Source organism: Gordonia sp. CPCC 205515, assembly GCF_048537925.1.
Classification (GTDB): domain Bacteria; phylum Actinomycetota; class Actinomycetes; order Mycobacteriales; family Mycobacteriaceae; genus Gordonia.
Map to the genome: position 1 here is coordinate 519,043 of NZ_JBCLVJ010000008.1, position 115,343 is coordinate 634,385.

The window sequence follows — 115,343 nt, forward strand, 5'->3', positions numbered from 1 at the left end:
TCGACAGGTAGAACGATCCGTTCATGCCGGCCATGATGACGCCGAACGTCGCGACCGAGCGCCACTGTGCGCGGGTCCATCCCGCGATGCGGGGGCGACTCACCAGCAGCAGAAGGATCGCCGCCATGCCGAGGCGTAGCGTCGTCACACCCCACCGCTGCTACTCGCGGTGCCATCGCGCGGCCCGATGAGCGGGCCACCCCAACGCCTGGCCGAACTCGGGTCGGCGCCCTGGGCTTTGGACCCACCCGGCACGGCCAGCGGCGACTGGGCGCGCGCGGTCTGCCGGGCCGCCGGTTTCGAACCGCAGGTCCGCTATGAAGGCCCGGACCCACTGCTGCACGCGCATCTGGTGCGCACCGGACACGCGGTCGCCTTCATCCCCGGCCTCATCGCCGCCGATCACCTGCACGGCACCCAACTCGCCCGCCTGCCCGGGGATCCACATCGCACGCTCTACACCGCCGTCCGCGCGGGCCGTGCCGGGCATCCCGCGGTGCGGGCGCTGCGCGACGCGATGGCCCAGGTCGTCGCCGACCGTCCTGCGCAGTCGCCGGCGGGGACGTTGCGCGAGTGACGCGCTACCGGACGAGGCCGCGCAACTGCCGCACGGCCACGGCCAAGGCAGTGATGTCCAGTTCGCAATCACGCAGGCTACCCAGGATGGGTCGCACGCGGTTGAGCCGCGCTGCGTGGTCCTGCTCCCATTCGGTGATGGCCGTGGCGGCGGCCAGCTCGCCGTTGCCGGCAGCGACCACCGTGCGGGTGATCGCCCGCAGCGCACCGTAGAGGTCGTCGCGCAGACTCAGGCGCGCCATCGTCGGCCACCGCGAGTTCTTCGGCAGCTGCGAGATCGCAAGGAGGAACTCGTCGACCGAGAGCCGTTCGGAGAGCGCGAAGTAGACCTCGGCGACTTCGGCTGATGCGCAACCGGTCTGCTCGGCCACATCGATGATGTCGAGCGCGGAGTACCAGTACAGCAGCTCACTGACCGGCGTCGCGATCGTCGCCGGGACACCCCGATCCTGCCACCGCAGCGCGGCGTCGTTGGCCGCAGCCGCCTCGGACCCGCGCAACAGCGCACCGACGAGTGGCGTCAACGTCTGTACGGCGGTGGCGAATCGGGCGATCTCAGCACCGATGGCCAACGGCTGGGGTCGGTGGGTGAGGAACCATCGGGCTGCGCGGTCGACAAGCCGACGCGACTCGACGATCAGGTCGTACTCGATCGCGGGATCGAGTCCCGCCTCGCGGATGGCGCGCCACAGACCGGTCAGGTCGAAGACCTCGACCGCGACCTTGTAGGCCTTCGTCGCGTCGACCACATCGGCGCCGGTTTCCTCACCGAGACGGAACGCGTAAGTAATGCCCGCGTTGTCGACCATCTCGTTGACGATCTGGTTGGCGATGATCTCGCGCCGCAGCCGGTGCTCTGCCACCGCGTCACCGAACGGCTCCCGCAACAGATTCGGGAAGTACTGGCGCAGTTCGGCTTCCATGACCGGGGAATCGGGCAGTGAACTCGGTTCGACCTGCGCCTTGTAGGCGAGTTTGACGTGGGCGGCCAGTGTCGCGAGCTCGGGTGAGCTCAGACCGATCCGGTCGTGCCGGCGACGCGCGATCTCGTCGGTGTCGGGTAAGGCTTCGAGTGCACGGTCGAGTCCTCGGTCGGCTTCGAGGATTTCGATGAGTCGGGCGTGGGCGTCGAGGCGGGAGGCTGCGGTGTGGCGTGCTGCACCGAGGAGCCGGTTCTGCGAGATGTTGTTGGCCAGCACGGTTTCGGCCACTGCGTCGGTCATCGCGAGCAGCAGGTCGTCGCGTTCGATGCTGGTGATCGCACCCTCGCGCAGCAGTGCACCGAGCAGGATCTTGATGTTGACCTCGTGATCGGAGCAATCAACGCCGGCGGAGTTGTCCATCGCATCGGTGTTGATCCGTCCACCGGCGAGCGCGAATTCGATTCGGCCAGGCGAGGTCACACCGAGGTTGCCGCCCTCGCCGATGACCCGTGCACGCACCCGGGTGGCGTCGACGCGCACGGTGTCGTTGGTCTTGTCGCCGACCTGCACATGCGATTCGTCGGAGGCCTTGATGTAGGTGCCGATCCCGCCGTTCCACAGCAGGTCCACGGGGGCGCAGAGGATGTGGCGGATCAGTTCGTCGGGCGTCAGCGACGATCTGTTGGGCAGCCCCAGCGCAGTAGCCATCGGCGCGCTGACCGGAATGGACTTGGCGTCGCGTGACCAGACACCGCCGCCCGCGCTGATCGTCGTGGTGTCGTAGTCGGCCCACGACGATCGCTCCAGGTCGAAGAGTCGTCGTCGCTCGGCAAATCCCTGGGCGGCATCAGGGTCGGGGTCGATGAAGATGTGGCGGTGATCGAAGGCCGCGACCAGGCGGATGGCGGGGCTCGAGAGCATGCCGTTGCCGAACACGTCGCCGCTCATGTCACCGATGCCGGTCACCGTGACCGGGTCGGTGTCAACGTCGAGGCCGCCTTCGGCGAAATGCCGGCGCACGCTCTCCCAGGCGCCGCGCGCGGTGATGCCCATGGCCTTGTGGTCGTAGCCGCGGGAGCCACCGGAAGCGAAAGCGTCACCGAGCCAGAAATCGTAGTGCGCGGCAACATCGTTGGCGGTGTCGGAGAATCGGGCGGTGCCCTTGTCGGCGGCCACGACGAGGTAGGGGTCCGGGTCGTCGTGTCGCCGGACGTCGGTAGGCGCGAGGATCTCGCCGTCGGTGGCCACATTGTCGGTGATGTCGAGGAGTCCCGCGATGAACATCCGGTAGCAGGCGATGCCGGTGTCGGCGGTACCGAGAACTGCTGCGGCGGCCGATTTCACCACGAATCCGCCCTTGGCGCCCGCGGGCACGATGACCGCGTTCTTGACCGCCTGGGCCTTGACGAGGCCGAGGATCTCGGTGCGGAAGTCTTCCCGGTCCGACCAGCGCAGGCCGCCGCGCGCGACCGACCCGAACCGCAGGTGCGTTCCCTCGAAAGCCGGTGAATAGACGAAGGTCTCGATCAGCGGAGCCGGTTGCGGAACGTCGTCGATCTCGCGGGGGGACAGCTTGAGGGTGAGGTAGCCGTGATCGGTGTTGCGGTAGTACGACGTACGGGTGGTGGCGCCGATGAGGCCATGCAGTGTGCGGAGGATCCGGTCGGCGTCGAGATCGGCGACCTCCCGCAGCAGGTCGTCGATACCGGCCTCGGGTGCCGGAGGCAGAGTGGGCGAAAAGCGTGCCTCGAACGCCGCGAACAGCGTTTCGGTGATCTCCGGATGCTCGATCAGCGCGCTCGCGATACGTCCGCTGGAGTGTCCGAACCCGATCTGGCGCAGGTAGCGGGTGTAGGCACGCAGCACCGCGACCTCATGCCAGTGCATGCCGCACGCGATCACCAGGGCGTTGAGGTCGTCGAGCTCGAGTCGGTGGTCGCGGGCACCGTGGAAGGCGTCGACGAAACGGGACCGCCAGACGTCGGCGGCCGGCCCGGTATCCAGGTGTCGGCGCAGGCGAGCCGACGCGCGCAACCGGAAATCGTAGACGAGGCACCGTAATCCGTCGGTGCGGCGCAACACCATCGGATGTTCCTCGAGCACGTCGAGTCCGAAGCTCTGCAGGATCGGCAGGATCTCCCCGAGCGGCAGTTCGCTGCCGCCGATGTAGACGCGCAGACCGAACTCGTCCACGGAGCTCGACGTCTCGAGGAGTTCGATCTCGACGCGGTCGGCGACGAGTTGGTCGAGGAAGGTGCCGTCGAGCGGCGGGATGTCGCGGGAGGGTTCGACGACGTATCCCTCCGGGAGTGCGATCAGATTGTCGGCCTGCAGGAGAACGGATGTGGACAACGGAGTCTCCGAAAGTGAAAGATGGGGGCGCTCAGCTGAACGCCCCCATCGATGGATGAGGTTAGTTTCGGAAAGGTCGAACGCCGTTCCGCTGGTGGGGTCAGAGTGCAGCGTCGGCGACGTCCAACGCGGCGTCGATGATCGCGAGTCCTTCACGCGCCTGCTCGTCGGTGACGATGCACGGCGGCACCACGTGGATGCGGTTGAAGTTGGCGAAGGGCAGCAGGCCACGCGACTTGCATTCGGCCAGAACCCGGTTCATCGCGTCGCTGGTACCGCCGTAGGGGGCGAGCGGTTCGCGAGTGGCCTGGTCGGCGACCAGTTCGATCGCCCAGAACACACCGCTGCCGCGGACCTCACCGACACTCGGGTGCCGTGCCGCGATCTCGGCGAGCCCGGGACCGAGGATCTCCTCACCGATGCGGGCGGCGTTCTCCACGATCTGCTCGTCGACCATCGCGTTGATGGTGGCTACTGCCGCCGCGGTGGCGAGCGGATGCCCGGAGTAGGTGAGACCACCGGGGTAGGGACGCTCATCGAAGGTCGCCGCGATCTCATTGTTGATCGCCACGCCGCCGAGCGGCACATACCCGGAGTTGACGCCCTTGGCGAACGTCAGCAGATCCGGCACCACGCCCTCGGCGTGCTCGATGGCGAACCACTTGCCGGCACGACCGAATCCAGCCATCACCTCGTCGGCGATGAACACGATGCCGTAGCGGTCGCAGATCTCGCGGACACCGGCGAGATAACCGGGCGGCGGGATCATGATGCCGGCGGTGCCGGGGATGGACTCGAGGATGATCGCCGCGATCTGCGACGGCCCTTCCATGCGGATCAGTTCGTCGAGGTGCTCGAGGGCGCGGGCGCATTCCTCTGCCTCGGTGGTCGCGTGGAAGCGTGACCGGTAGAGGAACGGACCGAAGAAGTGCACGACGCCGGAGTCGCCGTAGTCGTTGGGCCAGCGCCGCGGATCACCGGTGAGGTTGATCGCGGTGTCGGTGCCGCCGTGGTAGGAGCGATACCGCGACAACACCTTTCGACGTCCGGTGTGCAGACGGGCCATGCGGACCGCGTGCTCGTTGGCGTCGGCACCGCCGTTGGTGAAGAAGATCTTGTTCAGGTCCCCGGGGGTGCGCTCGGCGATGAGCCGAGCGGCTTCCGACCGCGCCTCATTCACGTGCTGCGGCGCGACGGTGCACAGCTTGGCGGCCTGCTCGGCGATGGCCGCGACCACCTTGGGGTGCTGGTGTCCGATGTTGGTGTTGACCAGCTGCGAGGAGAAGTCCAGCAGGCGGTTACCGTCGCCGTCCCAGACGTAGCAGCCGTCGGTGGCGGTGATGGTCATCGGGTTGATCTTGGCCTGCGCCGACCACGAGTGGAAGACATGCTTGCGGTCGAGCTCGTAGGCACGTTGCGCCGCTGCGAGATCCAGCTCGGGAGCCGCGAGAGTGGTATCGATCGTCATTTCAGTTCTCTCCTGGAATCGTGCCGTGGCTCAGGCGTTCTGGGGGAAGCCCAGGTTCAGGCCCTCGCCGCCGGGAGCGGAGCGAGCGGGGCGGGTGATCACAGCGGCTGTTTCGAGCCAGCGGGTGGTGATCGCCTTGGTGCGGGTGAAGAAGTGGATGCCCTCGGTGCCGTGGGCGTGCGAATCACCGAACAGCGAGGCCTTCCAGCCGCCGAAGCTGTAGTAGGCCATCGGGACCGGGATCGGCACGTTGATGCCGACCATGCCGACCTCCACCTCGTTCTGGAAACGACGTGCCGCGCCACCGTCATTGGTGAAGATGGCGGTGCCGTTGCCGTACTGGTTGGAGTTGATCAGCTCCAGCGCCTCGTCGTAGGACTCGACACGCACGACCGAGAGGACAGGTCCGAAGATCTCATCGGTGTAGATGCTCATGTCGGGGGTGACATTGTCGAACAAGGTCGGTCCGAGCCAGAATCCGTCAGCTCCACCGTTCGCCTGCACCGTGCGGCCATCGAGAACCACGGTGGCTCCGGCCTTTTCACCGGCATCCACGTAGGAGGCCACCTTGTCGCGGTGCACCTTGGTGACCAGCGGACCCATATCGGAGTCCTTGGTGCCGTCACCGGTCTTGATCGTGGTGGCGCGTTCGGTGATCTTGGCGACCAAATCGTCGGCGATGTCACCGACGGCCACGGCCACCGAGATGGCCATGCAGCGCTCACCGGCGGAACCGAATCCGGCGTTGACCATCGCGTCGGCCGCGAGATCCAGGTCGGCGTCGGGGAGGATGATGGCGTGGTTTTTGGCGCCGCCCAGGGCCTGGACGCGCTTGCCGGCAGCGGTGCCGGTCGAGTACACGTACTGGGCGATCGGGGTGGACCCAACGAAGCTGATGGCCTTGATCTTCGGGTTGGTCAGCAACTCGTCGACGGCGACCTTGTCACCCTGCAGGACGTTGAACACGCCGTCGGGCAGACCGGCTTCCTTCCACAGTTCGGCCAGCCAGATCGCCGCGGTCGGATCCTTCTCCGACGGCTTGAGGACGACGGTGTTACCAGCGGCGATGGCGACGGGGAAGAACCACATCGGGACCATGGCGGGGAAGTTGAACGGCGAGATGATGCCCACCGGTCCCAGCGGCTGCGACACCGAGTGCACGTCGATGTTGGTAGAGGCGTTCTCGGTGTAGCCACCCTTGAGCAGGTGCGGGATGCCGCAGGCGAACTCGACGACTTCCTGGCCGCGGGAAATCTCGCCGAGGGCGTCGGAGAGGACCTTGCCGTGCTCGGCGGTGATGATCTCAGCCAGTTCGCCCTTGCGCTCGTTGAGCAGTTCGCGGAAACGGAAGAGGACCGCGGTGCGCTTGGCCAGCGAGGTGTCGCGCCACTCGGCGAAGGTGTCGGCCGCCGAGTCGATGACGGTGCGAGCGTCGGCGACAGAGGCCAGTGCCACTTCACCGGTCACGGCGCCGGTCGCCGGGTTGGTCACCGGCGCAGTAGCGGAAGAATCGCCGGCGAACAGCTTGCCGTCGCACCAATGCTGGATGGTCTGGGTCATGAGGACTCCTCGAGTGAAGGACCGTATGTCCGGTAGTGGGGAACACGTTGAGCGGCGACGCTGCCGACCTGACACCAGTCTGAGACATCCAGCACCATCTGATGCCTGATGATTTGTAAAGAGTTCTGCTCAGAGTTTTACACTTTGCTTTATGCCCCTGACTGTCGGCGACATCATCGACCTCCCGGTACTGCAGAGCGGTGAACCCACCACCCTGTGTGATCAGGGTTTCGACCGTGAAGTCCGATGGGTCCACGTCAGCGACGTCGCAGACCTGTCGAGTCTGCTGCAGGGCGGGGAATTGGTGCTCACCACCGGCGATGCTCTCCGCGCTGCACCCCGCGAGTATCTCGACGGGATGGCTCGAGCGGGCGTGGTCGCGGTGGTCGCCGAGATGACCGGCGCCGACTCCCGTGTGCTGGCGCAGATCGGTGAGGTAGCCGCTGAGGTCGGTTTGGCACTGGTGGTGCTGCGGCGGGTGATCAGGTTCGTCGATGTCACCGAGGAAGTGCACCGGGCGCTGGTGGCCGAGCAGTACGCCGAGGTCGAGTTTGCGCGCACCACCCACGAGGTGTTCACCGAACTGACGATGCGCCGAGCCGCACCCGCGGAGATCACCGCATCGGTCGCGGATCTGCTCGGCACACCGGTCGTGCTGGAGAACCTCACCCACCAGGCCGTCGCATCGGCCGGCGCGCAGGCCACGTTGCTGTTGCAGAACTGGGAGCGTCGGTCGCGCCTGCAAGCGTCCACCGAGGACTCGCGCACGGAGAACTGGTCCGTCGTGCCGGTGGGTCAGGGGGACGATCAGTGGGCGCGACTCATCGCCCTCGACCCGTCCGCCGACGACGCCCGCACCGCGATGGTGCTCGAACGCGGCGCCCAGGCACTGGTCATGCACCGGATGGCCGAACGCGGCCGCCTCGACCTCGAACGCCAGGCCCAGGCCGGCCTCATCGAAGACGTTCTCGCCGAACGACTGCGCCACGAGGACGACGTCGCCGCCCGCGCATCCGCCCTCGGACTACGTCCCGCCGCGGAGTACGTGCCCGTGTCGCTGCTCGTGCCGCACTGGCCGGCCGAGGTGGATCCGGTGGCCACCCAACGACTCACCACTCAGCTACTCGACGTCACCGTCCGCGCCGTCCGCTCGGCCGGACACACCGGCATCTTCTCCGTCCGCGACGCCGGTGAGGTCCGAATCATTCTGTCCCTCAACACCAGTCGAGCGCGATCGCGGCAACAGGTACTCGAGACATTGGCCCGCACCTTTCGTCGAGACATCGACCGCACGACCGGTTACGGCGGTGCGGTTGTCGGGGTCGGCAGTCCCGCCCGCAAACTGATCCCGGCCGTCCGCGACCTCGCCGGCGCGTCCCACGTCGCCGATGTCGCCGCCTCGATGCCACCGACCGAACGAGTGGCCTTCCGTGTCGCCGACATCCGCATCCGGGGCCTCCTCTCCCAGCTGCGCGACGACCCGCGCGTCACCCGGTTCGCCGAGTCCGAACTCCGCGACCTGCTGCTCGACGACATCGAACATGGAGGCGGACTCGTCGAGGTGTTGCGCGGCTACCTGGAGTTGGCGGGCAACAAGTCGGCGCTGGCATCTCGCCTGCACATGAGCCGACCATCGCTCTACGCCAAACTCGCGCGGATCGAGGAGATCCTCGACGTCGACCTCGCCGACGGCGAGTCGATGACATCGCTGCATGTGGCGCTGTTGGTCAACGACGGCGCGAAGTCTCGGGTGTAACGCCTCTCGCCAAAGGACACGTCTCAGTCGGTCGACCCAAGGAACCGACCTGGTGATCGATCTCAAGGACGGTGACCGCCGTACCGTCAGTGAGCACAGAGTCGCCGCGGTGGGGCAAGAACTCATTGTTCTCGACCAGGACACCGCACCGCCGCGCCAGAGTTCGTACGGTAGCGACGAACGTTGCAGCGCGCACGAGTCGCGGCGGCGGAAGTCGCGCTCACCGCAAGCAAGCGAACCGGCCGTCCTGTCTGTCGACGAGTCGCCGAATTGCTCCAGCGTCAGACCGCGTCGTAGTCCATACGCGACCCAGTGCGAATACGGTGGAGACGCTGCCGTCGGATTCCCACACGAGCGCCGCTCCCGCCGTTTAGCCTCCAATCATGAGCGAGACCCAGCACAACGAACAGCCAATCACGTCGTCGGAGGCCATCGAAGCCCACGCCGGCGTGCACGCGGTCGCGGTCGCCCGGGCCCACGGTGTAGAGACGATGTTCACGCTGTCGGGTGCACACGTCTTTCCGATGTACGACGGCGCGGTCAACGCGGACCCACCGATGCGCATCCTCGACGTCCGCCACGAACAGACCGCCACTTTTGCAGCCGAGGCGACGGGCAAGCTCACCCGCACGCCGGGCTTGGCGGTCCTCACCGCGGGGCCCGGTGTCACCAACGGGGTGAGTGCCGTCGCGCAGGCACAGTTCGCGGGATCGCCCCTGGTGGTCGTCGGTGGGCGGGCGCCGGCCAACCGGTGGGGGACCGGTTCGCTGCAGGAGCTCGATCAGCCGCCGATCCTCGCGCCCGTCACCAAGCTCGCCCGTACCCTACCGACCGCCGCCGACGTCGCCGCGGGTGTGCACGAGGCTTTCACCGTCGCCGGCGCACCGCATCGGGGCCCGGTGTTCGTCGATGTGCCGATGGACGAATTCTTCAGCACCGCAACGTCGAAACGTCCGGGAACGCCGACACGCACCCGCATCGAGCCCGACGGTGACGCCCTTGCCGCAATTGGGGAACTGCTCGGTTCCGCGCTCCAGCCGGTGCTTGTGATCGGCACCGACGTCTGGGCCGATGGCGCCGAGGATGCGGCGCTGCGGCTCGTCGACGGGCTCGGCCTGCCGGCGATCACCAACGGGATGGGACGCGGGATCATTCCCGGCGGACATCCGCTCCTGGTCACGAAAGCCCGCGGGCAGGCACTCAACAACGCCGATCTCGTCATCGTGGCCGGCACTGCACTCGACTTCCGGCTCGGGTACGGGGTCTTCGGCGGCAAAGACGGCACGTCTCCGGCGCGGGTCGTGCACCTGGCCGATTCGCCGGGACAGATTTCCGGGCATGCCGAACTCACCGGATCGGCCGCCGGCGACCTCACGTTGATCCTCGATGGGTTGCGAGAAGCCGTTGAGCGACGGGGCAATCGGCCCGATTGGTCGGCGTGGGTCGAGTCGCTGCAGCAGGCGGTGGCGGCCGCCGCGGCCCGCGACGCCGACCTGCTGACCGCAACCGCCGACCCGATCCACCCAGCCCGCATCTACGGCGAACTGCTCCCGCGACTGGCCGACGATTCCATCGTGATCGGCGACGGCGGTGACTTCGTCTCGTTCGCCGGTAAGTTCGTCGAACCCAAGCAGCCCGGCGGCTGGCTCGATCCCGGACCCTACGGCTGCCTGGGAGCCGGACTGGGTGCCGCGATCGCCGCCCGGCTACACCGGCCGTCGGCCCAGGTGGTGCTATTGCTCGGCGACGGGGCTGCCGGGATGTCGCTGATGGACGTCGACACCCTGGTGCGCCACCAGCTACCGGTCGTGATGGTGTGCGGCAACAACTCCGCGTGGGGCTTGGAGAAGCAGCCGATGCAGATGCTCTACGGATACGACGTGGCCGCCGATCTGGCACCGCGCACCGCCTACGACGGAGTGGTGACGGCACTTGGCGGTGCGGGAGAGACGGTCACCGATCCCGGGCAGATCGGCGCCGCCCTCGATCGTGCCTTCGCCGCAAACGTCCCGTATCTGGTCAACGTCATCACCGACGTCAACGCACCATATCCGCGCAGCACGTTCGGCATCTGAACTCACCCCGCTGCCCGTTGCACACCTGATCGGTACTGTCGGCAGGACAGACCGCAATCCGCTCGGAAGGTGTGCATGGCAGACGTCGACGTGAGTATCGCCTCGGATCTCGCTCCGCAGAAAGCGTGGGAGTTGGCCTCGGATCTCTCGAGGTTTCCCGAATGGATGACCATCTTCGGTGGGTGGCGCAGTGACCTGCCCGACCAACTGGCGACCGGAGCCCAGGTGTCGTCGTTGATCCGCGTCAAGGGGTTCCGCAACATCATCCACTGGACGGTGACCGAATACGATGCGCCCCAGGCGATAGCGCTCGAGGGGCACGGACGCGGTGGGGTTCGAATCACCCTTCGTATGACGGTCACCGAGATCCAATCCGGTTCCCAGTTCGATCTGCACGCAAGCCTCGACGGTGGGCTGCTGAGCGGGCCCGTCGGCCGCTTGGTCGCGCGGGTCATCAAATCCGATGTGCGCCAATCGATCGACAACCTCGCCGCACTCCGGTGATGGAGCACTGCGTCATTCGCGCACCGCACCCCAGGCGATCAGTCCCTGTCCCAGCGCATACGTCGCCATGACGGCGGGACTGCCGATGCTCTCCGGCAGCAGATCGGGCACGAACAGTCGCAGCGACAGGATGGTGTCGGAGACGAGGAAGAACGCGCCACCCCACGCGATGATCCGCCCGCACGCGCTGGCCAGCACGGCGGTGCCGCCCAACACCAACCCGTAGGCGGCGACTGCGACAGCGAGTCCACCGAGGTGCGGCCAGAGTGCGGCAACCATCGCCACCCACCACACGCCGTAGATCACCGACCATCGGGGCAGTGGTCCGCGCCGCAGGTAGCGGGCGAACAGCGTTATGTAGGCGATGTGCGCCAAGCCGAAACAGAGCAGCATCGGGGGGAGTTCGTCGGCGAACGGGAAGAAGAACGCCGCGCCGTCGCCGAGCCAGGACAGGCCGATCCCGGCCAGCAACAGCCACCGCGCGGCCCGCGGCGCAGGTAGCCCTGGCGTGAGCACAACGGCGACCGCGAGGAGCGGCATCAGGAGCAGTTTGGTGGAGTACACCAACCCCTCCGGACCGACCGTGAGCGCCAGGACATGGATGAGCGCGACCGTCGCATAGACCCAGAACGCCAACCGAACTCGTGTCACCGACCCATCATGTCAGCGTCGCGCATGACCTCTCAGGTAATCGACACGATGACCTCCACTGGAGTCCACTGGGTTTACGACGACGAACGGAGCATCTCATGGCATCCCCACCCGATACCGTTGCCCCGCCCTGGCTGCTGACCGTGATGCGCTGCGACAAGGCCGGATCCGCGTGGTACATCGGTGTCGGGTTCTTCTTCGCCCCGGCAGTGGCGATCCTCGACCCGTGGCCGCTCGCCCGAACGATCGCCGTGGTGCTGATCGCAATGACCGGACTGTGGCTGGGTCTGCTGGGCATCGCCATGGCCACCGGCCTGGCAATTGTGTTGCGGCGCGGCGAGGAGCTACCGAACTCGTTCTGGCGCATGGTCGTCAACGATCCAGCACTCGCGGCAGATACGGAGACCACAGGGGATTCACCTGCGTGAGTCCCGATTCTGAGTAGAGCGCGCATTGCTCTGCCTATGATCGGGGGATGTCGTCGACTCCCACCCAAACCATGCACCTCACCCTCGACGACGGCGAACTGCCCGTCGAGCTCTTCCTCCCACCATCGGGTTCCGGGCCGGGGCTGGTGCTCGTGCAAGAGATCTTCGGTGTCTCGGCCTATATTCGTGATCGGGCAGCCGATCTGGCCGCGCTGGGGTATGTAGTCGCCGTGCCCGAGTTGTATTGGCGGATCGGGGTGGTCGCCACCGCCGAGGACGGCGACATCAATGACATCCTGGCCGAAGGGATGGGCGCGGCCAATCGTGTCGGTTTGGCGCACGCGATCGCCGACACCACTGCCACACTGGCCTGGTTTCCGGAACGTCCCGAGGTCACCGGCCCGGTCGGCCTCATCGGCTTCTGTTTCGGCGGGGGAGTCGCGTTCGCTGTTGCGGCGCAGACCAATCCGGCCCTCCTCATTTCTTACTACGGATCGTCGATCCCGGACCAGGTCGATTCGGTGGGCGCGGTTACGGTGCCCAGCCTGCATCACTGGGGTACGGCCGACGCCTTCATCCCGCTCGATGTCCAGGACAGGGTGCGGCAGGCCATCGATGGGCCGCACGTCGAGTGGCACAGCTACGACGGCGCCAACCATGCGTTCGACAACCCGAATCCCGCGTTCCACCACCCCGATGCGTCGGCGCTGGCGTGGCAGCGGACCGAAGACTTCTTGCGCCGCCTACTGCCAACCGACTGACCCGCACTCACCACCGTCTCGTCGGTCCCCGCATCGCGCAGTCGATGCACTGACGGGCGGCGGGGAGCACCTCGAGGCGTTCTGGATCGATCGGCTTCCCGCAGTTCTCGCACCGCCCGTAGTTTCCGTGGCCCAATCGCTCGAGCGCACCGTCGATCTCCTCGACACGCACTCGCGATCGTTCGACCTGGGCGACCAGTTCGCCGCGTTCCACGGCCAGCGTCGATCCCTCGGGGTCGTGTTCGTCGTCGGCGGCCTGATCGGCGGTGGCGTCGATGACGGCTTTCAACCGTGCGGACAGCGAATCGATGAGTGCCAGCGTTCGCGCGCGTTCAGCGATCAGCGTCGCACGCAACTGCTCATCCGTGGGATTCACACCGATTCCTCCGAGGTCATGGCCTCCCGGCATGCCCGACCGAAACCTCGACCGCCCGAATCGTCGCCTCCCGCGCCGCCGACCTAGCGTGCTCGTCGAAATCCGGTGCACAGCAGATGAATAACGTCTTACCATCGTCCCCGCCGATCATGCACGCGTAAGCCCCGGTGCCGACGGTGATCTCGTCGACGATCTCGCCGCCCTCGCGGACACGGATCACCCGATTTCCCAGTGCGTCGGCGACCCACAGGCAACCGTCGGCGTCGAGGCCGCAGCCGTCGGGTCCGACGGATGCTCCGGCCAACGCCTCGCCGAGCACCCGGGTCGTCGGCGGTTCGGCGAAGCTCGCCCAGTCGCGTCGATCACTCAGCGAGCCGTCGGCGGCGATGGTGAACGCGCTGATGCGGTTGCCGAAGGTTTCGTCGACGATCAACGTGGTGCCGTCGGGCGTGACGACGCTGCCGTTGGGAAAGAAGAGCCCTTCGGCGACGACGGTGACGGTGCCGTCAGGGTCGATGCGCAGGAGGTCGGCGGTGTCGAGGTCGGCGCCGGCCATGAGGTCGAAGCCGAAGTTCCCGAGCCACGCGCGGCCCTGCTCGTCGACGACCATGTCGTTGGGGTGTCCGCCGACGAACCCACTCACATCGGCGTGCACCTGCACCGTCCCGTCGGCCTCGACCCGGAGGATCGTGCGGTCCTTCATCGAGACGACGAGCAGCCGGCCGTCGGGCAGCCAGCCGAGGCCCGACGGTTGCGCCGGCACCTCGAGTTCGGTGCGCAGATCCGAGCCGTCCGCGTTCACCGAGTTCACGCTGTGGGTGTAGAAATCGACGAACCACAGGCGACCTTCGTGCCAGCGCGGGCATTCGGTGAAGGACATCTCGGACACGACCGTGCGGATCTGCGGTGCACTCATAGACCGACTATAGGCAGCAACCGACAGCGCCGTCCGCAGATACGACAGAGTGTGGGGCCGACACCGAATCGGCGCCGGCCCCACACGTTCCCGGATCAGCGGATGACGTCTCCGCCGGAGAGCACCACGGTTTCGCCGGTCATGAACCCGGCGTCGGCGCTGCCGAGGATCTTCACCCAGCCGGCGATCTCCCGCGGCTGCGCGACGCGGCCGAGGGGGATGGATGCGGCGGCGGCTTCCATCCGGCCGGTGGCCTTGTTGCCGGGGGTGTCGACCCAACCGGGGGCGATGCCGTTGACGCGAATTCCCTTGGCGGCCAGTTCGAGTGCCATCGACTTGGTGAGCATCACCACGGCGGCCTTGGATGCGCCGTAGAGCAATTGGCCGGGTGAGACGGTGAACGCATCGACCGAGGCGAAGTTCACGATCGCCGAACCCTCGGTCATGTGCGGCACCGCCGCGGCGGACACGTTGACCACGCCCAGCACGTTCACGTCGAAGATGAGCCGATAGGTCGCCTCGTCGAAGGTCTCCAGTGTGGTGGGCGGGTAGACGCCGGCGACGTTGGCCACCAACGACACTCGCGATCCGGTCGCCGCGACGCGGGCGTCGATCGCGGCGCGCACTGCGGCGCCGTCGGTGACGTCGACGCTGACGGTCTCGACCTTGCCGTCTCCGGCGGGGTAGCTGGTCTCGGTGCGGTCGAGTGCGAGGACGTCGTAGCCGGATTCGGCGAGCAGTTCGGCGGTGGCGCGTCCCATGCCGCTGGCGGCTCCGGTGACGATGGCGATGTCGGTCATTTGGTGTCTGCTTCCTTGACGGTGCGAGTGGTGTCGACGACGGTTTCGAGTTCCTCGTCGAGGTTCGAGTTCTCGGCTGAGATGATGGCCTCGGCTTCGGCCTTGGCGATGTATTCGGCTTCCAGCGCACCCATTTCGGGGACCTTGAAGCCGGACTTGAGGGCCCAGTAGTACGCGATCAGACCCACGGCCATGGCCGAGAGGGTGTCGGCGGGGAAGCCGAGGATCGGGTCCTTCATCGGTCCGTACTCGCCGATGGCCGACACGGTCAGCTGACCGAGCAGCAGGAAGACCAACCAGTAGCCACCGCGCAGGTGTCGGACACCTTCATCGGAGGTGAGCAGCCGCAGGCCGACGAGGAAGGCGACGCAGAGGGCGATGGTGCCGACCAGGTATTCGACGAGTTGTCCGTTGCTGCGCAGTGCGGTGTCCGGGGTTGCGAGCACGAATCCGCTGCGGCCGGCGATGACGACCCAGCCGATCAGGAACACGACGCTCAGGGCGGTGGCCGGTGCGCGGCGCGTCCACCCGTGGTAGGTGGAGAAGCAGACGGCGTAGACGGCGAGGGCACCGAGCAGGATTGTGATCAGGTTGACCAGGGTGATGAAGCCACACCAGTAGATGATCAGCGATGCGGCGACAAACCCCGCCGGGGCAAGCACATTGGCGGCCGGCAGCTTGAACGGCCGCGGCAGATCGGGGGCGGTGCGGCGCATGACCATCAGCGCCACCGACGCCGCCAGTGTGGACAGGACCAGCGCGGAACTGATGAAGCCGACCAGGCGGTACCAACTCGGTGCCGGCGCGAAGAACAAGCAGCCGACGACGAACGCGACGATGGCCGAGACCGCGGGCACCCCATGGCGATTCATCTTGGTGAGCGCGGCGGGGAAGTACTTGTTGATGGCCAGTCCGTAGCCGACGCGGGCACCGCCACCGAGATAGAGGTAGCCGGCCGCGGTGGGCGACAGGATGGCGTCGATGAGCAGCATGGTCACGAACGCGCCCAGCAGGGCGTATCCGGAAGCGTGCAGCGCCGCGCTCAGCGGGCCGTCGGCCCACGAACTCGAGGCGAGTCCGGCCCAATCGCCCGGTGCGACACCGGCATCGGACCAGTCGATGGCGCCGAGGAAGGCGACCTGCAACCCGATGTAGATGGTCATCGGGATCAGCACGCAGCCGACGGTGCCCAGCGGGATGTTGCGGCTCGGCTTCTTCACCTCGCCGGCGAAGTCGATGACGCCGCGGAAGCCCATGAGCGCGAACGCAATACCGGAGGTGGCCACCGCCTGGAACATCGAACCGGCACCGGAATGACCTCCACCACCATTGCCGAAGAAGCCGTGATTGGTGAAGTTGGTCCACTCGAAGACCGAGAACAGCAGCAGGAACGTCACTGTCGGGATGATGATCTTCCACCACGTGATCCACCGGTTGGCTTCACTGAGCAGTTTGACGCCGAACAGGTTGATCAACAGGAAGAGCACCATCAGCACCAGACCGACCACGATGCCGCGTGGCCACGAGAGCATGGACACCCCGTCGCGGGTGGTCAGCAGTCCGAGTTCGGGGAACACCGCGCCGACGTAGGTGATGGCCGCGATCGCCTCGATGGCCGGCAGCGACACGTTCGCCAGCCAGTACGAGAGACCCATCAGCCAGCCGGTGAGGCCGCCATGGGAGAGATAGGGGTAGCGGACGATGGCGCCGCTGAACGGGAGCGCGGTACCGACCTCCATCCAGGCGAGCGCGATCACCAGGGTCAGCAGACCGCCGATGATCCAGGAGATCACCGCCGATGGTCCGGCGATACCGGCCGCTGCCAGCACGGCGAAGAGCCATCCCGAGCCGATCTGGCCGCCGACGCCGATGAACATCGCGGCCTGCAGCGACATTCTGCGTTGGAATCTGGTGTCACTCGCATAAGTGACGGGGGGACTGGACGTTGTCATGGCGGGCGCTCCTGGAGATCTTCCTGACTCAGGTGACGGTTAGGTGGGTGGTGTAGTCATCCGACGTTGGATAGTTCGAAAGTCTGCGGCCACCGGTACCCGCGGTACAGGGGCAACATTCGCGAGCCGCTCAAGGGAATGGCTATAAGACCAGGTCGCGGTGTTGTCCACGTCACATTGCGTGTGTGTTACAGATCCGAAAGACCAGGTAGGGCGCGGGGCACGACTACCGCGAACGCTCCGGAACCCGACCGCGAGGGATGTCGGCGAGCAGTTGCCGCGCCAGCCGGATCATGATGGTCGTCGCCGGCGAGAGGGTGGCATAGCGCCGGGTGATGAACGCGAAGTTCTCGTTCAGGGTGGGGGACAGCGGGGCCCAATGCAGATGTTTGGTGGCGCCGACCTTCTCCGCCACCGCGTGCGTCACGATCGTGTCGCCGATACCGCGCTGCGCCAATTCCATGGCCACGGTGGTGGATTCCACCTCGATCACCGGATTGAGGGACACTCCGGCGGTCTGTGCCATGGCGAGCAACTGCCGTCGGGTCGGATCCATCTCGCCCCATTTGGTGTCGGGAAGGATCAGATCCGCTGAGGCGATCTGTTTGATGGTCATCGGTTGAGCGGCGCGGGCGCGGTCTTTGGTCAGGTACACCGCGTCGGACGTCCACGCGACGTCGCCGATCTCCAGCCCGCGGTCGTCGACCGGTAATGCGACCAACCCCGCTTCGAGCTCACCCTCCCGCACCGCGTCGGCGATCTGGACGGAGTTCAGCTCGACGATGCGGACGCGGACCAGCGGATACAGGGCACGGAAGTTCGCGACGAGGTCGGTATGGAGCAGCAGATGCGCGCTGCTGAAGGTGCCGAACGCGACGCTGCCGCCGGACAGGGTGCGGACCGGATCGACGGCGGCGGCCGCCTCCTCGGCTGCGGCGATGGTGCGCTGGGCGTGGGGGATGAGCATGCGCGCGGCATCGGTGAGGATCAGTTTGCGGTTGGTCCGGATGAACAGTGACACCCCGAGATGGCTCTCGAGCCGTCGGATCTGCTCGGACAGGCTCGGCTGGGCGATGAAGTTCGCCTCCGCCGCAGCAGACAGTGAGCCGTGTTCGACGGCGGACAGAAAGTACGCGAGTTGTTGCAGCGTGATGGGTGTGGCAGACACGAGGGGTGACCTCCGTTCGGGCCCGGGCTCGAGAGTCTCAAAGAAGGGCGTCTCAAGGATAAACCTTGAGTCGATCTCGTGATCTCGGTATGGACGAGAGCATCGGATTATCACGACACTTGTCACATCGGCCGGCCACTCGGAAAGGCCCGATCAGACAAGGAGATTGACCATGACCCGCTATTGCGTCATCGGTGCCGGGGCAGCCGGCATCTCGGCAGTACAGCAGCTGCGTGCGGCCGGACACGAGGTCGAGTGCTTCGAGAAGACCGACCGGGTCGGCGGCCACTGGCACACCGACTACGACGCACTGCACTTGATCACCTCGCGGGACATGACCCACTTCGAAGATTTCCCGATGCCGACCGAGTACCCGCATTTCCCGCGCCGCGACCAGGTGCGCTCCTACATCGAGTCCTACGCCGAGAGCACCGGACAGTATGACCTGATCAACTTCAACACCGAGGTCGCCTCGGTCACCCCCATCGATGCCGGCAACGGTCAGGTCGGCTCCGCCGGTTGGCGGGTGGTCACCTCTCGTGGCGACGAAGGCGTCTTCGACGGCGTCCTCGTGGCCAACGGTCACCTCTGGGACGCCAAGATTCCGTCGGTGCCCGGCACGTTCGCCGGTAAGCAACTGCACTCCAGCCAGTACCAGAACACCGGAGACATCGAGGGCACCCGCGTGCTCGTCGTCGGCGCCGGCAACTCGGCATGCGACCTCGCGGTCGACGTCGCCCAGCACCGCCTCGAAGCCGACATCGTCATCCGCAAGGGCGTGTACTTCCAGCCCAAGATGTACTTCGGCGTGCCGCGCCAAGAAGTGCCGTTCCTCGCGGAGTTCTCTGCCGACGAACAAGACCTCCTCGCCCGACTGCTCGCCCGGGTGTCCATCGGCGAGAACCACAATTACCCCGGTCTGCCCGACCCCGAGGTCCGCACCCTCGCCGACGGCGCGACCACCGTGAATGATCTGCTGCTGTACTGGATTCACCACGGACGGGTCAACGTCCGCCCCGGCATCGAACGCTTCGACGGCAACACCGTGCATTTCAGCGACGGCACCGCCAAGGACTACGACACCATCCTGTGGGCCACCGGCTTCAACGTGTCACTGCCGTTCCTCGACGACAACCTGATCACCTGGCGCGACAACGTCCCCGTCCGCTACGCCGGCGGCATCCTCCCCGAAGGTGTGGAGAAGCTCTACTTCGTCGGCCTCATCGCGCCCCGCGGTCCGCAGATCCCCGTCTACGGGGTGCAGGCGAAACTCGTAGCCCGCATGATCGACCTGCACAACGAGGCCGGCCCCCGCGGACTCGCCCTGACCAACTACTTCTCCACCGTCCAGGATCCCGAACTGCGCGTGGACATCGTCCGTGCCATCTGGAACGACCAGATGGCCGACACCGAACGCCTGCTCACCGCCCTGCAGGTCTCGTCCTCGCTCGAGCGAGACGCCACCAGAGTCTGAACCGACAGTGCCGACCCCTCGCTGGTCGAGTAAGCCCGCGAGCTTGCGAGCGAGCGCATCGAGTCCACTGACTTTGTGCGACAGATGATCTCGATCAAATGGGGGGGTGGCGACACTCCGCACCCAACCGTAAGGATCCCCGAACGATGACCGTCCTCGATTCCGTTGTCCGCTCCGACGATGTCACCGACCACCTCACTTCGGTGATCTCCGCCGTACACCGCCGCAGCCCGGGCGAAGCGGTATTCCACCAGGCCGTCGACGAAGTCTTGACCGCGCTCGCGCCGGTCCTCGAACGCCATCCCGAATACATCGACGCCCGTATCCTCGAGCGGCTCTGCGAACCCGAACGTCAAGTGCTGTTCCGGGTTCCATGGGTCGACGACCGCGGGGACGTTCAGGTCAACCGCGGCTACCGCGTGGAGTTCAACAGTGCGCTCGGACCGTTCAAGGGCGGCTTACGCTTTCATCCGACGGTCGACCTGGGCGTGATCCGGTTCCTCGGCTTCGAGCAGATCTTCAAGAACGCCCTGACCGGTCAGGCGATCGGAGCGGGCAAGGGCGGCAGCGACTTCGACCCCTCGGGCCGCTCCGACGGCGAGGTGATGCGGTTCTGCCAGTCATTCGTCACCGAGCTCTACCGGCACCTCGGCGAGCACACCGATGTGCCCGCCGGCGACATCGGCGTCGGCGTCCGGGAGCTCGGATTCATGTTCGGCCAGTACAAGCGGATCGTGAACCGCTTCGAGGCCGGTGTACTCACCGGCAAGGGCGTCGGCTGGTCCGGTTCGCACGCCCGCACTGAGGCCACCGGCTACGGCGCGGTGATCTTCCTTCGCGAGATGCTCGCGACCCGCGGTCTCTCCCTCGACGGCCGCCGTGCGGTGGTATCCGGATCGGGCAACGTCGCGATCTACGCCATCGAGAAGGCGCAGGAACTCGGCGCCACCGTCGTCGGCTGTTCGGACTCGTCGGGGTACGTCGTCGACGACGCCGGCATCGACGTCGCGCTGCTCAAGGAGATCAAAGAGGTTCGTCGCGAGCGTCTTTCGACCTACGTGGCGCAGCGCTCCTCGGCACGCTATGTCACCGTCGGCTCGGTCTTCGACATCCCGTGCGACGTCGTCCTGCCGAGCGCGACCCAGAACGAACTCGGCGCCGACCACGCCGCCACCCTGATCCGCAACGGGGTGATCGCGGTATCCGAGGGTGCGAACATGCCGTGCACCGCCGCCGCGGTTGCCGCGTTCCGTGACGCCGGGCTCCTGTTCGCACCAGGTAAGGCCGCCAACGCCGGGGGTGTGGCCACGTCCGCACTCGAGATGCAGCAGAACGCCGCCCGCACCTCCTGGACCTGGCATGAAACCCAGGACCGGCTCGACGAGATCATGCGCGGCATCCACGGTCACATCCGCGACACCGCCGCCACCTACACCTCCGACCCCGACGACTACGTCTCCGGCGCCGCGATCGGCGGCTTCACCCGGGTCGCCGATGCCATGCTCGCCCAGGGCGTCGTCTGAGTTCCCTACCCGAACGTGAAAGGTACACACCATGTCTGAATCTCCGGAACAGCTCTCGCATCGCCTTGATGGGCGCGTCGCACTGATCACCGGCGGCGCCCGCGGCCAGGGCGCCGCGCACGCGTTTCGCCTGGCCACCGAAGGTGCCACCGTCTACATCGCCGACGTCCTCGACGACGACGGACACCGCACCGCCGAGGAACTGCAGGCCAAGGGACTCGACGTCACCTACCTGCATCTCGACGTCACCGCCGTCGCCGACTGGGAAACTGTGCGCGACACCATCTCCGCCGCGCACCGGCGCCTCGACATCCTCGTCAACAACGCCGGCATCGTGCACGTCACCCCGATCGCCGAGGAGACCCCGCAGGCCTGGAGCAAGGTACTCGAGGTCAATCTCACGGGCGCATTCCTTGGCCTGCACACCATGATTCCGTTGCTGCGTCGAGGAACTCGACCGGCCGTCGTCAACACCTCGTCGATCTTCGGGCCGTCCGGCGCCATCGGTTACGCTGCCTACTCCGCCAGCAAGGCCGGCATGCTCGGCCTGACCCGCACCGCCGCACTCGAACTCGCCGACGACGGCATCCGGGTCAACGCCCTCGTGCCCGGCGGCGTCGCCACCCCGCTCAACGCCAACGAACCCGGCACCGGTGTGGTCCCCGAAACCCCGATGGGCCGTCGCGCCGACCCGACGGAACTCGCCGCCGCGGTCGCCTTCCTCGTCAGCGACGACGCCAGTTTCGTCACCGGCACCGAACTCGTCGTCGACGGCGGGTTCCGCGCCCGCTGACGACCGGATCGCCGCACCTACGATCTGATGACCCCACCCCGTTGATCGACAGGCTCCTCCCTGATCCGTAGAGTCTCCCCACCCGATGATCGAGTAAGTAGCCAGGGCCGCCGCAGGCGGCCAACGCGAGCCGGGAAGAGTCTCAACTTTCAGCCGGTCGAGTAAGCCCGCGAGCGCCAGCGAGCGAGCGCATCGAGGCCACTGAGCCTGACACGGCAGGTGATCTCGATACGCTCGTCGCTGGCGCTCCTCGCTACTCGATCAGCGGATGGGGAGACTCTTCGGATCAGCCCGCGAGCTTGCGAGCGTGCGCATCGAGATCACATGTGCGGCTTGTGGCCTCGATGCGTTCGTCGCAAGCTCCTCACTTACTCGACCAGCGGGAAATGCGTTCGTCGCAAGCTCCTCACTTACTCGACCAGCGGATGGGGAGACCAGCGGAAAGGCGAGACTCTTCCCGGCTCACGTTGGCCGCCTGCGGGGCCCAGGTCTACTTACAATCCCGCTGCGTCAGACGCTTTCGGCGTAGATACCGCCCGCCCGGACCTGCGGCCACTCACAGAACGGCAGGACGAGTGAACGCCACGGGCGGGTGGCATCGCTGCGATGCCCGGGGTCGATACCGACGATTCGTCCACCGTCGAAGCCGATGACCTCGTGTTTGGCGTCGAAGTCGTAGGTGGTGTCGGTGGTATTCGGATGTGTATCGGGATGGGCGATCCGCCAGTCCACCATTGTGGTGTGCCCGTGGACCTGACTGAACGGCAACCGATATCCGGTCCAGCTCGGTACGAGTTCGGTGGCGGTGTCGGCCCAGATCGGCCCCGCCGACAGGTTGGGTGCACCGGCATTGAGCATCGATCCGGCACGGTGGATCTTGTCGCCGTCGACGCGCGCGAAGATGTTTATCAATTCGGCGGCGTGCGCGGTGTCGGTCGCACTGCGGAGGACGCGTCGCCAGAACGGTCGGGTGACGCCGGCATGTGTGACGAGATACGACTCGGTTGCAGTTCGGACGGACACGGCGACGTGCGCTTGATATCCGAGCCACCATCGACGCACCGTGGCCACCGTCTGGTGGTCCAGTTGCTCGTCCCAGCGGAACATCGGCGGACGGAGGTAGTGCGTTTCGTGGTTACCCACCAACTGAATCCACTGTCCGGGCTGAGTGGTCAGGAAGTGATCGACCAATGCGACGACGCCGGCGGAGTCAGGGCCACGGTGGATGAGGTCACCCACTTGGATCACCACCAGGTCGTGCGGGAGACGACCGTTCGCGTCGACGCCGAGCGCGGCGAGTTCCGCCGACAACTCGTCCGCGTGACCCCCCACGTCGCCGATGAGCGCAACCCGCACGGTACCCATGCTCACCCGCGTTCCGATGCCGAGCCCCACTCGGCAGGCGGGGTGTAGCTGGCGACGCTCTCCATGCGACGTTGGATGGTCGCGATCTCGCGGACGGACTCGGCGACGATGCCGCGGTCGATGGGGGAGAGCCGATCTCGTTCGAGAATGTCGGTGGGCGCACGTCCCTCGTCGAGAAGTTGGAGTTGGTGACGTAGTCGCAGATCTTGAAGTGTCTCAAAGACTTCGACGAGTCGCTGCGCGTGATCGTTCGGCAGAAAGCGCGATCCGGCGGCTGATCGGAGGCGTTGTGGTGTGTGCAGCTCGGTCGAACCGGTGGCCAGCGCCGACCATCTCGCGATGTTCACGATCGGCAACAACGCCCGATTCTTCACGTCGAATCGATCGCCGCGACCGGTCAGCACGGCGCGCATCGACCGTAGGCGCGCACGGTGCGAGAGCGACTCCTCGAGGAGCAAACGCATCGTGCCGGGATGGCGCCGCAGCTCGGTGAACACCCGGTTCACCTCGGGCAGACCGGGATCGCCGTGGATGGGGCGACCGTCGACCAGCAGCGACGTCATGATTACGCCATGGTTCTCTGTGGGGGCCGCAATCCATTGCTGTGCCGCGGCACGCCACTGACGGTTGGTGCGCGAGAATGCTTCTCGTTCGGCGACTGCCCCGTGTCCGTCCACGCTGAGGCCGCACCGCTGCAGCACGTCGTTCACCTCGACGAACGCCTGGCGGCATCGGGCGATGTCGGAGCGCGATCGTGCGTTGTCGAAGGCGACCGCCGCATCGACGTCGGAACTCGGTACTGCCTCCCGACGCCCGTTGCTACCCAACGAGAGCCAGGTGAACCAATCGGTCGACAACTCCGGGTGACGCTCGAACACAAGCGTGATGGCACGTCGCACGATTGTGTCGACGATCGCGGAGTAGACGGCGATGACCCGTGACGCCGCCAACCCGCCGTCGAGGGCGCCGGCGAGCGTCGCCGGTACCTTTCTGCTGCGCTCGACCAGCTCCTCGAGATCGGCGGCGCGGCGGATCTGCTCGTGGGTGCTGACACCGGCGGTGGTCGGTGAGACGACGAAGTCACGGGCGGCGACGACACCGCGTGCTCGGCCGCTCTCGTCGGTGACGATGACGAACTCGGTTGGGCTGTCGAGCAGATCGATCAACGCCTCGGCGGCCGATCGGCCGAGCACCGTGGTGGGCGCGTCGTGCACCATCAGCTCGGCAACCCGGGTGGTGCCGGGTCTGCCCTCGGCGATGACCGACCGCCGCAGTATCCCGTCGGTGATCAAGCCGTATCGGCCGTCGGGTGTGTGGACGATGGCGCACGGCAGGTCGCATCGGGTCATGTCGCGTGCGACGTCGGCGACCGCCCGATCGGCCGAGACGACGAGCGGTTCGGTCACGATGAGGTCGTCGACCACCGAGTACGCCGACGGGACCGCCGGGAAGGCGTCGAACGGTTCGGGGTGCGTGGTCACGCCGACGGTGAATCGAGGAAGTCGAGGGTGCGGATGGTTGCAGCGTCGGCGCACTCGTCGAAGTACGCGTGGCGAGCGCCGTCGAAGATGTGGCTGCGGCTGTTCGGGATTCGTTCGGTCAAGAGGTGGGCGTTGATGGTGGGTGTCAGTACGTCGTCGGAGCCGTGCAGGATCAGGGTGGGCGCGACGATGTCGGCGAGCCCGGTGCCGGTGTCGTGGGTGTCGGTGGCGACCAGGTGTCCGCGGCGTGCCTGGCGGGACATCCCGGGATCACCGAGGACGGCGTACGGGCCAGGGTTGGCCATTTGCCATCCGGGGCTGTACATCAGGTCGGTGAGGACCTGCGCGGCGTCCGGTCCGACCAGTGCGCGGCGCACGTCGTCTCGGTGGCGCACCGCGCTCGGCCCTCCCGGACTGGTGCAGCCGAGGACAAGGTGCCGGACCCGTCTCGGTGCGGTGATCGCGAGCCACTGCGCCACCCGACCGCCCATCGACGTCCCGTACACATCGAAGCGGTCGATCGACAGCGAGTCCATCACGGTCAGCGCGTCCGCCGCGAACAATGCGGTGGAGTAGGCGTCGGGCAACCCTGCGTCGCTGCCGCCCGTGCCGCGGTAGTCGAAGGTCACTGTGGTGTGCTCACGGTCGAGGTCCGCGCGAACCCGGTCCCACCAGTGGTGGTTATTGGACTGCCCGGGCAGCAGCAGGAGCACGGGTCCACTGCCACGAACCTGTACGGCGAGATGCGTGCGATCGAGAGTGCGGGTGGTCTGGTGGTACTCGAGCATCGGCATGACTCAAGTCTTGGCTATGACGCCGATCACGTGAAGACCGTAATCACGAGAACTCCTCAAGGGTGGGCCTTGGGCAGGGTGTAGTGCCGTGTCGCCGGGCGAGGACGAGTGCCGCGTTCGCGGTCGTGATGCACAGCATGCCGATCCATTCGTGCGGAGCGAGAAACTCGCCGAGTATGAGCATGCCGATCAACGCCGCCCAGACCGGGTTGAGACTGGTCAGCACCGCGAACATGCCGGTCGGTAGCCGGCGGAGTGCCATCGCGTCGGCAGCGTAGGGCACCGCGGATGCCAGGAACCCCGCCGCGACGGCATAGATCAGGGTCTGGCCCCGCAGCTCGCCCGACGCCAAGGTCATTGCGAGAACGGGCGAGTAGACGATCGCCGCGATCACGGTCGCCAACGCAGTACCTTGCAGGCCCGGAAAGCGTTGGCCGGTGGTGTGATTCAACAGGATGTAGGCGGCCCAGCAGGCGGCGGCCACGAGACCCAGCCCCACGCCGAGAAAGTCGGTGGTCGGTCCTGGCAGCACCAGGATGTAGACGCCGACACCTGCGCCCACCGCGATCAGGCAGTCCCGAAGCCGACGCAGAGAGAACAGCGCCACGCAGAGCGGGCCGAGGAACTCCAGCGACACCGATAACCCGAGCCCGATGCGGTCGATGGCCGCATACAGGCTCAGGTTCATCAGCGACAACGTGCCTGCCAGCGCCAACACGGGCCACCACTGAGCCCAGCGCATACCGCGCACCGCTGGGCGGGCCGCCGCCATGAGGACCACGGCCGCGATCACCTGCCGCACGGCGACGACGCCGGCCGGGCCGATGGCCGGGAATGCCAGCGCCGCCAACCCGGCTCCGCACTGGTTGCTCAGCGCTGCAGTGGACGCCAGCGAAATGCCTGCCACCGTCGAACGACGCGCGTCCGGACCGCCGTGGCCGGTGGCGACGGGGGACTGGGCGATCTGATCTTCGACGGACATGTCGCCGATTCTGCGGGCGCTCAACCAATCCACAAAATGCGTCGACTGCACTAACTATACGATTTCCGTATGGGAGTCGAGCTGCGTTACCTGCGAGCGTTTCTCGCGGTGGTCGAAGAGGGTACGTTCACCGATGCCGCCATCGCGCTCGATGTCTCGCAGGCGGCCGTGTCGCGGTCGGTGGCGGCGCTGGAAGCGGAATTGGGCGCGCACCTGCTGCAGCGTGGACTGCGGGAGACGACGCTGACCGACGCCGGGCGGCGGGTGGTGGCGCCGGCCCGCCGGGTGCTCGCGGACATCGACGAGATCGTTGCGGCGGTCGAGTCCGATGGCGGAGAGATCGGGATCGGCTACGCCTGGGCGGCCCTGGGCGCGCGCACCGTCGGCGTACAGGAGGAGTGGGCACGGCGTCATCCCGACCGTGAACTGGTGTTCGTCCAGTCCGATGCGCCGACCGCCGGACTGCTCGAGCAGTCGGTGGATGTGGCGATCCTGCGACGCCGAGTCGACACCAAGCGCATCGACGGCGAACTGATCGGGGAGGAGCCGCGCTACGTCGTCCTGTCGTCGCGGGATCCGTTGGCACGACGGCGCCGGATCGACCTCGCCGATCTGGCCGGCACCACGATCGCCATCGATCCTGTGGCCGGGACCACCACGGCCCAGCTGTGGGCCGGACAGACCGCCGCACCGCGGCAACGACGCATCCACAACATCGACGAGTGGCTCACCCTCATCGCGGGCGGTGGCGCCGTCGGCATCACGCCAGAAAGCACGGTCCGCCAGTACACTCGGCCCGGCGTTGCTTACCGTCGCTTACGGGATGTTGCACCGGTGCAAGTGTGGTTGTCCTGGAGGCGCGGTGAGAAGCCACGCCTGGCAACCGAATTGATCGACGTCATTCGCACCGCCTATGCTGCCGAATGATCTCGGATGAAACGGTTTCGACGGACGTTCACTCGGCTGGCGCCTCGCTCTCTGCTCAACCAGCGGACGGGTGAGTCGGACGCCTGTGCTCATGCCTGATCGCAGAGTTGCACTGCGGCACTCACGATCTCCGACTCGTCGAGGAGTACCGTCAGCGCGGCGTCGCCGAGCGGGATGAAACTGTCGGCGCTGGACACACGCGCGATGTCGCCGCGAAACCCGTTCTCCACCAACGCGGTGATCACCGACTGGCCTACTCCACCAGAGTGTCGCGTCTCATCGACGACCAGCACCCGGCCGGTGATGTTTGCCTCGCGCAGCAGGTCGTCGACCGGTAGCGGCGCAAGCCATCTCAGGTCGACGACACGGACGTCGATGTCGTGGTCGTGGTGCAGCGACCGGGCGGCACGCAGGCTCATCGGTACGCCGTTGCCGAAGGTGAGGATGGTCAGGTCGGTGCCAGATCGATGCGTTCTCGCGGTGCCGATCTCGGTACGGATAGGGGTGTCAGCGGTGCTGAGCCATTCGTCGTCGCCGTCGTCGATCAGGTCGCGGGTGTGATAGAGCGCGATCGGTTCGAGGTAGATGCACGGCATGCCAGAGGCGACGGTGGCGTCGGCGCAAGCCGCCAGCATCGGGCCGGCGTCGTCGGGGTGCGCCGGCGAGGCGACGACGATCCCGGGGATATCCAGCAGTGCGGCAACCGAATTGTCGTTGTGGAAATGGCCGCCGAAACCTCTCTGATAGCCGTACCCGGCGACGCGGATGATGCCGGGGTTGCGGTACTGGCGGTTCGCGAAGAACTGCAGTGTCGCACCTTCCCCGCGAATCTGATCGGCAGCGTTGTGCACGTAGGCGAGGTACTGGATTTCGGCAATCGGCAGAAGCGCGGACAGTCCGGCGCCGAGGGCGAGCCCGAGGATCGCCTGTTCGTCGAGCAAGGTGTCGAATACCCGTGTGGCGCCGAACTTCTTCTGCAGTCCGCGGGTGACGCCGTAGACCCCGCCCTTGCGGGCGACGTCTTCGCCGAACACCATCGCACCACGGTGGCGTTCGAGTATCCCCGAGAGCGCGGTGTTGATCGATTGCGCCAGAGTCGCACCCGATCCCGGATGGCCGTTCGCGTCCCGGCTGGCGGCGATGGCGTCGTCCAATGCAGAGGTCAGCGGTTCGGTCACCGACACTCGGTCGGCGAGTTGCGGTAGATCGGCGACTTCCTTGGCGAGGCCGGCGACCTCGATCCGCTTGGCCTCGTACATGTCGAGTACGTCGTCCACACTGCGGTGCCCGCCGGCGATCAACTGGCGCGCGGTGGCGAGCACCGGGTCACGATCGTAGTCCTCGGTGATGTCACGGGTGCTGCGGTAGGCCCGCTCGTAGTCGGAGCCGGCGTGGCCCATCAGGCGCACCGTGCGGAGATGCAGGAATGCCGGCCGTCGGTGCATGCGTACCCAATCGACTGCGGCACGAGAGGTTTCGAATGTCGCCGCGAGGTCCGAGCCGTCGGCGACGAAGTAGCCGAGGCCAGGCTGATGGCCGTAGGCGGTTTCGATCCAGCCTGCCGGGGTGCGGGTGCTGATGCCGATTCCGTTGTCCTCGCAGACGAACAGGATCGGCATCGCGACGCCCTGGAACGCAGTGTGTTTCGCGGTGTTGATCGCGCCGACGGCCGTGGAGTGGTTGGCCGAGGCATCGCCGAAGCTGCAGACCGCGATCGCGTCGCTCGGCCAGGGGTGGGTGTCGGCCATCGTGGCGCTGCGTTCGATGCACAGCGCGACGCCGACCGCGCGGGGCAGATGGGAGGCGATGGTGGAGGTCTGGGGGATGACCGCGAGGTCGTGGCGGCCGAACACCTTGTGGCGACCGCCGGAGATCGGTTCCTCGGTCGCGGCGACGAGTCCGGCCAGCACATCGCGCAGTGGGTCGGCGCCGTCGACCTGCTGCGCACGGGCGAGGAAGTAGCCACCCGATCGGTAATGGAGTAGCGCCGGGTCGGTGGGCCGGCAGACTGCGGCGACCGCGGCGTTCCCTTCGTGACCCGACGACCCGATCGTGTAGTAACCCTTGCCTTCTGCGCGCAATGCACGCGCGGCGAGGTCGAGGTGGCGACTGCCGAGTTGGGCGTCGAAGATGGTGAGGGCGTCGGCGACGGTCAGGGTGGTGCCGGGCGCGAAGGGCGTCAGGTCGCCGTGCGGTGGGCGTGTGCTGGAGTCCAGGCCGCGGAGCGTGGTGACAAAGTGGTCGTCGATGGGTTCGGCCATGGTGATCTCCTCAGACGATGTTGGTTTCGCCGGCGGCCAGAGCGACGTCGCTGAAGCGATCCAGGCGGAAGTCGGTGATGTCGTAGCGCGGTGTGATGCCGTGGTAGAGATCGCGGATGATCTCGCCGCTGGCCGGACCCATCAGGAAGCCGTGGCCGGAGTAGCCGGTCGCGATCAGCAGTCCGTCGATGTCGTTGCTGCGGTCGAGGATCTGATTGCGGTCGGGGGTGATCTCGTAGAGTCCGGCCCAACCGGTGCTGATGCCGTAATCGAGGATTGCTGGGGCGCGGATCGCCGCGATCTCACCCAATCCCAGTAGCCAGTCCTCGAGTTCGAAGCGCAGGTTGAACCCTTCGGTCTCGTCGGGGTCGGACCAGCCGAGCAGGAGTCCCTTGCCCTCCGGGTGGAAGTAGAAGTTGGACGGGAAATCGATGGTGAGGGAGGGGGAATGGTCGGGGAGCTCGGCCAAGGGCTCGGTGAAGGCGATCTGCCGGCGCATCGGCGTGACGGGAATGTGGACGCCGAGCATGTCACCGATCTCGCGTGACCAGGCACCGGCCGCGCACACGACCTGGTGGGTCGTGATGCGGCCGTGCTCGGTGATCACCTCGGTGATGGTCCCGTTGGTCGACGCGATGTCGATCACCGCGCAGTTCCGGATGATCGTCGCGCCGTGCCGGCGTGCGGCCGCGGCGTATCCCATGACGACCGATTCGGGTGTCGCTTTACCGTCGCCCGGGGACCAGCATGCCGCGAGCATCCCACCGGTCTCGATCAGCGGTGAAATACGCTTGGCCTCTTCGGGATCGACCATCCGGCTCGGCACGCCATGCGCGTTCTGCAGGGCGACACTCTCGGTGAACACCTCGACGTCGGTCGGATCCGACAGCAAGTACAGGTAGCCGTCCCGGTGGAAGTCGATCTCCTGCCCGTAGAGCTGCCCGAATTGCGAGTAGATCTCGAGGCCACGGAGGCCGATCTCGATGTTGGCGGCGTTGGAGAACGACGCACGGACACCGCCCGCCGCTTTGCAGGTCGATCCGCAGGCGAGTTCGTCGCGTTCCAGCAGCACCACGCCCTCGACGCCGGACTGGGCCAGATGAAACGCGATGCTGGCGCCGATGACGCCGCCGCCGATGATGACGACGGTCGCCTCGGTGGGGATGCTTCGGGTCATGGAGTTCATCGGGGAAGCCGACCTTTCAGACGCATGGCCTCATGCACTCGACGCTCGGCGGTCTGCCGCGCCGCCTGATGGGTGGTGAGGTCCTGTGCGCGGGACTCGGCGAGTGTCGTCGTCGTTCCGGCACGGAGTTTGTCGGAGATGAGTGCGAACACCGCCGACGGATCGGGTCGGATTCCGGAGGTTCGTGCATCCATGGCGACTGCGGCCGCGACCACCCCGCCGGCGTTGGCGATGAAGTCGGGCACCACGACGACCCCGCGGTGGTGCAGAACCTGTTGTGCGGCAGCACTTGTCGGCAGATTGGCACCCTCGACGATGATCGACGCCGCGAGTTCACCGGCCACCTGCTCGTCGATCACGTCCTGCAGTGCCGCGGGCAAGAGAACGTCGGCGGTGACCCGGAGTTCGTCGCCGGGCGCCAATGGTTTGGCGGAGTCGTGGTGGTGGACCAGCGCGTCGCCGTAGATCTCGCGTAGCCGCAGTAGCTCGGCGACGTCGAGTCCGTCGGGATCATGCAGTCCGCCCTGGGAGGTGGAGATGGCGACGACGGTCGCGCCGAGCTCGGCGAGCCGGTTGGCGGCTGCGGCACCGACCGCGCCGAATCCCTGGATGCTGACCGACAGCCGGGACACCTCGAGCCCAGCGAACTGGGCTGCCGCGTCCAGGGATTCGGCCACACCGAAGCCGGTGACACCGAGCTGGTCGTAGGGTAGCCCGCCCAGTGCAGACGGCGTGCCGACCGCACCGGAACGCCCACCGACCTCGTCGAGCATGATTGCCGCGTCGGCTTCGGTGAGGCCGACGTCGAGGCCGAACACGTATTCGTCGGGAACCTCGTTGCGCAGGGCCCGAACGAACGACCGGAGTACGGCCTCTTTGTCGGCTGCGGTCGGGTCGTAGCGGATGCCGGCCTTGGCCCCGCCATAGAAGAGGTCGACCCCGGCCCACTTCCACGTCATGTTCCGGGCCAGTCGAGCAACCTCGGTGACCGACACGGTGGGCGTCATCCGGGTGCCGCCCTTACCCATTCCGCGGGCGGTGTTGTCGATGACCAACACTCCGCGCATCCCGGTGCGTGTGTCGGACACGCAGACCACTTTCTCGGGTCCCCAGTCGTCGATGGTTTCCAACATGATTCGGCTCCTCGTGTCGGGGTGGTTCGGACTCAGCCGAAGTTGACGCCCTGTGCCAGCGGCAGTTCCGCCGAGTAGTTGATGGTGTTGGTTGCGCGACGCATGTAGGCGCGCCAGGCGTCCGATCCGGATTCGCGGCCGCCGCCGGTGGTCTTCTCGCCTCCGAATGCGCCGCCGATCTCGGCGCCAGAGGTGCCGATGTTGACGTTGACGATGCCGCAGTCGGATCCGTCGGCGGCGATGAATCGCTCGGCCTCACGCTGGTTCAAGGTGAAGATCGCCGACGAAAGGCCCTGCGGCACATCGTTGTGCAGGGCAATGGCCTGGTCGAGGGTCGAGTAGGTGAGCACGTAGAGGATGGGTGCGAAGGTCTCCTCACAGACGACCTCAGTCTGTGCCGGCATTGTCACGATGGTCGGTTCGACGTAGTAGGAGTCGGCGGTGCTGTCGCGGCGGACACCACCGGCGATCACTGTGCCGCCCTGCTCCTGCGCCCGCTCGAGCGCGGACGTCATGTTCTGGAACGCCCGGTCGTCGATCAGCGGGCCCACCAGGGAGCCCTCGGTGAACGGATCCCCGATCGGCAGTCGCCGGTAGACCTCGGCCAGTCGTGTGGTGAGTTCGTCGGCGATGCTCTCGTGGACGATGACCCGACGCATGGTGGTGCAGCGTTGGCCCGCGGTGCCGGCCGCGGCAAAGACGATGCCGCGCACGGCGATGTCGAGGTCGGCGGACGGCGTGACGATGGCCGCGTTGTTGCCGCCGAGTTCGAGGATCGACCGGCCGAATCGTGCGGCCACCCGCGGGGCGATCTGCCGGCCCATCCGTTCGGAGCCGGTGGCGCTGACGACGGGGACCTGGGGGCTGTCGAGCAGGGCTTGGGAATCTGCCGGGTTCGCCGACACCATGACGTTGAGGTTCGTGGGTGCCCCGACGTCACGGGCGGCGCGGTCGAACAGCGCCGAGCAGGCAGCGGCGGTCAGCGTCGCGAGTTGCGCCGGCTTCCAGACGACGGCGTCACCGCACACGATGGCCAGCGCGGTGTTCCACGACCACACCGCAGCGGGGAAGTTGAACGCCGAGATCACGCCGACGACGCCGACCGGATGCCAGGTCTCCATGAGACGGTGCCCGGGACGTTCGGACGGCATGGTGCGACCGTCGAGCTGACGGGACAGACCGACGGCGAAGTCGCAGATGTCGATCATCTCCTGCACCTCACCGAGTGCCTCGGAGGTGATCTTGCCGACCTCGACGCCGATCAGCGCAGCGACGTCGGCCTTGTATTCGGTGAGGAGCTCACCGAGCCGCTTGACGAGCTGACCGCGCACGGGTGCGGGTACGGTCCGCCACTGCAGGAACGCCGCGTGGGCGGCATCGATCGCGGACTCGACATCTGCCGCGTCGGCCGCGCGAACGTCGAACAGATCGTCGCCGGTCACCGGGGTCCGAACGGTGATGCGGCTCGACGACGGGGCAATCAACGCGTCGACGTCGACCCCGCAGCGGCGCAGGCTGTCCTGCGCGAGGTCACGCAGGTGATCGCTGGTGGGCAGGGCGATGGTGGCGGCAATGCTGGTGCTCATGATTTCAGTCCTTCGGTTGTGCGGCCGGAGTCCGGACGTGTGCTTCGTCACTCATGCTTCGCTGCGAGTTCGGATAGAACAAGCGAAAGAAACTGCGATCAATCGTTTAGGATTTCTATATGACGCTGAATCTGGCGCACCTCACCGCGCTCCGCGAACTGGGACGACTCGGCACCATGGTCGCGGTGGCGGACGAACTCGGGTACACGCCGGGGGCGGTGTCGCAGCAGATCGCCGCGCTGGAGAAGAGCGTCGGCACATCGCTGATCACCAAGGTGGGGCGCAACGTGATGCTGACCGACGCCGGCGTGGTGTTGGCCGAGCACGCCGACCGCGTTCTCGCCGCGGAACGGTCCGCCGTCGATGCGGTCCTCAACCTCGAGGGCCAGGTCGCGGCTCCGGTGGTGCTCGGAGCGTTCGGCAGTACCGCGGCGATCCTGCTGCCGGAGGTGGTGTCCGTCGCCGACTCCCTCTACCCCCAGATGCGTTTGTCCAGTTGCGAACTCGACGTCGACCAGGCCATCGACGCGGTCGCGCACAATCGCGTCGACCTTGCGTTCGGGATCGACTACCCGACCCATCCGCTGCCTCGGGTGCCGGGAGTCGAGATTCTCACCTTGCGGGAGGAACGGTTCGGGTTGGCCGCCGCAACCGGCGCTCATGGCGTGCGTACCCGCAGCACCATCGACCTGCACGACGCAGCCGACTGGCCGTGGATTCTCGCCCCCGCAACGACGTACTACGGCTTGGCGATGCGAATAGCGTGCCGACAGAACGGCTTTGAGCCCCGCGTCGTGCACGAGATCGTGGACACCGCGGTGACGCTGACACTGGTCGGCAAGAGTCTCGGCGTCGCACCCATGACGGACATGATGGTCGGGCTGGTGCCCTCCGCGCCCATCGTGCGACTGGACCTGCGCCAGCAGATCCTCCGACGTGTCGTCCTCATCCGTTCGATCCATGCCGACGCCCGGCCGGCCGTGCGTGCGGCGACCGAGGTGGTTCGGACGGTCTTTCATGGCGTTCAGAACTACCGATGAGGTGTCCGGCGCTACCCTGAAAACATCCGCGGACCTGCGGACACCCGCACACTGAAGACCAGAGACCGAGATGAAGCCCAGACCGGCGGTCGTGGCCGCGATACTCACGGTCGTTGCGCTGTTCCTGAGCGCCTGCGGGGGTGGCGGAGACGAGTCGGGTGCCGAGAGCACCGCCGCCACGTTCTCGACGTGTTCGCGCACCGATGAAGTCGCCACCGCAAGCAGCAAACCCGTGGGCGACGACACCATCTTCATCGGCGCATTCGCCGACTGGGACGAATCGATCGCCTCGGCGTACCTGATGCGCAACCTCCTCAACCGCAATGGGTATACCGCCCAGGTCAAGACCATGGATATCGAATCGGCCTTCACCGCAACGGCGTTCGATGAACTCGATGTCCTCACCGACGTCTGGCTGCCCACGACGCACCAGGGCTACATCGACCAATATGGCGACCAACTGGAGGCGTTGGGTTGCTGGTACGACAACGCCAAAATCACTATTGCGGTGAATGATTCGTCTCCGGCGCACTCTATCGGCGACCTCAAGACCATGGGTGCGGCATATCAGAACACGCTGGTCGGCATCGAGCCCGGCGCCGGTGAGACATCGGTGATCGCCCACCAGGTGATCCCGGCCTATGGACTGCACAACCTCAAGATGCGCAACGCGTCGACCGCCGACATGCTCGAATCCCTCCGGCAGGCAGAGACCAATCGCGCGAACATCGCGGTGACGCTGTGGCGCCCGCATTGGGCTTACTCGGAGTTCGACATTCGTGATCTCGAGGACCCGAAGGGGAAGTTGGGCGGCACCGAAGGCGTCTGGAACTTCGCCAACAAGGGATTCGGTGAGCGCTCACCCCGGGCAGCGCAGATGTTCCGCAACCTGAAGCTGTCCGACGCCGAACTCTCCAACCTCGAAGACCTGATCACCCAGAAGTATCGCGACGCCAAGGACAATGCGGTCATCGAGTGGCTCAACTCCCATCCCGCCTTCGCCGATCAGGTGATGAGTGGTTCGTCGGGATAGCCGTCGCCAGGGTAGATCGACGTCACCCGCAGGTCGGGCCTGAGCAGCCCGGCGAAACGAGGTCGCATGCGACCTCAACTTGGTCCCGCGTACTCAGCCGAGTACGCGATTCCAAAACGACGTCGCATGCGACCTCATTTCGCAGAACCCCTACCCCGCTCACTGAGCAGCCCGGCGACGCAGGAGCCGTGCGTGTCGAAGGGTCAGAGCTGCTTCAGCTGTTCGCGGGTGTTGCGCACGTCGGCGCCGATCAGGGATCGGGCTCTTCGGGGGAGCGCTCGATCACCGCCGCCCCGTCGGACGCAACACGATTTCCTCCGGATGCGCCTCGGCGGTGCCAACTCCAATTCCTTTCCCTAACAGCCAGTTAGAGCATCGCCGAAACACACACCGTCGGTCGTATATCGATTCCGTTCCCTGCGGATGACGCGTAAATTTCACTACATGGCGCGAGTCAATCATGGGCGGTGGACTGCCGAGATCGACGGCGACTTCGTCGTCTTCATCATCGGCGCACGCATCAACTCCCCGTGGCAGTTGGTGCGCTGGTTCCTCGATCTCGGCGGCCGCCGGGGCATGCCGTACATGCTGAAGTACCTGATGAAACACCCGGAGAAAGGGATGCTCGGCTATCAGAGCTTCGGTCTGACCAACGTGCAGTACTGGCGCTCGTTCGCTCACCTCGAGGCGTTCGCGAAAGACACCGACGATCCGCACGCCGCCGTGTGGCGGGAGTACTGGAAGCGGGTCGGTTCCAGTTCGCGGAGCGGTATCTGGCACGAGACGTTTCTCGTCCATGCCGGGGAGTACGAGGCGATCTACGGCAACATGCCGCCTACCGGGCTGGGTCGGGCCGCTCATCTGGTGCCGCTGTCGGCCACCACATCCGCGCGCAAACGGCTGCACCGACAGCCGCACTGAAGCGTCCGTCCACCGACCGCTTACATGAGGTAGACACCCAAAGCGTCGAGCAATCCCCGCGTGCCTGTCTCCCGGCCCGGTCCGTCGGCCCAGAACCGGTCGAAGAAGACGCCGTGCTCGGCGTGGGTGAACCGGGTCCCGATGTCGATGGGCTCGAACTCCAACGACGCCACCGACGTTGACATGTGAACTCCGTCGATCCACATGTCGTAGGTCGTGACGATGCGGTTGTGCTCGACGATATCGGTGTAGGTGGCCTCGTACCGGGAGACCGGGCCGTCGTGGAACTTCCCCTCGGCGATGTCGCGGCCACCGACCCGAAAGTCGAAGGCCCACTCACCGGCTTCCATGGCGTCGCCGGCGCCCCACCACGACAGCTTCTGCTGTTCGTCGGCGAAGGCATCCCAGACGCGCTCGATGGGCGCGGGATAGTCGCGGGTCAGGGTGAACTCGGCGCGAGCGAGTCTGCGTTCGACGGTCACGGCGGAGTCCTATCGGGTGAAAGTGACGTGAATGGTGCCGCTTTCGGCCACTTCGGTCGTCACCTTGTGTGTCTGGTCGAGCGCGGGGAGGTCGTCCCAGAGTGAGGCTCCGCGGCCGAGGACGATCGGCGCGATCATCAGGTGCAGGTGGTCGACGAGGCCGGCGCACAGGAACTCCCGTGCGGTGCCGACGCCACCCCCGACCCGCACGTCGAGGCCGCCGGCGGCGTCGGACGCCTCAGCGAGCACATCCTCGATGGCACCGCTGCGGAAGTGGAAGGTCGTACCGCCCTGCATCGGCAGCGACGGGCGGGGCGCGGTGTGGGTGAGCACGTAGACCGGGGTGCCGAACGGCGGCTCGTCACCCCACCAGCCCTGCCAGTTCGGATCATCGGGGAAGGTATGCAGGCCGAACATCGAGGCACCGAGGATCTCGGCGCCGATACCTTCGAAATGTGCTGCGGCATAGGCATCGTCGACGCCGGTGGTGCCAGTGCCGGACGTGTCACCGAAGACGCGTTCGTGGAAGGTGCGGGTTGCCGAGTACGCCGCGGTGAGGCGTCCCCAGTCCTCACCCATCGGGTTCTCGGGGGAGACGCCGGCGGTGGCGGTACGGCCGTCGAGCGAGGTGAACATATCGAGGCGCACACGGGTCATGTCAGGTCTCCTTGGTGGTGGCACGGGTCAGGTGGATGCCGAGCCGGTCGGCGTGGTGTTCGGCAGGCGTGCGTTGTTCGCCGAGCCAGAGGTGCAGCACGTCGAGGGCACCCGGGCGCAGGCTCACAGTGCGGACCCGACCCTGCTTGTGCGACAGCACAACTCCGGCGTCCTCGAGCACCCGCAGGTGCTGCATGAACGACGGTAACGCCATCGAGAACGGTGCCGCGAGCTCGGATACGACCGCCGGGGATTTCGCCAACCGTTCGACGATGGCCCGTCGGGTCGGGTCGGCGAGTGCACGTAGCACCGCGTCGACCTCCTCGTGATACTTAGGCACATACCTAAGTATTCACGGCGAGCTCCAATCCGTCAACCAGCGCGGTGAGTCACTCGGCCTGCGCGGCAGACGGATCCATCCACATGATCTGCCACGAGTGGCCGTCGAGGTCGTCGTAGCTGCGGCCGTACATGAAGCCGTGGTCCTCGGTGTCGCCGGGTTTGCCGCCGGCGGCGATCGCGCGGTCGACGAGCTGATCGACGGCGTCGCGGCTTTCTGCGTCGAGACACACGACGCATTCCTTGGTGACGGTGGCGTCCGCGGTCTGCGCGGGGTGGAACGTGTCGAAGAAGTCGCGCTGCAGCAGCATCGCGACCAGGTTCTCACCGAGGACGAGAGATACCGCCCGGTCGTCGGAGAAGTTCTCGTTGAAGCTGTAGCCGAGGTCGGCGAAGAAGGCGCGCGATCGCGCGACGTCGGAAACTGGCAGGTTCACGAACATCGTGGTGTGCATCATCGGAGGTCTCCTGCGGTCTGCGATGTCCTCAGGTCGAACATCGTCGCAGTGGTGGACCCGAGACACCCGCGAAACTCATCGCTGCCTTCAGCTCACGCGTCGGCAGCCGTCAGCTTCCACCCCGCGACCTTGCCCTGCCGTTCCCAGAACCCGGCGAAGTAGCCGCCGGCGGCCAGAAGTTCCTTCGGTGTGCCGGATTCGATGACGGTGCCGCGGTCGAGGACCACCACTCGGTCGGCGTGCCGGATGCCGGCCTGGCGGTGGGCCACGATGACGCGCGTGCGACTGATGTCGTCGGCCGACAGGGCATCGACCACGGCTCGCTCGTTCTCGTTGTCCAGCGCGCTGGTCGCCTCGTCGATGAGCAGCACCGGCGCCGGTTTCAACAGCGCGCGGGCGATGGAGATGCGTTGCCGTTCGCCACCGGAGAGCACCGAGCCGCCTTCGCCGACGGCGGAGTCCCGGCCATCGGGGAGACGGTCGGTGATCTCGTCGACGCGGGCCAGTCGTGCGGCCGTGTCGATGCGGGGCGGGTCGGCGGTGGGATCGCCGGCGACGATGTTCTCAGCGATGCTGCCCTCCATCAGGTATGGCTCCTGGAAGACCATGCTTGCCACGGCACGTCGCGTGTGGTGGTCGAGGGTGGCGGCGTCGACGTCGTCGAACAGGATGCGCCCGGAGGTGGGCGAGTACAGTCCCGCGATCAGCCCGAGGATCGTGCTCTTACCCGACCCGGACGGGCCGATGATGGCGGTGGTGGCACCGGCGTCGAGAACCAGATCCAGACCGTCGAGCACCGGATGGCGGGCGTCGCCGTAATCGAATCCGACGCCCTGGAATTCGATGCGTGGCGCGCGTCCCGGCGTCGTCGATTCGGTGCCGGTGGGATCGAGCGGTGCGTCGAGTACCGTCTGGATCCGGGCGAGCGTCGCTCGCGAGATCTCCAGCCCGGAGCCGAGCTCGCCGATCACCGAGAACGGCTCGAGGTAGCGCACCGCCACCACGATGAGCGCCACCGCTTCGGCAGTGGAGAGGTCACCGCGCACCGTCAGCCACGCGGTCACCCCGGCGAGGGCGAACAACGCGATCTGGGCGGCGATGCTGAACAGCAATTGCCCCGGTACCTGCATCAGCAGCAACCGCGCCGTCGCACCGTGTTGGTGGGCGACCGCATCGCCGGCGAGGCTGCGTTCGGGTTCGACGCGCCGCGACACCCGCAGCGCCTGCTGAGTGCGAGCGAACTCCACGACCCGCTCGGTGAGCGCTGAATTGGCCTCATCGGCAACACGGTCGGCGCGACGGCTGATGGCCGTGGTCGCCCACAGGGTGCCCAGCAGGAGCGGCACACCGGCCAACGCCACCAGGGCCAATTGCCATGCCACGCCGAACAATGCGAGACCGATGGCCAGGGGGAGCAGGACCGCGCTCACCAAGGGGGTCAGCAGGTAGACCACCACGCCGACCAGGTCGGGACCGGTAGCGGCGATCGCCTGGCGCGCGTCGGCCATGTTCGTGGCGCTGAACCACGTCAGCCGGATGCGCGAGAGCCGTTCGGCCACCGTGTGTTGGGCGTCGTCGAGCAGTGAAAAGCCCAGGACGAAACCGAGTTTCGATGCCGCCGAGTCCACGAACCAGCCGAGGAGGGTGACGGCGGTGAGCCCGGTCAACCACAGCAGTGCTGAACTGTGCCGGCCGTCGAAGAGTGTGGAGATCAGCGGCACCAACATCACCACTCCGACGGCGCGCAGGATCACCGAGCCAACGGCGAGAAGGAAGAAGCGGTTGAGTTGCGGGCGGGTGGCGGCGGGTAGGAGCGCGAAGAGGGTACGGATCATCGGAGTGCTCCTGTCTGCGTCGCATCGGTGGTGGCGGAATCCCAGAGGGTCCGATATCGCCCGCCGGACGACATCAGTTGCTCGTGGGTGCCCCGCTCGACGACGCGCCCACCGTCGAGCACGACGATGGCGTCGGCGTCGGTCACGGTGTGCAGTCGGTGCGCGATCACCAGCACGGTGCGGCCCTGGGCGAGTCGACTCAGGCTCTGCTGCACCAGGAACTCCGACTCCGGGTCGGCGAAGGCGGTGGCCTCGTCGAGGATGATGACCGGGGTGTCGGCCAGGATGGCCCGGGCGATGGTGAGGCGCTGTCGTTCACCGCCGGACAGCGCGGCATCGGGTCCGAGTTCGGTGGCGTAGCCCTGCGGCATTCGTTCGATACGGTCGTGGATGTTGGCCGCGCGGGCGGCGGCGACGATCTGTTCGGGGTCGGCGTCGGGCACGGCGAGCGCGATGTTCTCGGCGACGGTGCCGCGCACCAGTTGTGTATGTTGCAGCACGAAACCCACACTGCGATACAGGTCGTCGGCGCTCAGCGACCGAATGTCGTGGCCGGACACCCGGATACTCCCGTCGGTGACATCGTGGAAGCGGGCGAGCAGCGCCGCCAGCGTCGACTTGCCCGATCCCGACGGCCCCACCAGGGCGGTCACGGTGCCGGGTGCGAGTGTCAGCGAAATGTCCTGGAGTACCGGCACACCCGGGCGGTAGCCGAACGAGACATGGTCGAAGGTCACCTCCCCGGGCACCGCGTGGGTGACCGGCGACGACGGTAGAAGCGCCAACTCGGGCCCATCGAGCGTCTCCTGGATGTCGCGGGCGGCGACCATCCCGGTGCGCAGACCCGACAGCCCGTAACCGATGCCCAGTAGCCGCGCCCCGAACGTGGTGCCCAACAACAGGAACGGCAGCAGGTGGACCGGTTGCGTCCACCCCCAGACGACGAACAGTGTCCCGACCACCGCGATCAACCACAGGAAGGTGGTGGGACGCGTGATGAGGTCCATCACCGTCTTCGCGGTGATGAAGGGACGCTGCCAGTTGTTCAGGAACGACAGGTATCCGTCCAGGTTGCGTCGGAACCGCGAGGCCATGACACCGCCGAACGTCCGGATCACCGGCTGCGCTTCGAGATAGGCGCTCGCCTCGCCGTTCATCCGCTCGGCCCAGGTCTGCGCCAGGGGGATCTTGGGACCCGACACCACCATCATGCGGGCCATGGTGATCACGTACGCGAGCACCGGAATCAACAGGAACAGTGCGATCCGCCAGTCGGCGATGAACAGGTACACCAACACCGCGACCGGCGCGACCACCGCACTCACCGCGTCGATCACCGCATGAGTGACCAGGTAGTGCAGGGAGAGGGTGTTGTCCTGGATCAGGGTCTTGACGCTGCCCGCGTTGCGATCGGTGAACCAGCCCAAGGGAAGTCGAGCCAGCTTGGTCAGCAGCCGTTGTCGCACGTCACGAGAGAAACTGCTGTCGACCGCGTGCAGCCACAGCAGCATCGCCGATTCCAGCAGCGCTCCCACGCCCAACAGGATGACGGCCAGGATGCCGACCGCCCACAACTCGCTCGCGTCCGCGCCCGACAGCAGCCGGCGACCGAGTTCCACCAGCAGCACGTACGGCGCCAGTTGGAGCAACGTCACCACGGCCTGCAGCACGCCGGCGGTGATCAGCGTCCCCTTCAGTGGCGCAAGCAGTCGCCCTGCGCCGGCGGCCCGCCAGGTGCCCTGGGTGGGGAACTCCGAGGGACTCGTCGAGACCGGCTCTACGGCGACGTCTTCGGTCGCGGCGCCGACCACCGGCTCGACGGTGTCCACCACCGGTGCCGCGTCGGGATCACGGTCTTTGCCCATCGCCTTGCCCTGCGACCAGTAGGCCTGCACATGGGTCTCCGACTTGGGGAAGCCGAACTCCTTGATCCGTTTGCGGATCTCCTTGAGAGAGTTGCCCTCCGGCCCTGCCCACAAGTACCAGTCCGACCAGTCCCGCGATTCCAGCGCGGCGGCAAGCGATCCGACGTCGGCGCGCTTGACCCAGTGGGTCCGTAGCCGAGGATGGGCAACCAACGGCAGCTCGCGGTCCAGCGCGTCGTGCTCCTCGAGATACAGCTCGACGGGTACCTCGGGCGGGACGGTGGCCAGGATGGTGCGGATGGCCGGCAGCGACGCCGAGTCACCGATGAGGAGGTACCCCGACGGCGGAACGTCGGGCACCTCGAACGGTGTGGAGCTTGCCGACATCATCTCGATCACATCGCCGGGCTCGGCGGTCTGGGCCCACTGCGCTGCCGGGCCCGACGGCTCGTGCAGCACGAAGTCGATCGAGAAGTCCCCGGTGGCCGGGTCGGCGTCGACAAACGTGTAGCCGCGCTGGTGTTCCTTGCCGTTGCCGTCGGGGAACCAGCCGCGAATCCAACTCGTCGCACCGAACACCACGTCGTCGAAGACGGTGTCGGAGTGGAATCGGATGCGGACGCAGTGTGGCGTCACATCCGATCGCCCGATCACCGTCGCCGCATGATCACGAATGCCGTAGGCGCGCATGACCGCGCCACCAAATCCCCGAGACGCCATCTGTCCCTCCCGAATCACGCCCGGCAGTGTCGCCGAGACCGTGTCACCCGGTACTGAGGTTAGTACGACCTAACAGATGGAGAAAGAGTCTGTGTGATGGAGCGATACCCGATATCCGCTCCTCGATTACGGATTCGCTCCCTCGATCGATGGAGCGGATCCATAACGAGGGAGCGAATACGCAATAAGCCGACCACGACATCACGAAGTCGGGACGACCTTGCCGTTGACAGTCACCTCCACGGTGTCGGTGGAGGTGTTGTAGGTGATCTTGCCGTTCTCGAAGGTCGACGTCTTCATATCGCCGTCCTGGGTCTCGTCGCTGGTTGCGGCGCCGAGCGGACCCTCCGATCCGCCCTTGCCGTCGGACGCCGGAACGCCCTCGGCGTTACGCGGGACGTTCCAGGCGTCGCGGATCTTGCCCCAGGTGATGTAGGCCGGGGTCGATGCGTCAGCATTTTTGGCGGTGATGACACCGCCGTCGAACTGCTGGAAGACGACGCCGTTGGGGCTGGTTCCGGTGCCGGCGCCGGCCAGCGGCTTGCCGAGGTCGGTCTTCTGTTGGTCGGTTGCCGAGGCGTACTTCGCCGCGATCGGACCGGTCAGTGTGACCGGTGTGCCGTCGGCCGCGGTCAACATCACCGGAGCCCCGGCCATGGCGGATGACATGGCCGATTGCGCCCCTGACATCGCGCTTCCGGCGGCCGAACTGGCGTCCGCGGCGGCGGATTGTGCTGCCGAACCTGCGCCTTCCGCTGCGGACATGGCGGCCGAGGCTGCCGACGTCGCCGCGGATGTGGCGTCGTTGGTGTCGTCATCGCTACATGCGGCGACGCCGAGAGTGATAAGGGACGCTGCGGCCACGACTCCGGCCAGGCGACGGACGGTTTGCTTCATTGGAAACCTCACAGCCTTTCGAGCATGGATGGAGACGTCCGGGGTTGAACGTCCACAGTTCACCCAAGCAGAGACCGGTGTCGAATAGTTAGCTTCGCTCAAGCTTGTGCTGGCGCCGGGGTTTTCGAGAGCGTCACCGCGTCGACCAGTCCTGCTGCATCCCGTGCAGGCGAAGACCCAGTTGCAGCTCGGCCCGCAGCCGTCCGTCACTCAGGTCACGGTCCAACGCCGACCGCACCCGGCCGAGCCGGTAGTACAGCGTGGAACGTTGGATGGTGAGAGTGCGCGCGGTCCGTGCCGCGTCGCCGCCGCAGTCCAGATAGGCCTGCAACGTCGCCACGATGTCCGACGACAGATCCGCGGCCAGCAGCGTCTGCACCGATCGGGGAAGGTCATCGACCGTCAGCTGTTCGATCGGCAGCAGCGCCAGCAGCCCGTCGAGTCCGGCGTCGTCGGACGTGAGGGCGCGCCCATGATCGGCCGGGGCCAGCCAATTCGCGCGTAATGCCCGACGCGCCAACGTAACTGACTGGTGTATCTCCTCGAGGCGGCCGACGACCGGCCCGATCCCGGCCCGCACATCGCCCACGTCCATGTCGTCGAGGATGCGCGCCAGGCGATCGGTGACCACCGGCCGCGGGAAGATCAGGATGCCGGTGCCGTCGTCGAGGGTGGATCCCACGACCGACGCCGTCGACGACCGGGCCACGAAATCGAGGGTCGTCCACACCGCGAGCGCCGAACTGTCCGGCGAGTGACCAGGACGGGGATCGCCCTCGATGGCCACCGCCGAGTACTGCGCGGCCGCCCCGATGTGCCGCTCGGCGATCAGGGCTTCGGCCGCGGCGCGTCGCTGCACCGGATCATCACCGATCACCTTGATGAGCAACTCCCGAGCCCGCGACCGATCGTGTTCGTCGTAGAGCAGCCGCAGTGAGAGCAGCACACCCAGCCCGGCGGCGCCGTGCCGCAGAGTCTGCAGCTGTGCGTCGTCGAGCGGGTCGTCGTCGACGACGCACAGCAGGTATCCGACCAATCGTCGATGGTCGGTCAGCGGGATGAGCAGGCACCGGCCGACCTGCGGGAACACCGCATAGACGTCGTCCGATGTCGCGGCCGCCGGCGGCGGTGTCCATCCGCCCGCGTGCGCCAGCAGCACCGAGAGCCGCAACCGATCCGCCTCGTTCTCGTGGATGGAGTAGCCGACCACGGCCATCGTCCAGTCCACCACCACCAGCCGCCGTCCCGCAGCCTCGGACAGATCCTGCAGGGCGTCATCCAGACTCGCCGCCGACACCGAAATCACCACCCTATATGGACAGACTGTCCGAAGATGTTCGCGCGAATATGAACAAATGTCTAGTGCGCTGCGTCACGGTCGCTCCATAGGCTCGAAGTCAGCCAAGCCAAAGGAGTCAGCACATGTCCAAGCGCATCGCCATCATCGGCGCCGGGATCGGCGGCCTCACCCTTGCCATCGATCTGCAGCGTAAGGGCATGCAGGTCGACATCTACGAGCAGACCGCAGTCCTCAAAGAGGTCGGGGCCGCGGTCGCGCTGTCGGCCAACGCCACCCGGTTCTTCGAGGGCCGCTTCGGGTTGGGGGAACAACTCGGCGAGAAGTGGGCCGAGGTCGACGGGTTGATCTACCGGGATGGGCGCACCGGCAAGGAGATCGCCCGACTGTCCTCCCGCGAGGACTATCGCCGACGCTACGGCGCGCCGTATGTCGGCATCCATCGGGCGGATCTGCAGGCAATCTTGTTCCACGCGCTCGACACCGACAGTCTGCATCTGAGCAAGCGGCTGACCGACATCGATGACACCGGTGCCGCCGCGCGCCTGACCTTCGAGGATGGGGATGTCGCGGAGGCCGATCTGGTCATCGGCGCCGACGGCGCACGGTCACTGACGCGTCGACTCCTGCTGGGCTACGACGACGCGCGCTACTCGGGGTGCAGTGCCGCACGCGGCATCGTCGCCCCCGAGCTGATGCCGTCGCTGCCGGATCCGGGCGCCATCCAGTTCTGGATGGGTCCGGGTGGGCATCTGCTGCACTATCCGATCGGCAACGGGGATCAGAACTTCTTCCTGGTCAAGCGCGAATCGCTGCCGTGGGCGGACAAGAGTTGGGTGGTGCCGGCCGAGGACAAGCAGCACATCGCGCCGTTCGCCGACTGGGCGCAGCCGGTGCTCGAGATGGTGTCGGCCGTCCCGGTTCTCGAGCAGTGGGCGCTGTTCTACCGCCCGCCGCTGACGCACTGGTCCGACGGTCGGGTGACGTTGCTCGGCGATGCCGCCCACGCGACGGTGCCCCACCACGGTCAGGGCGCGAACCAGTCCATCGAGGATGCGATCGTGCTGTCGGATCTGCTGTCCGCGTCATCGGATTGGGATACCGCCCGAACCGAATACGAGCAACGACGACGGTTCCGCACCCGTAAGGTGACCGATGCCGCGGTGACCGTCGGCGAGATGCTCCATCTACCCGACGGTCCCCGCGCCGATGAACGCAACAAGCGACTGGCGGCACCGGATGCCTTTGACCGGCATCTGGACTGGATTCACTCGTTCCGCGCCGACGAACAGGTTCCGACTGCACCCGTCGTCGGCGCGTGAGGACTCAGAGGTCCAGCACCCGCACGATCTCGGTGAGGTAGGCCGCCGATCGGTCGGAGCCGATGATGCCCGGCGCCATCTTGTTCATCACGTAGGACACGGTGGTCTTGTGCTCGGGGAACATCACCGTCATCGATCCACCCCAGCCGCCCCAGAAGCAGATCCGTGCGTCCGGAAGGTAGGGGAGGGTCTCGGGTTCGGGCAATGCGAAGCCGATGCCGAACCGCAGCGGGACACCGAGGACGAGGTCGACCCCGCGGGACTGCTGGTCGAAGATGAGGTCGATTGTCTTCTCCGACAACAGTGACACGCCGTCGACGGTGCCGCCGCGGGAGATGACCGAGAACGTCCGGGCCAGGGCCCGCGCGTTGGTGTGGCCGTTGAGCGCGCCGAGTTCTGCGCGGCGCCACGGAATCGTGTTGGCAGCCTCGGCGTTTGCGGCCGGCCCGGTGAAGGTCTTGAAGACCGGTGAGTCGGGGTCGAGCGATGCGATGTCGATCGGCAGGGGCGGCGGCGGAATGATCTCGGCGATCCGGTCGTCGTCCTCGGGCTTGGCGCCGATCTGCAGGTCGGTGCCCAAGGGTGCGGCGATCTCGTCGGCGACGAACTGCGTCAACGACTTTCCACTCGCGCGTCGCACGAGTTCACCGAGCAGGTGGCCCTGGTTCTGCGCGTGGTAGCCCGACGCCGTGCCCGGTTCCCACCACGGTGCCTGCGCGGCCAGGCGCGCCGTCGCCTTCTCGGTGTCGTACATGTCCTCGACGACGAACGGCTGATCCCACCCGGAGACACCGGACGTGTGCGACATCAGATGCCGAACCTCGATGCCCGCCTTGCCGTTCTCGCCGAACTCCGGCCAGTATTGGGCCACCGGCGCGTAGACGTCGAGCAGTCCGCGTTCCACGCACACCAGCACCGCCAGCGCGCTGATCTCCTTGGTGGTCGACCACACGTTGATGATGGTGTCGCGCTCCCACTCTCGGGTGCGGTCGGCGTCGGCGTATCCGCCCCACAGGTCGACGACGGTTTCGCCGTCGATGTCGATGGACATCGCCGCGCCCAGTTCTTCACCGGAGTCGAGGTTGGCCTCAAAAATGGTGCGTAGCTGGTCGAATCGGTTGTCGTGGTGTCCGGAGGTCGGCATGGGTGTCCTTTCGATGGTGATTATCCGAGAAGTGCGATGAAGGCGACGCGGGCGAGGTCGGCGTCGGGTTCCTTGGCGGCGATGAGGTCGGAGTAGATGAACGACTCGGCGACCCGTACTGCCAGATACGCCAACATGTCTCGAGTCAGGTCCACCGGCGGTGCGGGTTCCGGCGCCAGCAATTCCTGAACGAGATCGACCATCCGGGACTGGATGGCCGTGTCGGCGGTGGTGAGAATCCGCAACGCGCGCTGGGGATCTCGATGCAGAAAGGTGCGGAACCATGGTTCGGCGATCAGCATCCGCACGTAGGTGGTGAGGACTTCTGCGGCGCGATGCTCGGTCCCGGGCGGATGTGCGGTGAGCGCAGCAGGCCACGACGAGTGGGTTGTGACGCTCCAGAGCGCTTCGGCGAGGAGGATGTCGCGGTTGCCGACGCGGCGGAACACGGTGGTGCGATCGACACCGATCGCGGCGGCGACCTTGCCGACATCGACAGCTTCGCCGGCGATCAGGGCGTGCCGCGCCGCACGCACGGCACGCACAGCGGTGTGATCCGGCTCACTCACACAGATGAGGCTACACGCGTCTGCAACATTTTCAAGATTTATTGCAGACCGATGCCGGCCAGCATGAGGTCGAGTGCGCGCATCCGTTCATGCATCAGCGCATTGAGCGCTTGGTCGTCGGTGTCGTTGTCGGGTAGCTGCTCGAGAGGGATCGCGGAGAGCGCACTGAACGCCGTCAGCTGGATGCGGTGGGCGCGGGTGAGTGCGTCGAGCTCGATGTCGAAGCCGCTGTCGGCCAATCCGATTCGGTAGTGGCGTAGGCAGAGATCCTGCAGTTCCGGGAGTCGGTCGGCCGTCATGTGGCCGAGGTCGATGCCGCTGTTGACCAGTTGAGTCAGGTCGAAGCCGACCCGCGACCGTCCGAAGAATGCCCAGTCGATGACCGTGAACGTGCCGTCGCCGGTGCTGAGCAGGTTGTTCGGGCAGGCGTCGCCGTGGGCGGACAGCAACGGCAACGTCTCGATCTCGTCGATCAACGACGGCATGACGTCGATGAGAGCGAACAGTCGCGCCCGAAGTGCCGGCGTAACGTACCGCGCGACGACCGGATGCGACCAGATCTCGCCGGATCGGTAGGTGTCGACGAACTGTGATCGCAGTCGACCGAGGTAGTAAGTACGGGCCTGTACCGGACCCGACGGATGGCCGATGCCGTCCGCGATTCGGCCGACCTCCGGCGACGCCGCGAACCGTCCGAGCATGCGTGCCGCGTCGGCGTACATCTGCGTGGTCCAGGTCGCCGCGTGGGGCACGCGTTCGATCCAGATCGCCGCCGAATCGTCGTCGATCGGGCGCACTGCATAGCACCGGGGGAGTGACATCCCCTGCGGTAGAGCAACTCCCAACTCTGATCGGTAGACGTTCGGTTCGATGTCCCAGGGCAATCCGCGTGCCGCCGCCTCGGCGAGTTCGACGGGGATCACGTGGAAGAACGGCGACCGCCGGACGTCGCGGGCGACCTTGACCACCAGCGCGACCGGGCCGTCGGAGGTGGCAACATCGACGCACCATCGCGAGTCCGTGGTGAGGGCGACGAGCCCGTACGGGAGTTCGGCCGCCTCGACGGAGTGCACCTCGGCAACCCCCAGTAGCTCGGCGAGTTCACAGTTGTCGATGGCGAGTTGTTCCGGCCAGGTCGAGGTGTTCATGAGCTATCCTTAGACAAGCAGCTTTACCAAGAAAGGTAAGTTACTTGTCCAGTTTTGTCAATGGGGTGCCTGCCGGCGATGAGCACATCGCCACCCTGTTGGGGCGTGCCATCGAACAGATCGCCGGCACCTTCGACAACGAGGTCTGGAAAGGCCTGCGGGCATCGCAGTTCCGCATCCTCGAGGCGATCGACCGTGGCGCCGTGCGCACCGTCGATGTGGCACGAGTGCTGGGGATGACCAAACAGGGTGCCGGACAGCACATCTCGAAGCTGACCGACGACGGATACATTGCCGTCTCCGACAACGCCGGGGATCGGCGAACGCGACAGTTGAGACTGACCCGCCAAGGCTCCACGACGCTCGCTCGTGGCCTGCGGCGAATCGCGGAGATCGAGGCGGAGTGGGCCGGACTTGTCGGTGCCGACGACTTCGCCGCCTTCCGGCGGGTGCTCGCGGCCATTGGCGAGGACTCCAACCAGCTCTGACCTGACATGAGCCACATCTCTCCACACCGCCTGTGTGCACTGTGCACGCGAGCAGTGCGGAGACTTGTGGCTCATGTCGGCGGCGGCACACAATGACGCATGTCCGCAGGCTGGCCACCCCACCTCGACGTCGGCGCGGTCCGTTCGCGCGACCGACCGCGAACTTCGACGCCGTCGTGCATTTCTACGGCGACGACCTCGGCCTCCCGATCCTCGCGCACTGGCTCAACCATGACGGCTATGACGGCGTGGTCTTCGGTCTACCGGATGCGCGAGTGCAGATGGAGCTCCTCCGGCATGGCGACCGGATCCCGGAGCCGCACCCGGAGAATCAACTGGTCCTCTACCTCGGCACGCCTGAGGCAGTCCGGTCCGCGACGCGGCGGCTCGTCGACCGTGGTCATCGTCCGGTGCCGGCCGCGAACCCGTACTGGACTGCCCACCGCGCGGTCTGTTTCGAGGATCCTGATGGATGGGTGGTTGTGCTGGTGCCAGAGGTGTTCGGACAGGGATCATGAAGATCATGCGTACCGCCGTGATGATTGTCGTTGCGATGTTCGGACTTCTGCTGGCCGGGTGCGGCACCGACCAAACCACGGTCGCTCCATCGACCGTCACGGTGCAGGTGACCGCGACTGCCACACCGTCGACCACCCCGTCTACCGCACGCCCGCCGACTCAACCCGCCGCGGTGCCCGGCGCGCGTGGCGACAACTCGCACTACTCGATGCAACCGGCAGGCAACTTCATCGACCAAAGCGTCAGCGGCCGTTACCGGTTCAGCCTTCCATCGGGCAACATCACCTGCATCGTAAGCACTTCATCTCTGGTGTGCCAGACGCACCAACCTGTTCCGATCGCGCAATCCGAAACCTGTCGCATCCCTGATTACCAGCCATACGAGACCACGAACGCCAAGAACTTCGGCTGGTTGGACTACGACAAACCTGCCTGCGGAACCATCCTCCAAGGCCGATACTTCGAGGTCGGCCCCGTCCTCGAGTACGGTCAGGCCGTCAGCTTCGAGCCACGTTCCAATCTGCAGATCATCTGTTATTCGCGCTCGGCCGGTGTCGCGTGCGAGAACCCCGCGGGCTACGGATTCTCGCTCGCACGAGAGGGATTCGAGTTCTATCCGGTCTGATGGGTGAGACCGGACAGTCGGCCGACACCAGCCACATCTCCACGCACCACTCGTGTGCACAGTGCACGCGAGCAGTGCGGAGACTTGTGGCTCATGTCGACGTCGGGCCGGGTCAGATCACCGACGCATGATCTCCGCCAGCCTGGTGCTCTCCATCCACCGTTGCTCCACCGGCCGGTGGACATCGGCTTCGATGAGCGATGGATAGGAGGTGAGGTCGGTGAATTGCAGTCGGCCGGACTGGAATCCGATCATCGCACTGGCGCGGCCACCGGCCTCGAGTTGTTCGGAGAGGAACTCGATGCAGCGGGCGGTGAGGCTGGTGGCGTGGATGCGGTCGAAGGGGGAGGGGTCACCACCTTCCTGGATGTGTCCGAGGATGGCCTGCCGGGCGTCGAACAGTTCACCGCCCTCTTTCTCGAACAGCGAGGTGAGGAACCACGAGTTGTACACGGGATCAGCGCCCTCGCTGCGGATCATCAAGCCCAGTCGCTTCCCGGAGCGGAAGCTCTCGGCCATCGAGTGGATGTCGGCGGTGAGGTCGTCGATGGTGATGCCGTTCTCCGGCATGTAGATTCGGTCCGCTCCGGTGGCGATGCCGGACAGCAGCGCCAGGTACCCGCAGTCGCGACCCATCACCTCGACCACGACCACCCGCCGGGTGGCGACCGCGGACTGCCGGATCTTGTCGACGTCGGAGACGATGCTGTTCAGCGCGGTGTCGCTGCCGATGCTGAGTTCGGTCCCGGGGACGTCGTTGTTGATCGTCATCGGCAAGCAGACGATCGGGATGTCGAGCGCCGGGTATTGCTCGCGGTGCCGGTGCAATTCGTAGGCGGCTTCGTACCCGGACCAGCCGCCGGCCATCAGGAGACCGTCGATCCGGTGGGCGGTGATCTGCTCGGCGATCTGGCCGATCGCCTCACCGGTCGGGACATATCGGTTCGTACCGAGTTCGGCGCCGCCGTCGGACACCCATCCGCTGACGTCCATCCAGCCCATCTCCTGGATTTGGCCGCGCCGCAGTCCACGGAATCCGTTGCGCACCGCCAATACGGTGTAGCCACGGTCGAGGCCCAGTCGGACGGCCGCACGCACCGCCGTGTTCATCCCGGGGGCCGGACCGCCACCGTGCATGATCGCGAGGCGGAACCGCCGACGGCCGGGTTGTGTCGGTCGCGCCGCAGCCTGCTGCACCGTCTGCAGGATTTGATACGACTGTCGAAAACTACCGCCGCGCAACAACATCGCGCCGTCATAATCCCCGGCCTTGATACGATCCGCGACGGCGTGGGTCTGTTCGACGCACTCCATCAGCGGCGAGGTGACCACTCGGTTGCCGCGCAGCCCGATCAATTGGGCGGGCGCCTGCGGATCGTCGGTGAGTAGCCGCTCGACGGCAGCGTGCCCCAACTGGGTTGCCAGGTAACGATCGAACGCACTCGGCGCGCCACCGCGCTGGACGTGGCCAAGGATGGTGATGCGCGTGTCTTCGCCGAGTTCGTCCTCGAGGAGTTTGCGGATCTGCTCCGCGGTGATCGGGTTGCCGGCGCGGTCTTCGGCGCCCTCCGCGACGACCACCACCGATTGTCGCCGCCCAATCTGGCGGCCGGCACGAATGTCGCGCAACATGCGCTCGGCCCATCCGTCGGCGGGTGGTTGTTCGGGGATGAACATCCAGTTGGCGGCGGTGGCCATGGAGGCCATCAGGGCGAGGTAGCCGCAGTGTCGTCCCATGACCTCGACGACGAAAGACCGCTGATGGCTCGACGCGGTGCTGCGCAGGGCATCCATGGCCTCGACGATGCGGTGCAATGCGGTGTCGGCGCCGATCGTCATGTCGGTGCCGGACATGTCGTTGTCGATCGACCCGACGAATCCCACCACACGAAGGACCGGATGGGCGTCGGCGAGTTCGGCGGTGATCTCATCGGCCTCGACCAACTCGGCGAGCAACTCCGGCCACTCCGTCCGGAACATGTTCGCGCCGGTGAGGCTGCCGTCGCCACCGATGACGACCAGCGCGTCGATGCCGCGTTCGAGCATGTTGCGGGCGGCCGCGCGTAGTCCTTCACGGGTCCGGAACTCCTGCGAGCGAGCGGTGCCGATCACCGTGCCGCCGCGGTGCAGGATGCCGTCGGTGTCGGCGATCTCCATCCGCTGGATGAGGTCGCCGCCGTGCACCAGGCCCTGGTAGCCCTCGTGGATCGCGTAGGCGTCGATGCCGTGGTGCAGGGCTGTACGGATCACTGCCCGCACCCCAGGATTCATGCCCGACGCATCGCCACCACTGGTCAGCACGCCGATGCTGGACGGCGCCACGCCTCCCTCACCCATGACGCCGGTCCGATGACATCCGGTAAGCGCGTGACCCTGTGACTCTCATCGGTACCCCGTGTCCTCTTTCGGTCCAGAAACGTTTGCGTGCGGTGCTTCGGCTATGAGCATTACGGGCCGGGCGGGTGCGCGCAACCGTTTCGGGCCAGGTCGGCGAGTCGCCATGCGCAGATTCCCCGCGAATTCGAAGGTCCCCCAGAAGTTTCCGGGGGACCTTCGAGTTCGCGGGGAAGAACACTGCAGGATGTCGGACTCAGGCAGCGATGAGATCCGAGTCGGACTTCTTGTCCTCGGTGAATCCGGGAGGACCGAAGATGTACCCGAGTCGGCCACGCCAGGTGCGGGCACGCGCGGTGTCGCGGAGCATGGCCACGGTCTCGACGTAGTTGTACTTGATCGGGTTCTGCGTTTCGACGTCGTGGATGAGTCCGTACTTCACCGGCTCGACCTCCTCGGCGTAGGAGCCGAACAGGCGATCCCAGATGATGAACACGCCGCCGTAGTTCTTGTCGATGTAGGGCTGGTTCGAGCCGTGGTGGACGCGGTGGTGCGACGGCGAGTTGAACAGGAACTCCCAAGGCGCCCAGAGCTTTCCGATGCGCTGTGTGTGGAAGGGAATCTGGAAGATCAGGCCGGCGGTGTTGAGCAGGAAGATCAGCCAGACCGGGAAGCCCAGCAGCGCCGCGGGCAGCCAGGCGAGACTACGCAGGGTGTAGGACACCGGGTGGAACCACGGCAACCGCAGATTGGTCGACAGGTTGAAGTAGTTGCTGGAGTGGTGGACGCTGTGCGCGGCCCACAGCAGTCGGATGCGATGGTCGGCGCGATGTGCCCAGTAGTAGCAGAAGTCGGTGACGACGAGGCACGCCACCCACACCCACCAGTGCTTGGCGGAGAGGTGCAGCGGTGTCAGTGTCGACGCGATGACGATCGTCGAGAACGGCAGGATGTACTGGGTCACCGCCTTCATGGTGGTGTTGATCAGGTAGGTAGCCCAGTTGCCGGCGTAGTCGCGGATCGAGCGTGCCGAGGGCTTGCCGGCGTTGTCGGGATCGCGTCTGTCGTCGATGTATTCGACGAGGGACAAGATGATGAAGGCGGGAATGGCGGCGAGTAGGAGGGTGGTTGTGGTGTTCATGGGAAGAACCCTATGAGCCGTGACCTGCGGAAACATCCCGCCACGAACTGATTTTGCCTCCCTCTCACGGGGGATGTCGGCTAGCCTTCACCCATGCCGGAGTCCGGGCTGGTCGCCGTTCGCAAGTCGCTCGAGCGTCAGTCGCTGTTGGTGGCGCTCCTCGCCGCGGTGATCGATGCGGCGCTGTTCGCCTCCTCGGGCATCTTCGGCGCTGCGCCGGCCGCCGCCCTCGCGATGGCCATGACGCTGATCGCCGCCGACCTCGCTCTGGCCCTCCGCCCTCCGACCACGGCCGTGGTCGCCTACATCCAGGTGATCACGAGGATCTGTGCGTGCCTGCTGCTTCAACACCACGGGTTGGCTGAAGGTGTCGGCGACGTCGGCGTCCTGGTCGCCGGCTACCGGGCCGGCGCATGGTTGCCCACCCGGGCATCGGCGACCGTCCTGCCCGTCCTGATGGTGGGTGTCGCCGCAGCGGCCTACATCAACGGTGCCGCCGACACATGGTGGATGGTGCCCGCGATCGCCGTCTCCAACGCGTTGATCCCGTGGCTCGTCGGTCGTTACACCGCGGCAGGCGGCGCCTACGTCACGAAGCTGGAGATGCAGCGGGAGACCGACCGGGCCGCCCTGGACAAAGCGCTCGCCGACGAGCGGGAGGCCATCGCCCGCGACCTGCACGACGTGATCTCCCATCACGTGAGCGCCATCGGGATTCACGCCGGCGCGGCCCGGATGGCGATGGGTTCCGACGGCGAGGCGGCCACCCGGTCCCTGCGCGCCGTGGAGACGTCGAGTCGCGCGGCGATGATGGATTTGCGGCGGCAACTCGACCTCCTGCACGGCAACGACGAGGCCGGCGACCTGCAGCCCGGTCTGGCGAATATCTCCGAGTTGGTCGAGGCGGTCGGCCAGGCTGGCCTAGACGTCGAGCTTGACCTTCCCGCCGACACGGTTGCCCTGCCCAAATCGCTCGACGTCACCGTGTACCGCATCGTCCAAGAACTGCTCACCAACGCGCTACGCCACGGCGACGGATCGGCCCGCCTGCAGGTCCGCCGGGATCGGGCGCAGATCGTCATCGACGAGTCCAACGCGGTCGCCACCGAGGTCTACACCGGCGGCTCGCTGCATCGTGGGCTCGACGGTATGCGCCGTCGCGCGGAGTTGTTCGACGGCCACGTCGAGTGCGGCGTCAATGAATCCGGGCGTTGGCGCACCGTCGTCGAGATCCCGATCGGAGCATCATGACCGACCCCATCACCGTCCTCGTCGCCGACGACCACGCCGTCTTCCGCGCTGGACTCAAGGCGGTCATCGACGCGAGCCCAGACACCACGTGTGTCGGCGAGGCGGGCGATGGCCGCGCCGCCATCGACGAGGCGCTACGGGTCCGGCCCGACGTCGTGGTGCTCGATGTGCGGATGCCCAAACTCGACGGTGTGGCCGCCATCGCGCCGATCGTCGACGGCACCAACGCCCGGGTGTTGATGCTGACGACCTACGACAGTGAGACGGTCCTCGCCGACGCATTGCGCGCCGGCGCTGCCGGTTTCCTGCTCAAGTCGTCACCCCCGGAGGAATTGGTCGGCGCGATTCGCATTGTGGCGCGCGGTGATTCGGTCATCGATCCGGCGATGACCCGTCGTCTCGCCGCCCGCGTCGCCGATACCCTGTCCGAGGTGCCGGTGCCGCCCGAGGTCGCGACGCTGACAGCCCGCGAGCACGAGGTGTTACTCCTGATGGCCGATGCCCGCAGCAACGCCGAGATCGCCGGCGAGCTGTTCGTCGGCGAGCAGACCGTCAAGACGCACGTCTCCCACGTGTTGGCCAAACTCGGTGTGCGCGATCGTATTCAGGCGGTCGTGTACGCGCACCGCCATAAGTTGACCGAGGGCACGCGCCGCTGAGTTGTGGTGCTCAGGTGCCGCAGAACGTCTGGAATGTGTCAGTGAATGATACGGGTGCGGGATCGGCGTAGTGCGCCCACTCGTCTCGGTGCTCAAAGGGGTGTGTCACCGCCGCCAGGAGTCGCTCGAACGAGGTCATGTCACCGTCGGTGGCCGAGCGCAACGCAGCGTCGAGATGATGGTTGCGTGGAATGTAGAGCGGATTGATGCGATCCATCGTGTCTGCGGTCTGCCGTCGGTCACGACCGAGTCGGTCGAGCGCCGTGTGCCACCGGTGCAACCATGGCGAGCTGTCGTCGTTCGGGAGCAATGTCGCCAAAGATGAAGGTGCGCCACGCAACTCATCGGCGAGGGCCCGAAACGTTCCGGTCCAATCAGCGTGATGCTCCGTCATCATGGTCAACAGGTCATCGATCAGGTCGCTCGCATCGGTAGTGTCGACCAACCCGATCTTTGTCCGGAGACCCTCGACGAAGTACCGGTTGTAGCGATCGTCGAAGGTGTCGAGCACCGCGGTCGCTGCGGCGATCGATGCGTCCGGTTCTGCACCCATGAGGGGCAGCAGTGTCTCGGCAAAGCGTGCGAGATTCCACTTCAGGACAGCGGGTTGATTGCCGAAGGCGTAGCGCCCACCATGGTCGATCGAACTGAACACCGCGGAGGGATCGAAGGCATCGATGAAGGCACACGGGCCGTAGTCGATGGTCTCGCCCGAGATCGTGGTGTTGTCGGTGTTCATCACGCCGTGCACGAACCCGACGAGGATCCACTGCGCGACCAGCGATGCTTGCCGATCGAGCACCGCCTCGAAGAATGCGATGTACCGATCGCCGGCTTCAGCCTCGGTCGCGGGGAACCCGAGGAATTCAGCGAAATGACGGGCGATCGCGTAGTCGGCGAGTGGCCGCAGGAGTTCGGGCTTGCGGGCGGCGTATTCGAAGGTCCCGACGCGGAGATGGCTGGCCGCGACTCGGGCGAGCACCGCGCCGGGTTCGATCCCGCTGCGATGAACACCTCGTCCGGTGGCGACGACCGACAGGGAACGCGTGGTGGGGATACCCAGGGCGTGCATCGCCTCGCTCACCAGGTACTCACGCAGCATCGGACCCACCACCGCGAATCCGTCGCCGCCGCGGGAGAACGGAGTCGGCCCTGAACCCTTGAGCTGCAGGTCAACTCGATGCCCATGGAGGTCGACAAGTTCACCCAGCAGCAAGGCCCGTCCGTCGCCGAGCAATGGCGCGTAACCACCGAACTGATGTCCGGCGTACGCGGTGGCGACGGGTGTCGCATCGGCGGGTGACGCCGCGCCGGACAGGAGTGCGACACCGTCGACGGATCGCAGCGCCTCGAGGTCCAGACCCAACGTCTCCGCGAGATCCCCGTTGAGGACCAGCAGCGCCGGGTCGGGCACGTCGGCACCGCGCCAGGGCACGGTCAGCGGTGCCAGTTCGTCGACGAACGTGCGATCGAAACCGCTGATCGCCGAACTCGGACGGGTGGGAGAGTCAGACGCAGCGGGCACTCGTCCAGGGTAGACCGACCAGCATGCGCGAGGCCGGGCACTCGGAGGCACACCGGGCATGTCCGCAGGCAGCCCCGCAGATCCGGATCGATCAGAGGTGAGTAGTGCACTCGCTGCCGCCCCGCCGCGTCGGCCACTGCTGCACCTTGAGCTTCGCCGAACATTTCGCCACCACCGAGGACATACTGACGTGATGAGTCCGCCCACCAGCATTCCAGTAGGCCGTCAGGCCGAGCGAGCTACGCTGGCCGAGCTCGCTCGAGACGCCGCCGACGCGCGGCCACGTGTGGTACTGCTCGAGGGTGAGGCCGGGGTCGGGAAATCGAGTCTGGTGCGCGCGGCGGTAGGTGACCTCGACTCGTTCACCGTGCTCCGCGCCGACGCCGACGAGCTGGCCACCGACGCATCGATGTGGTTGCTCTCGCAACTCGGCGAGTTCGATTCGCGCACACCGCTGACCGCCGGTCAGGAACTCCTTCGGCTGCTGAGCGACCGGCAGGCCCACGGACCGGTGGCGCTGGTCATCGAGGACCTGCATTGGGCCGATGAGACATCGTCGGGTGCATTGTTGACCGCGCTGCGCAGGCTCACGACGGGAGACCGGGTGTTCGCATTGGTCACCACGCGACCGGGCGGGCTGCCGCCCGAGTCGCCGTGGCGACGACTCGTCGATGATCCGGATCGTGGTCGGCACCTGCTCGTCGGCGCTCTGAATGTTTCCGAGGTCGCCGACATGGCGGCTGCCAGCGGCGTGTTGCTGGGGCCGAATGCGGCTGCGCGCCTGCACCATCACACGGCAGGGCATGCGCTACACGTACGCACTCTGCTCACCGAACTCGGTGCTGCCGACCTCAACAGCGTGGCGCCGCTGCCTGCGCCCCGATCGTTGTCGCAGAGCGTCGAGGACCGCGTGCGGTCACTGCCCGAGCATGCGCGGCGACTGATCGAGGCACTCGCGGTCGCGGGCGGAGCCGCCGGGCTCATCGAACTCGGTGCGGCAGTGGAGATCACCGGTGAACCCACGGACATCTCGGCAGCGTTGGCCGACGCGATGGGTAGCGGCCTCCTCGACCACGCACCCCGCGATCCGATGCACCGCGTGCGCTTCGTCCATCCGCTCTACCGAACCGCGGTCTATGACGACCTCTCCCCGGCGCGACGACGAGACCTGCACCTGGCGTGGGCAACTGCGACGACCGACCCCGCGCTACGGCTACATCACCGCATCGCGGCAGCCGATCATGTCGACCCCGACCTGGCTGCCGAGCTCGACCACGCCGCCGCCCACCACGCCGACCCGGCCCGAGCGGCCGCCTATCTGACCGCGGCCGCCGATATCGGCACCGGCGAGGAGATGCCGCGTCGCGTCCTCGCGGCGGGCCGGGAGTACATGAACGGTCGTCACCTCGCGGCGATGAGAGCCCTGGAGCCCCGGCTGCGCGCGTGCCCGGTCTCTGCCCGGCGCAATATCGAATTGGGTTGGCTTGCCTGGCAATCCGGAAGTATTCCGGAGGCCGAGACGTATCTTCTCGAGGCCACCGGACTCGACGAGCCGGCCGAAGAGCGCGCCCGCGCCCATCTGGCGCTGAGCGCGCTGTCCAACACCCAGACCCGCGGCGACGACGGGATCCGGCACGCGAACGCCGCACTCGTTCTCAGCGCGCCCGACTCACCGGAGGCGCAGTTCGCGACCTTCATGGCGGTGGGCGCGACCGGACAGGCCGAGGGCGGCGCCGCCGGACTGGACCTGCTGCTGTCTCGATACCCGGACCCCTGGACCACCGATGACACCGACGTCAACCTGGCTTGGGGGCGGGGAATGCTGAGCCACTTCGCCGGCCGGGTCACCGAATCGGCGCGATGGCTGCGCCTCGCCGAAGGCGCGCTCGCGGCAGACGAACTCTCCCCGTTGATGGGGGATCGGCGGGCGCAGACCCACGTGATCCTGGCACGCTGCGACTACGTTCTCGGGAACTGGGACCGCGCACTGGTGAGCGCGCATTCCGCACTCGATATCGCCGCGGACGAGTCTCAACTCTGGATCACTCCGCAGGCCCACGCCATCACCGCGATGATCCACGCCGGCCGCGGTGACGATGCGGCCGCGCAACATCACCTCGAGCAGGGAACGGACGTCACGCGGGTGGTCGCAACCCTCGACGCCATCGGCATGATCGCCTGCGCGCGTGCGGCACTGGCCGAGGCCGGCGGGGACAGCAGTGCGGTGATCGAGGCCTTGGCGCCGCTGACGCACGACGGCGGCGCCCGGTTGCCACCGGCCCATCCACTGTTCTTCTGGCCCTCGATGATCGCCGCCCGCCTCGATCTCGGGGACCTCGACGGTGCCCGATCCGAGCTTGGTGCACTGCGGGCGGGTGCGTTGCGCCGCCGACTCGATTTTCGGATGCAGCTGCACTGGCTGGCGGCTCGAATCGCCGTCATGGAAGGCGACGCCGAGACCGCGGCAACGGAATTCGCGTCCGCGATCGACGCCGAGACGATCGACCAGCCCATCGTGGACCGGGCGGCGCTGCGTCGCTCGTACGCTGGTTTTCTGCGTGCGAACGGTCGGCGTCGACCGGCGCATGAGCACGAGGCCGGGGCGCGGCGCCTGCTCACCGCCGCGGGAGCAGTGGCCTATCTCGCCGCGCTCGACGACGAGGCAGTCACCGTCGTATCCGGCTCCGCACCGGAAGGGCGGGTCGCCGCCCTTGCCACACTGACAGATCGGGAGAGCGATGTGGTCACCTTGGCGGCCGAGGGCCGAACCAACAAGGAGATCGCGGCGACACTGTTCGTCAGCGTCAAGGCGGTCGAGTATCACCTCGGAAACTCCTATGCCAAGTTGGGTATTCGTGGTCGCCGGGAACTCAGAGCGCTGGCTGGTCGGCCGTGACGCCGACTCCGTGCAGCAGCGCGTGACGATCGGGTTTACCTTGCTCGGTGACCGGCATGGTCGGCACCGAGGTCACCGGAATGGACGCGAATTGCGGACCGCCGACCGCGCACAGGTGTTGCCGCAGTTCGTCGTCGTCGATCACACTGCCGGGCGCAAGGACGACCCACGCGGCAAAGGATGTTGCGTCAGCGGGGACCGCGACCGCGTACCGCACTGCCGGATGACTGCTCAGGGCGTTCTCGATGTCGACGGGCCACGTCGGGCGGCCGTCGATCATTCGCCGGTCGCCTTCGCGGCCGCGCACCCGCAGGTATCCGGAGGCATCGATCTCGCCGAAGTCGCTGCCGCGGAACCAGCCGTCGTCCTGGAATCGCACGGATTCCGCCCGGGATCCCCGATAGGTGCTCGCCGCGCCGGGGGATCGCACCTCGATGCGTCCGAGCTGTCCCGGATCGAGTGGCGTGCCGGTCTCGTCGACGACGCGCACCTCGACGCCGGGGATCGCGCGACCCGCGCTGCCGAGGAGATCGGGGCGGTCGAGAGCGTAGTCGGCGCCGGCGAGCACGCACGCGGGACCGAACTCGCTGGCACCGTAGACGTGGACGAGGACGTTCGGTCCGAGCGCGGTGAGCAGTCGGTGTCGCAGCTCGGGCGGCGCGTCGGCGCCCACGTGGCTGATGGCGCGTAGTGATGACAGGTCGTGGCCCGGACGTGCGGGACAGTCCACCAGTTCGACGAGGAGCGGTTCAACCAGCGCCAGATGGGTGATGCGGTCGTGGTCGATGGCTTCGAGAACGAGCCGCGGATCGAAGGTGTCGTGCAAGAAGACGACGCCTCCGGCGAGCAGGGTCTGGTCTGCGGCGGTCTGGGCGATGTAGGCGAGTGGTGTGCACACCAACTGCCGGCGCGTCGGATCGGCGGGGCCGTCGATCAGACGCAGGTAGGCCGCGACGTCGCGGACGCTGGCCTTGGAGACGCCGGTCGTTCCGCCGGTGGCCACGAGCACACACGGGTCGCTCGGTGCGACCGCGATATTTTCGGCCTCGTCGTCGCCCGGTTCGCGGTCCGACCGTAGATCTCCGTCCGGTCCGCCCACCAGGATGAGCCGGCGGTGCTCGGGGTCGGTGACGGTGGCGGCGACAGCCGGGTCGAACACCACGACCGCGTGTGGGTCGATGGCGGCCAGGAATGCGTTGAGTCTCGCCGGGGTGTCAGCGTTCGGGCACAGCACGGTGGCCGAACCGCGTAGGCCGGCGGCGTAGCGAATAGCCAGTGCGTCCGTGGTGTTCGGGGCGACGAGGGCGATGAGGTGCCCGCCGCCGATTCCCTGCTGTGCCAGGTCCCGCCGGAATCGACGGATCCGGATCGCGAACTCTGGTGCGGTGTACCCACGTGTCGAGTCGGTGCAGACGATGTGGTCGGCCTCGTCGGCGTCGAGTCGATCGAGGATGAGCCGGGCGTAGTTGGCAGTCGTTGTCGTGGTGTTCGTTGTCGTGCTGTTTGTTGTCATGGTGTTCACCTGGTTCCGAGGGTGGATGAGGATTCGTCGAGGCCGGCTGTCGGAGCGGTGCGCTCCGCAATTGTCTTGCGGCCGAGCAGTACGGCGACGACGAGCGCTGCGACTGCCGCCGCGACAGCACCGGTGAGGAATGCATTGTGCAGGCCGGTGGTAAATGCGGTGTCGGCGGCCGTGGCGACCTGTCCGCCCATATGCGAAGCCAGGGCGAAGGAGTCGCGTGCCATGTCGCCGACTGCCGGTGGCACCCGAACGGGCAGCTCGAGGTGGTTTCGGTAGGTCGAGGTGAGGATGCTGCCGATGACCGCGATACCCAGAGCGCCACCGACTTCGCGGGACAGGTCGTTCAGCGCCGAGGCCACTCCCTGCTGTGCATCGGGCAGTGCGCCGGTGATCGAACTGGTGGCCGGCGTCATCGCCCACCCCATCCCGGCCCCGAGGGGGAGCAGTCCGGACAGCAGCAGCCAATAGCTGCTGTCGGTGTCGAGCTGGGCCAGCACAACGAGCCCGGCGGCGATGAGGACCAGTCCGGCAACACAGGTGGCTCGGGCGCCGACGCGGTCGACGATGATCGGCGCGGACCGGGCGAACGGCATCAGGGTGGCCGCCATCGGCAGCATGCTCAGTGCGGCGATCAGTGCCGAGTCGCCACGCACCAGCTGAAGGTATTGCAGCACGACGAAGATGAAGCCGAAGAACGCGAAGAACTGCACGAAGATCGAGAAGCTACCGGCCGCGAGTGCTCGATGGGTGAACACCCGGGGATCGAGCAACGGTGCGGAATGACGCAGCTCCCATACCACGAAGACCGCGAGAATGGCCAGGCCACAGGCGATTCCGACCCAGGTGCGGGTAGCGACCCAGCCGACTTCGGGTGCCTCGATGATGGAGTACACCAGGACGACGAGGCCGGCGACCGACAGCAGCGCACCTCCGACGTCGAAGCGGGACACCTTGTCACCGACCGATTCCGGCACGAACCGGAGTGCGGCGATCAATGCGATGACCGCGAGGACGACGTTGAGCGCGAAGGCCGACCGCCACGAGAAGAACTCGAGGAGCGCTCCGGTGCACAGCACGCCGAGGATGGCGCTGGCGCCGGCGACGCCGGCCCAGATGCTCACCGCCTTGGTCCGCTGGGCGGGCGGGAAGGTCGCGGTGATCGTGGACAGCGTCGCGGGCATCACGAATGCCGCACCCAAGCCCAGGACGCAGCGCAGCGCGATCAGCTCGGTCGGCGACCCGGCGGTCATGGCGATCGCCGACCCGATCCCGAAGATCGCGAGGCCCCCGATCAACGCGCGCCTGCGTCCGAATTGGTCGCCGAGGGCACCGGCAGGAAGAAGCAACGACGCGAACACCAGGGAGTAGGCGTCGATGATCCATTCGAGTTGGGTCTGGGTGGCGTGGGTACTGCGTGCGATGTCGGTCAGTGCGACATTCAGAGACGACATCGCGGCCACGACGGTGGCAAGGGCCAGGCAGACGACGACGGTGACGACGCCGTGCCGCGTCGTCGTGCCGTCGGTGACTCGGGCGAATCTGGTGGTCATCGGGGTTCCTCGGGTCGGTTGATCAGTGACCATCTGATCGTCGGCCGGTTGTTCCCGGATGACCCTAGGGGTGAACCCTAAAAGACTGCGATGGGGTTGACCGGGGACCCGGTACCGCCGGTGATCGGTAGAGGTGCGGCGGTGAGTAGGAACTCGCTGCGGCCGAGGCGCTGTACCACCGGCAGCAATCGGTCCAGACGCAACCACTCGAGGAAGGTGAGGCCCATTCGCGCCAGGCCGAGTTGATGGAGTGGCAGGTCGAGGTCCGGGTCGCCGCTCGGCATCCGCTCGATGCAGTCGCCGCCGAAGATCGCGACGTCGTGGTCGCGCAGCCACAGCACCGCGGATGTGTCCAGGCCTGCCCGACGACCGGGCTCCGCATCGGGATGGGCCGCCAGACGGGCATCGAGTCCGACGTGGACGATGACCGCGTCGCCCGGCTCGATCGTCAGCCCGGCGACGGCAGTCGCACGATCAAGATCGTCGGCGGTCACATATTCGGCGGGATCCAGCCAGTCGACACCACGCAGACCTGCGATGTCCAGGAGCACCCCGCGCGTGAAGATGCCGTCGCGCAACGGGGTGATCGCGCTATGGGTGAGGCCCGGGGATCCGACGATGGCGTCGACATTCCGGTTGTTGTAGGTCGTCCCGTTGAGGTGGAAATGTCCGAATGCGTCGATGTGGGTTCCCCACCCGTGCACGTTCACGCCGACGGTGTCGACGAGGGCATCGGGCACCGACTCCTCCGAACCCATCGTGTGGGTCACAAGCAGATCGCTGCGTTGTGTGGCCGGCAGACCGAGATCGGATGCGAGGGACACCGACAGCCCTTCGGTGACCAACTGCGCCGCCCGAATCCGGACCTCTGGCGTGATCAGGTTGAGGGTGCCGAGTTCGTCGTCGGCACCCCAGCGCCCGGCATTGCTGCAGGCGGCCTCCAGGGTGCGGAGTCGCGCACTGACTTCGCCATGCACCGTCCGCACCTACCGATCGGAGAAGACGTCGTAGTCCGGATCGGTCTGCGGTTCGTACTCGATGACCTCTCCGGCGTGCCGGGCCACTTCGTCCCCGAAGAGATCGGCGATGAGAGCCGCGGTCATGTCGATGCCGGCGGCCACGCCCGACGAGGTCCACCGATCCCGGTCCTGCACCCATCGCGCCCGACGCTCCCATGTCACCGAATCACCGTGCTGGACAACGCGATCAAAGGACCGTTTGTTCGACGTGGCGCGGTACCCCTCCAGTAGTCCCGCGGCGGCGAGGACGGCCGAACCGGTACACACCGAGGTCACCAACGCGGCATCGGCGACATAGGTGCGCAGCTGGTCGAGAAAGTCGTTGTCGTGCACCATCTTCAGCCATCCGATACCACCCGGCACCAGGACGATGTCGACATCGGTGACCGCTGCGAGACTCTCGGTTGCCTCCACCCTGGTGCCCTGGGAACTCGCGACCAGACCCGCCTCGGCGGCCACCATCGCGACGCGGAACTGGTCGGGCAGAACGCTGAGCATCTCGACCGGGCCGAAGACGTCGAGGAGTTCGAAGCCGTCGAAGAGCACCACGGATACTTTTCGCTGCGCCGTTGTGGCACTGTCGGTCATGCGCGCTCCTGTCGTCCTCGACACAACGTACCCGAAGACGGTGGGGTGCGGCGCTTTCGGTTACCGCGTGCCCCGATCCCCGCCCTGCCACACGATCCGCGCGAGTTCGTCGCGATCGGCGACGTCGAGCTTGATGCACGCGCGGTAGATGTGTCCCTCCACGGTGCGGACCGAGACGGTCAGCCGGGCGGCGATCTCCCGGCTGGTGAGTCCCTGCGAAATGAGCGCCGCGATCTCGCGTTCCCGGGGTGTGATGGGCAGCGGCCGTGCGGCCGACCTGATAGCCGTGGTGGTTGCACCGTCGCAACTCGTCGAGAGGCCCATCGCGCGGGCACTCGATTCGGCGCTCTGGCGCCGATGCCCGCAGCTGTCATGAAGCGGAACCGCCTGTGCTGCTGCGTCTGCCGCCGACAACGTCAAGCCGGCGTCCGCAAACGCCCGGCTGACCTCGTCGAGCGCGTCGGCATCGGCATCGGCCACCGCCCGCGCGTGGCAAACGTACAGCGGTGCGAGCACGCCCTGCACGTCCGGCGCCACCTGTGCCAGTCGTTCCGCGACGGTACGATCACCGAATCGCGCCGCATGATGCAGCGCCTCCACCTCAACCGCATACTGACCCACGTCGTGCGCGAGATCGGCAGCGCGATGGGCGAATTCGATCGCCGGTCGCTCACCCCCGCGTGCGGCGGCCAGCCAGGCACGCGCGATCAGTCGTTGCGGGTCGTGGATCGCCTCGTGAGGACCCACGTGTTCGTCGGCCTCGGTGAGGACACGTTCCGCGTTGGTCACATCGCCCAGGGCGGCGTAGGCGCGAATCAATACCAGGCGAGCCGGAAGTTTCCAGGGCAGTGAGTTGTCCGCGTTGAGCGCCGCCAGCGCCTGCTCCAAGGTGTCGATCGCCTCGCGGAACCGGCCCCGGTAGGTGGCGACGAGCCCGGCCATGATCTTCGCCAACGCCCAGCCCGCGAACTGCCCGGCAGAGGAGAACTCGGCGTACTCGACCGCGCGACGTTCCGCCAGGTCGATCCGGCCGGTGGTGGTCAGCGCCAGCACATCTCCATAGCGGATCATCACCTTGATCATGCCGTCGGTGGCCTTGTGCTCGGGCCGGCATCGGTCGGCGATCGCCTCGAAGTCACAGCCCCGACCGGCGACCGGCATGGCCAGACCCGCGGCAAACGCCGCGAAGTCGACTGCCTGGACTGGAGATTCCGCGTCGTCCAGAACGTGCTCGGCGAGCGCGATTCCTTCGGCGATTCGGTTCGAATGCACCGCCATCGCCGACCCGATCGCATCGACCATCAGAACCAGGGCGGGGTGCTGCACTCGCGACCGGAGCAGATCGAGAAGGCGTTCACTCTGGTCGATGTCGCCGAGCGACCAGAACAACAGGCCCAGGCGGGGCACACCCCACTGCACGAGCGCGAGTTCGTCGAGGGTGTCGGGATCGAACGCGGCGAGCACTTCGTCGGCCTCCGCGATCCGCCCCTGCCACAACAAAGCTCGTGACAGCACGTCGACGGCACGCAGGCCTCCGCCGCGTTCGGTCGCGGCGCGCGCAAGCCGTTCGCCCAGCGGAAGATTCGTCAGGGCCACGGCATCTTTGGCTGCCGAGATGAGCAAGTTGACATCGAGATCGAGACCGCCGTCGACGCACAGTTTGGCCAGCCGGATCCGGTCGGCGGCGCCGCCGACGGGTCGCTCGCGGAGCACCTCGACGATCCGGGCGCGGAGCTTTCGGCCGGCGATCGTCCCGATCCGTCGCCGGATCACATCGCCGTAGAGCGGGTGACTGAACCGCGCGTTCTCGACCGCACCGTCCCGGGAGATGCGGATCAGCCCACGAACCTCCGCCGTGTCGACGGCGTCGTCGCTCGACAGCGAGATCAGGGTGTCGATATCGAGGGGCTCGGACAGCGCCAGCAGTTTGAGCGCATCGACGACGTGATCACCGGCGGCATCAATCCGGTCGTCGAGCAGTGCGACGAGCCCGGAGGGCACCGCGGTGGGCCCGCGCAATTGCCAGACACCGTTGACCTCCGCGAGAGTGCCGGCGTCGAGCGCCCCTTCGACCATGTTCCGCAAGAACAGCGGATTACCGCTCGACGATTCCCACATCACGTCCGCGCTGAGCCCCTCGAGCGTCCCGCCGAGCACCTTCTCCACCAGGGCCGTGCACTCGTCCTTGCCCAACGGCGACAATTCAATCCGCGTGAGATAGCCGTCCTTCCACAGGGACGTGATGGCATCGGGCACCGTCTCCCCGGATCGCACGGTCACGATCACGCGCGCGGCCCGTTCGACCGCGAGCTGGTGTAGCAGGGTCGCCGACAGCGGGTCAAGGAGATGGGCGTCGTCGACACCGAGAACCGTGTCCGGCTGGGCCACAAGCGCTTTGCGGGCGGCACCGAGCGCGGAGACAGGGTCACGCGATCCAGTCTGTTCGACCCATGGGGCGAAGGCCCCCAAGGGAATCGCCTTCGACGACTCGGTGCAGGCCGCCCAATGGACCGGCCCGTCGACGTCTGCGGAGACTGTGCGGGCCAGCGTGGTCTTGCCGACCCCGGCAACGCCGACGAGCACCACTCCGCTGCCGTCGGCACTGGTCAATGCCGATCGGATCGCCTGATGCTCGGTGGGCCGGCCGAGCAGCTGCCAGCGGCCGCCCATGGAGGTTGAGTATAGGGCCCGTGCGGGCCGTTCGTCCTGTCGTTTTTCGTGATGCAGGTGCGGCGACATCGCCGACGTGGGACGTCGTGCATCGCTATCGGTCCGAGCGGTCACCGTCATGTCGGGAGATCCGATTCGTCGGACGGCTCGAACCGCGGCGCGTTGTTCCGTTGATGGCGGAAGTTGCTCGACGCCTCGTAGACCCGCTTCTTGAGCCGGTTGATCGATCCGAGGGGGCGGTGTGCGGCCAGTCCGGTCCACGAGTTGTAGGAGAGCACGTCGTCGCCGAATGCGCGACGTGCGGGGGTGTAGGGGTCCTGGACCGGGTACTTGATCGTTGCCACTGTCCGATAGGGGGATTCGTCCTGGTTCCACTCCTTTGTCGCGTCCTCAATCGGCATCCTGTCGATATCGGTACACAACTGGACTTGCAAGAGGTATTCGGCGCTGTGGCAGGCGAAGAAGTCGACGACCATCTCCTGGAATGCGTTGACACCGGGTCGATCTGTGACTGGTTGCTCGGCCAGGGCACGGACTTCGGGCGACGCGGGTACATAGCGCAGCTTGGCCATGTACTTGCCGTGCAAGAGCGGTGCCGAGGTGTGGAAGGTGTCACCGAGGATGTGGGTGTTGGGCTTGACGAAGACCTTGAGGTTGTCGGACAGATGATCCTCGCCGACGACGCCGAGCCCAGTGGTGAGCGCCTTCATCGCCGGGTCCGGCAGACGCGCCAACCCGAAAGCGAACGCCATTCCCTTCAGGCTGTAGTCGTGGGCATTGGCGAACAGGAACTCCTTGTGCGTCACCATGATGAAGTCCTGGGTGGTGGCGTTGTCCTCGGGCAGGGCGCGCTCGCCCTGCACGCCGATGAGCTTGATCCCGAGACCTCGGACCCCACGGATCTGATCGCTGCGAATCGCTCCGGACGTGGACGAGAGCCGCGAGATGATCGGATAGGACTTCGGCTCGGCGAAGACCCCTTGGGCGAGTTCGTCGGGCAGGTCAGGCGTGACCTCGAGGGTGCCGCGCAAAATGCCGTGACTCTTGGCGTGCGCGTCGCGGAGGCCGTGCTTGTTCTTCCGGTAGGCGTGCTCGTTGTTGCAGCGCAGCACTCGCATGATCCGCTCGATGTCGCGGTCCTCGTCGGGGCGGGGCTGCTCCATGTGCTCGCGGTACTCGATCGGGGGTCGGATGGTGGTCGCCGTCGTCAGGTCATCGGTGGGTGACGCGATATCGGTCATGATGGCTGATCCTTGGGTGGGTTCTGAACGTTCCAGGGGGCGAACGGGTTTGCGACGCCGCACAGGGCTGGTGCGAGGGTGGGGAAGTGGCGCAGTAGTACCGACCGCATGGAGTTGTCACGGATCCACGCCATGCCGACTTCGGTGTAGACCTCGGCGTTGAAGTCGTCGGTCAGGAACCGATCGCAGGACAGGCGCCGCGAAGCCATCAGGATGAAGATCCGAAAAGCGGTGTCGCTGAACCCGAATCCCGGGAGAGTCGGTTCGGCGTAGAGACCGATCATCAGATCGAGACGTTCGATGTCTCCGTACACTGCCGCCAACTCGTCGGCCAGGCGCCGGTCCTTGGTGAGATCTGTGAAGTCCTTCTTCGGCTTGAGACGAAGCTGCCTGCGAAACTCGTTGTAGCGGGGTACCCCGCGTTCGCGGATGCGCAACAGGTCGATGGTGGCCAGGTCGATCGGTGGGTGATCCTCGCCCCGGCTGAGGTTCTGCAACGCGGACGGATAGTTGTGCAGGGTCAGCGCCCCCGGATGCGCGCAGCCGAACGAATAGAGCAGATCGTCCATGGGGGCGTCGCCGAGTCGTGTCCGGACATCCGGCATCACCAGCTCCTGGAGTTGGCGGTCCGCGATGACGCTGTTGTCGGCGAGGGCCCGAATGGTGACACCGTCGGGCATCAGGGGATGCATCCGATAGATGGCGACGAACTCTTCGGTGAGCGAGAACGGAACGTCGTTGAAGTCCGTGTGCGACCCGGGGATACCACTGAGCAGTTCGTTGTCGAAGAAGTGTCCGTAGCGGCGCGCGAAGTCCTCGCCGAGGAGGCCGAACCAGTTGCCGCGCAAACCAACGACGGTCGTCGGATGGCCCAGGATCGCCGGTGTCCAGTCAACGGTATGGATCTTGGCCATGAGTGCGCAGTTGATCAGTCGCGCAACGGTGTACCGCCGGTCGCCATCCATCTGTGGGTAGGCGGCCTTCAGACGACGACAGATGGCGTTGTGTTCCCGCAGGAATAGCGAGTGCATGAGCGCCAACCCGACCCAGAAGTTCGGTGCGGAGCCGTTCGGGTCCAGGAGCTTGTCCGTGGAGGCCGGCGGCAGCCCGTTCGTGTCGAGCCTGATCTGCCCGTCGGACAGGCGGATTGCGTCCGAGTACTCCTGGTTGTCGCCGTAGATCTGCGAACCGTCCCACCAGAAGCTGGTGATGGATTCATAGGTCCGCTCGAAACCTGGTCCGGCCGCGTCCAGAAGTGGGGTGCGAGGGATGCGGATCGCGCCGTCGCCCAGTGGGTCGCCCGGAGGTCGGTCGATCACCCAGTCGTCGGTCGGATTTGACGGTGTGGCCGTCCGGTGGTTGAACCAGTCGTGCACTTCGAATTGAATCCAGGCCGCGGCAAGCAGATTCAGCGTGGGGACGGGCTTGAAGCCGGAACTTCGGTTCAGCAGCCGCACGCTGACCTCGCGCGGATTGGGGTCGAGGACCTCATGGTCGGGCGCGGGTTTCGTGTAGCCGCGCATGTTCCGTCCGAAGCGGCTGCCCACCGAACCCATACTGGGATCGGTCTTGTCGTTGTAGACACCGGTGACGGTGCGGCCCGCAAAGTCCTCAGCTGTTCCGGGTTTCGGCGCCGGACCCGGGTGCGGCCCGGTGTCGACGAGGTTGTTGGCACGGAGTTGGCTGCGCAGGCCGATCAGCACGACAAGTCCCGGCCATTTGCCCACACGCGACCATCCCCGCCAACGGTCGACGATTTCGGCCAAGCCGGCAGCATGCCGAGTGACCGGGCCACGCCGATCAGGCTGCGTTTCCGACGGCGCAGCCTGAAGTGAAGGGGTAAAGGTGGTCAATGAAGGTATCGTCAAACGTGGTATCCGGGCCATCAGCAGCCTCCGTGGCGGGTCATCATCCGCCGGTCGTCGAATATGTGTCGTCGTGATCGTCGCTGCCCAATCAGTATGAGATCGCAGGTGAACGGGCACATGAGTAGTCGACTACTTGATTGGTCGCGAGTAGCCCCGCGATACCGACTCAGACGCCCGCGACTGCGCGTAACCGCAGGCAAATCGGGCACAGATGCCCTACGTCCGCGCCGCACGAGCCTCGAAGTCGCATCGGTCCACGACACCCGGAATGAGGTAGCGGCGTACTCGTGTGCACGGCGAAGCGAATCGGAACGATGGAGCACACCGGCGCGGCTGAAGACATCGGTGCGCAGTGAGCGTCAACGACCTGGAGGGTGGCCACCGTGATCGCACCGATCGAGATCAAAGTCAACATCGACGACGACGTAGCCCACGCGCTGGATGTCCTCGGTTGTCCGCCACGTCCTACCGAGCGCCACGAGGTCTGGTTCGCCGAGGCAAGATCCGCCGACGAACGCACCCCGCTGCCGCTGCTGTCGAGCCACATCAGCATCGCAATGCGCACCGGCGACCACGACGACGTGACCGTACGGCTGCGACCGTGCCCGCCCGGACGGCTGGTGGGCAAATGGCTCGACCCGTTCTCCGACGCCGATTTCCGCTACCACCTCCACGAGGACTGGTGTGGCTCGGATCGGGCGCTCGCGGCGTCCGCGGTGAGCCGCCGCACCACCGGTTCCGTGGCCGCCGCGATGGCGGCCGGCACCGATCCGGCGCAGGTCCTCGATTCGGCACAACGCCAATTCCTCGTCACCTGTAGTCCCGCCGGCGTGCCCATCGACCATCTGATGCGGTTGGGACCGATCGACTCCTCGCGATGGAAGGGAATCGCGATGAACGGCCTCGACCTCACAGTCGAACGCTGGACGGTACCCGACGCCGACCTGCTGGAGATATCCACGATACTGCGACCGCGACCCGGGGAGTCGGTCGGAGATCTGGAGACGCGCGCTCTGACAAAACAACTCGCTTTGCGGTCGATGCTGACCGAGCATGGAATGCGGCCGTCGGCGACCGATGCCAAGACTTTTCGAGTGTTGTGTGCGCTCGCGCGTGAGTGGGCGTGACCGACCCTCACCCCGACTACGTTGCGAGCGCGCAGAAATCGAGTAGCGCACTACTCGTTTCGACAACCTTGTCTTGTGTCACAGTGAGCGCTATCGGAAACCCGGTGACCCTGGACGACGAACCGAATCGCGGTGGCACATGTCAACAATCCAGATCCCTATGGACAACACAGACGACCCATTGTCACCAGCCGACGTGGATTGGCTCCCGTGGCGCGTGGCACCGTCATCGGGGTTTCAGATCGCCGTTCCGCGCGGCAGCATGGGGTACGCAGAATGCGCGCCTGAGCGGTCGGTCGGGGTCGCGCTCGTACAGATCGATGAGCGGCAGTTCCTCGCGCAGAACATGTTCCGCTACAGCAATGAGTCCACCGAAGACTACTTTGTGGCAAAGCTCAGCAAGGATATGTCCGCCCAGGAAGCGCGGAAGGCCGTCGACGACGCGCGGACGTTCAGTCCGGGACACGAGAATCCGACAGATCTGGCGTCGGTCCCACGCTTCCTGCGATGGTTCGAGAACTCCTATGGCAAGCACACCCTGGCCGCGCTGATCCACGACCAATTGATTTCGGACAAGGCCAACGCCGGACCTCTGCACAGCGATGCTTTGTCCGATCGCTTCTTCCGGGAGATGATGCGAACCTCCGGTGTGCCATGGCTCAAGCGGTGGATCATCTGGTCGGCGGTGGCGCTCCGGACGCGCTACGCCGCCGGCGCATTACGGCGGTGGAGCATCTTCGCATGGCTGCTGCTCAGCGTCATCGGAATCGCGTCCGCCGTGGGATCGGTAGTCCTGGGCTGGTCGTGGCCGACGGGCTCGCCTTCGTTGTCCCTCGCCCTCGCGTTCGTGTTGATTCTCCTCGCATCGCCACTCTGGGGTCGCCAGTGGGGAGCGAGTCTCGTTGCGGCCATCGCTGCGTTCTGGATCGTGCCGGCGGCCCTCGTGGCGGGATTTGCGTGGGTCGTCTACCTCGCGCTCGAGAAGATTGCGGATACCGTGGGTTCGGTTGCCACTCGAATCCCACGCCGGCGGTAGGATTTCGACGGACACCAGCACGAGAAAGAGGATCAAAGCGTTATGACCAAACGTCTGATCGTCTGCTGCGACGGCACATGGAACGTCTTCGGGCAGAAGCACCCGACGAATGTGGTCAAGCTCTACGAAGCGATCGGTAGTGCCGACGACGATGGCGTCCGCCAGGAACGGATCTACGTGGCCGGCGTGGGAACCAAACCCTGGCAGCGCATCCGCGGCGGCGTGTTGGGGTGGGGACTGTCCAAGAATCTCAAAGAGGCCTACCGAAAACTCGTGGAGGCATACGAACCCGGGGATGAGATCTTCCTCTTCGGCTTCAGTCGTGGTGCCTATACCGCGCGCAGTCTGGGTGGCTTTATCCGAAATAGCGGAATTCTCAAACGAGAGCATATGGATCAGGCCGACGCAGCCTTTGACCTCTATCGCGACCGGGACAAGTCGTCGGCGCCCAGACAGGAGCAGGCCACCGAATTCCGGCAGAAGTACTCCCACGAAACGCCGATCCGGTTCATCGGGGTCTGGGACACTGTCGGGTCGCTGGGTATCCCGATCGACGGCTGGAAGTTCGCGGAGAAGATCAACCGGCGGTGGGCATTTCACGACACTCAGCTCAGCACGACGGTGCAGGCGGCCTACCATGCGTTGGCGATCGACGAGAAGCGACGTCCCTTTGGACCGACCCTGTGGACGCCTCAGCCGGATCGGCCCGAGGGCCAGATCATCGAACAGGTGTGGTTCAGTGGCGTGCATTGCAACGTCGGCGGGGGATATGCCGACAGCCGGATCAGCGACATCCCACTCGTATGGATGATGGGACGTGCTCGGCACCACGGACTCTTCTTTTCCGAGAACCCAGTGACCGGCACGCCGGTGACCACCGAACTCGCCGCAACTTCGATCACGGATGTGATCGCGCGATTCCTCAACAGCACGGATGCATTCGCGGTCCCGCTCCAGGAATCCCGAAAGGGGTTCTACCGCGCCTTCAAACCCTTGGTGCGACAGTTGGGCTCCGTCGACGGGGAACACGAGTACGCCGCCTCGAGCGCCAAACGCCGACTGGATCGTGTCGACACCTATGACCCGGCGAATCTCATTGCCTATCAGGACGCCAAAGGCCGCGAGATGCTTGTCGATTCACATCCGATCGACTCCTGACCTGGGCGCGAACACCGACACACGAGACCTCGGAATCAGAGATCGAGAACCAGTGTGTCCGTCCTGGATCGGGATACACACGGCATCATGAAGTGGCCGTCCTCCCGCTCCTCCGCAGTCAGGACCGAATCGCGGTGGTCGGGGACGCCGGCCAGAACAGTCGCTTCACAGGTTCCGCACGTTCCGACCTCACACGACGACGGCACGTCGATACCCGCGTCGGACAGTACTTGCAGGATTGTCCGGTCGGGCGGCACTTGAAGCTTTATGCCGCTGTCGGTGAGTTCGACCGTGAAGGACCGCTCGGCGTCGGCGACGAGGTCGGTCGGCGCGAAGCGCTCAACATGCAGCGCCCCGTCATCCCAGGGCCGCGCGGCGTCCGCCACGGCGTCGAGAAGTGGTGCGGGTCCGCAACAGTAGACCTGGGTGTTGGGTTTGGGTGCCGACAGGATCGCACCGATCGGGAGGTGTCCGACGTCGTCTTGAGGGTAGATCGTGACGCGGTCGCCATGCGCGCGTAGTTGCTCGAGAAACGCCATGCCGCCCACGGTGCGTCCACCGTAGTGCAGCGCCCAGTCGGAACCGTGCTCGACGACGGCGGCGATCATCGGCAGGACGGGGGTGATGCCGATCCCTCCTGCGATGAAGATGTACCGCGGGGACGGTTGGAGCGCGAAGGTGTTCCGCGGCCCCGACACCTGCACGATGTCGTTGATGTTCAGCGAGTCATGAACGTAGGTGGAGCCGCCACGGCTGTTGGCGTCACGCAGCACCGCCACCCGATACTGCAGTCGATCGTCGGGGTCGCCGCAGAGCGAGTATTGGCGTTGATGGTCACCGCACTGGACGTCGATGTGGGCGCCGGCGTCCCATCGCGGTAGCGACTGTGCGTCGGGGTCGGTGAAGATGATCTCGACGATGTCGGCCGTCAGCCACGACTTGGCGGCGACCGTCAGTTTCAGCTCCAACGGACCTGTGTCACGACTCATGGTGTCACCGAGACTTCACGGGGTGTAGCCGCACCGGCAGCGAGACGAGAGCCGGAAAGATGAGGTCACCGAAGCGCTGTCCGGGTTCGGCCGGTTCGACTCTCTCGACACGATCGACCAAGGCGCGCAGGGTCTCTTGAAGTTGGATGCGTGCAATCGGTGCGCCGAGACAGTGGTGGAGGCCACCGCCGAATGCCACATGGGATTTTGCGTTGTCTCGGCGCAGATCGAGCACGTCGGGGTCGGGAAAGTTCTGGGGATCCCGGTTGGCTGCGGCGATCATCAGGATCGTCCGTGCGCCCGCCGGCAGGATCGTGCCGTCGGAGGTGCGGAAGTCGTCGACAAGGTAGCGCTCCCGCACATGCAGCGGGGTCCGATAGCGCAGGAGTTCGTCCACTGCACCGGGGATCAGCGCGGGGTCTGCGCGGAGTTCGTCGAGCACAGCGGGCTGTTGGGTCAGGATCTCGACGAGGTTGGAAATCGATGTGCGGGTCGTCTCGTAGCCTGCATCCAAGATGGTGTGCATCAATGACAGCACTTCGATGTGGCTCAGGTTCCCGGCTTGTTCGGCGTCGAGGAGGAGTTGCACAAACGGGCTGTGATCGGCGGCGGGGCGACTGGTCAGGAACGTGTCGAAGTAGTCGAGGTAGAACTGGGTGATCTCGTTCAGCGCAGCCAGTTGCTCACCTGCGAGCGGCGCGGGGGAGAAGATGAGCAGAAAGTCGTGCTGGCGTGCGGTCAGATGGTCCCAGTCGTCTTCGGGGATACCGAGGAACTGGCAGATGACGCCGCGAGGGATGGCTACGCCGAGGCTGTGCACGGCATCGATCGATTCATCGTGACCGAGGACCTGCGAGATCGCCCGGTCCACCGACGCGGTGGCGAACTCGCGGAACTGTTCGACGCGACGCGGGATGAACATCGGCCCGACGATGTTGCGTAGCCGCGTGTGATCGGGCTTGTTGATCTGTACCAGGTTGGCGCGCAACCGATCCAGTGCCGGGCCTGCGAGCCACGGCGGCGCCTCCGATCCCATTGGTTGCACTCGTCCCTCGGGTAGGCGCAGGACTTCGCGAACATCGGAGTGGTGGCTGAGTACCCAGGCGGGATCGCCGGGACCCAGTTCGAGAGGCAGCGCGGAGCCGGCATCCCGGAGGGTCCGGTATGCCTCGGTGCGGTCGCCGGTCAGAAACGCGGTGTCGCCGAGGTCGATGGGGAATGTGACGTGGGCGGTTTGTGTGGTTGACATTGTCGGACGGCCGCTTTCGTGGTGGGCTGGGGCGAATCGATTGGTGCGCGGACGCGGCTAGTCGTCCCAATTGCGTGGGGCCACGTACCCGCTTTGCCCCTTCTCGAGGCCGAGCGCGAGGATCGGCCCGTCCATGTTCTCCTGCCAGATGAGTGACTCCATGCCGATGTGCAGCGGGTGGTCCTGAACGGTGTAGGCACTCATGCCGGTCTCGGTGAAGTAATGTGCGTGCTCCCGCCAGGCGGGCGCCGACAGCAGCAGGTCACCGGCTTCCCAATCGATGCGCACCCCATCGACGACCGAGTAACCGACCCCGTCGACGTGGTAGTTGATGGCAACCGAGTTGTGTCGATGGCCCCGTCCTTCGGGGCGCGGTTGGACGCCGGGCGGCATCTGCGAGAGCGTCACGAAGAAGCTGCCGGTGGCACCTTGTTTGCGCTCGGTCGCCGGGTTGTAGAGAGCCATGATGGTCCGCTTGCCATCACCCAATTCCGTGGACATGAGCCCGGACATGGTCTCGTGCGGCCAATGCAGCGCCTTGTTCGGGACCGGTTCGATATCGACGAGGTACTCGTACCCGCGCAACCGTGCGCCAGTCGGAGAAACCTCGTGATCGGGGGCGGTGCCTTCCGCGACGGGTCCCGACTCGTCCATGTCGATCGGTCCGTCCGTGCCGGCTTCCGGTTCCCAGATGTCTTCGAGCTCTTCGTAGTAGTGAGTGCCGAGTACCGACAGCAGCGGCGCGTTCGAATAGGCGAGGCGAACCCAGGCGCCGGTTCCGGTGTTGCGGAATCGGTGGGGCTTCATCGACGGGATGTTGCAGACGTCGTGGCGCTTCAGCCCGATGGCGGTGCCTGCGACGTCGACCGTTCCCTCGCCGGCGATCGCGATCTGGACCGAGCTCGAGTTGCGGCGAATCGGTGTCGTGGATTCGCCGGGCAGCAGAACCTCGACGCAGACCTCGACACCGGGTGCGAATCCTCGTCCGGCCGATTCCAGGTGTACGAAGTGCGCGACACGGCGACCGTTGGCCGGTAGTGGAATTGACGACAGGTGGTCGATCGTTGCATCGATCTCGTGTCGTGACACCTTGATCGGTTTCCATGGCGTCGGGGTCTCCAGTGGTTGACCGGAGGTGTCGAGGATCGTCGTGTGCGAATCGATGGGTGCTTCGGTCGATGATGTCATTATCTGCCTCTGTTCTCTGTCATGCGGTGAGCGGAGCGTGGGTGCCGAAGCTCCGGCGGTGGTAGGTGAGTGGTTGTCCGTCAACGAGTTCGGCGTCGATGACGTTGCCGGTGACGATCACGTGGTCGCCGCCGTCGGCGGTGGAGTGGACGCTGCAGGCGACCCACCCGTAGGCGTCGGTGAGTCGGGCGGAACGGCCGCTCACGCGCCAGTCGACGGTCGCGAACTTGTCGTCGTTCTTGGTGGCGAACTGTCGCGCCAGGTGGTGCTCGCGGGCTCCGAGGATGTTCAGTCCGAAGTGTCCTGCATCCTGTATCGCCCTGAGTGTGTTGGAGTTCCGGTCCAGCGAGATCATCACCATAGGTGGGTGCATCGACAGCGAGGTGAAGGCACTGACGGTGGTGCCGTGCGGTCGACCCTCGACGACGGTGGTCACCACGGCCACCGGCGTGCAGACACCGCCCATGACGTCGCGCAGTGAATCGGTCAGTGCCTGACCGGAAACGATGGTGGTCATGCTGGTAACTCCTGCTTTTCGTCCTGAATTGTGTTGGTCAACTCCATGACCCCGGGGATGGCGATGACGAGATGGTCGCCGTCGCGGAGATAACGCGGTGGGTCTTGGCGGTGTCCGATTCCCGGTGGGGTACCGAGCGCGAGGACGTCGCCGGGTTGCAGTGTCGTGAAGGTGCTGACGTAGTCGATGATCTGGGCAGCATTGAAGTGCATGTCGCCGACTTTGCCGTGCTGATAGCGGTGTCCGTTGACCGTCGTCATGATCTCCAGTGAGGTCGGGTCGCCTATCTCATCGGCGGTGACGATCCAGGGACCCCAGGATCCCGAGGCGTCGAAGTTCTTTCCGGCGGTGGCCTGGGTGCTGTGGAGTTGGTACTCCCGAACACTGTTCTCGCCCATGATGCTGTAGCCGGCGATGTGCGCCGCGGCGTCATCGGCGTTGATGTGTCGTCCGCCGTCGCCGATCACCACGACGAGTTCGCCCTCCCAGTCGAGTGAGTCGGATACCTGCGGCCGGATCAGTGGATCATGATGTCCGACAAACGATGAGGGGAATCGGGTGAACAGCGTCGGCTGCGCGTTGACCGTCGCACCGACTTCGGCGGCGTGACTGGCGAAGTTGTGTCCGACGCAGACGATGTGGTCGGGCCGGGGAACGGGCGGAAGCCAGCGGGCCCCGGAGATGTCGATGACGGGGTACTGCTCGAGGTCTCGGCGCAGCGTCGCCCGCCGATCGCGGGGGAGGAGCCCGGCCAGGCCCGTGCGCGGCGCTGCTGCGGTCACGTCGCGGATGACGTCGCCATCGGTCGTCGCGATAACCCGTTGTGCGTCACCGATCTCGATGGTCGCGAGCCTCATCGGATCGCCCGCTCACGGTCAAGGAGGTCGGCGGCTTGTGCGAGCAGTTCCCGGACCCGGTCGCTACCCGCCGGGGTGGTTTCGATCAGCGGCGGGCGAACGTGTGGCGAAGACAGGCGACCCTCCTGCGCCAGAATCCATTTCAGGGTTGTCGGGTTGGTCTCCACGAACAAGGCGTCGACGATCGGATGCAGTGCGTAGTGGATGCGGCGTGCTCCGTCGTGATCGCCGGCGATCCACAAGTTGTACATCTGCGCACATGCCCGGGGTGCGATATTGGCTGTGGCGCTGATGAATCCGATGCCGCCGAGCGCGAGGAGCGGCAGGCACAGCAGTTCGATGCCCGACCAGACGAGCAGGTCGTCGCCTGCGGTGTGGATGACACGTGAGAAGTGTTCGAAGTCTCGGGTGGTTTCCTTGATGCCGACGATGTTGTCGACGTCGCGGTGCAGGCGTGCGATGGTTTCCGGTGCGAGGTCGACCGCGGTCCGGGATGGGACGTTGTAGGCGATGATCGGTAGATCGGGGAACTCGCGTGCGACCGTGGCATACCAGTCGTAGAGCGCCGCCTGGGTGGGGCGCGCATAGTAGGGCGTGATGACCAGGGCGGCATCGGCTCCGGCCGTGGCAGCGGCGGCCGTGAGTTCGAGGGTCTCGTCGAGTTTCGCGGATCCGGTGCCGGCGATGAAGGGCACCCGGTCACCGATCGCGGCGGCGACGCAGTGGATGGCCCGGATGCGTTCGTCGATTGTTTGTGCGCTGGGTTCACCGGTCGACCCACCGATCGAGATGCCGTGTGTGCCGGCGGCGATCTGCCAGTCGACCAACGAGGCCAGACTGTCTTCGTCGAGCTTTCCGTCGTCGGTGAACGGGGTGATCAGCGGGACAATGGATCCGGAGATGGACTGCGGGGAGGTACGAAATCTCATATCTGACTATTCCTTTCACGATGGGCGTCGACGACCAACGCGGCGACACCGAGGTCACTGAGCCCTGAGCCCATTCCCTTGAACACGGTCAGAGCGGCGCCGGCGGGACGACGGATTCCTGCCTCGAGGAGTTCGCCCAGTGTCAGGACTCCGGGAAGTTGCTCGCCGAGAGCATCTTTGAGTTCACGCGAGGCGCGTCGCGCGTTCTCGAGATCGTCGACGACGGTCAGGTCGCCGGCTTCGACGACGCCGGGGAGCAGTTCGGCCGATGACGGCAGGATCGCGCCCATCGGTCCGGGCAGTTGACGGCGCGGATTCCGAGATCGGCGCGGACGCGTTGGACGAACTCGTCGCGTCGAGTCGCGTCGGGGCTCCACACCCGAACCACGTTGATCGTCCGCACCACCGTCAGCGCAATCATCTGCTGATAGGCCTGGCGGCCGGTGCCCAGCAGCGCGACGACGTCGGCGTGCTCGTCGGCCATCACGTCCGTCGCGGCTGCCGCGGTGGCCGCCGTCCGTAGGGATCCGAGCCGCCCAGCACTCATGGCCGTGAGCAATTCGCCGGAGGTGGCATCGAACATCGTGAGGATCGCGCTCGCCCCGCGTGGGGTGTTCACCCAGTTCTTGAACGCGACCAGTCCCGATTGCTCATCGACCGCGCCGAGCGTGTGGGCGGTGCTCGGGCCGTCCCATGCGGCCATCGACTTGGCGATCACGTGGGCGTGGCCACGATGCGCGGACCGCAGTATGCGCCGGACGGCGTCGATCGCGTCGCGTTGGTCGACGAGCGCGGCAACGTCGTCATCGGTGAGGACCGGGGTTCGGGTGTCTGTACCGAGTGGCGTGATCATCGGTGACCTTTCTCGAGGTGGGCCGGATGCGCAGGTGATGTGACTTACACTGGTGGCTCTGCGGATATAAATCAAAGACAGACTTTTCGATACATACATAAGTAAGAAGTTATGGAGCAGTGATGGACGCGCAGTTGTCGTTGCGGAGGCTGGAGATCTTTCGGCTTGTCGTGGAGGAACGCAGCGTGACTCGGGCGGCGCAGGTGCTGATGATCGCGCAGCCGGCCGTGTCGTCACAGCTTCGCGCCCTCGAATCATGGGTCGGTGCAAGCCTCTTCGTTCGGCGTGGCAATCGGTTGGTGCTCACCGAAGCAGGGGAGCGCACGGCGGTCTGGGCCAAGGAGGTGCTTGCCGGGGCGGCACAGATCCGGCGGGAGGTCGGCGATCTGTCCTCCGGGCAAACCGGTCGGGTGATCATCGCCTCGAGCATGGCTGTCGGCACCTACCTCATTCCGCCGGCGGTGGCGCGGATCAGCCAGGAACGTCCCCGGGCCGACGTCACCGTCGCCGTCGGCCGACCAGACGAAGTGGTGCACGGTGTCGACACCGGCGAGTTCGACTTTGCCGTGTTGAACTGGGACGAGCGCGACATTCCCGAGTCGATGACGTCGGAGTTGCTGATCCAGTCGCGCCTCGGGATCTTCGCCACCGAACGTCTCGTGCCTCCCGGGACGTCGATGACGGTGGCGGAGGTCATGCGACTGCCGTTCATCGGCGCACCGAGTGACGTTGTCTACCAACGTAATCTCGTGGAGCAGCTGCGCGCTGCCGATGCGGCCGAGCCGCATTTCATGCTGCGTCTGGGCCATTCCGAGGCGATGATCCGCGCAGCGAGTGCGAACGACTGGGCGATCTTTGCGCCGGTGTACACACTGGCCGGGGACGCACGGCTGCACGAGATCGATGTACCCGATCTGGCACTCACCGAACGCATCGTGCTGCTGGCGCGACGGGACCGAATCCCGTCGCCGCTACAGCGCGATCTTGTTGCCGAGATTCGTACTGCGTTGCGTCAGTATGATATTCGCGTTCACCAGGAGTAGTCGCGCTCCGCCGGCGGACTCCACACCCCGGCTTCCCGCAGGATCTCGAGTACCGGGGTGAAGGTGCGCAACTCCGCCGGGCTCCACAGGGGGAAGTTGATCAGCAGGTTGACCGCATCCGTTGAGCGCTTCAGTTCGATGATCTGATCGGCCACCTCGGCCGGGGTGCCGATGAACTTCAGCATCGAACCGGCCGCACCGAATGCCTTCGCGGCCTTCTCGACTCCCATGTCGGCCCACATGGCCTGGGTCGACTCGATGGAACCGATGACGTCGGTGGCGATCTCCTTGGTCGCGTCGATGTTGAGCGATGTGAGCAACTGCTCGAACAGCTCCTCGGCCTCGCCTTCACCTTCCCGGATCAGCGCCATCGAGAAAGGGCACAGCCCGACATCGCGCCCCGTCGTGGTGGTCTGCTCGGCGAGTCGCCCACCCACGCCGGCCACCATGTCGACGGTGTTGCCCATCGCCACCAGCTGGTCGCAGTGGCGGGCGGCAAATGCGGTGCCGGCCGGTGATGCGCCCGCACTGACCAGCAAGGGTCGGGGCTTGGCTGCCGGGCGAGGCAACTTGATCCGGCCCTTGGCCCGGTAGTACTGGCCGCTGTGATCGATCGGTTCTTCTTCACTCCACAGCGCCTCGACAACCTCGACGAACTCCGCCGCCATCCGATACCGCTCGTCGTGCTCGATGAAGTCCTCCCCGAACAACGCCGCCTCATCGGCACTGAACCCGGTCACGACGTTCCAGCCCCACCTGCCATCGCTGAACGCATCCAGCGTCGCACCCATGCGCGCGACGTGGGCCGGGTGGTGGTGCGTGGTGTGGAACGTCGAGATCACGCCGATGTGCTCGGTGGCGGCGAAGAGCGCCATAGCCAGCATCGGCGCATGGTAGGCAGGTGACTGGTGACCCGCCCGCTCGGCGGCGCGCTGATGTCCGGACCAGTTGTCGGCGATGAACATCGAATCGAAGCCAACCTCCTCGGCCGCCCCGGCCAGCGCGAGCAGGTTGGCCTTGTTCATGTCCGGCCGCGTCGAGGCAGCCTCGTCGGAGTACAGGAAGTTCGTCTTGCCGGACGGAAAGAAGTAGCCGAAGTGCAGTTCGGACGGATCGAGCGACCGCGATTTCATGAGGGGACCTTTTCGTTCCTTCGAGTGGCGCTACTTGCAGCTCCACGTGACCCCCATCACGCTATTTCGTCCTGGCATAAATGCAAATATCGAAATTCGGACCTTCGCATAAGCAGGAGGTGATGAGGCGGTCGTAGGTTGTTTCCCACCCGTCGGTCGAGGATTCGACGAAGGCTCCGATAGGCGAGTATTACTGCACGCGGTCGTGGACCGCACAGGGACTGGTATTTGGTTGTGCTGCAAAGACTCTGGACGTTCTACCCCGAGATGACCGGCAAATAGGGGAATCCGCCGTGTGATCGTCTCCCAGCCACCCTCACTCTGGTGGCCGTCGCCTGCGGATTGCGCGTGATCGGCGCGCGGGTCCCGGCGATTCGGACGTCCCGGATGAACTGTTCGGAGTCGATCCGCAATCAGGAAGCACCCGCGGACGCATGGGCGTCACGTCAGAGTCGCGCTACGGAGACATTGTCTTAACGCGCCTGACAGGTGTCGGTGGTGCTGATCATCGTCGGCACCAGAGCGGATCTCGGCGGTCGCGGAGCCAGTTGGGGAGCGGCCTTTCACGGAACACTCGTGGTGAATGACCGGTTTGTCCGACTCTGACGCCGCGGATTGCGCAGACTGGTGTCATGAGTCGAGCAGACGTGGTGGCAATTGTGCAGGCCGGCGGTAAGGGATCCCGAATGGAGGTGCTGACGGAGTCCAGAGCAAAGCCTGCGCTTCCGTTCGGCGGGAACTACCAGCTGATCGATTTCCCGCTTTCCAACATCCACCACAGCGGCATCGACGAAGTGTGGCTCTGCGTGCAGTACGAGGCACAGTCCCTGCTGGCACAGGTGGCCGGCGGACGGCCATGGGAGTTGGACCGCACCCGCGGCGGACTCCGGTTCGTGTTGCCCGAGCAGACCAGCGCTCCGGAAACCGAGGACGGTTTCGCCACCGGCAACGCCGACCTGCTCTACCGCGTCCGCGACCAGATCAGCGACCGCGACCCCGAGGCGGTCATCGTGATGAGCGCTGATCATGTCTACACCCTCGACTTCGATGAGGTACTGCGCACCCACCGTGCCGCCGGCGCGGAATGCACGGTGGTCACCACCACCTGTCCGCTGCCCGAGGCGTCGTCGCATGCCACCGTCGTTGCTCGAAAAGACGGTCGGATCAGGGGATTTCACTACAAACCGGATAAGCCGACGACCACGGTGATCGCCGCCGAGATCTTCGTCTACCGACCCAAAGTCCTCGTCGAGGCGCTCGAACACCTTGTGGCGCAGACCCATCCGCATTCCGACGATGACGCGGACACCGGTCTCGGAGACTTCGGTGAACACCTGTTGCCCTGGTTCGTCGCCCGCGGCAACACCGTGGCGCATGCCATGAGCGGCTACTGGATCGACGCCGGTCGACCGGAAACCTATCTGCAGGCACACCGCGACCTCCTGGACGGCACCATCGGGCTCGACGACCCGAGCTGGCCGATCCTGACCCACCAACCGCAGCGCGCCGCCGCCCGCATCTCCGCGGGTGCATCGATCGCCGCCAGCTTGATCAGCAGTGGCGCCCGGATCGATGGAGTGGTGCGTCGCAGCGTGATCGGGCCCGGTGTCCGCATCGAGAAAGGTGCGACCGTCACCGATTCGGTGGTCTTCGGCGACACTGTCGTCTGTTCCGGAGCCACTGTGTCGTGGTCGATTGTCGACGAGGACGTGACCGTGGGACACGATGCGACGGTCGGTGGCCATCCCCGGACCAGGCCGGTGCCGACCGAGAAGATCACCTTGATCGGCAAGGGTGCCCGGATCCGCAAGGGCGCCAAAGTGGGACTCGGCGAGCGGGTCGATCCGGGGGCGGATCGACGACGTCGGCGCGACTAGTCGAGCGCGTCCCGTTACCGACTACGGCCGGTCATCGTCGTGCCCCGCTGACGGCCGGGGTGCCTGCGGTCAGAGCGATGTCGGAGACCACCGACAGCGTGCCGTCGTCGGCGGGTTGTTCGAAGAGCACCCGAGCCGACCGACCGACGAAGACGACTGCGGCGATGGTGTTTCCGAAGATCGGACCGTTCTCCTTGGTCCACGACATCGGCAACACGGGAGCGCCGCTGTGCCGGGCCCACCGCCGCGTCAGGCGTCCCAGCAGGCTCGACCACCCCGCGATGAACATCGGCTTGACGTAGGGCGGGACGACGTTGTGCACCGGGGAACAGACGAGTTGGTAGACACTAGATTTCACCGCGGTCGAGAAGTCGACACGCGCCGCGTAGCTGTGGTGGACGTCGCCGGAAAGCACCGTGATGGTCGACGGTGCCTCGGTAGGCTGTGACGCGAGGTCGCGGATCAGCGTGGTCAGCCGATCGAAGGAGTCACCGAACGCCTGCCAGTGTTCGAGATCGGCACCCTGCCTGATCTTTTCGGCCACCCGGCCACGCCATCCCGATCGGTGAGCGGCGATCTCGTTGACCGCCTCGGCGTCACCGAGGACCGGCGGCAGCAGCCAGGGCAGCGACGATCCGATCATCAGGTGATCGACATCGCCAGGGGTGTCGTTCATCTGCTCATCCAGCCAACTGAACTCCTTGTCGCTGAGCATCTTTCGAGCACCGTCGGCAAGTATCCGGCCGTTGCGGGAGTCGACCATGATCAGTCGTGCACGTCCGAGGTCCCAGCGGAAGCTGAAACGGAGTCCTTTGCGTCCGTCGGACTCACCGTCGGCGCGGTCCGCCAGGTCGACGAGGTAAGACCAGCAGTCGCCCTCGATGTCGCGGACGCGGCGGTAGTCGGGGTCGTCGGCGAGTGTGGCCGGGTCGAGGTTGCCCAGGTGCTGGAACACCCAGTAGGAGACCAGGCCGGCCCGGATCCGTTCCCGCCACCACGGTTTCTGATTGATCTGTTCGCGCCACACCGCCGAGGTGTTCCAGTCGTCGCGGATGTCGTGGTCGTCGAAGATCATCGCGGTCGACACGGTCGAGAGAATCCACCGGATCTCCGGATCTCCCCAGGTGTGACGGTAGAGGCTGGCGTATTCGTCGAAGCTGACGACCTCGTCGTCCGGATGACCGGCACCGCGTCGTCGCCCGGCCAGGTGGCGACGGGCCCGGGGTGTCAGTTCGTCGGCGTACACCTGGTCACCGAGCAGGAGCAGCGCGTCCGGCCATTGGTCGTAGGGGAGGTCGGCGAGACGCGTCGAGTAGGAATCAAGTGCGTCGATCCCCAGCTTGTCGTCGAGTTTCGGGTCCTCGGTGCGTGGAAACCGGCATGAGCCGAACACCACCCGGTTGTTCTGCTCGGACTCGGGACCGCGGGTGCGGATCACGCTCGGCGGAAACGCCGTGTCGGCCTCCGGCCACACCTGTTCATTGTTGACAATCACCTGATAGGGGTGCCCCGAGTCCGGTGTAAGTCCCTCGACCTGGACCAACGCGAAATGAGATCCGTGGACCTCGAATGTCCTTGCTCGACAACCCAGAACCTCGACGTCGGCCGCATGTTCGGTCTGCACCCACACCGATGCCGTCGTCTCACTGACGTGTCGTAGAACTGGTCCCAAGACGAGTGACATCGGTCCAGTCTAGGCGCGATTACCTCCGGTGAGTTCAGAGTTCTTCCGCGTTGAGTAACGGACCAGCAGCCCGAACAGCGCGGCCAGTGGGAACATCAGGATGCCGTAGACGGCCGGGACGATGCCCATCTCCGAGTTGCCGAGCACGCTGAGCGCCACGGTGATCGCCAGGGTCGCGTTGTGAATGCCCACCTCAAAGCCGCTCGCCACCGACTGCTCGTGCGTCAATCCACTCACCCGCGGCACGACATAACCGAGAGTCAGGGACAGAACGCAGAACAAGGCTGTCACGACGCCGACGCGGACGAAATAGTCGATCGCCTCCTCCTCACCGAACAGAGCGCCGGCCACCACACCGGCCAGGAGCAGGATCGACGCGACGCGGACCGGCCTGTCCGCTCGCTCCGCGAACCGGGGCCACCGGCTGCGGACGACCATGCCGATCGCCACCGGTATCAGCACGGCGGCGAACACCTGCATCAGTTTCGCGGGCTGCATGTCCACCGATTCGTCGGAATCGAGGAAATGGCCCAAGGCCAGATTGATCACGATCGGCAAGGTGATCAGACCGAGAAGCGAATTGATGGCAGTGAGGGTCACGTTGAGCGCGACGTCGCCCCGGAACAGATGACTGTAGATGCTGGCCGCCGTGCCACCCGGCGACGCGGCGAGAATCATCACCCCGACAGCGAGATACGGCTCGAGATCGAACACCACTGCCAGGCCGAAGGCGATAAGCGGCAACAGCAACATCTGGCACGCGAGGATGATCGCGATGGCCCGGGGACTGGTGAGGACCCGACGGAAGTCGGCGACCGTCAGCGACAACCCCAGCCCGAACATGATCACCGCGAGCGCGACCGGCAGTCCCACGCTGATGAACGATGATTCCATCGACTCTCCTCGGTCGGCCCGTCCGATTTGTCCGGGTCACCTCAGCTACTTACCAGACCGCGTCCCGACTCGGGCGTTGTTTGTTCGCACTCCGACCTGCACCAGCCACATCTGTAGGCACTGCTCGCGTGCACAGTGCACACGAGTGGTGCCCAGAGATGTGGTCCATGTCGCCGCCAGCCCGGTGCGTGTCAGTGCTGACGTGATTCGACAGTTCGGGCCAGAATGCCCAGCGTCGCCCGAAGTGCCGCTTCGGGGATGATCGGGAAGAGATCCATGTCCCGGTACTTTCCCTCGATCTGGCTCCAGTCGTAATACGACGTCGCAACAGTGCCGACCTCGGAGGGCTCGAGACGGTAGCCGTAGAGGTGTTTGATCGGCGGTTGAATGGTGCCCGAGATCGTCCACTCGATCAGGGCGTCCTGTTCATACCGGGTGATGATGACGGTGACGTCGTACTTGCCCATCGGGAGATCGTTCAGTGACTCACGGTCCATGTGGACGACGAACGTATCGCCGACCGCGCGCACCGGATCGCCGTCGGACGATTGCAGCATCCCGGAACTGTCGATCTGTACATGCCCCTCGGGCCTGGTCAGGATGTCGAACACCGCGGCCGGCGATGCCGCAATCTGTCTGGCCACCTCAAATCGTTCATTGGTCATTGGATCGACAATGCCAGAGACGCGTCGCCCGCGCAGCAACTGATGCAACCCCCTTTCACCGCAATGGTTCAAGATGTCAGGTGCCGCAGAGGATCTGACATGTGTCGGTGAGTGATACGGACGCGGGATCGGCTCAACGTGCCCGCTCATCTCGATACTCGCGCAGCGCGTCGCATGGATACTTCGACTGGACATCGCGGTCGATTGCACGACCGACGAACAAGGCGAAGTTGCATCGTCGAAAGACGAAGGCCAATAGCCTGCTGCCAATCATCCGACTCGCAGACAACCCGACATTCACGAACGACGGTCGACCGATTGCATGGTGTCGATGATCGCGTCAAGGAACGCCTCGGCGCGTGGGCTGAGTTTCATCGACCGAGGCCACACGGCTACTACGTTGGCTGTTCCGGTGCGTGGACGCAGGGGGATGGTCACCAAGGGGAGGCCCTCGGGAGACGTGTCGGGTGCGTGTGGTCGGGACATCAGCAGTCCGTATCCCATGCCTCGTCCGATGTAGGCCCGCGCGAGATCGATCGTCGGTGCCACCGCGCCGATTCGCGGGCTTATGCCGATTTCGGCGAAGACGCGGTGAGTGTTGGCAGTACTGGGTGCGGTATCGAGCAGGATCAGCGGGTCGTCTTTGAGATCGGTCAGCGACACCGCACGCTGTGTAGCCAGCCGATGATCGGCCGGTAGGACTGCGGTCACCTCAGTTCCGTACACGACCTTCTTGTTGAGATCGGCGGGTAGGGCCATATCGTAGAGCAGCGCGAAATCCATTGAGCCTTGCCGCAGTTGAGGTAACAGTTCGTCGTCACCGCCGACATCAACGTTGAGTTGCGCACGAGGGTGAGCGTTGGCGAACTGTGCTGTCGCCGGCGGGAGCACAGTCGCGGAGAAGCCCATGTAGCAGCCGACCCGGATAGGTCCGGTGATCTCACCTCGGCTCGCCGACAGATCGTCGACGAGAGCGGCGGCTTCCTCGACGATGCGGCGACTGCGCAGCGCGAAGTACTGGCCGGCCGGGGTCATCTGTAGACCCTTGGCCTTGCGGCGCACGCAGAGCGGCTCGCCAACGATGCGTTCGACCTCAGAGACCGCCTGCGACAGACCGGACTCTGAGACATGCAGTGCTGCTGCGGCTTCGGCCATCGTGCGAAAGCCGGGCAGCGCCGACACCAACTCGAGTTGACGCAACGTCAGTTTGGCCATTCTTCACCTCAACCGCATTAGTTTCACAGTTTTCTTAACTTTACAACAGGTTAGGTCTGCCGTGAACTGGATCACAGACCGGGCCGGATGTTCGGGCACGGGAAAGCGAAAGGACCAGCAAATGGCTGACCTCATCAGCACCGCACGACGCGGGTGCCCGATCGCCGAGGCATCGGCGTCGAGTACACCGGCGGCCCGCCAAGAGCCCAGCGAAGCACCGGAAGCGCCGAGCGCCGACTGGGTGGACCCGGCGGCTCTGGCCATCGATCCCTATCCCACGTACGCGCGTTTGCGCCGCGAGGCTCCGGTGGCCTGGGTGCCGTCGCTGGGTCGCTATCTGGTGACCGGTTATGCGCAATGTCATGAGGTCGAATGCGACCAGCAAACGTATACAGCCGACGTCGGCGGGACGGGCGCGACCATGAAGCGCGCGTTGGGGGGACACCCGATGCTGCGCAAGGACGACCCCGAGCACGCGGCCGAGCGTGCCGCAGTCAATCCGACGTTGCGGCCCAAAGCCATCAAGTCCCGATGGGCCGAGATCTTCGACCGCAACGCACGGATCTATCTCGACGTCCTGGAAGCAGTGGGACCCGAGGACGCCGAACTCAATCGCGACTACGCATCGCCCGTGGCATCGCAGAACCTCATCGACATCCTCGGCCTGCCCGGGGTGCGAGTGGAGGATATGCGTCGCTGGTCGCACGCATTCATCGCCGGCACCGGCAACGTCCTCGACGATCCGGACATCTGGGCCCGCTGCGAGCAGGCGCGCACCGAGGTCGACGATCTCCTGACCGAGTTGGTTCCGCACTACCTCCAGCATCCGAACGAGTCGATGACCTCGGCGCTGGCCAACAGCGGTCTGACGCACGACGCCGTGACCGCGAACGTCAAGCTGACCATCGCCGGCGGCATGAACGAGCCGCAACACATGATCACCAATATCGTGTGGGCGCTGTCTGATCATGACACCGTTCGCCGTGAAGCGCTCGGCGATTCGTCGTTGTGGCCCAAAGTGTTCGACGAGACCGTGCGGTGGCTCTCGCCGATCGGCATGTACCCGCGTCAAACGACGCGCGCAACAGTCCTCGGCGACGTTGCGCTACCCGCCGGAGCGGCGATCGGAGTCGTCGTCGGATCGGCCAACCGCGACGCATCGCATGTCGCCGGTGACCCGTCGACCTTCGATATCCACCGCGAGCGCCGGCCCCACCTGGCGTTCGGCAGCGGCGTACATCTCTGTGCCGGTCACTGGGCAGCCCGATCGGCCGTCGGCGATATAGCGGTTCCGCTCCTCTACCAACGATTCCCCACGCTATCAGTCGATAGCGGACGCGAAACCCGCTGGGACGGATGGGTGTTCCGCGGAATCACCGACCTCCCGGTCACCTGGACCGACTGAGAAACTTCCGAAGGGCAATCATGACGAAACTGACCCTGCATCACCCCGATGGGCGCAGCGACATCCTCGACGTCGCCGACGGCACCACCGTGATGCGTGCTGCGCTGACCTCCTCGATTCCCGGGATCATCGGCGAATGCGGTGGACAAGCGATGTGCGCGACGTGTCATGTCTATGTCCGCGAGGACTACGTCGACCGGCTGCCCGATATCGGTGAGGACGAGGACGAAATGCTCGACTGCACCGCCGCTCCCCGTGATGATCGCCGATCCCGACTCGGCTGCCAGATCACTCTCTGCGCACCGCTCGACGGAATCGAGGTCGACCTTCCAGAAACCCAGGTATGACCACAGGAGTAATCGTCAACGTCGACCCGCGGCCATTACCGTTGCGCGGCAACGAGTTCTATACACAGGATCACGTCGAGCTGCGCCGACGGGAACTCCATCGTCGGGCCAGTGTCAACGTCGAGTGTCGATCACCGGAGTAAGGGTCCCATCTTGGACGATCTTGTCGCTCGTCGCGATGGTCAAGCCCCGGCGAGTGGCTGTCGAGCAGGGGAGTGTGATCACCGACCCTTGTGGGCCCCATCGGCCAGACTCCGCAGTCCGTCCGATCGCGTTGTGGCGCCGACATATCCGAGGTCGGCACGTGCGGCCGAATCGTCGGGCGTGAACTCGCGCCCGATCAAGCGCACCATGGTGCGACTCATCGGCGGATCGCCGTGATCGCCGCGTATGGCGGCGATGTACTCCATGATCCGGCCCGCGCCGAAGGCCAGTCGGTAGGGAACCGAACGTACCCCGTCAATCGAGAGTCCCACCGCCGTCGCATGATCGGCCACGAATTCGCGGAACGTGATCGTCTGCGGATCACTGATGAAGTACGCCCGTCCACCCGCATCGCTGTCAAGGGCACATCGAATCGCTTCTACGACATTGTCGACGTGGATGGTGGCGTATGGGTAGTCGCCGCGTGCGATGAAGGCAAAGCGGCCCGCTTCGAGAGTGGTTGGGATCTGTTCACTGAACGGACCGCCAGGCCCCCACAACGCGGGCGGCCGCAGTGCGATCGTGCGGAAACCCGGTGCGTTGGCAGCCAGCACCTCGGCCTCGCCCTGCGACTTGCTCGCGATGTAGGCCGAGAAACTCTCCGGATGTGTCGGAGCGGATTCGTCCACGCCGCGGATCGGTGTGCCCCGGTCGTCCATCACCACCGCGGCCGCACTGATGTAGACAAACGCGCCCGCGCCAGCCTCACGAGCAGCGGCCAGAAGCGCCTTGGTGCCAACCACATTCGCCTGGAAGTACGGTTCGCGCGGGCCCGCGAACCGGAATAGGGCTGCGGCGTGCACCACGGCATCGATCGGCGGCAATGACAGCGTGTCCGGTGCGTCGAGATCTCCGTGCACCGGCGTCGCGCCGAGTGCGCGCACCCGGTCGCTCGACGACGTCGAGCGAGCAAGCGCGAACACGTCGTGCCCGTTGCTGATCAGACTCGGAATCAGATGTGCGCCCAGGAAACCTGAGCCGCCTGTCACCAGGATCTTCATTTCGATGTTTCACTTTCGTTGGATGTCAGTAAGGAGTCGAGCGTTCGTTCGCGGAGGGCCTCGACCACCGCGGAATTCGGCGAACCCTGCGCGGCAAGCACATACAGGCTTGCCGCAGCATGCGCAGAGACCCACACCAACTCGGCCGCACTCTGCACGTCGGCGGTCAGTGCATGTTGTGCGGCAACAGCTTCCACTCGCTGCATCAGGATGGCGCGCGCAGCGTCCGCGGCCGGGAAATGAGCGCCCTGCAGGACGCGTACCGCCATCGCTGCGTACAACTGCGGACGTTCTGCCGCGAAGCGCACGTAATTGTCCCAGCCCTGCCGTAGCGCGACCAGAGGATCGTCCGATAGCACTTCGGATTTCTTATGCGCCAGAAATTGTGTGAATCCTTCGGTGATCACGGCGTTGAGAAGTCCATCGGCACTACCGAAGTGGTGATAGAGGGTCGGTGCCGTGACGCCGGCGATCTCGCACACCGCTCGTGTCGAGAAGCCCGACTCGCCTGTGCGATCAAGAACCTCGGTTGCCGCTGCGATCAACGCCGTCTTCGTATCCACACGATCACTATAGCGACGCTATAATGGTTTGTATAGCGTCGCTATAGCGTGCGTGAGCAAAGGCGAGCTCCCCAGTTCCTTTACCTATCCAAACCAGCCGTGACATATCCCTGATGGCGGAGGAGACTTGTCCACACCGTGGGCCACAGCGGGCCGGGTCGGATGCAAACGGACGAACACGAACTCCATTCCCGTCGTTGACATCGAGGCGACTACCGTGACATTTCGTCGAATCCTGACCGGCGCAGTGATCGCCATCGTGTTGACCGCGGCTTTGGCCGCAGCGGCAGGCATTGCCCACGCGGGCCCGGTACCGGACCCGCGCAACGATCCCTTCTACGCACAGCCGACGTCCTTCGCCGGACGCGCCCATGGGCAGATCCTGAACAGTCGCCCGGTCGATATCGGTATCGCGGGAATCGAACTGCCGTATGCGGCATACCAACTGAAGTACGTCAGCACCGACACCGCAGGTGCACCCCAAGCCAACGTTGCCACGGTCCTCAAACCACTGTCCCGGACATCGTCCCCAAAGCTGGTGTCCTATCAGCCCGTGATCGACAGTTTGTCCCACCGGTGCGATCCGTCATACCAGTTGCGCACCGGCAGCAATCTCGAAGTACCGTTTATCGCAATCCTCCTCAATCGCGGCTGGACGGTCGTGATTCCGGACTACCTCGGCCCCGACCACCACTGGGGCGCCGGTTACGTCGAGGGCCACGGAACGCTCGACGGCATCCGCGCCGCGGAAGAGTTCACCCCGGCAGGACTCGGCGGTCCCGCGACACCGGTGGCGCTGACCGGCTACTCCGGCGGCGCCCACGGCACCGAGGCCGCCTACGAACTCGCCCCGACCTACGCACCGGAACTCAACATCGTCGGCGCCGCACTGGGAGGGTTGCCCGCCGACATGGGCGATCTCATGCACGGCGCCAACGGCGGACTCTGGTCCGGGGCGGTATTCACCAGCCTCTTCGGCCTCGATCGTGCCTATCCGACCATGGGAATCGACGAGATGCTCAACGCGAAGGGTAGACAACTCCGCAACGCCATCTCCGACATGTGCGTCTTCGAATACCTCGCCGCCTACCCGTTCCAGTATGTCCAGTCGTACACAATCAATAGCGTCAACCCGCTCGACGTGCCGGCCGTCAAATCCGTTCTTGCCAAGACCAAAGCCGGTGCCCTCGGTACCCCCAGAGCGCCGGGCTACTACTACAACGCCAGTGGCGACGAACTCGTCGTGCCGGCAAACGTCGACAAACTCGTGGCTCGGTACTGTGCACGGGGACTCAAGGTGCAATCGGTTACCGAACCCGGAATTCATGCGACGCTGGCGGTCACCGGCTATCCCGCAGCCGTCAACTGGATCGCCGGACGCTTCGCGCGTACACCCGCCCCGAGCACCTGCTGAGCAGTCTCCGCTGAAACCACCGAGATCGTTCCGGCGGCCACATCGTCGAGTAACTCTTGGAGCAGAACCGGCGGCAGACCGACCCGACGACCACTCACCATGGCAAAGTGGTCTCGATCGACCGAACGCTCAGACAGGAGACGGCGCAGTGACCGACAACGACGACTGGTCCCCGACGGCGCGCACCATTGCAACGGCAACCGAACAAGGCATCCGAGCGGCGCGTGCGCACGACCTCGAGGCACTCGCCGAGTCCATCGACCACCTCGAGAACCACACCGACACTGCCCGTGAGGTTCACGCTCACCTCATGCGCGAACTCCTCGAAACCTCCTACCAGGACGGGTTGAGCGGTGACGATGTTTCCGAGGTGCTGACCCGCACCGTCACCGACGCAGCATCCTGGCAGGCTCCGGTCACTCCCGCGGCGGTGGCAGTGGTACTCACCGGAGCCCTGGGAGTCGGTCCCGACAGCCGCGAGGAATCGGCCCCAACGCTGAGCGAGCCCGAGATCATCTGTGCAGCACTACTTATCGCCGCCGACCTGGTGACGAGTACAGACCTCGACCCCAAGCCGTATGTGGTGCGAGCCATAGAAGAGATTCGTCGCGCGCAGACAGTGGAGATGCCCTGACGTTCCTCACCACAGCACCGTCAGCCGCGGGATCGGCACCGCCGGCCAACGAGGTCACGGTCGTGGCGCCAGTCGGTCGACGGCCAGCCTCTCCAGCAGATCCGCGCCCTCTCGGCCGGCGTCATGGCACGCCATCTCCTCCTGGATACGCTGTGCCGCAGAACGATACGACGGATTGCTCAGCACGTCGGCGACAGCGTCGGCGACCGCCCGCGGAGACGGGCGGGTCGTGCGGAGTCGGCGACCGACTCCAGACCACTCGATCCGGGCGCCGATCTCGGACTTCTCCTCGGTGGTGCCGGCCTGGACCAGCGGAACACCGTGGCGCAGAGCCAGAGTCACACCGGTGTAGCCGCCGTTGGTCACCATCACCTGGGCCCGGCCGAGCAGGAGGTCATAGGGCACGAACGGCGTGACCCGCACGTTGTCGGGCAGGGGACCGCCGATCACGCGCTCCACCTCCGCTCTGTCCGGTCCGCCGGTCGTGACGACCACGAGCACATTGCGGTCCGCGAGTCCGCGGATCGCGGGTCCGATCAGTTCGGTCATGTCGGCCCGCAGACTGCCCTGAGTGACGTGCACGACCGGACGCTCCGATTGCAGCACGTCGGGCCACCACAACGGTGGTGACCACGCCGGGGCCGGGTCCGGTTGCAGCGCACCGACCCAATGCACACTGGCGGGCAAGGGATTACGACGCGGGTATTCGAACGACGGCGTACAGCCCTGCAGGTGCAGATCCCGCGACATCAATCCGTCCAACGCCCCCGAGGGGTCGCGCGGGAGGCCGAGGTCGGTGCGGATCTGCTGGTAGCGACGCTCGGCGTCGGCGAACAGGACACGGCGGGCGAAGGCGCTCACCGCCCGGTTGCGCAGCCCGCCCAGCGGCCCGCCCATGGGCAGCAGGCCGGGACCGAACGGTGGGACGTCGGGGTCGCTCTGCGGGAGCGGGCCGTCGCCGAATGTCGCGACCGGGATGCCGGTGAGCTCGCCGAGCATGCCCACGCCGTACATCAGCCCGTCGGTCAACATCGCGTTGACGCGGTGATCGGCCAGCACAGGCTGGAGGTCCGAGATCCGTTGGGGCGCATGCCCGACGAAGATGCGGTCGAAGACCTCGCCGATCACTTTCGGTCCGCTCCGGCCGGCCAGCCACGGGTAGTACTCGAACAGGTCGTGCCCGGAGAAGTCGGCCGCGTGTTGATAGGGGACGTGGGTTGCGCCGATGGCCGCGATCTGGCCGGCGAAGGCGGATCCGGCGTACCACAGCACGGTGTGACCGCGTTCGATCAGCCTGGCAGCGAACGGTAGGGGATTGGTGCTGTGCGCCTGGACCGGAATGGAGGCGAAGAGGAAGGTGGACATCGATACTCCTGACGTTGCCCCCCCTAATTAGGTAGAGTCAGTCTAAATTGATTTGAAACGGAGCACAACCAATTGCCTGGTTCTTCTCGGTCCTATGTCAGTCAAGTGCGCGACGATCAGGCACGCCTGACTCGCGGCCGGATCCTCGACGCGGCCATCGCGCTCTACGGCGAGCGCGGGTACTCCCGCACCACGATGGCGGCGGTGGCCGCGGCCGCGAAGGTGTCCACACAGACCATCTACAACACGTTCGGTGGCCGGCCGGCCCTGCTCAAAGCGGTGTACGACGCGCAACTCGCCGGCGACGACGACCCCGTGGCGATGGTCGACCGCCCGCTCATGGCCGGGCTACGGACCGAGCGCAATCCCGTAGAGCTACTGCGGCTCTACGCTCAGGTCGGCCGGGTACTCATCGACCGAGTCGGCGCATTCGTCTTGGTTCTGGAAGCCGGTGCCGCCGCCGGCGACACCGACCTCGCCGCACATATCGAAACGATTGACGGCGAGCGCCTCATCGGCTGCCAACACATCGTCGACCGACTCACCGAACTCGAGGCACTGTCGCCCACGGTGAGTCGCGAGCAGGCGATCGACACGATCTGGACGCTCAACAGTGTCCAGGTCTGGAATCTGCTGGCCAACCGGCGCGGGTGGTCGGGCGACGAGTACCAGGAGTGGGTCGGTGCGGCCATGTGTGCGGCAGTGCTCGGGGAAGGCTGATCACCGCACACATTCTCAATGCACCGACGTAGCTCATAAGACTGGCCACGCAGGTCGCCCGCCCCGAGTTCGGTTACTTCGCGGAAGTCCGTCGCAACCGAGTGTTGATGAACTCGCCGAGACCCCAACGGCCCAGTTCGCGCCCATACCCGGATCGCTTCACGCCGCCGAACGGAAGGCCGGGCATGGTCGTGCCGTGCTCGTTGATGTAGGCCATCCCGACCTCCAGACGATCAGCAACCTCGGCGGCCGCAGAAGTGTCGTCACTCCACACCGAACCGCTGAGCCCGAATCCGACGTCATTGGCCAGTGTGACTGCCTCGTCCGTGTTCGCCACCTTGTACACCATTCCGACCGGACCAAAGATCTCCTCTGAGTACGCGTCCATCTCTGGCGTGATGTCGGTGAGGACCGTGGGCTGTAGATAGGCTCCTTCGGAACCGATCGTGTTCCCACCGGTCCGAAGCCGAGCGCCTTGCTTCACCGCGGTCTGGATCTGCTCCAGCACGTCATCACGGGCTTTCACCGATGACAGGGGACCGACCTTCACGGCCGGGTCAGACGGGTCGCCGACAGTGGCCTTCTCGAATTCCGCGACCAGCTGTGCTACGAAATCGTCGTAGAGGTGCTCGAGAACAATAAAGCGCTTGGGTGAGTTACACGCCTGTCCGGTGTTGGAAAGACGAGCTGAAGCAGCGATTTTGGCGGTGCGGGCCATATCGCCTGAGTCGAGCAAGATGAACGGATCCGACCCTCCGAGTTCGAGGACGGACTTCTTGAGGTTCCTGGATGCCACCTCGGCCACCGCAGCGCCGGCCCGCTCGCTACCGGTCAGTGAAACACCCTGAATCGTAGGGTCTTCCAGCAGTGTCGCTATCTGGTCGTTGCTCGCATACGCGTTGATGTAGGCATCGTCGGGCACACCTGCGTCGTGCAGGATCTCGGCCATCAACGCCGATGATGCTCCGCAGATGGCAGCGTGTTTGAGGATAATCGTGTTGCCTGCCAACAGGTTCGGCGCAGCGAACCGGGCAACTTGATAGTACGGATAGTTCCACGGCATCACGCCGATGAGGGGACCGATCGGGCGCCGCTGGACAATGGACTCCTCAGCGCCCTGCGGGTCAAGGGTTTCCGTCTCCAGCAAGGCCGGTCCGTGGTCTGCGTACCAGCGGTAGATATCTGCGGCCAGCTGGACTTCGCCCCGAGACTCCTTGATGGGCTTACCCATCTCGGTCGTGATGACCTCGGCCAATTCGTCGGCACGCTTTTCGTACAGGTCCGCGGCTCGCCGCAGGGCTGCCGCACGCTCGGTGGGAGCGACGAGACGCCACTTCGCGAATGCGGCGGCGGTGCGGTCGATGAGCGTGGAAATCTCGCTGTCGGCGAGGGCCTCGAACTCACGCTCGGTCTTTCCGGTTGCTGGATTCGTGGTCACATAGTTGCTCATGTCCCGATGCTACGGACGCGACGTCGACTCGTGTGACGGCGAGCATCAATGATTCCGTGAGAAGAGCAACGGAATTATCTTGGTGCCTCGTGTGTTTGGCTGAATCGATCGTCTCGACTCATTCGTTGACCGCAAGGGTCACAGAGCGTCGAAGGCCTCGTCGAGCAGTTCGCGCGCACGAGTTAGCTCGGTGTCGGCGCCGCTGAGTAGGTTGTCGAGGCCGTGCTGGAAAATGCCGTCGAAGGTGTTGTACGTCAAATGTTTCGACAGCCGCGCCCGCCGGCCGCGGAGTTCGCAGTAGCGGCTCACGACGTTCCAGATCATGTCTGCGCGGTGTGACTCGATCTCGCCCACCTCATCGCGGAGTGACGGCTCGAAGCGTGTCTGGTTGCGCAGGTCATACCAGAGTCGGTGCAGCGACGAATCGGCTGCGAGCGTCCCGACAAACATCGTCGTGAACTCGGCGCGGAGCTCCTCGGCCGTCGACGCGCTCGCGACGGCCTCGTCATAACGGGTGACGCAGGTGTCCTCATAGATCCGGACGGCCTCGGCCATCAAGTCGAGCTTGTCACGAAAGTAGTAGTGCAGGACCCCATGCGAGAACGCCGAGTTCTGCGCGATCTCACGCAGACTCGTCCGTGCATATCCCAGCTCGGCGAGCGTCACCAGAGTTGCGGTCGCGAGCTCGATGCGCCGCGCCGCGAACTTGTCGGGCCCTCGCACACCCGAACGAGCCTCGGGTCGCGTGGCGGTGGTCATTGGCCGAGTATACGGCGAGCTGCCACGGTGACGCCCGATTCATCCTGGTGCGAATCCAATCGTCTTGACGACTGGCCAAATTTCTCTTGACAACTGTCAAGACCGGTTCATAGTGTGATGCAGATCGCATTTGTCCACGACCGCGTCCGGTGTCTCTTACCGGCTGGGTTCCTACGGAGGACGGCAGTTTCATGACAAGTTACGACCTTGCAGGCCGGAAGGCGCTGGTCACAGGTGCCGCGCAAGGACTTGGGGCCGGGATGGCCTCCGCGCTTGCCGCGGCGGGCGCCGCGGTCGCGGTAGCCGACATCAACGACGATCTCGGCCGCGAGACGGTGGAGAACCTCCGCTCGTCGGGCGCGAAGGCGGAGTATGTCCACCTCGACGTCTCCGATGACGCCGGGTGGGAGACGGCGACATCCGCAGTGGTCGCGGCGCTCGGCGGCCTAGACATCGTCGTCAACAACGCGGGCGTCGAGGTCACAGATCTGCTCGTCGACTTCGACGCCGAGGCCGCGTCGACCCTGCTCTCGGTCAACGTCCTCGGGACGGCACTCGGTATCAAGCACGCCTTCCGGACCATGCGCCCCGGTGGCGCAGCGGGTTCGGGTGGGTCGGTTGTCAACATCGCGTCGGTTGCCGCAACGATCGCGTTCCCGGGCATCGCGCTGTATTCCGCGTCCAAGTCCGGTATCGATCGCCTCACGCGCGTCGCCGCCATGGAGTCCGGCAAGCTCGGATACGGGGTCCGCGTCAACTCCATCTACCCGGGCCTCACCCCGACGGCCATGGGTAACAAGCTCGCCGTCGAGACCGCTGCGCTCGGCATGTTCGAATCGCCCGAGGCCGCAGTCGGTGCGGTCGTCGAGCTCACTCCGCTGGGTCGTCTCGGTCAGATCGACGACATGGCCGATGCCGTCGTCTTCCTGTCCTCCGACGCCGCCAAGTTCATCACCGGCGCCGGCCTTCCGGTCGACGGCGGGATGGGCATGTGAGACAACCGACCTCGGCGCCGAGAGTGCGGGTTCGACTGTGACACTTGCCTTCTACCTCGACAAGGGTGCATCGCTAGGGGAGAACGCGCCGTGTTTGACGCTGAACGGCGAGTCGATGACCTACGGCGAGGTGGTTGCCCTGTCGCGTTCGGTGGCGGCCGCGCTGCGGAGTTCCGGCGTCGCGCCCGGGGACAAGGTCGGCATCCTCTCGGCCAACCACCCGACGTCGTTCGCGTGTGTGTTCGGGATTGCGCGTACCGGCGCGGTCTGGTGCCCGATCAACCCACGCAACGCTGCGCAGGAGAATGCCGACCTGCTCGATCTCTTCGACTGCACCACGTTGCTCTTCCAACCGGCATTCGACGGTCTCGTCGCCGAGATCGCGCCACAGTTGCCCACACTCACCACGCTGGTACGTTTCGGCGATGGGCTGGGTGACGCAGTCGGTTTCGACGACTGGCTCGCCGCTGCTGCACTCGCCGAGTCGGTCGACCTCGAACCCGTCGACGACGTCGTCGCACTGGTGGGAACCGGGGGGACGACGGGCCGCCCCAAGGGCGTGATGCTCACGGACCGGAACCTGCAGACCATGACCGCGATCGTCCTGATGCGCTACCCGTTCGACGGACGCCCACGCTATCTGGCCCTGGCTCCGCTCACCCATGCAGCCGGAGTCCTGTGCTTCCCCATCATGGCGCTCGGCGGGGAGATCGTCGTGATGGATCATCCGGATGTGGGGGAGTTCCTCACGCTCATCGAGCGGCACCGGATCACCCACACGTTCCTACCCCCAACGCTCATCTACATGGTCCTCGCGCATACATCCCTGAACTCGACGGATCTCTCTTCGCTGCAATGCTTTTGGTACGGCGCAGCGCCGATCTCGACGAGTCGACTGGCAGAGGCCCTCGAACGGATCGGCCCGATGGCGCAGCTGTTCGGCCAGTCCGAGGCGCCGATGATGATCTCGACGCTCGCGCCCGAGCAGCATCGTCGCGCGGATGGCAGCATCGATGAGTTACGCCTGTCCAGTGCGGGTATACCGTCGCCGCTGGTGACGGTCGCGATTCTCGGCGACGACGGCACACCTGTTCCGACGGGTACCCGCGGCGAGGTGTGTGTCCGGGGTCCGCTCGTGATGGCGGGTTACTACCGGAATCCTGAAGCGACGGCCGAGGCGTCGGCACACGGGTGGCATCACACCGGCGACGTCGGCTACCTGGACGGGGATGGGTTCCTGTATATCGTCGACCGAGCCAAGGACATGATCATCACCGGCGGGTTCAACGTGTATTCCGCTGAGGTCGAGCAGGCACTCATGGCGCACGAGGCCGTGCGCGATTGTGCCGTCGTCGGACTGCCCGACGAGAAGTGGGGCGAGCGGGTGACCGCTGTCGTCCTGCTGCACGAGGAGGCCTCCGTCGACACCGACGACCTCGTGCGTTTCGTGAAGCACAAGATCGGAAGTGTCAAGGCTCCCAAACAGATCGAGATGTGGGACGATCTCCCGCGATCGACCCTCGGAAAGATCCTGAAGACCGACATCCGCGCGACGCTCACCGGCAACTGAACAATTTCCCGACCCCACCGAGGAGGACCACATGCTCGAACTAGCCCTGTACCTACCCAACTTCCGCGAGAAGATCACGGTCGCCGAACTCGAGGACCTCACGCAACTCGCCGAGGACCTGGACTACGAATCGGTCTGGACGCTCGACCGCATCATCGTCCCCGAAGCGTCCGACCGTGCCGAGATGGAATACGCGTTCGGCATGATGCACGAGCTCCCGAAACAGCTGCCGGTTTCTTCGAGAGGTGAGTTCCTGCAGGGCTTTCCGCTGATCCCATGGCTGGCCGCGAAGACCTCGAAGGTACGGATCGGGATGAGCATCATCGACACGCCCTACCGCTCGCCGGGGGTTCTCGCCGCCGAGCTCGCCACCATCGACCATCTCAGCGGCGGTCGACTCAACGTCGCCGTCGGATCGGGATGGATGCCCGAGGAGTTCGCGGCCGCGAGCGCGAGCCACATCTTCCCTCGGCGCCACCAACACCTGCGTGAGTCCATCGAGATCATGCAGGGCATCTGGGCGAACGATGTCTTCGAATACCACGGGGAGTTCGCTGATTTCGGGCCGAGCGGGTTCGGCATGAAGCCCCTGCAGCAGCCGCGACCCCCCATGTATTTCAGTGGCCTGAAGGACGCGAAGCGAGCAGCGAAACGCGTTGCGAAGTACGGCCTCGACGGGTGGATCGGCATCCAGGATTCGCCCGAGGAGATCGCCACCTGGCGCTCGGAAATCGCCACCGAACTCGCCGACCTCGACACCGCTCGCACGGTCGACGACCTCGACATCGCGACCATGATCTGGACCGTGATCACCGACGTGGACATGGATCAGACCCCAGCAGGCAAGGCGTCGAACCTGCTCGTCGGTTCCGAACGTCAGGTAACCGACATGCTCAAGCGCTACCGCGAGGCAGGCCTGACAAAGGTTCTCGTCTGGCCGCCGTTCGCGGACGTGCCCACCCCGAAGACGATGGACGACATGAAGCGGCTGAAGAACGACATCATGCCCAAGGTCGACGCGATCTGAGGCCGTTGCTGATCTAACCAGTACCACTTCAACCTGCGACGAACTAGTGACTCAACGTTGCGGAGGGATCGTAGGAAGGGTCAGCGAGCATCGCTTGGAGTTGCCGGCGCCGGATGCCGATGTTGCCGCCCTCGATGATCGGATAGGCGAGCACCGTGTTCAGGATAGTCATGAGCGGGTGCTTCATGTCGTAGGCCGTGACCCCGACCGCCTGCACCAACTCGTTGACCACACTCAAGGCGGTATCGGACCCAAAGATCTTGGAGTGCAACGCCCACTCGGCTCCGGCCGGATGACCGCCGAGGACCGCGTCCATCGCCCGCCACGACAGCAACCGGGTGGCTTCGATCCGTCCTTTCGCATTGGCCAGCACATCGGCGACCGATTGGTGATTGATGATCGGACTACTGCCACCACGGCTGTCGGTGGTCGCGAACTCCCACGCGATGTCGAATGCCCGACGCATGGCGCCGGTCGCGAACACACCGATCGAGGCGCCGCTGGGCAGAAAAGCGTTGCGCGTCAGTCTGATCCCATCGCCTTCGGCGCCAATCAGGTTGGTCTTGGGCACTCGCATGTCATGCAGCCGCACTCGTGAAGTCAGACAGCCCCGCAGTCCGGGCAGGTCGTAGTGCTCTTCGACTTCGATGTGACCGGCGAGGTGTTCGCGTTCGGCGACGATCACCGACACTCCACCCGGCGCCCGGCACACGATGGTCATGATGTCCGGCCCGTCTCCGTCCCACCCGGACAGGAATGACGCCCACGCCTTTCGGCCGTTGATCACATAGACATCACCATCCGGCACGGCCGTTGTCTGTACTCCGGCCGGGGGAGGGGCATCGAAATTGGCGCTGCCTTCGGGTTCGGAGAACGCCATCGCCGCCAGCGGTGCCCGACTCGTGGCCAGGAAGGGCCGCACGAACCGCTCGATCTGTTCGGGGGTGCCGGCCGCATACACCGGCATCAACGCGATCAACGGACCGGCCATATTGATGAAGTAGTCCGGGAACTCCGCGGCCACTTCCTCGATCGCCACCGCGGCATCGATCCCCCTCCCACCGGTGCCACCCACCGCGGGCGGGATCAGCGACGACAGCATCCCCGCCGCGACGCCCTGCTCGAACGCCGGCCGCGTCAGCAATGCACGAGTCAGCGGATCCGGCTCGGCCGCAACACGTTGCGCCAGCGGACGCAGCACCGTGCGCGCGAACTCGCGCGTCGAGGACTGCAACTGTTGCTGTTCCGGGGTCAGCGTGAACGAGAAGGCCATGACGAACTCCTAAACGACGGGCCAAGCGGCATTTGGGAGTGTGGATGCCGCACAGAGACATCGTTGCCCACCAACCGCTCCCGAGCCAGGCACTGCGTGCACGACGACCCGGCAAAAACTGCAGCCTCCGAGGGAGGTCAGCCCTGGGCAGGGTGCAGCGCCCGCCGGCGCATGTCTGCAGGGGTGATGCCGAACTGGCGGCGGAATGCGCGCGTGAACGTGGACGGATCGGCAAATCCGACCATCGCGGCGACCTCGGTGACGGTGCACACCCGAGTGGAGTCGGCCAGCAGATCGGCCGCTCGACGCAACCGCATATGTCGCAGCGTCCTGATGAACGTATCGTCGGTGTCGTCAAATGCGGCGTGCAACGTGCGCGGCGACACGTGAAGGTCACGCGCCGCCATTTCCACCGACAGGCCCGGGTCGGCCAGATGGGTGCGGAGGTAACGCAGCACCTCGGTCCGACGAGCCTGACGAGTCGAGCTCGGTGCCACCGGAAGCGCGCAATGATGGGCCGCAAGCGCAGCGGCGACGGCATCAGTCATTTCACCGGCTGCGATGCTCTCTGCGTCGACATGCCAGAGCGCTGACATCAGCGCTCCGACCACTGCACCCGCACCGTTCTCGGGAAGCGGCGTCGCCACCTGCGGGGTCACGCCGTTGCACCGATCGTCAAGCACCGACTTGGGTAGCCGGAACGACATGATCGACCAATCCTCGTCCTGGTCAAACCAATACGGCTCCGTCGTGTCGACGAGAACGATCTGACCGGCACCCACCACAACGTCGACACCGCGCTGGCGCACTCGACAGGAGCCCTGCAGTTGACGGTTGAGGAAGTAGTATTCGCCGTCGGTGGCCGAGACCTGCTGGGGCCCGTGCGCGGTCGATTGGGGATGTGAGGACAGCACCGATCGGACCATCGGCCCCATGGGTCGGCTCTCGACGCGGCCGGCGAACGGTCGCTCGCCGACCTCCATCGTCGGACGCAGCGGAACGAACGCCGTGCACAGCACGTCGTGCCAATAGGCGAAACGATCCCGGACAGACACGTCCGCGACATCCCACACCGTCATCGATCGATCATCCCACGAATCGCGCCGGAGTTGCCGGTCTGATCTCAGGTGATGCCCGACAGGCGAGCTACTTCGGCAGCGCCGCTGACAAGCCCGCGAAGATCGCCTGCGCGGCCGGTGTCGGCTCGCCATCGATCGTGGTGCTGTTGTCGGTGTTGGTCAGTACGATGACCGTGGTGTCGCTGTCGTAGTTGTGGAACAGCACGCTGTTGTAGCCGGGGAGGTCGCCGTCGTGGCCCCACCATCCGTCGCGGTCGCCGATACCGATTCCGTAGCCGGCCGTCGGACCGTTTGGTGGTGGCGAATGTAGGATCGAATCCCGGCGCAGCTGTTGGGTTTTCGCATCGAGGATGCCCGTCCCGGTGAACAGCGCGGCACCCCACTTCTGCAAGTCGTCGAGCGTGGAGATCACCGCGCCCGCGGTGAACGCCATCGACGGATTCCAGTGCGTGGAGTCGACGTTGTGTCCCGCCGGCTGGCCCTGGTTGGTCAGGCCCGACAGATAGGGCGACGCGATCGCGGTCGAATCACCGGGAAAGCTGGTGTCGCCCATGCCCAATGGACCAAACAAGCGTTGTTCGAAGACCTCGCCGATCGGTTGGCCGAGCACCTTCTCGATCGTCATGCCCAACAGCACGTAATTGGTGTTGGAGTACTGCCATCCCTTCCCGGGCGGGAAGACCATGGGCATGGACTTGGCGATGTCGACGAGTTGTTGAGGCTGCCAGGGTTGCTCTGGGTGCGCGAAGTAGGTGTCGGTGAAGGAGTTCGACGCGGTGTAGGACGGGATGCCACTGCTCATGTCGGCGACCTGACGCAGAGTCGCCGACGCGTTCGGCGCGCCCGGCACGTATTTGCCGATCGGGTCGTCCAGGGAAACCTTTCCCTCCTGCACCAACTGCAGCAGCACCGTCGCCGTCATCGTCTTGGTCAGCGACCCGACGCGGGTGTGATCGGTCGCAACAGGTTTCGAGGTGCCGCCCGCCGCCGTGGTCCCCGACACGCCGGTCCAGGTGCCGTCCACAGAGATGATGCGGGCCAACGCACCCGGCGCCCCCGATCGGACCCGCGTATCGTCGAGCACCTTCTGCAACGCTGCGGCGTCAGCAGCGTCCATCGTCGTCGAGGTGGTGGACGCTACCGACGAGGAGGTCGGCGTCGTCGAACTCGATGACGCCGAACAGCCCGCAACGGCGACAGCCACCACACTCACAACGACACCAATTGCCAGACGAGATCTCGATGCAACGGTCATGTCGGTAACCTGCACGCTCAGCTCGCCGCGGCGTCAGTGGTGGGTTCCGCACTGGAGACGGGTGGCTCCAGGATCTCGGCGATCCGCTCGAGGGTGGCCTTCATGCCGCGACGCAGGTCGCCCGCCTGGTCCTTGCGGCCGTAGAGAACGCCGATGATGAACCAGCCGACAGGGGAGACCGGGTTCTCGGCGAGATAGGACTCGCGAATCCTGGTGCCGCCGTTCTCGGCCGTGAGTTCGTAGCGCCACAGGATCGTGCCGGCGAACGCCTCGGTGCGCCGGAACGCGAACTCACGGCCCGGATCACACACGGCCACAATCGGTTTGTTCGACCAGTTCGGCCGCGATCGACCATCGTTGACGGACTTGAACTGTGCCCCGACAGCGGGACCCGTCGCACCGTCCAGCCAGGTGCAGCTCACGACGTCCGGGCTGAGTTCGGGGGTGCGGGTCACGTCGGACACCAGGTCGTAGACCGCCTGCGGTGTCGCGTTCACGAATCGCTCGACGGTGTCGGTGGTGAGTTGCTGTTTCAAGGCTTTTCCTCCTGGTGGTACCGGACGAACATCGTCAGCGCCGATGTCGTCAGGCTTGAGAAGATGCCGTCCTCGAACGAGGCCAGCGGTTGGTTGGCCATCTGCTGGGAGCAGATGCCGGAGACGAGAGTGCTGAGCAGCCTCACCGTGTCGTCGTTGTCTGCCCACGGTGCGAGTTCGCGCCGGTGGACGGCCTCCGTCACATCAGACCGGAATCCGTCGACCATCTCGACGCTGGGCTCGAAGGACTCCGGGCTGGGTTCGAACCCGGGAATCGGACGCCAGTAGAGAAGTGGCCCGAACGCACGACCGTCGCGAGTCATGGCCCAGCGAATACACGCCTCCGATCGGGCGAGCAGGCCTTGCAGTCCGGGTTCGACGGCGCGGACCGCCTCGGCCACAAAGTCGTTCTCCAATCTCTGTCCGCGGGCGAACAATGCGTCGTACAACGCATGCAACGAGGGGAAGTACTTGTAGAGCGACGGAGGCTTCATGCCCATACGCCGGGCGACCTCGGAGATCGAGACAGCACCGACACCGTCGGCGATGACGATGTCACTCGCGTGGCCGAGGGCCTCATCCATTGCCGCGATGCGACGGCGGGTGAGTCGGTCACCTTGGCTCAGTGTCGTAGCCATGGCTATATGGTGTAGCCGTAGCTATGGAATGTCAAGGTTTGCTTCGGCGCCACTTCGCAGCTCGGGCGACCACCACTGCCCATCATTGCCGGCGACCTCGACCTGACCCTAGCCGATACACTCTCAATCATCCTGCCCGCCAAGACAATCAAGCGGGGATGGCCCAATCATGTACCTTCGCGGACCCGCCTTCACGCCGACACGACCTACATTCGCGATGACGGAGCAACCGCGCACAGTCACTCGCGAATGACTTCACAACGACATCGCCTTGTCGGCGTCCTTCTGATCCATTGCGCCGAAGAGAATGTCGCCGTCGGTTGGCATGCAGGCGCAGTGAGGGCGCCTCATGGCCAGCGCGGTTGCATGGCCGCAATCGGCGTTCCACGTCCCGCGATAGAGGGCGGCACCGAAACGCGGATCGTACTGATCCATACCGCACAAGATCACTCGGATCATGTCGGCGGCGCCAAGCATCGGCGCTCACCGAATGCTGGTAGCGAGGCGGTTGGTTCTCCATGACGATTCGCGTGCGGTGGTGGCAGTCGCGCACACGTTTCGTCGACGGTGACTACGGGCCGACTATTGCGACTCAGCTCGTGCAGATTTGGTGCGTTCAAGATAGGACCTCCGCTGGTCCGCATCAAACGCACCGTAATCCGCGCCACCGACGAAGCGCTTGAGCCGCCACATGATTGGAGCCGGGATGAGCTCCTCAATCAGGCTCATCGGTGCGAGATAGCGCGGCACGGTGACCTCTCCGCGGCCATGGCGTGCGCTGTCGACTACGGCGGTTGCTACTTCACGAGGTTCAAGCGTCGGCTGCAGGCGCAAGCGTATGCCGGACGTGAGGTCCGTGTGAGTCGCTGCCGGCATGACGGTGGTCAAAGTGACGCCTGTTCCGACAAGCTCCGCTCGGATGGCCCGATCCAGTGCAACGACACCAAATTTCGAAGCACAGTACGTCGCGATTCCAGGCGTGGTCACCTTTCCGGCCATTGAGGAGATGTTTACGACGTGCCCGCTGCCGCGACGGATCATCGCGGGCAAGACCAGATGCGTACCGGTGAGGACTGCCCGGAGGTTGATATCCAACTCGCGGTGAAGAGCATCGAGGTCCTGCTCGACGAATCGGCCCATGTGCTGTACGCCTGCGTTGTTCACCAGCATGTCGATCGGACCGTCGTCGGAAACTGTCTCGATGAACTCCCGGAAGGACGCAGTGTCGGTCACGTCAAGACGGATGGCGTGCGCTTGGTTTCCCAGGTTCGCAGCGACATCTGCCGCCGCCGGCAGGTCACGGTCGCCTATCCACACACTCGCGCCACGCTCGATCGCAAGCGCCGCGGTGGCCGCACCGATTCCGCGGGCCCCGCCCGTGATGCACACCCGTGCACCAGCCAGGTCAATCACAATCGACTCCCCACCGGGTGGCGTAACGCAAAGTAGGCAATCAACCGTGGCTTCCCACGCGCGGCGAGCAGCAGTGCACGACCGAGGTACACACCCGGCGTCAACTCGACGATTTCATCTCGGGTCTTGCGAATGGGGAAGGTCCGTACCCCCGGGTTCCGGTACTGCGGCACAGCGTAATCCAGCGCACGAACCCGGACCCGCGGTTCAATGAGACCATCACTGGCCGCGTGATCGAAGTTGAACCCCTCCATCTCGCCGTCTCTGGGACGTAAGCGGAAGTATCCGAAGGTGATGATGGGCATCACCACTGCTGCAATCGGCGAGAGGCGGTTCAGTCCAGTACCACTCGCGAGGTCGAACGACTTGCCTCGCCAGGTGGGGTCGATTTTCATCAACGGGTTCGCAAGGCTGGCCTCTGGAATGCCGAAGAGTTTCCCGACGATCTGTCCCTCGAGTTTGCCATCAAGATCTCGCGGCTCGAGACCTGCCCCGAACAACTCCGACAACGCGGCGCGATCGCCCCTGTTGCCAAGGCCTCGCACGTACTCCCACGTCTCGACGCGCGCACGCGTCGGGCTGTCGGCGGCGAGACACCGCAACTCCGCGAGCATCTCAAGCGGGGCCGGCAGGGGAGTCTCGCTGACATCTTCGGTGTTCGGCAACGCTGCGCTCATCGACCGTCCTATGGCTGCATGAAGGTTCCGGATCAAACTGGTACCAAACAGTCCCAGATAGACGCTGAAGTTGTCAACGCCCGAATCAGTCAGGCGCGCGGACGTCCCCGTTTGCTGCGTTCCCGCGCGGCGCATGCCGTGCGACGGGATCCACGGTGCAAGGATGGACGAGGTGAGACCGATGAATGGTGAGCGCAACTATGCGGGCGAGTCCGCTCCGGAGCGCGTGGCGCGACGACGTGCCGCATTGATCGACGCTGCCCTCACCGCGATGGCCGAGACTCGGTGGCGATCGGCAACGGTCGCAGGTCTGTGCAGTGCCGCGCAACTCAACAAGCGGTATTTCTATGAGAGCTTCAGCAGCCTGGATGACCTGGCGACCGGCACGATCGATGATGTGTCCGCCGAGGTCGGACAGGCAGCGGTCGCAGCCTATCTCGGAGCCCTGGACTGCCCGCTCGAACAGCAGGCGCGGCTTTCCGTAGATGCCGTGATCAGCGTGCTCGGCACAGACCTCCGCAAAGCCCGTGTGCTACTCGGAGGGGCCGCCGGCACAGCCGCTGCGGACATGCATCGCGCTGAGGCAATGAACAGCCTGACCGCGATCCTCATTGAGCACGCCCGGAGAATTCACGATGTCGGTCTCGAGACGGACTCCCTCGCTCGGACCGCACCGGCATTTGTCATCGGCGGTACAGCACAAGCCCTTCTGTCCTGGGCCGAAGGCACGCTGCCGGTGACCCGTGATCAACTCGCCGATGACCTGACTATGTTGTGGTTGACGTTGGGTGCGTCAGCAGCGGGGATCGCACGGTCACGCATAGACAACGAGCACAGCTAGAAGAACGCCGAACGTCGACGCTACGACGGGGATTCCGCAGACTATGCGGTCACAGAGTTTCGTCGGACATCCATCGAGTAAGTTCGGGCACTTGCGACCCGTGCCGGGCCTTCCAGGGTGTCCATCGAACTTCGCGACCGTATCAATCGCGATGCCGAAGCACATGGTGTCACCGCAGCTGGACTCATCGAGAAGCTGCTCGACGGCTATGAGCGCCGACAGCGCATGGAAGCCTTCGGCCGGGCAGTTCGAGGGGCCACCGCGGACTACTGGGACGAGTTCAGGGACTGGGACACCGCGCTGAGTTCGGGTGACGATGTCGGCTGATCTACGGAGGGGGATGGTCGTGTGGGCCGAGTTGGACCCCACTCGCGGGCGTGAGCAGGCCGGGCGGCGCCCAGCGCTCATCGTTGCCAGCGACCTCTATCTGGAGCAGGCCGATTCACTCGCAATCATCCTGCCCACCACGACAATCGAGCGGGGATGGCCCAATCATGTACCCCTTCGCGGACCCGCCTTCACGCCGACACGACCTACATTCGCGATGACGGAGCAACCGCGCACAGTCACTCGCGAATGACTTCACAACGTCATCGGGGTCGTCGACGTCGAGACCATGGACGAGGTTGACGAGTGGTTGCGTGATTTCCTCTCGCTACCTGCGCGGTGAACCGGACTGAAGCGCGGCGAAGAAGCTCTGCGTGATGGCCAGGAACTCGTCGGGCTTGTCCAGATGCGTGACGTGCTCTGCGTCGATGCGCCGGTAGGTTCCGTTGCGCAGCAACGACATCGCCTTGTCGGCGTCCTTCTGATCCATTGCGCCGAAGAGAATGTCGCCGTCGGTCCACGAGTAGTTGGCATGCAGGAGCAGCGAGGGCGCCTCGATCATGGCCAGCGCGGTTGCATGGTCGAAATCGGCGTTCCACGTCCCGCGATAGAACGCGGCACCGAAATGCGGATCGTACTGATGATCCATACCGCGCAAGAACAATCGGATCATGTCGTTGCCGACGATGTCGAGTTCGACGGGTTGGCCGGGCCGGATGAGTCGTTGCGCTTTGACCGCCTCGGTGAGGACCACGCTCGATCCCGGAAAGACGTTCTGATCGAAGAACTCTCGACTGTCGTTGATCCAGAACAGGAGGAAGTCGTCGACCGGATGCACGACGGCCTTGTTACTGGAGGTGAAATCACGGTAGGCGATGGTCTTCTTGATCCGTGGGTATTCGGCGGAGAACAGGGGAGGATCCTCGAGTACGGCCGCCCGGACGAGATCGGGTCGGTTCGCCGCCAGCCAGACGGTGAGCAGACCGCCCGAGGAGTTGCCCGTGACAAAGGCGGGTCCGGCGACCACCGATTCCAGGAGCGCCGCCAGGTCGGCGCCGATCCGGTTGGCGGTCATCGGGTATCCGTGCGGTGTGCGGGTGGTGCCGTGGCCTTGGTAGTCGATGTCGAAGACATGGAAGTGTTGGGCCAGCGTCGGCAATACTCGACTGTAGGAGAACCAGTCCATCTGTTGCGCGTGGAGCAGGACGAGGGCCGGGCCGTGTCGCGGGCCTTCCCGGTAGCTGAACCGCACGCCGTTGACAGTCGCCACCTTCTCGCGGTATCCGGCGCGTGCGACGGCGGCGTGCCACTGTGCGTCGACGGCGATCCCGGTGGGCATCACCTTGCCGATGGGCGGTGCCGCCTGTCCGAGTCCGGCGCCCCGGAGGGTGGCACCCGCGCCGAGCAAGGCCCCACAGGCGATGACGAACGCGCGACGACTCAGGCCGCGGCGCCCATGGTTGTGGGTCGGTTCGCCGGACGATGGTGCGCTCAAAGCAATTGCCTCACTGACATTGTCGGAAGATGGGTGTAGATTCCGGCCACACTGGCGGCGGCCATCATCACGGTTCGGTCGGGACGCACGATCGCCGCGCGGGCACCGCTGTCGATCATCCACCGTCCCAGTGCACTGCCGTCGGTGACCACCATCAGCGTGGCACCGCGGCGCTCGATCTCGGCGCGTTGGCAGGCTGTCGGCTCGTCGGCGGTGATCACCAGGAACCCACACGTCCGAAGTTGATCCAGTCGCGTCGACCCGCGGCCGGCCTCGACGGTGGGGCACAAGGACCCGGCCAGGTGCGCACCGCCGGGTATCCGGCCGCGCAGGGCCGCGGGAAGTCGTCGGCCGACCTCGCCGGGCCGCACGAAGTACGACGGCTCGAGGGCTGGTGTCACGCTGTCGGTGACGAGGTCGACGAAGCCGCCGATCCTGCCCAGCCGCGGGGCGAGCACCGATCGCAGCCGGTCGCCGGCGGCGCCCCCGCGAGTCATCACCGTCCCCATGGTGACCGCGAGCCGAATCAGCGCTGCCGCATGGGGTTTGCGTTCTTCCTCGTAGCTGTCGAGGATGTCGGGGGTCAGGTCCGCGCGCAGCACCGCAGCCAGCTTCCAGGCCAGGTTCGCCGCGTCCCGCACGCCGGACCCCAGGCCTTGGCCGATGAACGGTGGTGTCAGATGGGCGGCATCGCCGAGCAGGAACACTCGTCGGTCCCGCCAGCGGTCGGCGACGCAGGCCCGAAAGGTGTAGTCGGCGGCGCGGACGAGGTGCAGTCGGTCGAGTGCAATGTCACCGAGCCAGGGACGGATCTGCGGTTCGAGCGACTCCGTCGTCTGGAAGTCGGCGCTCTTCTCGCCGTCGCGCAGCTGGAACTCCCACCGGTACCGGGTGTCGCCGATGCGCATGAAGGTGGCCGCCCGGTGCGAGTCGCACACCTGATGGACACCCTCCCATTGATCGAGGGTGGCGGTGGTCTCGATGTCGACCACCATCCACCGCTGCGTGAAACCCATTTCCTCCCAACGACTTCCCATCTGGGCGCGGACGATGCTGTTGGCCCCGTCGGCGCCGAGCACGAACTGCGCCCGGACCACGTCCACCGCGCCGGTGCGCCGGTCGGTCATGCTGACCCGCACACCGTCGCGCTCGTGCAGGACCGTGGTCACCTCCGCACCCGACCGCAGCGTGACGCAGTCACGGCGAGCCACCGCGTCCCGCAGCACGGCCTCGAGTGCGGGCTGGTCGAACATCGACGCCGCGGGATACCCGTGCTTGCCGGCGGTGGTTGACCGCGAGAACTCCGTCAGTACCCGATGGCGTGGGTCGAGCAACCGCAGTCCCCGCCCGGCTCGCGAGATCCGCGCGAACTCGTCGGCGACCCCGATGCGGTCCAGGATGCGATAGACCTCATCGTCGAGATGGACGGCCCGCGGCTGCGGGTAGATCCCGTCCCAGCGTTCCACCAACAGCACCTCGACGCCGAGATCGGCCAACAGCGCAGCAGCGGTCAGACCGGTGGGACCGGCGCCGACGATCACCACCGGCCACCGGCTCACTGTGCGTACCTGACGGTGGTGCGCTGGATGCCGAGGTCGAGATGTGCGTCCTCAGTGGCGATCGATGCCTCGATGATGTCGCCGTCCTGTAGGTAGCGAGGATTGCTGGACTGACGCCGAAAGAAGCTCTTCCACTTGATATGTGGCGGTAGCAGGGAGCCGATGACCTCGACCGGTTTGGGCGGGGCGACCAGGGCCGTACCGCCGGGGGTGCCAGTGAGCAGCAGATCGCCGGGATCGACACGCTGGAATCGCGACAGCGCCTGCAGGGCGTGCAGCGGGGGATAGATCATGTCGTCGACACCGGCATCCTGACGGATCTCCCCGTTGACCCGCAGGGTGAGGCGCAGGTCGGTGAAGCGGTCGAGGTCGCCGTCCTCCAACACCACGAGCGCCGGGCCGGTCGGGGTGAACGTCGGGTATGACTTCGCTTCGTAGAACTGGGTTTTGGGGAGTTGAACGTCGCGTGCGGAAATGTCGTCAGTGACGACGAGCGCGGCGATGATCCTCGATAGATCAGCCTCACCGACGCAGGTACCGACCTCGACGGTCTCGCCGAATACCAGACCGATCTCCACTTCGTAGTCGAGGAGGGTCACGTGCTCGGGCCGGATGACGTCGTCGTAGGGTCCGCTGATCGAACCCGACGACTTCCGAAAGAAGGTGAGCGGCACCTTGTCGGGATCCATCCCGGAATCACGGACGTGCGACACGTAATTGGTCATCTGTGCGATCACCCGACACGGCGTGGTGACCGGTGAGATCAGCGACAGGATCGCCGGATCGGTGAGGGGACCGTCGCCGCCGGCGGCGACCTCGATCGTGCGACGGTCGGCCAACAGTCCGGCGGTGGTCGTGGCATCGGTGTCGATCGGGCGCGCCCCACCGGGCACCTGCACCCACCACGAATCGGCGGTCCGCAGCACGGAAAAGCTCATGACTTGGCCACTTTCAGCAGTCCGAGGAGCCGCTGGACATCGAACTCGTT

The 115,343-nt window shown here is 65.7% G+C and carries 106 protein-coding genes (2 of these 106 only partly in view); 37 read left to right on the forward strand and 69 right to left on the reverse strand.

Going from position 1 to position 115,343, the window contains the following annotated elements:
* Positions 1–148, reverse strand: partial view of an EamA family transporter gene (locus tag AAFP30_RS14300; RefSeq protein ID WP_419230583.1) — the 5' portion only. Its footprint begins 704 nt before the window's first position; 148 of the gene's 852 nt are visible here — the first part of the coding sequence; the start codon lies at positions 146–148; its stop codon lies off the left edge, out of view.
* 9 nt (positions 149–157) lie between these two features.
* On the opposite strand from AAFP30_RS14300, the gene AAFP30_RS14305 reads away from it, so the two are divergent.
* Entirely contained in the window at positions 158–577 is a 420-nt protein-coding gene (locus tag AAFP30_RS14305) for a LysR substrate-binding domain-containing protein (RefSeq protein WP_419230734.1), read from the forward strand.
* Positions 578–581: 4 nt separating this feature from the next.
* Here the strand turns inward: AAFP30_RS14305 and AAFP30_RS14310 are convergent, their stop codons facing one another.
* From AAFP30_RS14310 to AAFP30_RS14320, 3 genes are all read right to left on the reverse strand, one after another.
* Positions 582–3,851: an NAD-glutamate dehydrogenase domain-containing protein gene (locus AAFP30_RS14310; protein WP_419230584.1), complete on the reverse strand. Its 3,270-nt coding sequence runs from the start codon at positions 3,849–3,851 to the stop codon at positions 582–584.
* A 100-nt stretch (positions 3,852–3,951) separates the two neighbouring features.
* Complete coding sequence (locus AAFP30_RS14315; protein WP_419230585.1) at positions 3,952–5,319, reverse strand: aspartate aminotransferase family protein; 1,368 nt, start codon at positions 5,317–5,319, stop codon at positions 3,952–3,954.
* Between the two features lie 30 nt (positions 5,320–5,349).
* The gene (locus AAFP30_RS14320; RefSeq protein WP_419230586.1) at positions 5,350–6,879 is read right to left on the reverse strand and encodes a CoA-acylating methylmalonate-semialdehyde dehydrogenase; all 1,530 of its coding nucleotides are present in this window, start codon (positions 6,877–6,879) and stop codon (positions 5,350–5,352) included.
* Between the two features lie 151 nt (positions 6,880–7,030).
* Here AAFP30_RS14320 and AAFP30_RS14325 point away from each other — a divergent pair, with 151 nt between their 5' ends.
* The 3 genes from AAFP30_RS14325 (at position 7,031) to AAFP30_RS14335 (ending at position 11,214) form a co-directional block, all read left to right on the forward strand.
* The gene (locus tag AAFP30_RS14325) at positions 7,031–8,635 is read left to right on the forward strand and encodes a PucR family transcriptional regulator (RefSeq protein ID WP_419230587.1); all 1,605 of its coding nucleotides are present in this window, start codon (positions 7,031–7,033) and stop codon (positions 8,633–8,635) included.
* 383 nt (positions 8,636–9,018) lie between these two features.
* The gene (locus tag AAFP30_RS14330) at positions 9,019–10,710 is read left to right on the forward strand and encodes an acetolactate synthase (protein WP_419230588.1); all 1,692 of its coding nucleotides are present in this window, start codon (positions 9,019–9,021) and stop codon (positions 10,708–10,710) included.
* Between the two features lie 75 nt (positions 10,711–10,785).
* A complete protein-coding gene (locus AAFP30_RS14335; RefSeq protein ID WP_419230589.1) occupies positions 10,786–11,214 on the forward strand; it encodes an SRPBCC family protein in 429 nt (142 codons plus the stop codon).
* Between the two features lie 12 nt (positions 11,215–11,226).
* Here AAFP30_RS14335 and AAFP30_RS14340 read toward each other — a convergent pair whose 3' ends face one another.
* Positions 11,227–11,865: a lysoplasmalogenase gene (locus AAFP30_RS14340; protein ID WP_419230590.1), complete on the reverse strand. Its 639-nt coding sequence runs from the start codon at positions 11,863–11,865 to the stop codon at positions 11,227–11,229.
* A 98-nt stretch (positions 11,866–11,963) separates the two neighbouring features.
* Here AAFP30_RS14340 and AAFP30_RS14345 point away from each other — a divergent pair, with 98 nt between their 5' ends.
* Both AAFP30_RS14345 and AAFP30_RS14350 read left to right on the forward strand, forming a co-directional pair.
* Positions 11,964–12,293, forward strand: a complete 330-nt coding sequence (locus AAFP30_RS14345) for a hypothetical protein (RefSeq protein ID WP_419230591.1) — start codon at positions 11,964–11,966, stop codon at positions 12,291–12,293.
* A gap of 47 nt (positions 12,294–12,340) precedes the next feature.
* Positions 12,341–13,054: a dienelactone hydrolase family protein gene (locus tag AAFP30_RS14350; RefSeq protein ID WP_419230592.1), complete on the forward strand. Its 714-nt coding sequence runs from the start codon at positions 12,341–12,343 to the stop codon at positions 13,052–13,054.
* A 7-nt stretch (positions 13,055–13,061) separates the two neighbouring features.
* Here AAFP30_RS14350 and AAFP30_RS14355 read toward each other — a convergent pair whose 3' ends face one another.
* The 5 genes from AAFP30_RS14355 to AAFP30_RS14375 form a co-directional block, all read right to left on the reverse strand.
* The gene (locus AAFP30_RS14355) at positions 13,062–13,430 is read right to left on the reverse strand and encodes a TraR/DksA family transcriptional regulator (RefSeq protein ID WP_419230593.1); all 369 of its coding nucleotides are present in this window, start codon (positions 13,428–13,430) and stop codon (positions 13,062–13,064) included.
* 16 nt (positions 13,431–13,446) lie between these two features.
* On the reverse strand, positions 13,447–14,346 hold the full coding sequence (locus AAFP30_RS14360; protein ID WP_419230594.1) for an SMP-30/gluconolactonase/LRE family protein: 900 nt from the start codon (positions 14,344–14,346) through the stop codon (positions 13,447–13,449).
* 95 nt (positions 14,347–14,441) lie between these two features.
* Entirely contained in the window at positions 14,442–15,146 is a 705-nt protein-coding gene (locus AAFP30_RS14365; RefSeq protein WP_419230595.1) for an SDR family NAD(P)-dependent oxidoreductase, read from the reverse strand.
* Positions 15,143–17,098, reverse strand: a complete 1,956-nt coding sequence (locus AAFP30_RS14370) for an APC family permease (protein ID WP_419230596.1) — start codon at positions 17,096–17,098, stop codon at positions 15,143–15,145. Before AAFP30_RS14370 ends, AAFP30_RS14365 begins: the two co-directional genes overlap by 4 nt.
* Positions 17,099–17,324: 226 nt before the next feature.
* A complete protein-coding gene (locus tag AAFP30_RS14375) occupies positions 17,325–18,266 on the reverse strand; it encodes a LysR family transcriptional regulator (protein ID WP_419230597.1) in 942 nt (313 codons plus the stop codon).
* Between the two features lie 172 nt (positions 18,267–18,438).
* Between AAFP30_RS14375 and AAFP30_RS14380 the strand changes: the two genes are divergently transcribed.
* The 3 genes from AAFP30_RS14380 (at position 18,439) to AAFP30_RS14390 (ending at position 22,056) form a co-directional block, all read left to right on the forward strand.
* The gene (locus tag AAFP30_RS14380; protein WP_419230598.1) at positions 18,439–19,740 is read left to right on the forward strand and encodes a flavin-containing monooxygenase; all 1,302 of its coding nucleotides are present in this window, start codon (positions 18,439–18,441) and stop codon (positions 19,738–19,740) included.
* A gap of 146 nt (positions 19,741–19,886) precedes the next feature.
* Positions 19,887–21,263: an NADP-specific glutamate dehydrogenase gene (gdhA, locus tag AAFP30_RS14385; RefSeq protein WP_419230599.1), complete on the forward strand. Its 1,377-nt coding sequence runs from the start codon at positions 19,887–19,889 to the stop codon at positions 21,261–21,263.
* 31 nt (positions 21,264–21,294) lie between these two features.
* Entirely contained in the window at positions 21,295–22,056 is a 762-nt protein-coding gene (locus tag AAFP30_RS14390) for an SDR family NAD(P)-dependent oxidoreductase (RefSeq protein WP_419230600.1), read from the forward strand.
* A 510-nt stretch (positions 22,057–22,566) separates the two neighbouring features.
* Here AAFP30_RS14390 and AAFP30_RS14395 read toward each other — a convergent pair.
* Genes AAFP30_RS14395 through AAFP30_RS14410 form a run of 4 tightly spaced genes read right to left on the reverse strand, consistent with a single transcriptional unit; the run spans position 22,567 to position 26,678 of the window.
* Positions 22,567–23,421 (reverse strand): metallophosphoesterase, encoded by an 855-nt coding sequence (locus AAFP30_RS14395; RefSeq protein ID WP_419230735.1) that lies wholly within the window; start codon positions 23,419–23,421, stop codon positions 22,567–22,569.
* Positions 23,422–23,423: 2 nt separating this feature from the next.
* Complete coding sequence (locus tag AAFP30_RS14400) at positions 23,424–24,902, reverse strand: putative nucleotidyltransferase substrate binding domain-containing protein (RefSeq protein WP_419230601.1); 1,479 nt, start codon at positions 24,900–24,902, stop codon at positions 23,424–23,426.
* The gene (locus tag AAFP30_RS14405; protein ID WP_419230602.1) at positions 24,899–25,696 is read right to left on the reverse strand and encodes an alpha/beta fold hydrolase; all 798 of its coding nucleotides are present in this window, start codon (positions 25,694–25,696) and stop codon (positions 24,899–24,901) included. The genes AAFP30_RS14400 and AAFP30_RS14405 overlap by 4 nt, the downstream gene beginning before the upstream one ends.
* A 43-nt stretch (positions 25,697–25,739) precedes the next feature.
* A complete protein-coding gene (locus AAFP30_RS14410; RefSeq protein ID WP_419230603.1) occupies positions 25,740–26,678 on the reverse strand; it encodes an EamA family transporter in 939 nt (312 codons plus the stop codon).
* 69 nt (positions 26,679–26,747) lie between these two features.
* Between AAFP30_RS14410 and AAFP30_RS14415 the strand changes: the two genes are divergently transcribed.
* The gene (locus AAFP30_RS14415; protein WP_419230604.1) at positions 26,748–27,605 is read left to right on the forward strand and encodes a LysR family transcriptional regulator; all 858 of its coding nucleotides are present in this window, start codon (positions 26,748–26,750) and stop codon (positions 27,603–27,605) included.
* 89 nt (positions 27,606–27,694) lie between these two features.
* Here the strand turns inward: AAFP30_RS14415 and AAFP30_RS14420 are convergent, their stop codons facing one another.
* From AAFP30_RS14420 to AAFP30_RS14435, 4 genes are read right to left on the reverse strand one after another with little or no spacing between them, the layout of a single operon-like run.
* On the reverse strand, positions 27,695–29,866 hold the full coding sequence (locus tag AAFP30_RS14420) for a thiamine pyrophosphate-dependent enzyme (protein ID WP_419230605.1): 2,172 nt from the start codon (positions 29,864–29,866) through the stop codon (positions 27,695–27,697).
* Between the two features lie 10 nt (positions 29,867–29,876).
* Positions 29,877–31,043 (reverse strand): NAD(P)/FAD-dependent oxidoreductase, encoded by a 1,167-nt coding sequence (locus tag AAFP30_RS14425; protein ID WP_419230606.1) that lies wholly within the window; start codon positions 31,041–31,043, stop codon positions 29,877–29,879.
* Positions 31,044–31,048: 5 nt separating this feature from the next.
* Complete coding sequence (locus AAFP30_RS14430; RefSeq protein WP_419230607.1) at positions 31,049–32,185, reverse strand: Glu/Leu/Phe/Val family dehydrogenase; 1,137 nt, start codon at positions 32,183–32,185, stop codon at positions 31,049–31,051.
* A gap of 32 nt (positions 32,186–32,217) precedes the next feature.
* The gene (locus AAFP30_RS14435; RefSeq protein ID WP_419230608.1) at positions 32,218–33,771 is read right to left on the reverse strand and encodes an aldehyde dehydrogenase family protein; all 1,554 of its coding nucleotides are present in this window, start codon (positions 33,769–33,771) and stop codon (positions 32,218–32,220) included.
* 119 nt (positions 33,772–33,890) lie between these two features.
* On the opposite strand from AAFP30_RS14435, the gene AAFP30_RS14440 reads away from it, so the two are divergent.
* The 3 genes from AAFP30_RS14440 (at position 33,891) to AAFP30_RS14450 (ending at position 36,765) form a co-directional block, all read left to right on the forward strand.
* A complete protein-coding gene (locus AAFP30_RS14440) occupies positions 33,891–34,811 on the forward strand; it encodes a LysR family transcriptional regulator (RefSeq protein ID WP_419230609.1) in 921 nt (306 codons plus the stop codon).
* 70 nt (positions 34,812–34,881) lie between these two features.
* Complete coding sequence (locus tag AAFP30_RS14445; protein ID WP_419230610.1) at positions 34,882–35,844, forward strand: glycine betaine ABC transporter substrate-binding protein; 963 nt, start codon at positions 34,882–34,884, stop codon at positions 35,842–35,844.
* Between the two features lie 444 nt (positions 35,845–36,288).
* Positions 36,289–36,765 carry a DUF4188 domain-containing protein gene (locus tag AAFP30_RS14450; RefSeq protein ID WP_419230611.1) on the forward strand — a complete coding sequence of 159 codons (477 nt, stop codon included), beginning with the start codon at positions 36,289–36,291 and terminating at the stop codon, positions 36,763–36,765.
* A 20-nt stretch (positions 36,766–36,785) separates the two neighbouring features.
* Here AAFP30_RS14450 and AAFP30_RS14455 read toward each other — a convergent pair whose 3' ends face one another.
* From AAFP30_RS14455 to AAFP30_RS14490, 8 genes are all read right to left on the reverse strand, one after another.
* Positions 36,786–37,247 carry an SRPBCC domain-containing protein gene (locus AAFP30_RS14455; protein WP_419230612.1) on the reverse strand — a complete coding sequence of 154 codons (462 nt, stop codon included), beginning with the start codon at positions 37,245–37,247 and terminating at the stop codon, positions 36,786–36,788.
* 9 nt (positions 37,248–37,256) lie between these two features.
* Complete coding sequence (locus tag AAFP30_RS14460) at positions 37,257–37,904, reverse strand: dihydrofolate reductase family protein (RefSeq protein ID WP_419230613.1); 648 nt, start codon at positions 37,902–37,904, stop codon at positions 37,257–37,259.
* Position 37,905: 1 nt separating this feature from the next.
* Entirely contained in the window at positions 37,906–38,244 is a 339-nt protein-coding gene (locus tag AAFP30_RS14465) for an ArsR/SmtB family transcription factor (protein WP_419230614.1), read from the reverse strand.
* Between the two features lie 49 nt (positions 38,245–38,293).
* Positions 38,294–38,698 (reverse strand): VOC family protein, encoded by a 405-nt coding sequence (locus AAFP30_RS14470; protein WP_419230736.1) that lies wholly within the window; start codon positions 38,696–38,698, stop codon positions 38,294–38,296.
* 95 nt (positions 38,699–38,793) lie between these two features.
* Positions 38,794–40,536: an ABC transporter ATP-binding protein gene (locus AAFP30_RS14475; RefSeq protein WP_419230615.1), complete on the reverse strand. Its 1,743-nt coding sequence runs from the start codon at positions 40,534–40,536 to the stop codon at positions 38,794–38,796.
* Positions 40,533–43,121, reverse strand: coding sequence for an ABC transporter ATP-binding protein/permease (locus AAFP30_RS14480; protein WP_419230616.1), 2,589 nt, complete (start codon positions 43,119–43,121; stop codon positions 40,533–40,535). Before AAFP30_RS14480 ends, AAFP30_RS14475 begins: the two co-directional genes overlap by 4 nt.
* A gap of 201 nt (positions 43,122–43,322) precedes the next feature.
* A complete protein-coding gene (locus tag AAFP30_RS14485) occupies positions 43,323–44,018 on the reverse strand; it encodes an LGFP repeat-containing protein (RefSeq protein WP_419230617.1) in 696 nt (231 codons plus the stop codon).
* A gap of 133 nt (positions 44,019–44,151) precedes the next feature.
* On the reverse strand, positions 44,152–45,315 hold the full coding sequence (locus AAFP30_RS14490) for a PucR family transcriptional regulator (RefSeq protein WP_419230618.1): 1,164 nt from the start codon (positions 45,313–45,315) through the stop codon (positions 44,152–44,154).
* 125 nt (positions 45,316–45,440) lie between these two features.
* Between AAFP30_RS14490 and AAFP30_RS14495 the strand changes: the two genes are divergently transcribed.
* Positions 45,441–46,637, forward strand: a complete 1,197-nt coding sequence (locus AAFP30_RS14495) for an FAD-dependent monooxygenase (RefSeq protein WP_419230619.1) — start codon at positions 45,441–45,443, stop codon at positions 46,635–46,637.
* A 4-nt stretch (positions 46,638–46,641) separates the two neighbouring features.
* Here the strand turns inward: AAFP30_RS14495 and AAFP30_RS14500 are convergent, their stop codons facing one another.
* Genes AAFP30_RS14500 through AAFP30_RS14510 form a run of 3 tightly spaced genes read right to left on the reverse strand, consistent with a single transcriptional unit; the run spans position 46,642 to position 49,498 of the window.
* Complete coding sequence (locus AAFP30_RS14500; RefSeq protein ID WP_419230620.1) at positions 46,642–47,781, reverse strand: serine hydrolase domain-containing protein; 1,140 nt, start codon at positions 47,779–47,781, stop codon at positions 46,642–46,644.
* A 20-nt stretch (positions 47,782–47,801) separates the two neighbouring features.
* Complete coding sequence (locus AAFP30_RS14505; protein WP_419230621.1) at positions 47,802–48,350, reverse strand: QsdR family transcriptional regulator; 549 nt, start codon at positions 48,348–48,350, stop codon at positions 47,802–47,804.
* Between the two features lie 38 nt (positions 48,351–48,388).
* Positions 48,389–49,498, reverse strand: coding sequence for a phosphotransferase (locus AAFP30_RS14510; RefSeq protein WP_419230622.1), 1,110 nt, complete (start codon positions 49,496–49,498; stop codon positions 48,389–48,391).
* Between the two features lie 44 nt (positions 49,499–49,542).
* Between AAFP30_RS14510 and AAFP30_RS14515 the strand changes: the two genes are divergently transcribed.
* The 3 genes from AAFP30_RS14515 to AAFP30_RS14525 all read left to right on the forward strand — a co-directional run bounded on the left by AAFP30_RS14515 (position 49,543) and on the right by AAFP30_RS14525 (position 51,130).
* Positions 49,543–49,986: a MarR family winged helix-turn-helix transcriptional regulator gene (locus AAFP30_RS14515; protein WP_419230623.1), complete on the forward strand. Its 444-nt coding sequence runs from the start codon at positions 49,543–49,545 to the stop codon at positions 49,984–49,986.
* Between the two features lie 92 nt (positions 49,987–50,078).
* A complete protein-coding gene (locus tag AAFP30_RS14520; RefSeq protein WP_419230624.1) occupies positions 50,079–50,504 on the forward strand; it encodes a VOC family protein in 426 nt (141 codons plus the stop codon).
* Between the two features lie 5 nt (positions 50,505–50,509).
* The gene (locus AAFP30_RS14525; RefSeq protein ID WP_419230625.1) at positions 50,510–51,130 is read left to right on the forward strand and encodes a hypothetical protein; all 621 of its coding nucleotides are present in this window, start codon (positions 50,510–50,512) and stop codon (positions 51,128–51,130) included.
* A 117-nt stretch (positions 51,131–51,247) separates the two neighbouring features.
* Here AAFP30_RS14525 and AAFP30_RS14530 read toward each other — a convergent pair whose 3' ends face one another.
* Positions 51,248–53,452 (reverse strand): 6-phosphofructokinase, encoded by a 2,205-nt coding sequence (locus AAFP30_RS14530; protein ID WP_419230626.1) that lies wholly within the window; start codon positions 53,450–53,452, stop codon positions 51,248–51,250.
* A 268-nt stretch (positions 53,453–53,720) separates the two neighbouring features.
* Positions 53,721–54,605, reverse strand: a complete 885-nt coding sequence (locus tag AAFP30_RS14535) for a sterol desaturase family protein (RefSeq protein ID WP_419230627.1) — start codon at positions 54,603–54,605, stop codon at positions 53,721–53,723.
* 93 nt (positions 54,606–54,698) lie between these two features.
* Here AAFP30_RS14535 and AAFP30_RS14540 point away from each other — a divergent pair, with 93 nt between their 5' ends.
* Positions 54,699–55,856, forward strand: coding sequence for a sensor histidine kinase (locus AAFP30_RS14540; RefSeq protein WP_419230628.1), 1,158 nt, complete (start codon positions 54,699–54,701; stop codon positions 55,854–55,856).
* A complete protein-coding gene (locus tag AAFP30_RS14545; protein ID WP_419230629.1) occupies positions 55,853–56,515 on the forward strand; it encodes a response regulator in 663 nt (220 codons plus the stop codon). Before AAFP30_RS14540 ends, AAFP30_RS14545 begins: the two co-directional genes overlap by 4 nt.
* A 10-nt stretch (positions 56,516–56,525) precedes the next feature.
* Here AAFP30_RS14545 and AAFP30_RS14550 read toward each other — a convergent pair whose 3' ends face one another.
* The gene (locus AAFP30_RS14550; protein WP_419230630.1) at positions 56,526–58,100 is read right to left on the reverse strand and encodes a protein adenylyltransferase SelO; all 1,575 of its coding nucleotides are present in this window, start codon (positions 58,098–58,100) and stop codon (positions 56,526–56,528) included.
* Between the two features lie 133 nt (positions 58,101–58,233).
* Here AAFP30_RS14550 and AAFP30_RS14555 point away from each other — a divergent pair, with 133 nt between their 5' ends.
* Entirely contained in the window at positions 58,234–60,936 is a 2,703-nt protein-coding gene (locus AAFP30_RS14555; RefSeq protein ID WP_419230631.1) for an AAA family ATPase, read from the forward strand.
* Here AAFP30_RS14555 and AAFP30_RS14560 read toward each other — a convergent pair.
* The 7 genes from AAFP30_RS14560 to AAFP30_RS14590 form a co-directional block, all read right to left on the reverse strand.
* A complete protein-coding gene (locus AAFP30_RS14560) occupies positions 60,911–62,449 on the reverse strand; it encodes a class I adenylate-forming enzyme family protein (RefSeq protein ID WP_419230632.1) in 1,539 nt (512 codons plus the stop codon). The genes AAFP30_RS14555 and AAFP30_RS14560 overlap by 26 nt on opposite strands.
* Positions 62,450–62,454: 5 nt before the next feature.
* Entirely contained in the window at positions 62,455–64,008 is a 1,554-nt protein-coding gene (locus tag AAFP30_RS14565; protein ID WP_419230633.1) for an MFS transporter, read from the reverse strand.
* Positions 64,009–64,085: 77 nt separating this feature from the next.
* Entirely contained in the window at positions 64,086–64,985 is a 900-nt protein-coding gene (locus AAFP30_RS14570) for a cyclase family protein (protein ID WP_419230634.1), read from the reverse strand.
* Between the two features lie 9 nt (positions 64,986–64,994).
* Positions 64,995–65,615, reverse strand: coding sequence for a DJ-1/PfpI family protein (locus AAFP30_RS14575; RefSeq protein WP_419230635.1), 621 nt, complete (start codon positions 65,613–65,615; stop codon positions 64,995–64,997).
* A 60-nt stretch (positions 65,616–65,675) separates the two neighbouring features.
* Positions 65,676–68,285, reverse strand: a complete 2,610-nt coding sequence (locus AAFP30_RS14580) for a LuxR C-terminal-related transcriptional regulator (protein WP_419230636.1) — start codon at positions 68,283–68,285, stop codon at positions 65,676–65,678.
* 116 nt (positions 68,286–68,401) lie between these two features.
* A complete protein-coding gene (locus tag AAFP30_RS14585) occupies positions 68,402–69,526 on the reverse strand; it encodes a catalase family protein (RefSeq protein ID WP_419230637.1) in 1,125 nt (374 codons plus the stop codon).
* Positions 69,523–71,412, reverse strand: coding sequence for a peroxidase family protein (locus tag AAFP30_RS14590; protein ID WP_419230638.1), 1,890 nt, complete (start codon positions 71,410–71,412; stop codon positions 69,523–69,525). The genes AAFP30_RS14585 and AAFP30_RS14590 overlap by 4 nt, the downstream gene beginning before the upstream one ends.
* A gap of 365 nt (positions 71,413–71,777) precedes the next feature.
* On the opposite strand from AAFP30_RS14590, the gene AAFP30_RS14595 reads away from it, so the two are divergent.
* The 3 genes from AAFP30_RS14595 (at position 71,778) to AAFP30_RS14605 (ending at position 74,715) form a co-directional block, all read left to right on the forward strand.
* A complete protein-coding gene (locus AAFP30_RS14595; protein ID WP_419230639.1) occupies positions 71,778–72,521 on the forward strand; it encodes a hypothetical protein in 744 nt (247 codons plus the stop codon).
* A gap of 160 nt (positions 72,522–72,681) precedes the next feature.
* Positions 72,682–73,557, forward strand: a complete 876-nt coding sequence (locus AAFP30_RS14600) for a DUF1353 domain-containing protein (protein ID WP_419230640.1) — start codon at positions 72,682–72,684, stop codon at positions 73,555–73,557.
* Positions 73,558–73,599: 42 nt separating this feature from the next.
* Positions 73,600–74,715, forward strand: a complete 1,116-nt coding sequence (locus AAFP30_RS14605; protein WP_419230641.1) for a DUF2235 domain-containing protein — start codon at positions 73,600–73,602, stop codon at positions 74,713–74,715.
* A gap of 35 nt (positions 74,716–74,750) precedes the next feature.
* On the opposite strand, the gene AAFP30_RS14610 is transcribed toward AAFP30_RS14605, so the two are convergent.
* The 8 genes from AAFP30_RS14610 to AAFP30_RS14645 are packed head-to-tail and all read right to left on the reverse strand — an operon-like array spanning position 74,751 to position 81,297.
* On the reverse strand, positions 74,751–75,704 hold the full coding sequence (locus tag AAFP30_RS14610; RefSeq protein ID WP_419230642.1) for a PDR/VanB family oxidoreductase: 954 nt from the start codon (positions 75,702–75,704) through the stop codon (positions 74,751–74,753).
* 4 nt (positions 75,705–75,708) lie between these two features.
* Positions 75,709–76,953 carry a cytochrome P450 gene (locus AAFP30_RS14615; protein ID WP_419230643.1) on the reverse strand — a complete coding sequence of 415 codons (1,245 nt, stop codon included), beginning with the start codon at positions 76,951–76,953 and terminating at the stop codon, positions 75,709–75,711.
* 57 nt (positions 76,954–77,010) lie between these two features.
* A complete protein-coding gene (locus tag AAFP30_RS14620; protein WP_419230644.1) occupies positions 77,011–78,141 on the reverse strand; it encodes a hypothetical protein in 1,131 nt (376 codons plus the stop codon).
* Positions 78,142–78,160: 19 nt separating this feature from the next.
* Complete coding sequence (locus AAFP30_RS14625; RefSeq protein WP_419230645.1) at positions 78,161–78,658, reverse strand: flavin reductase family protein; 498 nt, start codon at positions 78,656–78,658, stop codon at positions 78,161–78,163.
* Complete coding sequence (locus AAFP30_RS14630; protein ID WP_419230646.1) at positions 78,655–79,515, reverse strand: fumarylacetoacetate hydrolase family protein; 861 nt, start codon at positions 79,513–79,515, stop codon at positions 78,655–78,657. The genes AAFP30_RS14625 and AAFP30_RS14630 overlap by 4 nt, the downstream gene beginning before the upstream one ends.
* Positions 79,512–80,444, reverse strand: a complete 933-nt coding sequence (gene dapA, locus AAFP30_RS14635; protein WP_419230647.1) for a 4-hydroxy-tetrahydrodipicolinate synthase — start codon at positions 80,442–80,444, stop codon at positions 79,512–79,514. The genes AAFP30_RS14630 and dapA overlap by 4 nt, the downstream gene beginning before the upstream one ends.
* On the reverse strand, positions 80,441–80,734 hold the full coding sequence (locus tag AAFP30_RS14640; RefSeq protein WP_419230648.1) for a hypothetical protein: 294 nt from the start codon (positions 80,732–80,734) through the stop codon (positions 80,441–80,443). The genes dapA and AAFP30_RS14640 overlap by 4 nt, the downstream gene beginning before the upstream one ends.
* On the reverse strand, positions 80,671–81,297 hold the full coding sequence (locus AAFP30_RS14645; RefSeq protein ID WP_419230649.1) for a hypothetical protein: 627 nt from the start codon (positions 81,295–81,297) through the stop codon (positions 80,671–80,673). Before AAFP30_RS14645 ends, AAFP30_RS14640 begins: the two co-directional genes overlap by 64 nt.
* 122 nt (positions 81,298–81,419) lie before the next feature.
* On the opposite strand from AAFP30_RS14645, the gene AAFP30_RS14650 reads away from it, so the two are divergent.
* Complete coding sequence (locus AAFP30_RS14650; protein ID WP_419230650.1) at positions 81,420–82,340, forward strand: LysR family transcriptional regulator; 921 nt, start codon at positions 81,420–81,422, stop codon at positions 82,338–82,340.
* On the opposite strand, the gene AAFP30_RS14655 is transcribed toward AAFP30_RS14650, so the two are convergent.
* Complete coding sequence (locus AAFP30_RS14655; RefSeq protein WP_419230651.1) at positions 82,328–83,473, reverse strand: LLM class flavin-dependent oxidoreductase; 1,146 nt, start codon at positions 83,471–83,473, stop codon at positions 82,328–82,330. The two genes, AAFP30_RS14650 and AAFP30_RS14655, sit on opposite strands and share 13 nt — an antisense overlap.
* A gap of 632 nt (positions 83,474–84,105) precedes the next feature.
* On the opposite strand from AAFP30_RS14655, the gene AAFP30_RS14660 reads away from it, so the two are divergent.
* The gene (locus tag AAFP30_RS14660; RefSeq protein ID WP_419230652.1) at positions 84,106–85,350 is read left to right on the forward strand and encodes a glucose-1-phosphate adenylyltransferase family protein; all 1,245 of its coding nucleotides are present in this window, start codon (positions 84,106–84,108) and stop codon (positions 85,348–85,350) included.
* 31 nt (positions 85,351–85,381) lie between these two features.
* On the opposite strand, the gene AAFP30_RS14665 is transcribed toward AAFP30_RS14660, so the two are convergent.
* The 4 genes from AAFP30_RS14665 to AAFP30_RS14680 all read right to left on the reverse strand — a co-directional run bounded on the left by AAFP30_RS14665 (position 85,382) and on the right by AAFP30_RS14680 (position 89,808).
* Positions 85,382–87,034, reverse strand: coding sequence for an alkaline phosphatase D family protein (locus AAFP30_RS14665; RefSeq protein WP_419230653.1), 1,653 nt, complete (start codon positions 87,032–87,034; stop codon positions 85,382–85,384).
* A gap of 9 nt (positions 87,035–87,043) precedes the next feature.
* Positions 87,044–87,928, reverse strand: coding sequence for a bile acid:sodium symporter family protein (locus AAFP30_RS14670; RefSeq protein WP_419230654.1), 885 nt, complete (start codon positions 87,926–87,928; stop codon positions 87,044–87,046).
* Between the two features lie 191 nt (positions 87,929–88,119).
* On the reverse strand, positions 88,120–88,593 hold the full coding sequence (locus tag AAFP30_RS14675) for an SRPBCC family protein (protein ID WP_419230655.1): 474 nt from the start codon (positions 88,591–88,593) through the stop codon (positions 88,120–88,122).
* A gap of 297 nt (positions 88,594–88,890) precedes the next feature.
* The gene (locus AAFP30_RS14680; RefSeq protein WP_419230656.1) at positions 88,891–89,808 is read right to left on the reverse strand and encodes a LysR family transcriptional regulator; all 918 of its coding nucleotides are present in this window, start codon (positions 89,806–89,808) and stop codon (positions 88,891–88,893) included.
* A gap of 121 nt (positions 89,809–89,929) precedes the next feature.
* Between AAFP30_RS14680 and AAFP30_RS14685 the strand changes: the two genes are divergently transcribed.
* The 3 genes from AAFP30_RS14685 to AAFP30_RS14695 are packed head-to-tail and all read left to right on the forward strand — an operon-like array spanning position 89,930 to position 91,703.
* On the forward strand, positions 89,930–91,213 hold the full coding sequence (locus AAFP30_RS14685) for a cytochrome P450 (protein WP_419230657.1): 1,284 nt from the start codon (positions 89,930–89,932) through the stop codon (positions 91,211–91,213).
* A 20-nt stretch (positions 91,214–91,233) separates the two neighbouring features.
* Positions 91,234–91,560, forward strand: a complete 327-nt coding sequence (locus AAFP30_RS14690; protein ID WP_419230658.1) for a 2Fe-2S iron-sulfur cluster-binding protein — start codon at positions 91,234–91,236, stop codon at positions 91,558–91,560.
* Positions 91,557–91,703, forward strand: coding sequence for a hypothetical protein (locus tag AAFP30_RS14695; RefSeq protein WP_419230659.1), 147 nt, complete (start codon positions 91,557–91,559; stop codon positions 91,701–91,703). The genes AAFP30_RS14690 and AAFP30_RS14695 overlap by 4 nt, the downstream gene beginning before the upstream one ends.
* A 78-nt stretch (positions 91,704–91,781) precedes the next feature.
* On the opposite strand, the gene AAFP30_RS14700 is transcribed toward AAFP30_RS14695, so the two are convergent.
* Both AAFP30_RS14700 and AAFP30_RS14705 read right to left on the reverse strand, forming a co-directional pair.
* Entirely contained in the window at positions 91,782–92,765 is a 984-nt protein-coding gene (locus AAFP30_RS14700; RefSeq protein ID WP_419230660.1) for an NAD-dependent epimerase/dehydratase family protein, read from the reverse strand.
* On the reverse strand, positions 92,762–93,328 hold the full coding sequence (locus AAFP30_RS14705) for a TetR/AcrR family transcriptional regulator (protein ID WP_419230661.1): 567 nt from the start codon (positions 93,326–93,328) through the stop codon (positions 92,762–92,764). The genes AAFP30_RS14700 and AAFP30_RS14705 overlap by 4 nt, the downstream gene beginning before the upstream one ends.
* A 217-nt stretch (positions 93,329–93,545) precedes the next feature.
* Here AAFP30_RS14705 and AAFP30_RS14710 point away from each other — a divergent pair, with 217 nt between their 5' ends.
* A complete protein-coding gene (locus AAFP30_RS14710; RefSeq protein ID WP_419230662.1) occupies positions 93,546–94,742 on the forward strand; it encodes a lipase family protein in 1,197 nt (398 codons plus the stop codon).
* A 148-nt stretch (positions 94,743–94,890) separates the two neighbouring features.
* Positions 94,891–95,376, forward strand: coding sequence for a hypothetical protein (locus tag AAFP30_RS14715; RefSeq protein ID WP_419230663.1), 486 nt, complete (start codon positions 94,891–94,893; stop codon positions 95,374–95,376).
* 54 nt (positions 95,377–95,430) lie between these two features.
* On the opposite strand, the gene AAFP30_RS14720 is transcribed toward AAFP30_RS14715, so the two are convergent.
* A complete protein-coding gene (locus AAFP30_RS14720) occupies positions 95,431–96,741 on the reverse strand; it encodes a glycosyltransferase (protein WP_419230664.1) in 1,311 nt (436 codons plus the stop codon).
* A gap of 105 nt (positions 96,742–96,846) precedes the next feature.
* Between AAFP30_RS14720 and AAFP30_RS14725 the strand changes: the two genes are divergently transcribed.
* Entirely contained in the window at positions 96,847–97,461 is a 615-nt protein-coding gene (locus AAFP30_RS14725) for a TetR/AcrR family transcriptional regulator (RefSeq protein ID WP_419230665.1), read from the forward strand.
* Between the two features lie 73 nt (positions 97,462–97,534).
* Here AAFP30_RS14725 and AAFP30_RS14730 read toward each other — a convergent pair whose 3' ends face one another.
* Complete coding sequence (locus AAFP30_RS14730; RefSeq protein WP_419230666.1) at positions 97,535–98,911, reverse strand: NAD-dependent succinate-semialdehyde dehydrogenase; 1,377 nt, start codon at positions 98,909–98,911, stop codon at positions 97,535–97,537.
* Positions 98,912–99,049: 138 nt separating this feature from the next.
* Entirely contained in the window at positions 99,050–99,670 is a 621-nt protein-coding gene (locus tag AAFP30_RS14735) for a TetR/AcrR family transcriptional regulator (RefSeq protein WP_419230667.1), read from the reverse strand.
* Between the two features lie 191 nt (positions 99,671–99,861).
* Here AAFP30_RS14735 and AAFP30_RS14740 point away from each other — a divergent pair, with 191 nt between their 5' ends.
* From AAFP30_RS14740 to AAFP30_RS14750, 3 genes are read left to right on the forward strand one after another with little or no spacing between them, the layout of a single operon-like run.
* A complete protein-coding gene (locus tag AAFP30_RS14740) occupies positions 99,862–100,665 on the forward strand; it encodes an SDR family NAD(P)-dependent oxidoreductase (RefSeq protein ID WP_419230668.1) in 804 nt (267 codons plus the stop codon).
* A gap of 37 nt (positions 100,666–100,702) precedes the next feature.
* On the forward strand, positions 100,703–102,235 hold the full coding sequence (locus tag AAFP30_RS14745) for an acyl-CoA synthetase (RefSeq protein WP_419230669.1): 1,533 nt from the start codon (positions 100,703–100,705) through the stop codon (positions 102,233–102,235).
* A 31-nt stretch (positions 102,236–102,266) separates the two neighbouring features.
* Positions 102,267–103,262: an LLM class flavin-dependent oxidoreductase gene (locus AAFP30_RS14750; protein WP_419230670.1), complete on the forward strand. Its 996-nt coding sequence runs from the start codon at positions 102,267–102,269 to the stop codon at positions 103,260–103,262.
* Positions 103,263–103,305: 43 nt separating this feature from the next.
* Here AAFP30_RS14750 and AAFP30_RS14755 read toward each other — a convergent pair whose 3' ends face one another.
* The 8 genes from AAFP30_RS14755 to AAFP30_RS14790 all read right to left on the reverse strand — a co-directional run bounded on the left by AAFP30_RS14755 (position 103,306) and on the right by AAFP30_RS14790 (position 110,133).
* Entirely contained in the window at positions 103,306–104,535 is a 1,230-nt protein-coding gene (locus tag AAFP30_RS14755) for an acyl-CoA dehydrogenase family protein (protein ID WP_419230671.1), read from the reverse strand.
* Positions 104,536–104,672: 137 nt separating this feature from the next.
* The gene (locus AAFP30_RS14760; RefSeq protein ID WP_419230672.1) at positions 104,673–105,614 is read right to left on the reverse strand and encodes a helix-turn-helix domain-containing protein; all 942 of its coding nucleotides are present in this window, start codon (positions 105,612–105,614) and stop codon (positions 104,673–104,675) included.
* A gap of 67 nt (positions 105,615–105,681) precedes the next feature.
* Positions 105,682–106,827: a serine hydrolase domain-containing protein gene (locus tag AAFP30_RS14765; RefSeq protein ID WP_419230673.1), complete on the reverse strand. Its 1,146-nt coding sequence runs from the start codon at positions 106,825–106,827 to the stop codon at positions 105,682–105,684.
* 59 nt (positions 106,828–106,886) lie between these two features.
* Positions 106,887–107,405, reverse strand: coding sequence for an SRPBCC family protein (locus AAFP30_RS14770; protein ID WP_419230674.1), 519 nt, complete (start codon positions 107,403–107,405; stop codon positions 106,887–106,889).
* The gene (locus AAFP30_RS14775) at positions 107,402–108,043 is read right to left on the reverse strand and encodes a TetR/AcrR family transcriptional regulator (RefSeq protein ID WP_419230675.1); all 642 of its coding nucleotides are present in this window, start codon (positions 108,041–108,043) and stop codon (positions 107,402–107,404) included. The genes AAFP30_RS14770 and AAFP30_RS14775 overlap by 4 nt, the downstream gene beginning before the upstream one ends.
* A 255-nt stretch (positions 108,044–108,298) precedes the next feature.
* Positions 108,299–108,478, reverse strand: coding sequence for a hypothetical protein (locus AAFP30_RS14780; protein WP_419230676.1), 180 nt, complete (start codon positions 108,476–108,478; stop codon positions 108,299–108,301).
* Positions 108,479–108,625: 147 nt separating this feature from the next.
* Positions 108,626–109,456, reverse strand: coding sequence for an SDR family oxidoreductase (locus AAFP30_RS14785; RefSeq protein WP_419230677.1), 831 nt, complete (start codon positions 109,454–109,456; stop codon positions 108,626–108,628).
* The gene (locus AAFP30_RS14790; RefSeq protein WP_419230678.1) at positions 109,453–110,133 is read right to left on the reverse strand and encodes a hypothetical protein; all 681 of its coding nucleotides are present in this window, start codon (positions 110,131–110,133) and stop codon (positions 109,453–109,455) included. Before AAFP30_RS14790 ends, AAFP30_RS14785 begins: the two co-directional genes overlap by 4 nt.
* 247 nt (positions 110,134–110,380) lie before the next feature.
* Here AAFP30_RS14790 and AAFP30_RS14795 point away from each other — a divergent pair, with 247 nt between their 5' ends.
* From AAFP30_RS14795 to AAFP30_RS14805, 3 genes are all read left to right on the forward strand, one after another.
* A complete protein-coding gene (locus AAFP30_RS14795; protein WP_419230679.1) occupies positions 110,381–110,974 on the forward strand; it encodes a TetR/AcrR family transcriptional regulator in 594 nt (197 codons plus the stop codon).
* Positions 110,975–111,091: 117 nt separating this feature from the next.
* The gene (locus tag AAFP30_RS14800) at positions 111,092–111,301 is read left to right on the forward strand and encodes a toxin-antitoxin system protein (RefSeq protein WP_419230680.1); all 210 of its coding nucleotides are present in this window, start codon (positions 111,092–111,094) and stop codon (positions 111,299–111,301) included.
* 13 nt (positions 111,302–111,314) lie between these two features.
* Positions 111,315–111,554, forward strand: a complete 240-nt coding sequence (locus AAFP30_RS14805) for a type II toxin-antitoxin system PemK/MazF family toxin (RefSeq protein ID WP_419230681.1) — start codon at positions 111,315–111,317, stop codon at positions 111,552–111,554.
* Between the two features lie 75 nt (positions 111,555–111,629).
* Here the strand turns inward: AAFP30_RS14805 and AAFP30_RS14810 are convergent, their stop codons facing one another.
* The 4 genes in view from AAFP30_RS14810 to AAFP30_RS14825 are tightly spaced (each overlapping or abutting the next) and all read right to left on the reverse strand, a layout consistent with a single transcriptional unit that may run on beyond the window.
* Positions 111,630–112,796, reverse strand: coding sequence for an alpha/beta fold hydrolase (locus AAFP30_RS14810; RefSeq protein ID WP_419230682.1), 1,167 nt, complete (start codon positions 112,794–112,796; stop codon positions 111,630–111,632).
* Positions 112,793–114,355 (reverse strand): bifunctional 3-(3-hydroxy-phenyl)propionate/3-hydroxycinnamic acid hydroxylase, encoded by a 1,563-nt coding sequence (locus tag AAFP30_RS14815; RefSeq protein ID WP_419230683.1) that lies wholly within the window; start codon positions 114,353–114,355, stop codon positions 112,793–112,795. The genes AAFP30_RS14810 and AAFP30_RS14815 overlap by 4 nt, the downstream gene beginning before the upstream one ends.
* On the reverse strand, positions 114,352–115,293 hold the full coding sequence (locus AAFP30_RS14820) for a fumarylacetoacetate hydrolase family protein (protein WP_419230684.1): 942 nt from the start codon (positions 115,291–115,293) through the stop codon (positions 114,352–114,354). The genes AAFP30_RS14815 and AAFP30_RS14820 overlap by 4 nt, the downstream gene beginning before the upstream one ends.
* Positions 115,290–115,343, reverse strand: partial view of a VOC family protein gene (locus AAFP30_RS14825; protein WP_419230685.1) — the final stretch only. Its footprint extends 1,086 nt past the window's final position; only the last 54 of its 1,140 coding nucleotides appear in the window; the start codon falls outside the window, past its right edge; the stop codon is at positions 115,290–115,292. The genes AAFP30_RS14820 and AAFP30_RS14825 overlap by 4 nt, the downstream gene beginning before the upstream one ends.

Excerpts from the sequence above, each read along its gene's own strand:
- AAFP30_RS14315 (WP_419230585.1), bottom strand. The coding sequence starts at position 5,319 with ATGACGATCGATACCACTCTCGCGGCTCCCGAGCTGGATCTCGCAGCG.
- AAFP30_RS14320 (WP_419230586.1), bottom strand. The coding sequence starts at position 6,879 with ATGACCCAGACCATCCAGCATTGGTGCGACGGCAAGCTGTTCGCCGGC.
- AAFP30_RS14325 (WP_419230587.1), top strand. The coding sequence starts at position 7,031 with ATGCCCCTGACTGTCGGCGACATCATCGACCTCCCGGTACTGCAGAGC.
- AAFP30_RS14330 (WP_419230588.1), top strand. The coding sequence starts at position 9,019 with ATGAGCGAGACCCAGCACAACGAACAGCCAATCACGTCGTCGGAGGCC.
- AAFP30_RS14335 (WP_419230589.1), top strand. The coding sequence starts at position 10,786 with ATGGCAGACGTCGACGTGAGTATCGCCTCGGATCTCGCTCCGCAGAAA.
- AAFP30_RS14345 (WP_419230591.1), top strand. The coding sequence starts at position 11,964 with ATGGCATCCCCACCCGATACCGTTGCCCCGCCCTGGCTGCTGACCGTG.
- AAFP30_RS14350 (WP_419230592.1), top strand. The coding sequence starts at position 12,341 with ATGTCGTCGACTCCCACCCAAACCATGCACCTCACCCTCGACGACGGC.
- AAFP30_RS14360 (WP_419230594.1), bottom strand. The coding sequence starts at position 14,346 with ATGAGTGCACCGCAGATCCGCACGGTCGTGTCCGAGATGTCCTTCACC.
- AAFP30_RS14365 (WP_419230595.1), bottom strand. The coding sequence starts at position 15,146 with ATGACCGACATCGCCATCGTCACCGGAGCCGCCAGCGGCATGGGACGC.
- AAFP30_RS14370 (WP_419230596.1), bottom strand. The coding sequence starts at position 17,098 with ATGACAACGTCCAGTCCCCCCGTCACTTATGCGAGTGACACCAGATTC.
- AAFP30_RS14380 (WP_419230598.1), top strand. The coding sequence starts at position 18,439 with ATGACCCGCTATTGCGTCATCGGTGCCGGGGCAGCCGGCATCTCGGCA.
- gdhA (WP_419230599.1), top strand. The coding sequence starts at position 19,887 with ATGACCGTCCTCGATTCCGTTGTCCGCTCCGACGATGTCACCGACCAC.
- AAFP30_RS14390 (WP_419230600.1), top strand. The coding sequence starts at position 21,295 with ATGTCTGAATCTCCGGAACAGCTCTCGCATCGCCTTGATGGGCGCGTC.
- AAFP30_RS14395 (WP_419230735.1), bottom strand. The coding sequence starts at position 23,421 with ATGGGTACCGTGCGGGTTGCGCTCATCGGCGACGTGGGGGGTCACGCG.
- AAFP30_RS14405 (WP_419230602.1), bottom strand. The coding sequence starts at position 25,696 with ATGCCGATGCTCGAGTACCACCAGACCACCCGCACTCTCGATCGCACG.
- AAFP30_RS14410 (WP_419230603.1), bottom strand. The coding sequence starts at position 26,678 with ATGTCCGTCGAAGATCAGATCGCCCAGTCCCCCGTCGCCACCGGCCAC.
- AAFP30_RS14415 (WP_419230604.1), top strand. The coding sequence starts at position 26,748 with ATGGGAGTCGAGCTGCGTTACCTGCGAGCGTTTCTCGCGGTGGTCGAA.
- AAFP30_RS14420 (WP_419230605.1), bottom strand. The coding sequence starts at position 29,866 with ATGGCCGAACCCATCGACGACCACTTTGTCACCACGCTCCGCGGCCTG.
- AAFP30_RS14425 (WP_419230606.1), bottom strand. The coding sequence starts at position 31,043 with ATGACCCGAAGCATCCCCACCGAGGCGACCGTCGTCATCATCGGCGGC.
- AAFP30_RS14430 (WP_419230607.1), bottom strand. The coding sequence starts at position 32,185 with ATGTTGGAAACCATCGACGACTGGGGACCCGAGAAAGTGGTCTGCGTG.
- AAFP30_RS14435 (WP_419230608.1), bottom strand. The coding sequence starts at position 33,771 with ATGAGCACCAGCATTGCCGCCACCATCGCCCTGCCCACCAGCGATCAC.
- AAFP30_RS14440 (WP_419230609.1), top strand. The coding sequence starts at position 33,891 with ATGACGCTGAATCTGGCGCACCTCACCGCGCTCCGCGAACTGGGACGA.
- AAFP30_RS14445 (WP_419230610.1), top strand. The coding sequence starts at position 34,882 with ATGAAGCCCAGACCGGCGGTCGTGGCCGCGATACTCACGGTCGTTGCG.
- AAFP30_RS14450 (WP_419230611.1), top strand. The coding sequence starts at position 36,289 with ATGGCGCGAGTCAATCATGGGCGGTGGACTGCCGAGATCGACGGCGAC.
- AAFP30_RS14460 (WP_419230613.1), bottom strand. The coding sequence starts at position 37,904 with ATGACCCGTGTGCGCCTCGATATGTTCACCTCGCTCGACGGCCGTACC.
- AAFP30_RS14470 (WP_419230736.1), bottom strand. The coding sequence starts at position 38,698 with ATGCACACCACGATGTTCGTGAACCTGCCAGTTTCCGACGTCGCGCGA.
- AAFP30_RS14475 (WP_419230615.1), bottom strand. The coding sequence starts at position 40,536 with ATGATCCGTACCCTCTTCGCGCTCCTACCCGCCGCCACCCGCCCGCAA.
- AAFP30_RS14480 (WP_419230616.1), bottom strand. The coding sequence starts at position 43,121 with ATGGCGTCTCGGGGATTTGGTGGCGCGGTCATGCGCGCCTACGGCATT.
- AAFP30_RS14485 (WP_419230617.1), bottom strand. The coding sequence starts at position 44,018 with ATGAAGCAAACCGTCCGTCGCCTGGCCGGAGTCGTGGCCGCAGCGTCC.
- AAFP30_RS14495 (WP_419230619.1), top strand. The coding sequence starts at position 45,441 with ATGTCCAAGCGCATCGCCATCATCGGCGCCGGGATCGGCGGCCTCACC.
- AAFP30_RS14500 (WP_419230620.1), bottom strand. The coding sequence starts at position 47,781 with ATGCCGACCTCCGGACACCACGACAACCGATTCGACCAGCTACGCACC.
- AAFP30_RS14510 (WP_419230622.1), bottom strand. The coding sequence starts at position 49,498 with ATGAACACCTCGACCTGGCCGGAACAACTCGCCATCGACAACTGTGAA.
- AAFP30_RS14520 (WP_419230624.1), top strand. The coding sequence starts at position 50,079 with ATGACGCATGTCCGCAGGCTGGCCACCCCACCTCGACGTCGGCGCGGT.
- AAFP30_RS14525 (WP_419230625.1), top strand. The coding sequence starts at position 50,510 with ATGCGTACCGCCGTGATGATTGTCGTTGCGATGTTCGGACTTCTGCTG.
- AAFP30_RS14535 (WP_419230627.1), bottom strand. The coding sequence starts at position 54,605 with ATGAACACCACAACCACCCTCCTACTCGCCGCCATTCCCGCCTTCATC.
- AAFP30_RS14540 (WP_419230628.1), top strand. The coding sequence starts at position 54,699 with ATGCCGGAGTCCGGGCTGGTCGCCGTTCGCAAGTCGCTCGAGCGTCAG.
- AAFP30_RS14545 (WP_419230629.1), top strand. The coding sequence starts at position 55,853 with ATGACCGACCCCATCACCGTCCTCGTCGCCGACGACCACGCCGTCTTC.
- AAFP30_RS14550 (WP_419230630.1), bottom strand. The coding sequence starts at position 58,100 with ATGCCCGGTGTGCCTCCGAGTGCCCGGCCTCGCGCATGCTGGTCGGTC.
- AAFP30_RS14555 (WP_419230631.1), top strand. The coding sequence starts at position 58,234 with ATGAGTCCGCCCACCAGCATTCCAGTAGGCCGTCAGGCCGAGCGAGCT.
- AAFP30_RS14560 (WP_419230632.1), bottom strand. The coding sequence starts at position 62,449 with ATGACAACAAACAGCACGACAACGAACACCACGACAACGACTGCCAAC.
- AAFP30_RS14565 (WP_419230633.1), bottom strand. The coding sequence starts at position 64,008 with ATGACCACCAGATTCGCCCGAGTCACCGACGGCACGACGACGCGGCAC.
- AAFP30_RS14575 (WP_419230635.1), bottom strand. The coding sequence starts at position 65,615 with ATGACCGACAGTGCCACAACGGCGCAGCGAAAAGTATCCGTGGTGCTC.
- AAFP30_RS14580 (WP_419230636.1), bottom strand. The coding sequence starts at position 68,285 with ATGGGCGGCCGCTGGCAGCTGCTCGGCCGGCCCACCGAGCATCAGGCG.
- AAFP30_RS14585 (WP_419230637.1), bottom strand. The coding sequence starts at position 69,526 with ATGACCGATATCGCGTCACCCACCGATGACCTGACGACGGCGACCACC.
- AAFP30_RS14590 (WP_419230638.1), bottom strand. The coding sequence starts at position 71,412 with ATGGCCCGGATACCACGTTTGACGATACCTTCATTGACCACCTTTACC.
- AAFP30_RS14600 (WP_419230640.1), top strand. The coding sequence starts at position 72,682 with ATGGACAACACAGACGACCCATTGTCACCAGCCGACGTGGATTGGCTC.
- AAFP30_RS14605 (WP_419230641.1), top strand. The coding sequence starts at position 73,600 with ATGACCAAACGTCTGATCGTCTGCTGCGACGGCACATGGAACGTCTTC.
- AAFP30_RS14610 (WP_419230642.1), bottom strand. The coding sequence starts at position 75,704 with ATGAGTCGTGACACAGGTCCGTTGGAGCTGAAACTGACGGTCGCCGCC.
- AAFP30_RS14615 (WP_419230643.1), bottom strand. The coding sequence starts at position 76,953 with ATGTCAACCACACAAACCGCCCACGTCACATTCCCCATCGACCTCGGC.
- AAFP30_RS14620 (WP_419230644.1), bottom strand. The coding sequence starts at position 78,141 with ATGACATCATCGACCGAAGCACCCATCGATTCGCACACGACGATCCTC.
- AAFP30_RS14625 (WP_419230645.1), bottom strand. The coding sequence starts at position 78,658 with ATGACCACCATCGTTTCCGGTCAGGCACTGACCGATTCACTGCGCGAC.
- AAFP30_RS14630 (WP_419230646.1), bottom strand. The coding sequence starts at position 79,515 with ATGAGGCTCGCGACCATCGAGATCGGTGACGCACAACGGGTTATCGCG.
- dapA (WP_419230647.1), bottom strand. The coding sequence starts at position 80,444 with ATGAGATTTCGTACCTCCCCGCAGTCCATCTCCGGATCCATTGTCCCG.
- AAFP30_RS14640 (WP_419230648.1), bottom strand. The coding sequence starts at position 80,734 with ATGGGCGCGATCCTGCCGTCATCGGCCGAACTGCTCCCCGGCGTCGTC.
- AAFP30_RS14645 (WP_419230649.1), bottom strand. The coding sequence starts at position 81,297 with ATGATCACGCCACTCGGTACAGACACCCGAACCCCGGTCCTCACCGAT.
- AAFP30_RS14650 (WP_419230650.1), top strand. The coding sequence starts at position 81,420 with ATGGACGCGCAGTTGTCGTTGCGGAGGCTGGAGATCTTTCGGCTTGTC.
- AAFP30_RS14655 (WP_419230651.1), bottom strand. The coding sequence starts at position 83,473 with ATGAAATCGCGGTCGCTCGATCCGTCCGAACTGCACTTCGGCTACTTC.
- AAFP30_RS14660 (WP_419230652.1), top strand. The coding sequence starts at position 84,106 with ATGAGTCGAGCAGACGTGGTGGCAATTGTGCAGGCCGGCGGTAAGGGA.
- AAFP30_RS14665 (WP_419230653.1), bottom strand. The coding sequence starts at position 87,034 with ATGTCACTCGTCTTGGGACCAGTTCTACGACACGTCAGTGAGACGACG.
- AAFP30_RS14670 (WP_419230654.1), bottom strand. The coding sequence starts at position 87,928 with ATGGAATCATCGTTCATCAGCGTGGGACTGCCGGTCGCGCTCGCGGTG.
- AAFP30_RS14675 (WP_419230655.1), bottom strand. The coding sequence starts at position 88,593 with ATGACCAATGAACGATTTGAGGTGGCCAGACAGATTGCGGCATCGCCG.
- AAFP30_RS14680 (WP_419230656.1), bottom strand. The coding sequence starts at position 89,808 with ATGGCCAAACTGACGTTGCGTCAACTCGAGTTGGTGTCGGCGCTGCCC.
- AAFP30_RS14685 (WP_419230657.1), top strand. The coding sequence starts at position 89,930 with ATGGCTGACCTCATCAGCACCGCACGACGCGGGTGCCCGATCGCCGAG.
- AAFP30_RS14690 (WP_419230658.1), top strand. The coding sequence starts at position 91,234 with ATGACGAAACTGACCCTGCATCACCCCGATGGGCGCAGCGACATCCTC.
- AAFP30_RS14695 (WP_419230659.1), top strand. The coding sequence starts at position 91,557 with ATGACCACAGGAGTAATCGTCAACGTCGACCCGCGGCCATTACCGTTG.
- AAFP30_RS14700 (WP_419230660.1), bottom strand. The coding sequence starts at position 92,765 with ATGAAGATCCTGGTGACAGGCGGCTCAGGTTTCCTGGGCGCACATCTG.
- AAFP30_RS14720 (WP_419230664.1), bottom strand. The coding sequence starts at position 96,741 with ATGTCCACCTTCCTCTTCGCCTCCATTCCGGTCCAGGCGCACAGCACC.
- AAFP30_RS14730 (WP_419230666.1), bottom strand. The coding sequence starts at position 98,911 with ATGAGCAACTATGTGACCACGAATCCAGCAACCGGAAAGACCGAGCGT.
- AAFP30_RS14735 (WP_419230667.1), bottom strand. The coding sequence starts at position 99,670 with ATGACCACCGCCACGCGACCCGAGGCTCGTTCGGGTGTGCGAGGGCCC.
- AAFP30_RS14740 (WP_419230668.1), top strand. The coding sequence starts at position 99,862 with ATGACAAGTTACGACCTTGCAGGCCGGAAGGCGCTGGTCACAGGTGCC.
- AAFP30_RS14750 (WP_419230670.1), top strand. The coding sequence starts at position 102,267 with ATGCTCGAACTAGCCCTGTACCTACCCAACTTCCGCGAGAAGATCACG.
- AAFP30_RS14755 (WP_419230671.1), bottom strand. The coding sequence starts at position 104,535 with ATGGCCTTCTCGTTCACGCTGACCCCGGAACAGCAACAGTTGCAGTCC.
- AAFP30_RS14760 (WP_419230672.1), bottom strand. The coding sequence starts at position 105,614 with ATGACGGTGTGGGATGTCGCGGACGTGTCTGTCCGGGATCGTTTCGCC.
- AAFP30_RS14775 (WP_419230675.1), bottom strand. The coding sequence starts at position 108,043 with ATGGCTACGACACTGAGCCAAGGTGACCGACTCACCCGCCGTCGCATC.
- AAFP30_RS14780 (WP_419230676.1), bottom strand. The coding sequence starts at position 108,478 with ATGGATCAGTACGATCCGCGTTTCGGTGCCGCCCTCTATCGCGGGACG.
- AAFP30_RS14790 (WP_419230678.1), bottom strand. The coding sequence starts at position 110,133 with ATGAGCGCAGCGTTGCCGAACACCGAAGATGTCAGCGAGACTCCCCTG.
- AAFP30_RS14805 (WP_419230681.1), top strand. The coding sequence starts at position 111,315 with ATGGTCGTGTGGGCCGAGTTGGACCCCACTCGCGGGCGTGAGCAGGCC.
- AAFP30_RS14820 (WP_419230684.1), bottom strand. The coding sequence starts at position 115,293 with ATGAGCTTTTCCGTGCTGCGGACCGCCGATTCGTGGTGGGTGCAGGTG.